At 55.3% G+C, this 115,343-nt stretch carries 98 protein-coding genes (2 of these 98 only partly in view); 52 read left to right on the top strand and 46 right to left on the bottom strand.

What is annotated here, in order from left to right:
• Both sufB and ACYVHX_RS24265 read right to left on the bottom strand, forming a co-directional pair.
• Positions 1–1,399, bottom strand: the 5' portion of a protein-coding gene (sufB, locus tag ACYVHX_RS24260; protein ID WP_460674290.1) for a Fe-S cluster assembly protein SufB. The gene continues 47 nt to the left of window position 1, outside the view; only the first 1,399 of its 1,446 coding nucleotides appear in the window; it begins with the start codon at positions 1,397–1,399; its stop codon lies off the left edge, out of view.
• Positions 1,400–1,554: 155 nt separating this feature from the next.
• Positions 1,555–2,043 carry an Lrp/AsnC ligand binding domain-containing protein gene (locus ACYVHX_RS24265; RefSeq protein ID WP_460674291.1) on the bottom strand — a complete coding sequence of 163 codons (489 nt, stop codon included), beginning with the start codon at positions 2,041–2,043 and terminating at the stop codon, positions 1,555–1,557.
• A gap of 561 nt (positions 2,044–2,604) precedes the next feature.
• Here ACYVHX_RS24265 and ACYVHX_RS24270 point away from each other — a divergent pair.
• The 3 genes from ACYVHX_RS24270 (at position 2,605) to ACYVHX_RS24280 (ending at position 6,675) form a co-directional block, all read left to right on the top strand.
• Positions 2,605–3,831, top strand: coding sequence for a DUF819 family protein (locus ACYVHX_RS24270; RefSeq protein WP_460674292.1), 1,227 nt, complete (start codon positions 2,605–2,607; stop codon positions 3,829–3,831).
• 116 nt (positions 3,832–3,947) lie between these two features.
• Positions 3,948–5,735, top strand: coding sequence for a translation elongation factor 4 (gene lepA / locus ACYVHX_RS24275; RefSeq protein ID WP_460674293.1), 1,788 nt, complete (start codon positions 3,948–3,950; stop codon positions 5,733–5,735).
• A gap of 178 nt (positions 5,736–5,913) precedes the next feature.
• Positions 5,914–6,675 carry an OmpA family protein gene (locus ACYVHX_RS24280; RefSeq protein WP_460674294.1) on the top strand — a complete coding sequence of 254 codons (762 nt, stop codon included), beginning with the start codon at positions 5,914–5,916 and terminating at the stop codon, positions 6,673–6,675.
• A gap of 30 nt (positions 6,676–6,705) precedes the next feature.
• Here ACYVHX_RS24280 and ACYVHX_RS24285 read toward each other — a convergent pair whose 3' ends face one another.
• From ACYVHX_RS24285 to ACYVHX_RS24295, 3 genes are read right to left on the bottom strand one after another with little or no spacing between them, the layout of a single operon-like run.
• A complete protein-coding gene (locus tag ACYVHX_RS24285) occupies positions 6,706–8,142 on the bottom strand; it encodes a TolC family protein (protein WP_460674295.1) in 1,437 nt (478 codons plus the stop codon).
• On the bottom strand, positions 8,139–9,500 hold the full coding sequence (locus ACYVHX_RS24290) for an HlyD family secretion protein (protein WP_460674296.1): 1,362 nt from the start codon (positions 9,498–9,500) through the stop codon (positions 8,139–8,141). The genes ACYVHX_RS24285 and ACYVHX_RS24290 overlap by 4 nt, the downstream gene beginning before the upstream one ends.
• Before the next feature lie 7 nt (positions 9,501–9,507).
• Entirely contained in the window at positions 9,508–10,551 is a 1,044-nt protein-coding gene (locus ACYVHX_RS24295; RefSeq protein WP_460674297.1) for an ABC transporter transmembrane domain-containing protein, read from the bottom strand.
• A 467-nt stretch (positions 10,552–11,018) separates the two neighbouring features.
• On the opposite strand from ACYVHX_RS24295, the gene ACYVHX_RS24300 reads away from it, so the two are divergent.
• Complete coding sequence (locus ACYVHX_RS24300) at positions 11,019–11,777, top strand: oxygenase MpaB family protein (protein WP_460674298.1); 759 nt, start codon at positions 11,019–11,021, stop codon at positions 11,775–11,777.
• A 119-nt stretch (positions 11,778–11,896) separates the two neighbouring features.
• Here the strand turns inward: ACYVHX_RS24300 and ACYVHX_RS24305 are convergent, their stop codons facing one another.
• A complete protein-coding gene (locus ACYVHX_RS24305; RefSeq protein ID WP_460674299.1) occupies positions 11,897–12,391 on the bottom strand; it encodes a DUF1579 domain-containing protein in 495 nt (164 codons plus the stop codon).
• 157 nt (positions 12,392–12,548) lie between these two features.
• Entirely contained in the window at positions 12,549–14,276 is a 1,728-nt protein-coding gene (locus ACYVHX_RS24310; protein WP_460674300.1) for an FAD-dependent oxidoreductase, read from the bottom strand.
• A 163-nt stretch (positions 14,277–14,439) separates the two neighbouring features.
• Here ACYVHX_RS24310 and ACYVHX_RS24315 point away from each other — a divergent pair, with 163 nt between their 5' ends.
• The 4 genes from ACYVHX_RS24315 (at position 14,440) to ACYVHX_RS24330 (ending at position 18,793) form a co-directional block, all read left to right on the top strand.
• Entirely contained in the window at positions 14,440–16,128 is a 1,689-nt protein-coding gene (locus tag ACYVHX_RS24315; protein ID WP_460674301.1) for a pyruvate dehydrogenase complex dihydrolipoamide acetyltransferase, read from the top strand.
• A 107-nt stretch (positions 16,129–16,235) separates the two neighbouring features.
• On the top strand, positions 16,236–16,775 hold the full coding sequence (gene hslV / locus ACYVHX_RS24320) for an ATP-dependent protease subunit HslV (protein ID WP_460674302.1): 540 nt from the start codon (positions 16,236–16,238) through the stop codon (positions 16,773–16,775).
• Positions 16,776–16,914: 139 nt separating this feature from the next.
• A complete protein-coding gene (locus ACYVHX_RS24325; protein ID WP_460674303.1) occupies positions 16,915–18,387 on the top strand; it encodes a sensor histidine kinase in 1,473 nt (490 codons plus the stop codon).
• Entirely contained in the window at positions 18,344–18,793 is a 450-nt protein-coding gene (locus tag ACYVHX_RS24330) for a response regulator (protein ID WP_460674304.1), read from the top strand. The genes ACYVHX_RS24325 and ACYVHX_RS24330 overlap by 44 nt, the downstream gene beginning before the upstream one ends.
• 23 nt (positions 18,794–18,816) lie before the next feature.
• Here the strand turns inward: ACYVHX_RS24330 and dacB are convergent, their stop codons facing one another.
• Complete coding sequence (dacB, locus tag ACYVHX_RS24335) at positions 18,817–20,337, bottom strand: D-alanyl-D-alanine carboxypeptidase/D-alanyl-D-alanine endopeptidase (RefSeq protein WP_460674305.1); 1,521 nt, start codon at positions 20,335–20,337, stop codon at positions 18,817–18,819.
• A 170-nt stretch (positions 20,338–20,507) separates the two neighbouring features.
• On the opposite strand from dacB, the gene ACYVHX_RS24340 reads away from it, so the two are divergent.
• From ACYVHX_RS24340 to ACYVHX_RS24360, 5 genes are all read left to right on the top strand, one after another.
• Positions 20,508–21,944, top strand: coding sequence for an MBL fold metallo-hydrolase RNA specificity domain-containing protein (locus tag ACYVHX_RS24340; RefSeq protein ID WP_460674306.1), 1,437 nt, complete (start codon positions 20,508–20,510; stop codon positions 21,942–21,944).
• A gap of 138 nt (positions 21,945–22,082) precedes the next feature.
• On the top strand, positions 22,083–23,036 hold the full coding sequence (locus tag ACYVHX_RS24345) for an acetyl-CoA carboxylase carboxyltransferase subunit alpha (RefSeq protein WP_460674307.1): 954 nt from the start codon (positions 22,083–22,085) through the stop codon (positions 23,034–23,036).
• 11 nt (positions 23,037–23,047) lie between these two features.
• A complete protein-coding gene (locus ACYVHX_RS24350) occupies positions 23,048–23,728 on the top strand; it encodes an HAD family hydrolase (protein WP_460674308.1) in 681 nt (226 codons plus the stop codon).
• Entirely contained in the window at positions 23,691–24,836 is a 1,146-nt protein-coding gene (locus tag ACYVHX_RS24355; protein WP_460674309.1) for a site-2 protease family protein, read from the top strand. Before ACYVHX_RS24350 ends, ACYVHX_RS24355 begins: the two co-directional genes overlap by 38 nt.
• A 35-nt stretch (positions 24,837–24,871) precedes the next feature.
• Positions 24,872–25,435 (top strand): 1-acyl-sn-glycerol-3-phosphate acyltransferase, encoded by a 564-nt coding sequence (locus ACYVHX_RS24360; protein ID WP_460674310.1) that lies wholly within the window; start codon positions 24,872–24,874, stop codon positions 25,433–25,435.
• Here ACYVHX_RS24360 and lpxB read toward each other — a convergent pair.
• Both lpxB and ACYVHX_RS24370 read right to left on the bottom strand, forming a co-directional pair.
• Complete coding sequence (gene lpxB, locus ACYVHX_RS24365) at positions 25,427–26,545, bottom strand: lipid-A-disaccharide synthase (protein ID WP_460674311.1); 1,119 nt, start codon at positions 26,543–26,545, stop codon at positions 25,427–25,429. The genes ACYVHX_RS24360 and lpxB overlap by 9 nt on opposite strands.
• Positions 26,546–26,548: 3 nt before the next feature.
• Entirely contained in the window at positions 26,549–26,965 is a 417-nt protein-coding gene (locus tag ACYVHX_RS24370; RefSeq protein ID WP_460674312.1) for a 6-pyruvoyl trahydropterin synthase family protein, read from the bottom strand.
• 299 nt (positions 26,966–27,264) lie between these two features.
• Here ACYVHX_RS24370 and rfaD point away from each other — a divergent pair, with 299 nt between their 5' ends.
• On the top strand, positions 27,265–28,230 hold the full coding sequence (gene rfaD / locus ACYVHX_RS24375) for an ADP-glyceromanno-heptose 6-epimerase (RefSeq protein ID WP_460674313.1): 966 nt from the start codon (positions 27,265–27,267) through the stop codon (positions 28,228–28,230).
• Between the two features lie 81 nt (positions 28,231–28,311).
• On the opposite strand, the gene ACYVHX_RS24380 is transcribed toward rfaD, so the two are convergent.
• Positions 28,312–29,817, bottom strand: coding sequence for a S8 family serine peptidase (locus ACYVHX_RS24380; protein WP_460674698.1), 1,506 nt, complete (start codon positions 29,815–29,817; stop codon positions 28,312–28,314).
• Between the two features lie 116 nt (positions 29,818–29,933).
• Here ACYVHX_RS24380 and ACYVHX_RS24385 point away from each other — a divergent pair, with 116 nt between their 5' ends.
• Entirely contained in the window at positions 29,934–31,232 is a 1,299-nt protein-coding gene (locus ACYVHX_RS24385) for an aminopeptidase P N-terminal domain-containing protein (RefSeq protein WP_460674314.1), read from the top strand.
• A 112-nt stretch (positions 31,233–31,344) separates the two neighbouring features.
• On the opposite strand, the gene ACYVHX_RS24390 is transcribed toward ACYVHX_RS24385, so the two are convergent.
• From ACYVHX_RS24390 to ACYVHX_RS24425, 8 genes are all read right to left on the bottom strand, one after another.
• On the bottom strand, positions 31,345–32,136 hold the full coding sequence (locus ACYVHX_RS24390; protein ID WP_460674315.1) for a hypothetical protein: 792 nt from the start codon (positions 32,134–32,136) through the stop codon (positions 31,345–31,347).
• Between the two features lie 8 nt (positions 32,137–32,144).
• The gene (locus tag ACYVHX_RS24395; protein ID WP_460674316.1) at positions 32,145–32,663 is read right to left on the bottom strand and encodes a thioredoxin family protein; all 519 of its coding nucleotides are present in this window, start codon (positions 32,661–32,663) and stop codon (positions 32,145–32,147) included.
• Positions 32,664–32,790: 127 nt separating this feature from the next.
• Complete coding sequence (locus ACYVHX_RS24400) at positions 32,791–33,873, bottom strand: Gfo/Idh/MocA family protein (protein ID WP_460674317.1); 1,083 nt, start codon at positions 33,871–33,873, stop codon at positions 32,791–32,793.
• Positions 33,874–33,931: 58 nt separating this feature from the next.
• The gene (vapC, locus tag ACYVHX_RS24405; protein ID WP_460674699.1) at positions 33,932–34,258 is read right to left on the bottom strand and encodes a type II toxin-antitoxin system VapC family toxin; all 327 of its coding nucleotides are present in this window, start codon (positions 34,256–34,258) and stop codon (positions 33,932–33,934) included.
• A 97-nt stretch (positions 34,259–34,355) separates the two neighbouring features.
• Positions 34,356–34,556: a type II toxin-antitoxin system VapB family antitoxin gene (locus ACYVHX_RS24410; RefSeq protein ID WP_460674318.1), complete on the bottom strand. Its 201-nt coding sequence runs from the start codon at positions 34,554–34,556 to the stop codon at positions 34,356–34,358.
• Positions 34,557–34,619: 63 nt separating this feature from the next.
• Positions 34,620–35,276, bottom strand: coding sequence for a hypothetical protein (locus ACYVHX_RS24415; protein ID WP_460674319.1), 657 nt, complete (start codon positions 35,274–35,276; stop codon positions 34,620–34,622).
• Between the two features lie 61 nt (positions 35,277–35,337).
• Positions 35,338–35,667 carry a DUF4377 domain-containing protein gene (locus tag ACYVHX_RS24420; RefSeq protein ID WP_460674320.1) on the bottom strand — a complete coding sequence of 110 codons (330 nt, stop codon included), beginning with the start codon at positions 35,665–35,667 and terminating at the stop codon, positions 35,338–35,340.
• 90 nt (positions 35,668–35,757) lie between these two features.
• A complete protein-coding gene (locus ACYVHX_RS24425; protein ID WP_460674321.1) occupies positions 35,758–37,878 on the bottom strand; it encodes a S9 family peptidase in 2,121 nt (706 codons plus the stop codon).
• Between the two features lie 230 nt (positions 37,879–38,108).
• Here ACYVHX_RS24425 and tkt point away from each other — a divergent pair, with 230 nt between their 5' ends.
• The 8 genes from tkt (at position 38,109) to ACYVHX_RS24465 (ending at position 47,275) form a co-directional block, all read left to right on the top strand.
• Entirely contained in the window at positions 38,109–40,121 is a 2,013-nt protein-coding gene (tkt, locus tag ACYVHX_RS24430) for a transketolase (protein WP_460674322.1), read from the top strand.
• Between the two features lie 115 nt (positions 40,122–40,236).
• Positions 40,237–40,683: an RpiB/LacA/LacB family sugar-phosphate isomerase gene (locus ACYVHX_RS24435; protein ID WP_460674323.1), complete on the top strand. Its 447-nt coding sequence runs from the start codon at positions 40,237–40,239 to the stop codon at positions 40,681–40,683.
• A 97-nt stretch (positions 40,684–40,780) separates the two neighbouring features.
• Positions 40,781–41,884, top strand: coding sequence for a transaldolase (tal, locus tag ACYVHX_RS24440; RefSeq protein ID WP_460674324.1), 1,104 nt, complete (start codon positions 40,781–40,783; stop codon positions 41,882–41,884).
• A 159-nt stretch (positions 41,885–42,043) separates the two neighbouring features.
• Positions 42,044–43,471, top strand: coding sequence for an NADP-dependent phosphogluconate dehydrogenase (gndA, locus tag ACYVHX_RS24445; RefSeq protein WP_460674325.1), 1,428 nt, complete (start codon positions 42,044–42,046; stop codon positions 43,469–43,471).
• Positions 43,468–44,985, top strand: coding sequence for a glucose-6-phosphate dehydrogenase (zwf, locus tag ACYVHX_RS24450; protein ID WP_460674326.1), 1,518 nt, complete (start codon positions 43,468–43,470; stop codon positions 44,983–44,985). The genes gndA and zwf overlap by 4 nt, the downstream gene beginning before the upstream one ends.
• On the top strand, positions 44,982–45,716 hold the full coding sequence (gene pgl, locus ACYVHX_RS24455; protein ID WP_460674327.1) for a 6-phosphogluconolactonase: 735 nt from the start codon (positions 44,982–44,984) through the stop codon (positions 45,714–45,716). Before zwf ends, pgl begins: the two co-directional genes overlap by 4 nt.
• Positions 45,717–45,867: 151 nt before the next feature.
• The gene (locus ACYVHX_RS24460; protein WP_460674328.1) at positions 45,868–46,338 is read left to right on the top strand and encodes a hypothetical protein; all 471 of its coding nucleotides are present in this window, start codon (positions 45,868–45,870) and stop codon (positions 46,336–46,338) included.
• Between the two features lie 40 nt (positions 46,339–46,378).
• Positions 46,379–47,275: an alpha/beta hydrolase gene (locus ACYVHX_RS24465; protein ID WP_460674329.1), complete on the top strand. Its 897-nt coding sequence runs from the start codon at positions 46,379–46,381 to the stop codon at positions 47,273–47,275.
• Between the two features lie 37 nt (positions 47,276–47,312).
• Here the strand turns inward: ACYVHX_RS24465 and ACYVHX_RS24470 are convergent, their stop codons facing one another.
• A complete protein-coding gene (locus tag ACYVHX_RS24470; RefSeq protein ID WP_460674330.1) occupies positions 47,313–47,939 on the bottom strand; it encodes a pyridoxamine 5'-phosphate oxidase family protein in 627 nt (208 codons plus the stop codon).
• A 275-nt stretch (positions 47,940–48,214) separates the two neighbouring features.
• Between ACYVHX_RS24470 and pdxR the strand changes: the two genes are divergently transcribed.
• A complete protein-coding gene (pdxR, locus tag ACYVHX_RS24475; RefSeq protein ID WP_460674331.1) occupies positions 48,215–49,690 on the top strand; it encodes a MocR-like pyridoxine biosynthesis transcription factor PdxR in 1,476 nt (491 codons plus the stop codon).
• Positions 49,691–49,693: 3 nt separating this feature from the next.
• On the opposite strand, the gene ACYVHX_RS24480 is transcribed toward pdxR, so the two are convergent.
• Complete coding sequence (locus ACYVHX_RS24480) at positions 49,694–50,458, bottom strand: cupin domain-containing protein (RefSeq protein WP_460674332.1); 765 nt, start codon at positions 50,456–50,458, stop codon at positions 49,694–49,696.
• 131 nt (positions 50,459–50,589) lie between these two features.
• On the opposite strand from ACYVHX_RS24480, the gene ACYVHX_RS24485 reads away from it, so the two are divergent.
• Together ACYVHX_RS24485 and ACYVHX_RS24490 are read left to right on the top strand one after the other, a co-directional pair.
• Entirely contained in the window at positions 50,590–51,306 is a 717-nt protein-coding gene (locus ACYVHX_RS24485) for an SDR family oxidoreductase (protein ID WP_460674333.1), read from the top strand.
• Between the two features lie 131 nt (positions 51,307–51,437).
• Positions 51,438–53,018: a serine hydrolase gene (locus ACYVHX_RS24490; RefSeq protein WP_460674334.1), complete on the top strand. Its 1,581-nt coding sequence runs from the start codon at positions 51,438–51,440 to the stop codon at positions 53,016–53,018.
• 131 nt (positions 53,019–53,149) lie between these two features.
• Here ACYVHX_RS24490 and ACYVHX_RS24495 read toward each other — a convergent pair whose 3' ends face one another.
• Positions 53,150–54,472 carry a DEAD/DEAH box helicase gene (locus tag ACYVHX_RS24495; RefSeq protein ID WP_460674335.1) on the bottom strand — a complete coding sequence of 441 codons (1,323 nt, stop codon included), beginning with the start codon at positions 54,470–54,472 and terminating at the stop codon, positions 53,150–53,152.
• Positions 54,473–54,642: 170 nt separating this feature from the next.
• On the opposite strand from ACYVHX_RS24495, the gene ACYVHX_RS24500 reads away from it, so the two are divergent.
• Positions 54,643–55,038 (top strand): Dabb family protein, encoded by a 396-nt coding sequence (locus ACYVHX_RS24500; protein WP_460674336.1) that lies wholly within the window; start codon positions 54,643–54,645, stop codon positions 55,036–55,038.
• 68 nt (positions 55,039–55,106) lie between these two features.
• A complete protein-coding gene (locus ACYVHX_RS24505) occupies positions 55,107–57,914 on the top strand; it encodes a M14 family metallopeptidase (RefSeq protein ID WP_460674337.1) in 2,808 nt (935 codons plus the stop codon).
• Positions 57,915–58,104: 190 nt separating this feature from the next.
• On the opposite strand, the gene ACYVHX_RS24510 is transcribed toward ACYVHX_RS24505, so the two are convergent.
• Together ACYVHX_RS24510 and ACYVHX_RS24515 are read right to left on the bottom strand one after the other, a co-directional pair.
• The gene (locus tag ACYVHX_RS24510; protein ID WP_460674338.1) at positions 58,105–59,508 is read right to left on the bottom strand and encodes a sialate O-acetylesterase; all 1,404 of its coding nucleotides are present in this window, start codon (positions 59,506–59,508) and stop codon (positions 58,105–58,107) included.
• 42 nt (positions 59,509–59,550) lie between these two features.
• Positions 59,551–60,948, bottom strand: coding sequence for a sulfatase family protein (locus tag ACYVHX_RS24515; RefSeq protein ID WP_460674339.1), 1,398 nt, complete (start codon positions 60,946–60,948; stop codon positions 59,551–59,553).
• Between the two features lie 98 nt (positions 60,949–61,046).
• Here ACYVHX_RS24515 and ACYVHX_RS24520 point away from each other — a divergent pair, with 98 nt between their 5' ends.
• The 4 genes from ACYVHX_RS24520 (at position 61,047) to ACYVHX_RS24535 (ending at position 66,020) form a co-directional block, all read left to right on the top strand.
• On the top strand, positions 61,047–62,216 hold the full coding sequence (locus tag ACYVHX_RS24520) for an alpha/beta hydrolase (RefSeq protein WP_460674340.1): 1,170 nt from the start codon (positions 61,047–61,049) through the stop codon (positions 62,214–62,216).
• 496 nt (positions 62,217–62,712) lie between these two features.
• Positions 62,713–63,231 (top strand): RidA family protein, encoded by a 519-nt coding sequence (locus ACYVHX_RS24525; RefSeq protein ID WP_460674341.1) that lies wholly within the window; start codon positions 62,713–62,715, stop codon positions 63,229–63,231.
• A 150-nt stretch (positions 63,232–63,381) separates the two neighbouring features.
• Positions 63,382–63,747, top strand: a complete 366-nt coding sequence (locus ACYVHX_RS24530; protein WP_460674342.1) for a DUF4406 domain-containing protein — start codon at positions 63,382–63,384, stop codon at positions 63,745–63,747.
• 77 nt (positions 63,748–63,824) lie between these two features.
• Entirely contained in the window at positions 63,825–66,020 is a 2,196-nt protein-coding gene (locus tag ACYVHX_RS24535) for an alpha-galactosidase (RefSeq protein WP_460674343.1), read from the top strand.
• A 99-nt stretch (positions 66,021–66,119) separates the two neighbouring features.
• Here the strand turns inward: ACYVHX_RS24535 and ACYVHX_RS24540 are convergent, their stop codons facing one another.
• Both ACYVHX_RS24540 and ACYVHX_RS24545 read right to left on the bottom strand, forming a co-directional pair.
• Positions 66,120–67,115: a 3-keto-disaccharide hydrolase gene (locus tag ACYVHX_RS24540; RefSeq protein WP_460674344.1), complete on the bottom strand. Its 996-nt coding sequence runs from the start codon at positions 67,113–67,115 to the stop codon at positions 66,120–66,122.
• 53 nt (positions 67,116–67,168) lie between these two features.
• Entirely contained in the window at positions 67,169–68,074 is a 906-nt protein-coding gene (locus tag ACYVHX_RS24545; RefSeq protein WP_460674345.1) for an oxygenase MpaB family protein, read from the bottom strand.
• 133 nt (positions 68,075–68,207) lie between these two features.
• Here ACYVHX_RS24545 and ACYVHX_RS24550 point away from each other — a divergent pair, with 133 nt between their 5' ends.
• From ACYVHX_RS24550 to ACYVHX_RS24565, 4 genes are all read left to right on the top strand, one after another.
• Positions 68,208–68,654 carry a (2Fe-2S)-binding protein gene (locus ACYVHX_RS24550; protein ID WP_460674346.1) on the top strand — a complete coding sequence of 149 codons (447 nt, stop codon included), beginning with the start codon at positions 68,208–68,210 and terminating at the stop codon, positions 68,652–68,654.
• A gap of 113 nt (positions 68,655–68,767) precedes the next feature.
• Entirely contained in the window at positions 68,768–70,909 is a 2,142-nt protein-coding gene (locus tag ACYVHX_RS24555) for a xanthine dehydrogenase family protein molybdopterin-binding subunit (protein WP_460674347.1), read from the top strand.
• Between the two features lie 139 nt (positions 70,910–71,048).
• On the top strand, positions 71,049–71,591 hold the full coding sequence (locus ACYVHX_RS24560; protein WP_460674348.1) for a GreA/GreB family elongation factor: 543 nt from the start codon (positions 71,049–71,051) through the stop codon (positions 71,589–71,591).
• A gap of 86 nt (positions 71,592–71,677) precedes the next feature.
• Positions 71,678–73,063, top strand: coding sequence for a DUF4403 family protein (locus ACYVHX_RS24565; RefSeq protein ID WP_460674349.1), 1,386 nt, complete (start codon positions 71,678–71,680; stop codon positions 73,061–73,063).
• A 5-nt stretch (positions 73,064–73,068) separates the two neighbouring features.
• On the opposite strand, the gene ACYVHX_RS24570 is transcribed toward ACYVHX_RS24565, so the two are convergent.
• The gene (locus tag ACYVHX_RS24570; RefSeq protein ID WP_460674350.1) at positions 73,069–73,938 is read right to left on the bottom strand and encodes an alpha/beta hydrolase; all 870 of its coding nucleotides are present in this window, start codon (positions 73,936–73,938) and stop codon (positions 73,069–73,071) included.
• A 92-nt stretch (positions 73,939–74,030) separates the two neighbouring features.
• Here ACYVHX_RS24570 and ACYVHX_RS24575 point away from each other — a divergent pair, with 92 nt between their 5' ends.
• Both ACYVHX_RS24575 and ACYVHX_RS24580 read left to right on the top strand, forming a co-directional pair.
• Positions 74,031–74,843: a M90 family metallopeptidase gene (locus ACYVHX_RS24575; protein WP_460674351.1), complete on the top strand. Its 813-nt coding sequence runs from the start codon at positions 74,031–74,033 to the stop codon at positions 74,841–74,843.
• A 70-nt stretch (positions 74,844–74,913) separates the two neighbouring features.
• On the top strand, positions 74,914–75,135 hold the full coding sequence (locus ACYVHX_RS24580) for a hypothetical protein (protein WP_460674352.1): 222 nt from the start codon (positions 74,914–74,916) through the stop codon (positions 75,133–75,135).
• Positions 75,136–75,140: 5 nt separating this feature from the next.
• Here the strand turns inward: ACYVHX_RS24580 and ACYVHX_RS24585 are convergent, their stop codons facing one another.
• Complete coding sequence (locus ACYVHX_RS24585; RefSeq protein WP_460674353.1) at positions 75,141–76,082, bottom strand: Nif3-like dinuclear metal center hexameric protein; 942 nt, start codon at positions 76,080–76,082, stop codon at positions 75,141–75,143.
• A 21-nt stretch (positions 76,083–76,103) separates the two neighbouring features.
• Positions 76,104–76,766 carry a DUF4412 domain-containing protein gene (locus tag ACYVHX_RS24590; RefSeq protein ID WP_460674354.1) on the bottom strand — a complete coding sequence of 221 codons (663 nt, stop codon included), beginning with the start codon at positions 76,764–76,766 and terminating at the stop codon, positions 76,104–76,106.
• 287 nt (positions 76,767–77,053) lie between these two features.
• Between ACYVHX_RS24590 and ACYVHX_RS24595 the strand changes: the two genes are divergently transcribed.
• Entirely contained in the window at positions 77,054–77,914 is an 861-nt protein-coding gene (locus ACYVHX_RS24595; RefSeq protein WP_460674355.1) for a polysaccharide deacetylase family protein, read from the top strand.
• A 186-nt stretch (positions 77,915–78,100) separates the two neighbouring features.
• The gene (locus tag ACYVHX_RS24600; RefSeq protein WP_460674356.1) at positions 78,101–80,464 is read left to right on the top strand and encodes a gliding motility-associated C-terminal domain-containing protein; all 2,364 of its coding nucleotides are present in this window, start codon (positions 78,101–78,103) and stop codon (positions 80,462–80,464) included.
• 17 nt (positions 80,465–80,481) lie between these two features.
• Here the strand turns inward: ACYVHX_RS24600 and ACYVHX_RS24605 are convergent, their stop codons facing one another.
• The 5 genes from ACYVHX_RS24605 to ACYVHX_RS24625 all read right to left on the bottom strand — a co-directional run bounded on the left by ACYVHX_RS24605 (position 80,482) and on the right by ACYVHX_RS24625 (position 88,476).
• A complete protein-coding gene (locus tag ACYVHX_RS24605; RefSeq protein WP_460674357.1) occupies positions 80,482–81,654 on the bottom strand; it encodes a hypothetical protein in 1,173 nt (390 codons plus the stop codon).
• Between the two features lie 186 nt (positions 81,655–81,840).
• The gene (locus tag ACYVHX_RS24610) at positions 81,841–82,371 is read right to left on the bottom strand and encodes a hypothetical protein (RefSeq protein ID WP_460674358.1); all 531 of its coding nucleotides are present in this window, start codon (positions 82,369–82,371) and stop codon (positions 81,841–81,843) included.
• Between the two features lie 172 nt (positions 82,372–82,543).
• On the bottom strand, positions 82,544–85,798 hold the full coding sequence (locus ACYVHX_RS24615; protein WP_460674359.1) for an amidohydrolase family protein: 3,255 nt from the start codon (positions 85,796–85,798) through the stop codon (positions 82,544–82,546).
• A gap of 100 nt (positions 85,799–85,898) precedes the next feature.
• Positions 85,899–88,046 (bottom strand): alpha/beta hydrolase family protein, encoded by a 2,148-nt coding sequence (locus ACYVHX_RS24620; protein WP_460674360.1) that lies wholly within the window; start codon positions 88,044–88,046, stop codon positions 85,899–85,901.
• A gap of 199 nt (positions 88,047–88,245) precedes the next feature.
• Positions 88,246–88,476 carry a hypothetical protein gene (locus tag ACYVHX_RS24625; RefSeq protein ID WP_460674361.1) on the bottom strand — a complete coding sequence of 77 codons (231 nt, stop codon included), beginning with the start codon at positions 88,474–88,476 and terminating at the stop codon, positions 88,246–88,248.
• Positions 88,477–88,728: 252 nt separating this feature from the next.
• Here ACYVHX_RS24625 and ACYVHX_RS24630 point away from each other — a divergent pair, with 252 nt between their 5' ends.
• The 4 genes from ACYVHX_RS24630 to ACYVHX_RS24645 all read left to right on the top strand — a co-directional run bounded on the left by ACYVHX_RS24630 (position 88,729) and on the right by ACYVHX_RS24645 (position 93,696).
• Positions 88,729–90,150, top strand: a complete 1,422-nt coding sequence (locus ACYVHX_RS24630) for a Gfo/Idh/MocA family protein (RefSeq protein ID WP_460674362.1) — start codon at positions 88,729–88,731, stop codon at positions 90,148–90,150.
• A gap of 31 nt (positions 90,151–90,181) precedes the next feature.
• Positions 90,182–91,582, top strand: a complete 1,401-nt coding sequence (locus ACYVHX_RS24635; RefSeq protein ID WP_460674363.1) for a putative oxidoreductase C-terminal domain-containing protein — start codon at positions 90,182–90,184, stop codon at positions 91,580–91,582.
• A 75-nt stretch (positions 91,583–91,657) separates the two neighbouring features.
• Positions 91,658–92,830, top strand: coding sequence for a Gfo/Idh/MocA family protein (locus ACYVHX_RS24640; RefSeq protein WP_460674364.1), 1,173 nt, complete (start codon positions 91,658–91,660; stop codon positions 92,828–92,830).
• A gap of 11 nt (positions 92,831–92,841) precedes the next feature.
• Entirely contained in the window at positions 92,842–93,696 is an 855-nt protein-coding gene (locus ACYVHX_RS24645; protein ID WP_460674365.1) for a ThuA domain-containing protein, read from the top strand.
• Between the two features lie 6 nt (positions 93,697–93,702).
• Here the strand turns inward: ACYVHX_RS24645 and ACYVHX_RS24650 are convergent, their stop codons facing one another.
• Both ACYVHX_RS24650 and ACYVHX_RS24655 read right to left on the bottom strand, forming a co-directional pair.
• The gene (locus tag ACYVHX_RS24650) at positions 93,703–94,944 is read right to left on the bottom strand and encodes a TlpA family protein disulfide reductase (protein ID WP_460674366.1); all 1,242 of its coding nucleotides are present in this window, start codon (positions 94,942–94,944) and stop codon (positions 93,703–93,705) included.
• Between the two features lie 59 nt (positions 94,945–95,003).
• Complete coding sequence (locus tag ACYVHX_RS24655; RefSeq protein WP_460674367.1) at positions 95,004–95,918, bottom strand: serine hydrolase; 915 nt, start codon at positions 95,916–95,918, stop codon at positions 95,004–95,006.
• 84 nt (positions 95,919–96,002) lie between these two features.
• Here ACYVHX_RS24655 and ACYVHX_RS24660 point away from each other — a divergent pair, with 84 nt between their 5' ends.
• From ACYVHX_RS24660 to ACYVHX_RS24670, 3 genes are all read left to right on the top strand, one after another.
• The gene (locus ACYVHX_RS24660; protein ID WP_460674368.1) at positions 96,003–97,634 is read left to right on the top strand and encodes a Na+/H+ antiporter; all 1,632 of its coding nucleotides are present in this window, start codon (positions 96,003–96,005) and stop codon (positions 97,632–97,634) included.
• 79 nt (positions 97,635–97,713) lie between these two features.
• The gene (locus tag ACYVHX_RS24665) at positions 97,714–100,134 is read left to right on the top strand and encodes an ABC transporter permease (RefSeq protein ID WP_460674369.1); all 2,421 of its coding nucleotides are present in this window, start codon (positions 97,714–97,716) and stop codon (positions 100,132–100,134) included.
• 110 nt (positions 100,135–100,244) lie between these two features.
• Positions 100,245–102,107, top strand: a complete 1,863-nt coding sequence (locus ACYVHX_RS24670; protein WP_460674370.1) for a CocE/NonD family hydrolase — start codon at positions 100,245–100,247, stop codon at positions 102,105–102,107.
• Positions 102,108–102,113: 6 nt separating this feature from the next.
• Here ACYVHX_RS24670 and ACYVHX_RS24675 read toward each other — a convergent pair whose 3' ends face one another.
• Positions 102,114–103,187, bottom strand: a complete 1,074-nt coding sequence (locus tag ACYVHX_RS24675) for a hypothetical protein (protein ID WP_460674371.1) — start codon at positions 103,185–103,187, stop codon at positions 102,114–102,116.
• 225 nt (positions 103,188–103,412) lie between these two features.
• On the opposite strand from ACYVHX_RS24675, the gene ACYVHX_RS24680 reads away from it, so the two are divergent.
• Positions 103,413–103,778 (top strand): hypothetical protein, encoded by a 366-nt coding sequence (locus ACYVHX_RS24680; RefSeq protein ID WP_460674372.1) that lies wholly within the window; start codon positions 103,413–103,415, stop codon positions 103,776–103,778.
• Between the two features lie 82 nt (positions 103,779–103,860).
• Here the strand turns inward: ACYVHX_RS24680 and ACYVHX_RS24685 are convergent, their stop codons facing one another.
• Positions 103,861–104,331 (bottom strand): Dps family protein, encoded by a 471-nt coding sequence (locus tag ACYVHX_RS24685; protein WP_460674373.1) that lies wholly within the window; start codon positions 104,329–104,331, stop codon positions 103,861–103,863.
• Between the two features lie 172 nt (positions 104,332–104,503).
• Here ACYVHX_RS24685 and ACYVHX_RS24690 point away from each other — a divergent pair, with 172 nt between their 5' ends.
• Positions 104,504–105,466, top strand: a complete 963-nt coding sequence (locus tag ACYVHX_RS24690) for a YihY/virulence factor BrkB family protein (RefSeq protein WP_460674374.1) — start codon at positions 104,504–104,506, stop codon at positions 105,464–105,466.
• Between the two features lie 30 nt (positions 105,467–105,496).
• On the opposite strand, the gene ACYVHX_RS24695 is transcribed toward ACYVHX_RS24690, so the two are convergent.
• From ACYVHX_RS24695 to ACYVHX_RS24720, 6 genes are all read right to left on the bottom strand, one after another.
• Positions 105,497–105,658: a hypothetical protein gene (locus tag ACYVHX_RS24695; protein ID WP_460674375.1), complete on the bottom strand. Its 162-nt coding sequence runs from the start codon at positions 105,656–105,658 to the stop codon at positions 105,497–105,499.
• 109 nt (positions 105,659–105,767) lie between these two features.
• Complete coding sequence (locus ACYVHX_RS24700; protein ID WP_460674376.1) at positions 105,768–105,965, bottom strand: hypothetical protein; 198 nt, start codon at positions 105,963–105,965, stop codon at positions 105,768–105,770.
• Positions 105,966–106,135: 170 nt separating this feature from the next.
• On the bottom strand, positions 106,136–107,869 hold the full coding sequence (locus tag ACYVHX_RS24705; protein ID WP_460674377.1) for a glutamine--tRNA ligase/YqeY domain fusion protein: 1,734 nt from the start codon (positions 107,867–107,869) through the stop codon (positions 106,136–106,138).
• Positions 107,870–107,932: 63 nt separating this feature from the next.
• Positions 107,933–108,532 carry a bifunctional nuclease family protein gene (locus tag ACYVHX_RS24710; protein ID WP_460674378.1) on the bottom strand — a complete coding sequence of 200 codons (600 nt, stop codon included), beginning with the start codon at positions 108,530–108,532 and terminating at the stop codon, positions 107,933–107,935.
• A 113-nt stretch (positions 108,533–108,645) separates the two neighbouring features.
• Positions 108,646–109,608: an electron transfer flavoprotein subunit alpha/FixB family protein gene (locus ACYVHX_RS24715; RefSeq protein WP_460674379.1), complete on the bottom strand. Its 963-nt coding sequence runs from the start codon at positions 109,606–109,608 to the stop codon at positions 108,646–108,648.
• Positions 109,609–109,806: 198 nt separating this feature from the next.
• Positions 109,807–110,544 carry an electron transfer flavoprotein subunit beta/FixA family protein gene (locus ACYVHX_RS24720; protein ID WP_460674380.1) on the bottom strand — a complete coding sequence of 246 codons (738 nt, stop codon included), beginning with the start codon at positions 110,542–110,544 and terminating at the stop codon, positions 109,807–109,809.
• Positions 110,545–110,775: 231 nt separating this feature from the next.
• On the opposite strand from ACYVHX_RS24720, the gene ACYVHX_RS24725 reads away from it, so the two are divergent.
• The 3 genes from ACYVHX_RS24725 (at position 110,776) to glgP (ending at position 113,819) form a co-directional block, all read left to right on the top strand.
• Positions 110,776–111,105, top strand: a complete 330-nt coding sequence (locus ACYVHX_RS24725) for a tetratricopeptide repeat protein (protein WP_460674381.1) — start codon at positions 110,776–110,778, stop codon at positions 111,103–111,105.
• Positions 111,106–111,162: 57 nt separating this feature from the next.
• A complete protein-coding gene (locus ACYVHX_RS24730) occupies positions 111,163–112,008 on the top strand; it encodes a sugar phosphate isomerase/epimerase family protein (RefSeq protein WP_460674382.1) in 846 nt (281 codons plus the stop codon).
• Positions 112,009–112,160: 152 nt separating this feature from the next.
• The gene (gene glgP, locus ACYVHX_RS24735) at positions 112,161–113,819 is read left to right on the top strand and encodes an alpha-glucan family phosphorylase (protein ID WP_460674383.1); all 1,659 of its coding nucleotides are present in this window, start codon (positions 112,161–112,163) and stop codon (positions 113,817–113,819) included.
• Here glgP and ACYVHX_RS24740 read toward each other — a convergent pair.
• Together ACYVHX_RS24740 and ACYVHX_RS24745 are read right to left on the bottom strand one after the other, a co-directional pair.
• Positions 113,816–114,541, bottom strand: coding sequence for a hypothetical protein (locus ACYVHX_RS24740; protein ID WP_460674384.1), 726 nt, complete (start codon positions 114,539–114,541; stop codon positions 113,816–113,818). The genes glgP and ACYVHX_RS24740 overlap by 4 nt on opposite strands.
• Before the next feature lie 87 nt (positions 114,542–114,628).
• A protein-coding gene (locus tag ACYVHX_RS24745) for a purine-nucleoside phosphorylase (protein WP_460674385.1) crosses the window boundary here: on the bottom strand, positions 114,629–115,343 show its 3' portion. It continues 101 nt past the right edge of the window; only the last 715 of its 816 coding nucleotides appear in the window; the start codon falls outside the window, past its right edge — the gene reads right to left on this strand; the stop codon is at positions 114,629–114,631.

Genomic DNA, 115,343 nt, shown 5'->3' on the forward strand with positions numbered 1-115,343 from the left:
CAACCGCAAATTCCATCGGCAACTGGTTCAAGACCTCCTTGGCGTACCCGTTAATGATCAGGGCGACGGCCTGCTCCGTTGGAATACCGCGCTGGTTGCAGTAGAACAGTTGATCTTCGCCAATTTTTGACGTGGTCGCTTCGTGTTCAACGGTGGCCGACCGGTTGTTTACTTCAATGTACGGGAAGGTGTGCGCACCGCAGCGGTCGCCGAGCAGGAGGGAGTCGCACTGCGAGTGGTTCCGGGCGTTTTCGGCCCGTTTGAACACCTGCACCAGGCCCCGGTAGGCGTTCTGGCTGCGGCCCGCCGAAATCCCTTTCGACACGATCCGGCTTTTGGTATTTTTTCCGACGTGAATCATCTTCGTTCCGGTGTCGGCCTGCTGGTAATTATTCGTGACAGCAACCGAATAGAACTCACCGGTCGAGTAATCACCTTTCAGAATGACCGACGGGTATTTCCAGGTAATGGCCGACCCGGTTTCCACCTGCGTCCACGAAATCTTGGCGTGTGCGCCCTCACAGATGCCGCGTTTGGTCACAAAATTGTAAATACCGCCTTTGCCTTCCTTGTCGCCCGGATACCAGTTCTGCACGGTGGAATACTTGATTTCGGCTTCTTTGGCCGCCACCAACTCCACCACGGCCGCGTGCAACTGATTTTCATCGCGCATCGGGGCGGTGCAGCCTTCCAGGTAACTCACGTACGAACCTTCGTCGGCCACAATCAGCGTCCGTTCAAACTGCCCGGTTCCGGCGGCATTGATCCGGAAATAGGTCGAGAGCTCCATCGGGCAGCGAACGCCTTTCGGAATGTAACAGAACGATCCATCGGAAAAAACAGCCGAATTCAGGGCCGCATAGTAATTGTCGCGGGGCGGAACCACCGAGCCCAGATACTTCCGCACCAGGTCGGGATGTTCCTGAACGGCTTCGGTCATCGAACAGAAAATGATGCCGAGGTCTTTCAGTTTATCTTTAAAGGTGGTGGCAATCGAAACCGAATCGATGACGGCATCGACGGCAACACCCGAAAGCCGCTCCTGTTCCTGCAACGAAATGCCCAGACGTTCAAACGTGGCCCGCAGTTCCGGGTCAATCTCATCCAGGCTGTTGACGGTTTTTTTCTGCTTGGGGGCAGAATAATACTTAAGTCCCTGATAATCAATCGGCGGATACTTGAGGTTAGTCCAGTGCGGTTCCTTCAGCGTTAGCCAGTAACGGTACGCTTTCAGCCGCCATTCCAGCATCCATTCCGGTTCGTTTTTCTTCGCAGAAATAAACCGGACAATGTCTTCGCTCAGACCAACCGGTGCTTCATCCGCTTCAATCAGGGTCTCGAAACCGTATTTATATTCGGAATTGGTAATGCTTTCTAATATTTCAACGTCTTTGCTCATGATGGGTTGCGGCTAATACACGCAAAAGTCTATAGAGGATTAACAAAACGGATCGGAGGACTGTTCCGCTTGGTAAGGCAAATATCGGAAAGTTTCCCTTTATTTGACAGCCGTGACCCAACATCGCCCCGACGGGCGGTTTTACCCCAAAACCGTCAATCTTTATCGTCGGGCACATTGACCCCAAACGGAATGGGTCGGGAAATGCGTTCTTCGAGCGAAATAAAGGTTTCGGTACGCTGAATCCCGCTGACTTTCTGGATTTTATCGTGCAGCACTTCGCGCAGGTGTTGCGTGTCGCGGCAGACAATCCGGGCAAAAATGCTGTAAATTCCCGTCGTGTAATGCAGGTTGACGATCTCCGGAATTTTCAGCAGCTGCACCGCCACATCTTCGTAGAGGGAGCTTTTGTCGAGGTAAATGCCCAGAAAACCGCTGATGTCCCAGCCGAGTTTGGTGTGGTCGATGACCAGCTGGGAGCCCCGCACGATGCCCATCTGTTCCATTTTTTTCATCCGGACGTGAACGGTCCCGCCCGAAACAAAAATCCGTTTGCCAATTTCGGTATATGCCATGTTGGCGTCTTCCATCAACAAGGTCAGAATCTTGAGATCGACATTGTCAATCTCTAAATTTTTCTCCATTTGAGCCGCAATTCTTTTAAATTCTTCAACAAAATAAGTGGTATTTTGAGAAAACAGAAATTTTTTCAAATTTTTTATGGAGAATTTGTAAATTAGTCACCGGTTTTGCTAACTTTGTAAAGTCAAATCGATCCGGAAGGTCAGCCGATTGATCGGACCACGTTCTTTTACCTTGTAGGATGTCGAAATTGGCAGACGTGCCCTCCTGTCTCGGGGGTGGTGAGTTCGGAATAAACGCAGCATAATGCCGCTTGCAAAAGCGACTGGGGTTGACCACCAGAAGTTGTACTGTAGCTAACCGCACCGTGGGTGGTTCGAGTCCCCCTCCTACAGCAAATGGCTTGATCCTGGATCAGGCGCAACAAAATGAATGGCTTCGGCAGCCCAACCGTTCGTGGCTGCATTCCGATTGGTTTTTAGTTTGTTGATGAAGTGTAATCTTAACACGCCGGCTCAGGTTGAAGCCGGCGTTGTTTGTTTTTAGCGGTCGATGACCCCGGCTTTTGGTTTTAGGTCCTATCTTCCCCATTCAATCCTGATCGACCACCGGACTCTTTTAGAATGTCGGATACCCTTACCCTCGGAGCGCTTTTCGTCATCCTGGCTGCGGTTTTGCGCACCGCCGGCAGCCCGCGCCCGTTCTGGCAGCGGTTTTACCACTACGTTCCGGCCACGCTTCTCTGCTATTTTCTGCCTTCTTTACTGAATACCTTTGGATGGGTCGATGCCGAAACGACCGCCTTGTATCCCATCGTCTCGCGGGTGTTGCTCCCGGCGTCCCTGGTTTTGTTTACGCTCAGTGTCGACTTTAAGGCGTTTCGGCAGTTGGGCCGGAAATCCGTGCTCATGTTTGCCGCTTCGGCCCTCAGCATTATGCTGGGTGGCCCGCTGGCGGTTTGGCTGCTGGCGCAGGTGGCGCCGGAGCTGGTGGGCGGGCAGGGGTCGGATGCCGTCTGGCGCGGCCTGGCGACCCTGGCCGGAACCTGGATCGGTGGTGGGGCCAATCAAACCGCCCTGAAAGAAGTTTTTCAGCCCAGCAGCAACTTGTTCTCGGCCATCGTCACCGTCGATGTTTTTGTGTCCAATCTGTGGCTGGGGGTTTTGTTATACGGTGCGGGTCAGGCCCCGGCAATCGACCGCTGGCTCCGGGCCGATGCCCGGGCGGTAAACGAGGTGAAGGATCGGGTGCGGAGTCAGGTGGAGGCCCTTCGGAAAATCCCCACTTCGACGGATTTGGTGATGATTCTGGCGGTCGGTTTTGGCGGCACGGCCCTTGCGCACGCGCTGGCCGAGGTGATTGCCCCGTTTATTGATGCGCATTCGCCCTTTTTAAGCCGGTTTAGTCTGAATGCGCCGTTTTTCTGGATTGTCGGGCTGGCCACGGCCATCGGCATCGGGCTCTCGTTTACCCGCGTCCGGGCGCTGGAAGGCGCGGGCGCGTCGAAGGTAGCCACGGTTTTTTTGTACCTGATGATTGCCACCATTGGCCTGAAAATGAACGTTCTGGCGATTGCCGATCATCCCGGATTGATTCTGGTGGGCCTGGTCTGGATGCTGTTCCATGTGCTGCTGATGATCGGCTTCAGCCGCCTGATCCGCGCGCCGTATTTCTTTCTGGCCGTCGGCAGTCAGTCCTGCATCGGCGGACCGGCCACGGCTCCGATCATTGCCGCTGCGTTTCACCCGGTTTTGGCCCCGGTCGGCGTTCTGATGGCGATTCTGGGGTACGCTGTCGGTACGTACATGGGGTATGTCTGCGGTATTCTAATGCAACTGGCTTCCCCTTAAGTGGTCAACCTGAACCGGTTACGGGCCGGGGCCGGGGCCGCAGAACTGTCGGCGACAATCTGCGGTTTTTTCCGTATTTTTGCCGGTACACCGAGATAGACAACCGATTTCACAGCGTGAAGCATATTCGTAATTTTTGCATTATTGCCCATATCGACCACGGCAAAAGCACCCTGGCCGACCGATTGCTGGAGTTTACCAAAACCGTGGGGGAGCGCGACATGCAGGCGCAGCTGCTGGACGACATGGACCTGGAGCGCGAACGAGGCATTACCATCAAGAGCCACGCCATCCAGATGAATTATCTGTATAAAGGCGAACGCTACACGCTCAACCTCATCGACACGCCGGGCCACGTTGACTTTTCCTACGAAGTGTCCCGCTCCATTGCCGCCTGCGAGGGTGCGCTGCTGCTGGTCGATGCGTCGCAGGGAACGGAGGCTCAGACCATTTCGAACCTGTACCTGGCGATGAACAACAACCTGGTGATCATCCCGGTTTTGAATAAAATCGACCTGCCGGGCTCCATGCCGGAGGAAGTCAAAGATGAAATGGTGGATCTGATCGGTTGCGAGCGCGATGACATCATTCCGGCCAGCGGCAAGGAAGGCATCGGCATTGAAGCGATTCTGAACGCTATTGTCGAACGCATTCCGGCCCCGACGGGCAATCCCGACGGAGAACTGCAAGCCCTGATTTTTGACTCGCAATTCAACTCCTACCGGGGAATTGAAGTTATTTTCCGGGTCAAAAACGGCCGCATCCGCAAAGGGGATAAGGTCAAGTTCATGGCGACCGGGAAAGAATATTTTGCCGACGAAATTGGCACGCTGCGACTGGGTCAGGAACCGAAAGACGTCATCGAATGTGGCGACGTGGGTTACCTGATTTCGGGCATTAAAGTGGCGAAAGAAGTTAAGGTTGGGGATACCATTACCCAGCTGGCCAACCCTGCAGCGACCGCCATTCAGGGTTTTGAAGAAGTAAAACCGATGGTTTTTGCCGGCATTTACCCGGTCGATACCAGCGAGTTTGAAGAACTTCGGGAAGCGATGGAAAAGTTGCAGCTGAACGACGCTTCGCTGGTGTGGGAACCGGAAACGTCGGCGGCTCTGGGTTTCGGTTTCCGCTGCGGTTTTCTGGGGATGCTGCACATGGAAATTGTGCAGGAACGGCTGGAACGTGAGTTTGACATGACGGTGATTACCACCGTGCCGTCGGTGCGGTTTGAAGTGATCACGACCAAGGGCGAAACCCTGCAGGTGAGTGCCCCGGCCGAAATGCCCGATCCCAGCAGCATCGACTGGATTGAAGAGCCGTTTATCAAAGCGCAGATTATCTCGAAGGCCGAATACGTCGGCGCCATCATCGGCTTGTGCATGGACAAACGGTCGGTGTTCAAAAACCAGCTTTACCTGACCGCCGACCGCGTGGAACTTCAGTTCGAAATGCCGCTGGCCGAAGTTGTTTTCGACTTTTTTGATAAACTGAAAACCATCTCGCGCGGCTACGCGTCGCTCGACTACGAGTTTCTGGGCAACCGCGAATCAACCATGGTGAAACTCGATATCATGCTGAACGGCGAAGGGGTCGATGCGCTTTCGGCCATTGTTCACCGCGACAAAGCCTACGAATGGGGTAAAAAACTCTGCGAAAAACTGCGCGAGTTGCTGCCCCGCCAGCAGTTTGAGATTGCCATTCAGGCGGCTATCGGCCAGAAAATTATTGCCCGTGAAACCGTGAAAGCCCTGCGCAAAGACGTATTGGCCAAATGTTACGGGGGTGACATCAGCCGGAAACGGAAACTGCTTGAGAAGCAGAAAAAAGGAAAGAAACGGATGCGCCAGGTTGGGAACGTCGAAATTCCGCAGGAAGCTTTTATGGCGGTTTTGAAAATCAACTAACTGGCCTGATTTTAGAAGCGGTTTTCGGGATCCCGTTTTCGGTTTTCGGCGGTCGACACTCATGATAGACAAAATGGGTTCGCTACCGAAAACCGAAAACGGAACCGGGCGGCATCCGGTTCCGATCAGCCACCGCGCCACTCGACCTCAACTCTTTACTGTAACTCTGAAACCGGTTATGCGTTCCGTACTGTTGATTGCTTGGCTAACCATCTCAATTGCGCAGCTTGCGGGGGCGCAGTCCGGCACGAAGCTGGTGCTGCGGCACACGACCGACTTTGCCATCCGGGCGCTGGACGAAAAGACGAAGGCCGAAATCCCGGCCACGTTTCAGGTAAAGGCGGTTTTATCGAAGAAGCGTTTCAGCGGGCAGAGTTCGGTGGGGCGCATGTTTACGTTCGCGCTGGGGCGCAGCGACACGGTGGTTATCAGCACCACGGCGCCAGGCTATTACGCGATGGAGGAAGTGCTGTTCGTGCCCTGCGACTCCTGCGCCAATTACGAGCACCTGGCCCTGCTGGAAAAGGTGGAACCGGTGAAGGCGAGTCCGGCAAAAACCGCCCAGCCCGACAGTGTTTTCCGCGATTTGAAAGTAAACGATAAGATTCGCCTGGATAATGTGTACTTCGATCAGAGCAGTTATGTGTTGCGGAAGGAGTCGTATCCGCAACTGGACCAGCTCCTGAATACGCTCACTCGCTACCCTAAACTGGTCATCGAAATCGCGGGCCATACCGACAACGTGGGTGACCGGCGTCTGAATCAATCGCTTTCCGAAAACCGGGCGCGGGTGATTACCAACTACCTCATTCAGCGCGGAATCACCGAAAACCGCCTGCAATTTGAAGGCTACGGCGACACCCGACCGGCGGCTCCCAACGACAATGAAGCCAATAAAAAGAAAAACCGGCGGGTTGAGTTTACCGTCCTCAAACTGTAACGCCATCCCGCTGGCCGTGTTCGTGGCCGCTTAGGGCGTCGTTCCGGCCCGGTAATACAGGTCGGCAATGGCTTTCTGGTATTTCGATTTCATTTCTTCCCACTTGATGCGCAGGTCGATCAGCTTGGTTTCGCGGGTATTGATCAGAAACAGTGAACTTTCGCCCATGTCAAACTTCTGCTGTTCCGCTTCCACCAGACGTTGCTGATTCTGAACGGTTTGCTGCTGAACCTGAATCTGGCGTTCCAGGGTTTTTAGTTCATTCCAGGACGTCTGGATGTCGTTGGCAATGTCGCGGCTGACCTGCTGGCGTTCCAGATTGATTTGCTGTGCCTTGATTTGCACCTGTTGCAGTTTGCCCCGCTCTTTGCGCAGAAAAAGCGGAAAGGTGAAGTCGAGACCCAGCTTGTAATTCGTGCTGCGAAAACCGTAATACGTGGGCAGGCCGCTGACTTCGCCAAAAACCGGTAATCCGCTCAACAGACTGGCGCTGGCGTTCAACTGCGGCCTGAGCAGCGAGCGCCGAAACCGCTCTTCCACCACCAGCTGGCGTTCTTTGGTCTGGAGTTTTGTTAATTCCGGATGCAGTTCGGCGGCCCGGTCGAGGAGGTTTTGCACAACGGGTTCGTCCAGATACCCCACCAGCGCCAGTTGCGGAACGACCCGTTCCGGCAGTTCGACCGGTTGCCGATCCGCATTCCACAAAAACGCCATCAGCCGGAGCCGGGTATTTTGCAGGGCGGCCACAGTCTGCTCGCGCTGAACCTGGCGGTCCTGCAACGTAATGAGGGCTTCCGTGGTGTCGATGGCGGCCACATCACCCAGCAGCGCGCGGTCGCGGGTGGCCCGAAACCGCACATCGGCCAGCCGGAAACCGTCATCCAGCAACCGGAACTGCTGATAGGCAAAAAACCAGTCCCAGTACGTCTTGGCCGCATCGAACAGCGTCTTGTTGATCAGTTTGAGCCGGTCCGCTTCGGCCAGATTGATGGCGAGTTGAGCCTGCCGCAGCGCGTTACGCCGGGCGTCAATGAGAAGTCCCTGTCCGACGGGCACCGACACACCCACGCTGGTCAGCCCCGGTGTGGACAGCCGTTCTTCCGGGTTCACGTATTTGCCCCCAAACCGGTCGTGGGTAATTTTCAGATCGACTCCGCCGGGCAGGATGGGGACCGCTAGACCCGACTGCCATTTGTCGTAATACAGCGTGTTGCCAAACTGTTTTTTATCGTAATACGAAAACAGTTTCGGATCGAAGGCGCCCCGGGCCTGGAGCACTTCCTGCTGGGCCTCCTGGCTCAGGAGCGATGACAGCCGAACGACGGGGTGGTATTGCGCAATGGCATTGTAGAATTCAGCCGCCGTAAACGTGAGCGTGTCGGTCGTCTGGGCCCGGGCTGAATCCGGGCCCAGCACCAGCGCGCCGATGAGCAGAGCGGTTTTTAAAAGGCCGAAGACGGTTTTCATTTTTTGGCCCCCTCCCTGGAACTGCCCGGCTCAGCTTTCAGACTGGGCGGAAAACCGTTGAGTTTTCGCCAGAGTTCATACCAGATCGGCACGTTGTCGAGCATCACCCAGCCGTACACACCCGACCCGACCCGCAGTTGCCGGGGCCAGTCCGGATCTTTGTCGCTTGTCTGGGGCTCCACCAGCAGCCGGTAGCTGCCGTTGGGGCTGCTGACCGCGTCGATCACCGAAACTTCACCCCCGAAGGTACCGACGGCCACGTTGGGCCAGCCCGAAAACTGCACCGCGGGCCAGCCGTCGAATTCGAGTCGCACGTGCCGACCGGGCTGAATAAGCGGCACGTCGTTCGGACGGACGTAGAGTTCAACAGCCACGAGGGGTTTGGCGGGTTGCAGGGTCGCAATGGATTCGCCTTCCTTGATGGTTTCACCGATACCGGCCTTGAGCGCCCGCACCACATAGCCGCTCTGCGGGGCGCGGATGACGTACATGCCCCGGCGCACCTCCACACTGCTGATTTTGTTGACCAGCTTGGAAATTTCCCCGTCGATTTCGGTGCGGTACGAAACCGCCGAACTGCGATCCGACTGGGTTTTGGCGAGTTTTTCCTGGTAGTCGGCCTGAATGGTGCCCAGATCCAGCTGGGCATTCAGCAGTTCCTGCCGCGTCACGTTCAGCTTGTTTTCCTGGGCAATCACCTTGGCATAGTCTTCCTGAACTTTCAACCGGCGCGACTCCAGATCCGTCAGCGAGAACAAGCCGCTCTGGTGGCCTTTTTCGTAGCGCTGGAGCCGATCCTGGGCAATTTTAAACGTATTCTGGATGGCAATCAGGTCGGTACTGTCGCTGATGACTTTAAAACGAGCCTGCCGAACCTTGTTCCGGGCCGCCGACAACTTAACCGCCAGACCGTTTTCGAGGGCGGTTTTCTGGCCGTCGAGGGCCGCAATTTTGGCATCGGTGGCCACCAGACTTCCTTGTTTGGCCTGCAACTGTTCTTTCAGCCGGAGCGGGAGTTTGGGGTCGAAATATTCATCCTTGATTTCCGAAATCACCAGCAAGGTATCATTGAGCTGGACAAACTGCCCCTCCCGGACTTTCCACTGTTCGATGCGTCCCGCAATGGTATTTTGCAGCGTTTGCGGACGATCCTGCGGGGTGAGGGCCGTCACGGAGCCTTCCCCGTTGATGTTCTGCCGCCAGGGTAAAAAGAGGGTACAGACGCCAATGGCCAGGACGACCAGCATTCCGCGGCCCAGCCGCCGACCCGCGCGCAGGGAGGGCAGTTCCCGCAGGTGCTTGAGCGGAAGCGCGTCAATCTTCTTATCGTCAATGGATTGATTTGATATATTCAGCATACAAAATTCAGGAAAGGGAGGGAGATAAAACCGGCGATTGGGCGGTCTGGTTTTCCGACGAGTCGGGATTAATGTCGTCCAGCGGGAGGTCAGTCACGTTGCCCATTTTTTCGACCGCGGTCAGCATGTCAAAAACCGTATCGATTCCCATGATCAGTTTTTCAACCGAACCCGTAATTAAAACGATGACCAGCTCAGCCGCCACAAACTGGCCGAGGGTCATTTGCCGGTCAACCACCAGGGCGGTTCCGAGAATCAGCAAACCGCCGGTTACCACCGCCTTGAACGCCAGGGCGTTGTAATAAAACCGCTTCAGCACCTGAAAATGCTGGTTGCGGTGTTCGAGGTAGTGTCCCACGTATTCGTCGGTCCGGATCAACGGCTCGTTGACGCGCTGCGGATTCCGGTAATCGCCCAGCCGTTTGGCAATGTCTTCCAGCCAGGCCGCCATTTTATACTTGTATTTCGATTCGCTCAGGCTGGTTCGCAAGCCACTCGGCCCCAGGATCCAGACAATTCCGATGACGGCCAGCAGCGTGAACAAACCGAACACCAGAAAAACCGGGTGGTAAAAAGAAAGGAGCAGAATGCCGAACAGAATCTGGATGGCGGCCGCCATCAAATCGATCAGCAGCTTGGGCATGCCTTTCTGGATGGTCAGCACGTCGAAAAAGCGGTTCATCAATTCCGGAGCCTCCTGCCCCTGCAGGGCGGCCGGCTGAATGCGCGGCAGACGGTACGTAAATTCCAGGGCGGCTTTGGCGAACAGGCGTTGTTCCAGCACTTCGACCAGCGCCTGCTGACCAATCTGGATCAGACCCGTGACAATCACGCCCACCACCACCAGACCGATCAATACGTAGACCGAACTGAAGACCATGCCGCCCGAAACCAGGTTGAAAACCGCCTGAACCCCCAGCGGCAGCGAAAGGCTGATCAAGCCCGCCACCAGGGCGTACAGGCAGACGTACCAGATGTCCCGTTTTTCGGTCCCGAGCAGGCGGATGAGTCGTTGTAAAGGAGTAATATCGGATTTAATACGGGATGCCATATAAAAGTAAAACTGGGTAAATTGTACTCTACAGCCGGTTTTTGGCTGGCTTTTTCACGAAAACCGCCGGGCGATTCTGGCCGAGCAGGCAACGGGATGATCGGTGTTCCGTCCGGTTGAAAACCGCAATCAATTCAGCAACGCTGCGGCCGTCCTCCGAAAACCTTTAAATTGGATGATTACAAAAACGGTATAAATAATTGAATACGTATTTATATGTTCGTATCAAAAAATAAAAGGCAATCAGCCCATTTACAGGACAAAGGTACAGCAAATGCGGGTTGGTAAAATTAGAGTACGGTTAGAAGTCGTCTCAAAATAGTATAAAAAAGTAACGCCTACTGGCGCGTTTTTGTTTTCGGGAAACCGGGAACTGGCGTGGGGTCAGTACCGGTGAGATGGATTTGGTTGGTCGGCATTATTTACGACAAAAATGCGTTACCGTTTAAAATACCTTTTGTCAGAAGATGCATTACTTTGTTCGGGAAGATTCCATCGTGCGGAGAATTTGGGGGGATGCGGACGTAATCCTGCTGATATTTGCCGGCGGGGCCGCCGAGTTTGCCGTGAATCGGGCCGTTGACTGGCTGTTTTATACCGGCAAACTCCCCGCCGATCCGATTGGCCGGTTATTTTCGACGGTGAAATACGCGCAGGAAATTGTGTTTATGCCGCACGAGCGGGCCGTTGGCGCCATCGACCGGATGCGGGCGATTCACGGTGGCGTCGAAAAAAGCCGCGGCTACCAGATCCCGGATTGGGCCTACCGCGATGTGCTCTACATGCTGATCGATTATTCCGAACGGGCGTTTCAGCTTTTGCACCGCCCCCTGACCGATCCGGAACGCGCCGAGCTTTTCGATACGTTTCTGCGGGTGGGCGAGGGAATGGGCGTGCCGGAATTGCCGCAAACGTACACCGATTGGCAAACCGATCGGCTGGTTCACCTGAACCGGGATTTGGTCCACAGTCCGTTTTCCGACAAATTATTTGAACGGTACCGCGAAGAACTGGGCGACTGGCGTTACGATTTGCTGCGGCAGGCGCAGGCCTTGCTGGTGCCCGACGCCGTCAAACAACTGCTGCCTTTACCCGAACGGCCGTTATTGGCGTCGGTGATGTGGCTCTACAAAGTGCTGCTGCGGTTTCGGTTGCGGGCCATTACCCAGCAAATCCTGTTGCCAACGGCGTATCTTCAGCAGGTGCGGACCCTGGATAAAGCCTGATCACAAAAAAAGCGAACGGCAGAGGTACTATCGCCCTCTTTCTCAGTATATAAAGAGCGATAAGCTTTTAGTTCTTAGGTTAGTGAAGCATCCGGGAAGTCGCTAACTTCCCGGAACTTTTAACCAGTCGTCCGCACATAAACCGTCTCGGTGGCTTTGGTCTCATCCCCATCCGGCGAAAGGTTATACGCCGTAATCACCAGTTGATCGGCATTACTTATTTCGAGTTCGGTTCGCCAGCCCCAGGTTTGTCCCTGGGCTTTATAACCTCCCAGTACGTTAAATTTCGGGCCGGTTTTTTCGGCTTCCGAAACCATAATGCCCGTTCCCATATGAAAGCTGTCGATCCAGGCACTTTGAAAGGTGTTGCTGCCGAGGTCGTAGCCGTAAATGGCCATTCCTTCGAACGGTTTTCCCTGAAAGCTGCCTTTGTACTCGTGGAGTAAAAACCGCCCGCCCAAAACCGGGCGAATCGTGCCGTGCATGGGCGATTCGTCGGCCAATTGATCGGCTTCAAACCAGGTTTTGGTCACGCCCTGCCAGTCACCCACCAGCATGGTCAACTGCTGATGCACCCCGGTTTCCAGTGAAAATTCAAAGTTGGTTTCGCTCATGGTTTTTTATCGTTCAACAGTCGTTATTGATCATTCGATATTCGCTATTAGTTTAATCTCGATCAATCAGGCCATACGCTTTGACGATCGAATTTTGGCCGGTCCCTGCAAATCCCGACCAGCGCACTGTAATCCGAAAACCGGATACCGGATTCCTTTATTTCGGCCAGTGGGTTTCGATGCCCTGTTTCCGAATTAACGCCTGAAATTCGTCCAGCAGTGGTTTTTGTTCCCGAACGGCGCGGGGAATAACGTTTTTTTCCAGCGAAAAAGCTACCAGAGCCCCAACGGATTCGCCAATGTTCCACTCAATCGGATGCAGCCGGTAGCAGCCGTTGGTGAGGTGCGTGGTGCCGATGTTTTTGTTGGCGGGCAGCAGGTTTTCTATACGCTGCGGCAAAAGCGCCCCCAGCGGAATCTGGAACGGAAGCGACGCAAAATCAATGTAGTTAGTGCCCCGACTGCTCGGGTGTAAATCAATGTGGTAATAGCCCACGCCCACGCTGTCGTAAAAATCGGCGGCTGTGTTGCCCGTCGGTTTGCCCGTAATCAGCGCCCGGTTGGCCGCACCGACGTGTTCTTCCAAAACCGTAAAAACCGCCCTGATCCGGCGCGACTCCCGCACATACGGGTATTTGGCCAGGCCGTCTTCGGTGCCCATGAGGTCGGGGCGGAGTCGCAAACCGGGCCAGCCCTGACCGCCATCGGGCCGGGGCGCTTCGGTTTGCAGCCAGTAGAATAATGACATACTGAGCTGTTTGGCCCGCGCGATGTGTTTCCGGAATTCCTTGTCGCTGACGCCCACCAGATTGCCCAGCATGTAATCGTTCTGCGGCCAGTTGACCACCGTACTATCGCCCGGGTAGGTGCCCGGTTTGAAATTATTTTTGTGAATGAGCCGCCGGTAATTCCACAAATTCAGCATCGAACCGGTCGGAACGCCTTCCGGGTGAAAACCGAGTTTTTTCGGTTCCAGCGTCGAGGGGTTCGAGTAGGAGAGGTCGAGCAATCGGCCCGACCAGGCGGGGGTCAGTTTCGGAACCAGGTTGCGCCAGAAATCGTACTCTTTCGGTTTTTCAATCAGGTGCTGAACCGGTTTTGCCTTCACCATCGGCACGTAGTCCATTGCAAAACAAACCGTAAACGCCTGCTGATTCGCCGGGTCGGCCTGGTCGGGGGCGTGCAGTTCGCCGGTTTCTTTGCGGGATTCGGTGCCGGTTACAAACTCGGTGCCGGTCAGCGGCAGCAGATCGCCCAGTTCGGTGGCGTCCACAAAATACGGCGCCCGGAGCACAACTTCCGTCCCGCTGCGGGCGCTGCGGACGTTCAGCGCCCGCACCCGGTCGCCGGTCGTGTCGGCGCCGGTCACTTGGTGTTCCAGTAAAACTGTCAACTGCTGCGAACTGAGGTAAGGCGCCAGCATCGCCTGCAAAACCGCCACCGCCACGCGGGGTTCGTGGCACAGGCGCGAAACCGCCCCGTCGCCCGGATTCAGGTATTTCCGGTTTCGGGCTTCGTCGGTCAGCGGGTAATTTTGGATGTAATACTCCCGAACGGCGGTGCGGAACATTCGGTAGAGCCGGGTAGCGCCGTGGGTTTCAATCCACTGGTGCTCATCGGGCGGCACGCCCTGCTGGCTGATCTGACCGCCGATCCAGTCGGTTTCCTCCGTCAGAATAACGCGCAAATTGGACCGCAGGGCCGCCAGCGCAGCCGCACAACCGCCTAATCCGCCCCCCGCGACAACTACATCCGCCGAAAATTCGTTACTACCTTGCCGGGATGCCGATCCGGAAAAAACCGGGTTGGCGAAGCCGAAGGAGGATGCCGGGGCCGCAATGGCGGTGCCAACTGCAACAGTTTCAATGAAATTCCTGCGATTCATGAAGCGAAAACCGTGAAAAGGGAGCGGAGTCAATAATCCGGTAGCAATTTGCAAATCAATGCGGATAAGTGGAAACTTCGCGTCAGGTTAACCAACTTTCCCCGCTTTCTTCTAATTTTGAACACTCGAAGAGAACTACAGATATACTTGCACAAAACCGCATATGGCAGAATTAATCCGAATGCCCAAGATGAGCGACACCATGACCGAAGGTGTCATCGCTGAATGGCATAAGAAAGTAGGCGACACCGTCAAGTCGGGCGACGTGCTGGCCGAAGTCGAAACCGATAAGGCGACAATGGATCTGGAAGCGTACGACGAAGGAACCCTTCTATACATTGGTGTTGAGAAAGGCCAGGCCGTTCCGATCGATGGCGTCATCGCCGTAGTGGGCAAAGCCGGTGAAGAGTACAAAGCCTTGCTGGAAGGCAATGGCGAAGCCAGCGGTTCGGCCGAACCGAAAGCCGAAGCGCCCGCCGAAAAACCGGCTGCTCCGGCTCCCAGCCCGAACGGGGCGGCACCCGGTCAGGCCACCAGCCAGACGCCCGACGCCAAAGCCGTATCGGCCGCTCTGGCTCCCAACGTCAACGCGACGGTGATTCGGATGCCGAAAATGAGCGATACCATGACCGAAGGAACCATCGTGACCTGGCATAAAAAAGAAGGCGACACGGTGAAATCGGGCGATGTGCTGGCCGAAGTCGAAACCGACAAGGCAACGATGGATCTGGAAGCGTACGAAGAAGGAACGTTGTTATACATCGGCGTGAAAGAAGGCAGCGCAGTTGCCGTGGATGAAGTCATTGCGGTAGTCGGCGAAAAAGGCGCCGATTTCAAAGTGCTGTTGCAGGGCGACGGACAAGCGGCTGCGGCTCCCCCGGCGGAAGCCCCGAAAACCGCCGAAGCGCAACCCGCGGCTCCGGCCGAAAGCGCGGCCAGCAACGGGCACGACAGCCGCGTTTTTGCGTCTCCGCTCGCCAAGCAGATTGCCAAAGATAAAGGCGTCAACCTGTCCGACGTGCAGGGCTCAGGCCCCGATGGTCGTATTGTGAAACGCGACGTGGAGGACTTCCAGCCGGCGGCCAAACCGGCTTCGGCACCCGCCGAAAAACCGGCCGCTCCGCAACCAGCCCCGGCCGCTCAGAGCGCCCCGGCGGCCCCGGCACCGGCAGGAAGCTACGAAGATATTCCGGTAACGCAGATGCGGAAAACGATTGCCCGCCGTCTGTCGGAAAGCCTGTTTACCGCACCGCACTTCTACCTGACCATGGAAATCAACATGGACAAGGCGATGGAGCTGCGCGGCAAAGTCAACGAGGTGAGCCCGGTGAAAGTATCGTTCAACGATTTCGTGCTGAAAGCCGCAGCCCTCGCGCTGAAAAAACACCCGGCGGTGAATTCGTCGTGGCTGGGCGATAAAATCCGGCGGTACAACTACGTCAACATCGGGGTCGCCGTGGCGGTCGATGAGGGCTTGCTGGTGCCGGTAATCCGCAACGCCGATCAGAAAACCATCTCGGCCATTGCGGGCGAAGTGAAAGACCTAGCCGGAAAAGCCAAGGACAAAAAACTCCAGCCGAAAGACTGGGAAGGCAGCACGTTCTCGATTTCCAACCTCGGCATGTTTGGCATCGACGAATTTACGGCCATCATCAACCCGCCGGATTCCTGCATTATGGCGATCGGATCGATCAAGCAAACCGTCAGGTTCGAAGGCGACGTGGCCAAGCCCACCAACGTCATGAAGGTGACGCTGTCGTGCGATCACCGCTCGGTCGATGGCGCAACGGGGGCTTCTTTCCTGCAAACCTTTAAAGGATTGCTGGAAAACCCGTTTGGAATGTTGGTATAAAGGAAAGGGTTGAATTTAAGGTTTACAGTTTAACGGGTTGGGGATCAATTGGGGTCTTTCACGGTTAGATTGTAAACCTTAACCATTGAACAGGAGGTCAGAAACGAATGGAGAAAATACACGCGACAACCGTAGTCGGCATTTTGCACAACGGTGAAATCGCCCTGGGGGCCGACGGACAGGCCACGATGGGCAATACAATTGCCAAAAGTAACGTTCGGAAAGTACGAAGTCTGATGAATGGCAAGGTGCTGGCCGGTTTTGCCGGCTCAACCGCCGATGCCTTTACCCTGATTGAACGGTTTGAGGAAAAGCTCAACGGGTTCGGCGGAAACCTGAAACGGGCCGCCATCGAACTGGCGAAAGACTGGCGTACCGACCGGTATTTGCGCCGGCTGGAGGCTATGCTGATTGTCGCTTCCAAGGAAGATCTGCTGGTGATTTCCGGAACGGGCGACGTGCTGGAGCCCGATCACCAGATTGCCGCCATCGGTTCGGGCAGTATGTATGCCCAATCGGCGGCCATTGCCTTAAAAAAACACGCGCCCCAGTTGACCGCCGAAGAAATGGTTCGGGAAAGTTTGCATATTGCGGCAGATATTTGCATTTATACGAATCATAATCTGGTGGTGGAAACCATTCGATAATTGCCGATTACGGTTTTCGGAGTTCGTTGTTCATCATGCGACATTCAGTATTCGATTAGTATTTAAAAGTTGAATGATGAAGCGTAAAACCGCCCACTGAAAAAGGAAAACTTAGCTCATGAGAGGCTTGCGATCAGTTTTGCCAAAGGCTGTCAGGAAACGAATTACATTCGGTTTCGGAACGGCTCTTTTGCTGATTGCGCTGGGTTTCGGGCTGACGGTTTATAGCTATTATCAGTACCGCAAAGCCAGTTCCCGCATCGAACACAGCCAGCAGATGACCAACCGGCTGAGCCGTATTTTGTCGCTGATCACCGATGTGGAAACCGGCGAACGTGGCTACCTGGCTTCGTCCGGCGACGGCATTTTTCTGAAAGCCTTCGAGGAAGCCCTGCCGCAGTTCCCGAACGAACTCGAAGAAATCCGGAAGCTGGCGGCCGATCACCCGGTTCAGCTTCAGAACCTCGATTCGCTGACGCAACGGATTGATTTGAAAATTGCGATGGCCCAGCAGCAGGTGGAAGCCGTAAAAAACAAGCTGCCCATTTCCATCGCCCGGGCGTATATGCTGTCAGGGAGTGCCCGCATGGACCGCGTGCGCGAGGTCTTGAAAAAGATGAACGACATCGAGCAGTCGCAGTTCAACGTGTATTCCGATGCGGCCGAAGATTCGTTCCGGAATACGCTGTTCAGCATTTTTACGGTTTCCCTGCTGACGTTCGTGACGCTTATCGTGTCGTATAATTTGCTTGAGAATGAGCTGAATACCCGGCAGGCTACGGAGGACCAGTTGCGGGCTTACGAGGATGAGTTGCAGGACAAAATTCAGTTGCTGGAAATCTCCAACGAGGAGCTGGAGCGGTTTGCGTTTGTGGCGTCCCACGACATGCAGGAACCGTTGCGGAAGATTCAGTCGTTTGGCTATCTGCTGCGCGACCGGCATCAGCAGGGAATTTCGGAGGAAGGGTTGATGTACTTGAACAAGATCCTGCAATCGGCGGAGCGCATGTCGAAAATGATTAAGGATCTGCTCAACTTTTCCCGGATTTCGAGCAAGAAGGAACCGTTCCGGACGGTGCGGCTGGCCGAGGTGGTTCAGGGCGTGCTGAACGATCAGGAGTTGAAAATCAAGGCGGCCGAAGCGGATGTGCAGATCGAAACGCTGGCCGTGATTGAAGCCGTTCAGAGCCAGATGGATCACCTGTTTTCCAACCTGATCTCGAACGCGCTGAAATTCACCAGGCCCGACCAGATTCCGGTGATTACCATTACCGGGGATTTTGTGGAGGGGGACGACTATGATGAACTGCTGCCCGGCAAACGCTACTACCGGATTGCCGTGGCCGATAACGGAATTGGGTTTAACGAAAAGTACCTTGATCACATTTTTAAAATTTTCCAACGACTGCACGGTAAAACCGCCTACGAAGGAACCGGCATCGGGCTGGCCATCTGCAAGCGGATCGTTAACAACCACAAAGGGCTGATTACGGCCCAGAGTGAGCCCGGCGTTGGAACCACCTTTATTATCATATTACCCGAAAAGCAGATTCATTCTGTTCATGACAATGCAGCAACCCACGAAACCAGTACATATCCTGTTGGCGGATGACGACGAAGACGATCGGTTTTTGACCCGCGAAGCGTTTCGCCAGCAATTTCCAGTGACCGAAATGAGCATCGTTGAAGATGGCGAAGAACTGATGGAGTTTCTGCGCCGGACGGGCCGCTACGAACGCTCGGAACACCAGTTGCCGGAACTGATTTTGCTGGATCTGAACATGCCCCGAAAAGACGGGCGGGAAGCCTTGCAGGAAATTAAAACCGACCAGGAACTCCGGCATATTCCGGTGGTGGTGCTGACCACCTCCGACGCCGGAATCGATATTGAAAATTCGTATACCTGGGGTGCCAACAGCTTCATCACCAAACCGGCCTCGTTTAAAAAACTGATGGACATCACCCAGACCATCGGCGAATACTGGTTTAACGTCGTCAAGGTAAGCAGCCGGGAATAGCGCAGCCGGTTTTTAGACCCGGTTTAGCCGTTGGCTTTCACGGTAGTCAACTGCGCCATGATTTGCTCCAGCAGCGCCATGACGCCTTTTAAAGAACCGGGTTGGTATTTGTTGACCAGCAGCGTAAAACTCAGGAGTTCGCCGTCGGCCGAGGTGGCATAACCGGCATACGCCCGCACCCCTTCGATGGTGCCACTCTTGGCCCGGACATTACCAGCCGCCGGGGTGCCGCGTCCCAGATTTCTCACCGTGCCGGATTCGCCCACCACCGGAATGCTGTCGTAGAACGGCAGAAAACTTTTCTCCTTCGACATGGCGGCCAGAACCCCACTGAGGTTGGCCGCCGTCAGGGCCCCAACCGGCGACAGACCGCTGCCATCCTTGGGCCGAAAACCGCCCAAATCCACGCCTTTGCCCTGCCAGAACCGGATTAGCTGCTGAATGGCCTGTTCGGTAGTCACCGGCGCTTTCGCCAGCGCATTCCCGGCCAGAATTAACAGGGCTTCGGCGTACAGATTAATACTCTGGTGGTTGGTCAGCCGGGCAATTTCCGAAAGCGGAACGGACGTATGCAGGTGAAGCTGACTGCGTTTGGCTCCGGCGGCAACCGGAAGCCGGTCGGTTTCCACCCGCCGGCCGGGGCCGACCGCCATTGGCGGGTTGTCGATCAGAATACCGGCCTTCAGCAACTGGTCATGCAGGGAAAACGCCGTAAAAAAAGCCGGGTCGGGCAGCGAGCCTTTGACGCCAAACTCGTTGACGCCCGTCGGAACGGTGCCTTCCAGAAAAACCTGCGTGGCGGGTGGAGCGTTGTAAATAATCACTTCATCACCCGATCCGGCGGGGCCGGTCCGCACGTTGTTTTGCAACTGGAGAAAGGGCGTGGGAGGTTCGGTTCGGAGCAGGGGCGCCGGCTGGCCCACGGTTCTGGCCGGTTTGAAAACCGCCCGGTACAGGTTCTCGTTGAAATTCAGGCCGGAAAGCCCGGCACCGTAATAATTGCCAATGTCGCCCCACACCCAGGTATTGGGCACCGGCAACGTCTGAATCGCCGAGGCATCCCCAATGACCGACCCCCTGATTTGTTTAATACCGGCCGTCTGAACCACGTCTTTCCAGGTACTCAGCAGCGTCGGCGCGTCGGCGAAGTCGGCAAACCGGTTGCTGCCCAGCGACGGGTCGCCGGCCCCCCGGATGTACAGATTGCCCTCCAAAACGCTGTCCCGAATGCTGCCGTCGTATTCCAGAAGGGTTTTATAGGTATGATTCTCGCCCAGCACGGCGAGGGCCGTGGCGGTGGTGACCAGTTTTAGCGTCGAAGCCGACGGCAGGCTCAGTTGCGCATTGACGTCGAGCAGAGTCACGCCATCGCGCACCCGGCGCACCGACAAAGCGGCCGTTCCGTTGCGAACGAACGGGCTGGTTTGCAGTCGGTTGATGGTATTTTGCAGGCGCTGCAACCCGGCCGAATCCGTAACCGACTGGGCATAGCCGACGGGTGCACTGACCAAAAGACAATAAAAAAAAGCCAGGTAATGACGCATGGAAGAGCAAAAAGTACTGATAGTTTATGAAAGCGGTTTTTGTAATTTTGTGAACTTTAGCCAGAATTTAAAGCCCTGATTGGTTGTTCTACCGCAATAATACTAGTTTATAGCATCCTGCGAACGGCCCGGTTGCGAGAATCGACCGTCAAAGGTATTAATCGAATCGAATGAAGTTAACTTTTTGGGGGGCAACGCGTCAGGTTACCGGTAGCATGTTTTTGCTGGAAACAGAGGATCAATACCGGATTTTGATTGATTGCGGAGCCGATATGGATAAAAAAGCCGCCCTGAACGGGCAGGCTGACGAATTGCCGGAATCAACCCCCGGTTTTTTTCCGTTTGAAGCGTCCATGATTAATGTCGTTCTGCTGACGCACGCCCACATCGACCACAGCGGCAATCTTCCGAATCTGTACCGCGAAGGGTACGAAGGCCAGATTTTGTGTACCGATCCGACGTTTTCGCTAACCAACCTCCTGTTGCAGGATGCGGCCTCGCTCAACCACCGGCGTCTGAACGAACTGGGGAAAAGCAAGAAACAGAAGGTTCGGAAGAAGCTGGTGAACCTGCAGAAAGATCTGTTTCTGGAGAAGCAGGTGCGGGAGTCGATGGAAAACGTGGTGCCGATTCAGTTCAACCGCAAGTTCAAGCTGGCCGATGATGTCGATGTGACCTTTATTCCGGCGGGACACTTGCTCGGAGCGGCTCACATCGTGCTCAATGTTTACGAAAACGGCGAGAAAAAAAGCATCTGCTTTTCGGGGGACCTCGGACGGCGGAATTATCCGCTCCTGGCGGACCCGGAGCCGATTCCGCCGGTGGATTATCTGATTTGCGAGTCCACCTACGGAAACCGCCTGCACCTGGATTCGCAGACGCCGGAAGACGTGCTGGCCGATGTGATCCGGCGGACGTGCATCGACATTCCGGGCCGGCTGATCATTCCGTCCTTTTCGGTTGGGCGGACGCAGGCCCTGCTCTACACGCTCAACCGCCTGTATACCGAACAGGGTTTTCCGAACATCAAGGTGTTCTCCGACAGTCCGCTGGCGCTGGAAAGCACGAAAGTGTACCAGAAAAACCTGCGAATGCTGAACCGGGAAGCGAAGCTGTACTACGACGAAAACGAATCCCTGTTTGACTTTGCCAATTTCGAATACCTGGAAAGCTCGAAAGCCAGCCGGGAAGTGTCGAATTACAACCAGCCGTGCATCATCATCTCGTCGTCGGGCATGGTGCAGGGTGGGCGCGTCGAGCAGCACGTAGCCGCCAACATCAGCAATCCGTACTGCACCATCCTGATCATCGGGTATTGCGCAGAAGGTACGCTCGGCTGGCGGTTGCTCAACGGCCAGCCCACCATTTCGATCAAGGACAAGGAAGAGCCGGTTTTGGCCAAAGTCGAACGAACGGATGTGTTCAGCGGTCACGGCGACCGCGATGATCTGGTGCGGTTTGTCAAACACCAGTCGCCCGAAAAGCTCAAAAAGGTTTTTCTGGTGCATGGCGAATACACCAGCATGGCGGCTTTTCAGCAGACGCTGGCCGAGGAAGGATTTTCGCAGGTGGAGATTCCTACGAAGGGCCAAACGTTCGAGTTGTGATGACAGAAGGTTGCCAAACCGGATTTTCCGCTAACTTTGCCAATCGAAAAATTGCCGGTCAACGGTTTTGAGCCTGCCCGATTTTGGGTAGTTGCCTGAAACCGTATTCGTTAGCCGGCGATGACAACTGATTTTTGAATGAGGACATATTTGGACTTCGAGAAACCCATAGCTGATTTAGAGGTACGTCTGGTCGAAATGAAAAAACTGGCCGAAACCAGTAACGTGGATGTTACTGGAGCTGTTGCGTCGCTGGAAGTCAGCATCGAAAAACTCCGGAAGGAGATTTTTGAAAACCTAACCCGCTGGCAGCGCGTTCAGCTTTCCCGCCATCCCGACCGCCCGTATACGCTGGATTACATAGCGCTGCTGGGCGAACAGTTTATCGAGCTGCACGGCGACCGCACCGTTCGGGACGACCCGGCGATGGTGGGCGGTTTCGTCGAAATCGAAGGCCAGACAGTCATGCTGATTGGGCAGCAGAAAGGACGAAACACCAAACAGCGCCAGCACCGGAATTTTGGCATGCCCAATCCGGAAGGGTACCGCAAGGCGCTGCGGTTAATGAAACTGGCCGAAAAATTCAACAAGCCCATCGTGACGATGATCGACACGCCGGGGGCGTTTCCGGGTCTGGAAGCCGAAGAACGCGGTCAGGGTGAGGCCATTGCCCGCAACCTGAAAGAGATGTTTATGCTTCAGGTGCCGGTGATCTGCATCATCATTGGCGAGGGTGCATCGGGCGGGGCGCTGGGCATTGCCATTGGCGACCGGGTTCTGATGCTCGAAAATACCTGGTATTCGGTGATTTCGCCCGAAAACTGTTCGACCATTCTCTGGCGCAGCTGGGATTACAAGGAGCAGGCCGCCGAAGCGATGAAAGTAACGGCCCGCGACATGCAGAAAAACAAACTCGTGGACGGCATCATTGAAGAACCGCAGGGGGGCGCACACACCGACCACGCCGATATGGCTAACCGGATCAAGAAAGTGATTCTGGATACGCTGGCGGAATTAACGAAATTAACGCCCGAAGAACGTATCGATCAGCGCATCGAGAAATTCTGCGCCATGGGTGTGGTGGTCGAATAAGCAGCAAATCGATGGCAGGTGTTTTAAAACCCGGTATTAAAAATATAATTTTCGACCTCGGCGACGTCATCATCCCGATTGATTTGCGGGCTCCGATCCGCAATTTCGCCGTGCTGTCCGGTTTGTCCGAAGAGGAAGTTGAGTCGCTCTGGCGCGAGCACGGCCTGACGTTGCAGTACGAAACCGGCCTGATCGACGATGCCGGTTTTCGGCAGCACGTCCGGAAATTGCTGAAAAACCGCGACGCAGGACCGGATTCCTGGGCCGACGAAGTGATCGACACCGCCTGGAATACGGTTTTGCTGGATTTGCCGGTCGAGCGCGTGCAACGCATCCAGGAGCTTCGGGGAAAATACCGCCTGTTTGTGTTGAGCAACACCAGCGCCATCCACATTGCGGGGGTCAACCGAATTTTGGCCGAACAGGGGCAACCGGCGCTGGAAGAACTGTTTGAGAAAGTTTATTACTCCTACGAGGTCCGTCTGGCCAAACCGTCGCCGGAAATTTACCGGCACGTTCTGAACACCTCCGGCCTAAATGCCGAAGAAACGCTGTTTTTAGACGATAATCCCCACAACATCCGGGCGGCTGCGGACTTAGGTATTCAGGCCGTGCAGGTACAGCCGCCCCTGACGATTCTTGATTATCTTCGCGATGAATCCACAAACGAGGACGTACCTCATTCAAGCTAGTCTTTTTGTTCTTACCCTGCTTTCAACCACCGCGGCTGGTGCGGAATGGATGTACGGTCGTTTTTTTCTGGATTTGGAACACGGGATTGGCTGGCCCGAATTCTGGAACGGGCTGCATTATTCGATTCCCTTTCTGGCCATTCTGACGGTACACGAGTTCGGGCATTTTTTTGCCGCCCGCTACCACCAGGTGCGCGTTACGTTGCCGTATTACATTCCGATGTGGTTTGGCATTGGGCAGACGCTCGGCACGCTGGGGGCTTTCATCCGGATTCAGGATTTTATCAACAGCCGCAAGAAGTTTTTCGACATCGGGATTGCGGGTCCGCTGGCCGGTTTTGCGCTGGCGCTCGTGGTGCTGTGGTACGGGTTTACGCATTTGCCCCCGCCGGAGTTTATCTTCACCATCCACCCCGAATACAAGCAACACGGGCTGGCGTTCGGGCAGCACGTCTACAAAAACCTGCCCCCCGAAAGTCTGGTCAGCCTGGGCGACAACCTGATTTTCTGGTTTTTTAAAACCTACGTGGCCGATCCGGCCCGCTTGCCCCATCCGTACGAAATGATTCACTACCCGTATTTGATGGCGGGGTATTTTGCGTTGTTTTTTACCGCGCTCAACCTGATTCCAATCGGGCAGCTGGATGGGGGACACGTCCTGTACAGCCTCATTGGCCGGCGGGCATTTCGGATGATCGCACCGGTTTTGCTGGTCGGATTTGCGTTTTATGCCGGTCTGGGCTTCTTCAAACCATCGGATTTCGTGATTGCCAACGACACTGAATTTGTCAATGAGCTGGGGAAATTCGCCCTGTACGTGGTGTGCCTGTTTATGAGTTTTCGCAGCATTACCGAAAACCGCACGACCGTCTGGCTGCTGGCGCTGAGCGTGGTGGCCGGGCAATTCCTGATTTCGTACCTGGTTCCGGCGGTCGAAGGCTACCCCGGTTTTCTGCTCTTTATCCTGATCCTGGGGCGGTTTCTGGGCGTCTATCATCCCGAAACGGAAGATAATCAGCCGCTGGGAACGGGCCGGACGATTCTGGGCTGGCTGGCCTTGCTCATCTTTGTGCTTTGTTTTAGCCCGAAACCGTTTATTTTTTCTTAAACTTACCGCCATAGCGTTCTCTGCCCCAAAAAACTATGTTTAGTGCATTGGCCCGGTGGCTCTACAAACTGGCCGGCTGGAAGCTCGTCGGCCCGGTTCCCAGGTTGCCCAAAGGCATTTGGGTACTGGCTCCGCACACGACCAACTGGGATTTTATGGTCGGCTTGGGCGGTCGGGCGAGCACCCGGATCTGGATTCGCTATCTGGCTAAGAAAGAGTTGTTTACCTGGTATGCGGGCTGGTTGTTCCGGCTGCTGGGCGGAAAACCGGTCGATCGCAGCCGGTCTAACAACCTGGTCGACGCCATGGTCGAGGTGTTAAACCAGAATGAGTACCTGCACATCTGCATTCTGCCCGAAGGCACCCGCTCGGATGTCGAGCGGCTTAAAACCGGCTTTTATTACATCGCCCTCAAGTCGGGTGTTCCGCTTATTCTGACGGGGATTGATTACCCCCGAAAAACGATCTTTCTGAGCGATCCGATGTACGTTACCGGCGATGTGGAAAACGATATGCGCTCGGTATATGAATTTTTCAGCCAGATTCAGGGCCCGCGAAAGACCTGGCTGAAGCGGTATGAAGAAACCGGCCTACTCTGAGGTCCGGAGGTACTGCACCATCAGGGCTCCGGCGCGGTCGGAAGCGCCCGGGCCGCCCACTTTTTCCCGCAATTCGGAATAATCGGCCTGCTGGCGTCCGTGTTCGGGACCCCCGGGCAGAATTTTCGCCAATTCCTGCGCGAAGATTTCGGCCGTCACCTGATATTGCCGCAGTTCTTTAACGGCCTCCCGGCCCAGAATCAGGTTGACCAGCGAAATATACGGCACGGCCAGCACGCGGGTGGCAATCTGGTACGACAGCCAGGCCATTTTGTAGCAGATAACTTCCGGCACATTGAGCAGGGCGGTTTCCAGCGTCGCGGTTCCGGAGGCTACCAAAGCCGCATCAGCAACCGCCAGCAGATCATAGGAGCGATCGGTAACGATCGGCGTGTCCGGAAACCGGTTCATCAACGCCTTGTACAGCGAATCCGGCAGGTTACTGACGCCCGAAACCACGAATTGATAATCCGGGAAATGGCGGACGGTTTCCAGCATCGCCGGCAACAGCATGGTGACTTCCTGCTGGCGGCTACCGGGCAGCAGCGCAATGATCGGCTGGGTGCCCAGGCGGTTTTTCTGCCGGAAAACCGGGTCGGGCTCAAAAGCCGCAATGGCGTCCATCAAGGGGTTGCCGACGTAATCGACCGGGTAATCGTACTGCCGGTAAAAATCAACTTCAAACGGAAAAATGACGAACAAGCGATCAACGACCGCCTTGATTTTCAGCGCCCGCTTCTGGTTCCAGGCCCAGACTTTGGGCGAAATGTAATAGAAAACCCGAATCCCGTGTTTTTTGGCAAAGCGGGCCATGCGCAGGTTAAAACCGGCATAGTCGATCAGAATCAGCACATCCGGGCGCGTGTTGAGCAAGTCCCGCTGGCAGTCGCGGAGATTTTTACGGATGGTGCCCAGGTTTTGAATCACTTCCAGGAAGCCCATGAAAGCCATGCTGCGGTAGTGCCGAACCAGCGTTGCCCCGGCGGCTTCCATTTGCTCACCCCCCCAGGCCCGGCAGCGGGCGTCGGGGTCGTGTTGCCGAATGGCTTTGATCAGGTTACCGCCGTGGAGGTCGCCGGAGCGCTCCCCGGCAATCAGGTAATACGTCATAGGTCATTCCCCATAATAATCCACGTAATTTTTCGGCGTTTCGTAAAGCCGAATGCGGTGCAGCTGGGCGTCGGTGATCTTTTGCAGGGCCGGATTCAGGATTTTCCAGATTTCAACGATAAACACTTCGCAACTGGCCATCTTTCCCTGCATGAAATCGACATCGACGTTCAGGTTCTTGTGGTCGACTTTATCAATGATTTCCGACTTGACCAAATCGCCCAGCACTTTCAGATCCACCACAAAACCGGTGTCCGGATGCGGTTTTCCCTTGACGGTGACAATCAGTTCAAAGTTATGGCCGTGGCCGTTTTTGTTGGCACAGAGCCCGAAGACTTCATTATTTTTTTCATCCGACCAGGCCGGGTTGAACAACCGGTGGGCGGCATTGAAATGTTCTTTTCTGCTAATATATACCATCGCTTGAGCGATCCATCAATGGGCGGACTACGTTATCCGCTGCTATTTTTCTGCAAAATTACACCCTTCGGCGCGTTAATAAAAATCCAAATGTAGGTTACACCGCATCGCTTCCCAGTCAACACCAACTCCGGTTTTTACGTGCGTCCGGCAAAACGGATATTAGAATTATGCTATTTTTTCATTAAAACGTGGATAGGTTGGTTTAGTGATTTAGTTTAACTTTACACCCTGTTTATTGAAAAGAAAATGAATTTTTAATCTAACCTACAACAATCGTTGCTCAATTTCTACGGAGTATGATCATTGTTACGGGCGCAACAGGCTTTATCGGAAGCTGTCTGATCTCAAGATTGAATCAGGAAAATTTCAATGCGATTATTGCTGTCGATGAGTTTTCACGGCAGGACAAGCTTTCCAATCTGGAAGGTAAACGCATTCTTGAACGGGTTGACCGTGAACAGTTCTTCGAATGGCTTGATGTGAATTACCACGAAATTGAGTTTTTATTTCACATCGGTGCCCGGACCGACACCACGGAATTCGACTGGAGTATTTTCGAACACCTCAACGTCGAGTATTCGAAAAAAATCTGGCAGAAGTGCATCGAATACCAGATTCCGCTTGTTTACGCGTCGTCGGCGGCTACATACGGGTTGGGCGAACTGGGCTACGATGACAATGAATCACTGATTCCGCAGTTAAAACCGCTCAATCCATACGGGGATTCCAAGAATGAATTCGATAATTGGGTGTTGCAGCAGGAGCGGCACCCGTTTTTCTGGGCGGGCCTGAAATTCTTTAATGTCTACGGGCCGAACGAATACCACAAGGACCGGATGGCGTCAGTAATCTACCACGCATTTTGCCAGATCAAACAAAAAGGGTCGATGAAGCTGTTTCGCTCGCACAACCCCAATTTTGACGATGGCGAACAGATGCGGGACTTCATTTATGTAAAGGACGTGGTGGAGGTTTGCCTGTTTTTGATGCACCACCGCCGAAATTCCGGAATTTATAACCTCGGAAGCGGCAAAGCCCGCACGTTTCTGGATTTAGCGACCAATACCTTTCAGGCGATGGACGTGACGCCCCAGATCGAATTTGTGGATACGCCCGAAGACATCCGCGACAAGTATCAGTATTACACGCAGGCTTCAATGAGTAAACTCCGTTCAATCGGCTATTCGCAGCATTTTAAGACGCTGGAAGAAGGAATTTCCGATTATGTGAAGAACTATTTGATGCCGGGTTCCTATTTGTAAGGGCGGCCGGGTCCTAAAAAACCGGGTTTAATTCGAACGCACATGGTGTTAAGAATTAAACCCGGTTTTTTTGTGGGCCGGTTATTGCCAGATAATTTCCACCACTTCCTTCTTTAAGTCCACCGTGGTGCGTTTTTCGTCGTGGTTCCGACGCAGCACAAGGGCCCCGTTCTGCACCCGCATTGACTCCTGTTGCAACACCCGGGTTTCGTCTTTTTTGTGAAAAACCGACACCGACATATCCGCGTGTTCGGGCAGCGGCAGGGAGTAGGTTTTTCCCGTCGCTTTAATGGAGCGGGCCGAGGGTGTCAACGTTTGCCCTTTAGCCAGCGCCAGCGCCCGCGACGCCAGGGGAACCCCGTAGCCGATGTAGTTATTGCCGTAGGGATACAGATGCGACGATTTCTCGATGATGCTGATCAGTTCCTTGTTGGTTAATTTGGGGTTCGCCTGCATCAGACAGGCGGCAAAACCGGTGATGACGGGCGCCGACAAAGACGTTCCGTACAGCGAAAAGCAGGAAACGTTCGGTTTCAGATAGGGGAGAAATTCGGGGCCGATGCTGCTGTAGCCGATGCGGTTCCAGACTTTGTTGTTCGTCGCGCCAACGGCCAGCACACCCTGCGCATCGGCGGGCGTCGAGATAATGCGCCACGAGCGGTCGTCGCCTTCGTTCCCCGCCGATACAATCACCAGAATGCCTTTTTTGTCGGCCGCCAGCTGGGCCGCCTTGCTGATCAGGCTCGTGTGGCCGTCCATCTGGGCGGGCTGGTAATTTTCCTTGGGATTGGTAAATCCTTTGGCGTAACCCAGTGAGGTGTTGATGATCCGGACGCCGAGGCTGTCCATCCACTCCATCGCGGCAATCCAGTTGTCTTCTTCCCCCCGGAATTCGCGGGCGCCGTGGTCGGTGCGGGCCAGGTAGAAATTGGCGTCCGTGGCCAGACCGTATTGAATATTTTCGTTGGGATCGTGGCCCGAAATGGCCGCCATTACCTCCGTGCCGTGGAAATCGGAAAGCGTTTCGAGCGAACCGAAAAACGCTTCGCGGGAACGGCTCGGATTGACGTAGTCGCGGACGGCTTTAATGCCGCTCCGGTGAAAAATATGTTTGAGCGCACTGGCCGAGTCGGCCCCGAAATACCCCGCATCAATGACGCCGATTGTGACGTTTTTGGCCGACAAACCGGCCCGCCCGAACACATCCGCCTGAATCTGCGACATAACCGGGGCCATGAGCGCCTTGGTTACTTCGTGATCGATGCTGTTGATGACGATCCGCTGGTCAATGGGAACCAGTTCGTGGACAAACGGCAGGGCTTTGACTTTTTGAACCTGTTCGGGGGTCAGCTCGGCCGAAACCGCATTGAGCCAGCGGGAGCGAAACAACGGCCGGACGCCTTCACCGGACAACGCCAGCAGGTAAGCCGGATTCAGCGGGAAGTCCGTTTCGTCGACGGAAAGTCCCATCGACTGGCGGTTGGAAAGGGTTAGGGGGGAAAGGGACGGTTTTTCGGTCGAAGGCTTGTCCTTCAGCGTAATCCAGTACTTCGACTGTGCCTTTGAGATGCCGGCCGAGAAAACCATTATCCCAAAAAGAAGCGCAACAATTTTTTTCATTGAAACGAAAGCGTCAATTTTAGGCATTAAAGTACAAAATGATCGTGACATTACCGAATCCATTCCCATTAGAAACACGGACCATGAAGTATACCACCATCAGCAACGAATTGTTTATCCGTAACCGCCGTCGGCTGGCCGAGCAGTTGAAACCGAAATCCCTCGTGGTCTTGAACGCCAACGACATCCTGCCGACTAATGCCGACGGAACCATGAATTTCCGGCAAAATAATGACCTTTTTTACCTTTCGGGCGTCGATCAGGAAGAAACGATGCTGGTGCTGTTTCCCGACCATCCGGACGAAAAATTTCGCGAACTCCTGTTCCTGCGCGAAACCAGCGAGCTGATCGAAATCTGGGAAGGCCACAAACTGACGAAAGAAGAAGCCGAACAAACGTCCGGCATTGCCAAAAAGTCGGTTTTCTGGACGCACGAATTCGAGCGGATTTTCATTCAGATGGTGTTTGAAGCGGAACATATCTACCTGAATACCAACGAGCACACGCGCAACTCGTCGGAAGTCGAAACGCGTGATGCCCGCACCGTCCGGCAGTTCCGGGAAAAATACCCGCTGCACCACTACGAGCGTCTGGCCCCCCTGATGCATTACCTGCGGGCGATCAAACAGCCCGAAGAAGTGGACCTGTTGAAAGAAGCAGTGCGGATCACCGAAGATGGTTTTCGGCGGTTGCTGGGATTTGTAAAACCGGGGGTCTGGGAATACGAAATCGAAGCCGAACTGCTGCACGAATTTGTGCGCCAACGGTCGCGCGGGTTTGCCTATACGCCCATTATTGCCTCGGGGGCGAGCGCGTGCGTGTTGCATTACATCGAGAACAGCCGGCAGTGCCAGGCCGGTGATGTCATTTTGCTGGACGTGGCCGCCGAATACGCCAACTACAATGCCGACCTGACGCGGAGCATCCCGGTCAGCGGGCGGTTTACGGATCGCCAGAAGGCGGTTTATCAGGCGGTTTTGCACGTGTTGAAGGAAGCCAGAAAACTGCTGGTGCCGGGCAATTTGTGGGACGAATACCACAGGGAAGTCGGCAAAATCATGGAGTCGCAATTGATCGGTCTGGGTCTGCTCAACAAGCAGGAGGTCGCCAAACAGGACCCTGACAATCCGTTGTACCGCCAGTATTTTATGCACGGAACGTCGCACTTTCTGGGCCTGGATGTGCACGATGTGGGCAACAAATACCGCAAATTCGAAGCGGGAATGGTGTTCACCTGCGAACCGGGAATTTACATCCGCAAAGAAAATCTGGGCATCCGGCTCGAAAACAACATTCTGATCACCGAAACCGGCAACACCGACCTGATGGATTCGATCCCGCTGGAAATTGAGGAAATCGAGGAGTTGATGACTAGGGGCTAAGCGTTTTCGGTATTCGGTTTTCAGTTTACAGTGGGCTATCGGTATGGTGGAAACACGAAGCGAAAAGCGTACGTCAGCCCACCGAAAACCGTAAACTGAAAACCGTACACCGTCACTTCACTTCCGAAACGATCACGTAGTTGTCCTTGCGAGTAATGCCGTACAGAATCAGCTGGTTGGGGGCGCTGCGGTCGATAGCGAACGCCTGGCCCTCGCTGACGGTCGGAATGGTTTTGACGTACTGCAAGGTCGAGCCGCGGTCGGGGCGTTTCAGTACGTACAGTTCCGGTTTGTCGTGGCCGGTGCAGTACAGCAAACCGTCTTTTCCCCAGCTGCCACCCGACGTGCTTTTGGGGGCGAAGGCTTGCAGCACGTTGGCCGGGAAACTCCAGGATTCCAGCCGTTGCCAGTCTTTGGTGAACTTGACGAGCATGGTCCAGCGGTTGTCGCGCCCTTCGGCCGAGGCTTTGTCGGAGTAATTGGCAAAGGCCACCCACCAGGAGCCCTGGTAAAAATCGGCCCAGGTGGCCGAGCCCGGCAGGAAACCGAAGCTGTGGCTGCTGAGGTGCCGAAGGGTTCCGGTATCGAAAATCTCGATGGAGCTGAGCATCGGTACGTCCGGATAATTGGAGTGCACCACGTACAGCTTCCGGTCGAGCACCACGCCACTGTTCATGTGTTTGAGCAAACCGCTGCTATCGTTCCAAACCACCACCTGTCTGCCGTCAGCTTTCGTGTGTTTGGTCAGCGAGGTGTTGTTGATGACGTAGAAATGGGACGCATCGACGGCCACGCCCTGTTTGACTTCCTGCAACTGAAAGCGCCGGATTTCCTTTGCCTGTTGGGAAAAAACCGGGTTAGCCAGCAGGAAAACCGGCAGGAGCAGAAAAGATAAAAACCGCACGATCACGCTCAATTGGTCTTTTTGGGGAGATACGACTTCGGATCGATCGCTTTCGGCGACCAGGCTTGCAGAAACTCCGCAACCCGTTTCGGGCTGTGGCCCTTTCCTTCTTCCAGATACGCTGAATTCTGGGTGTGCAGCCGGTTTCCTTCTCCGTCCAGAATCACAAAAACCGGGAAGCCAAACCGTTGCGGATAGCCCAACTGCGCCAGCGCGGCTTCGTTCTTGTTTTCCGGGCTGTAATTCACGCGCAACACCTCGTAATTCTCGCTGAGCAGCCGGCTGAGGGTCGTGTCGGCGTGAGTCAGGTTGTGAAACCGGATGCACCACACGCACCAGTTGCCGCCGATTTGCAGCAGCACGTGCCTGCCTTCCTTTCCAGCCTTCGCCACCGCATTTTTGATGTCCTGCTGCGCGTCGGCCTTCGGGTCGTAAATGCGGGGTTTTTCAGGGGTGGCGGTTCCCTGGGCCTGGAGGGTGGCCGTGGAACCCAACAGAAACAAGGACAAAAAGATCAACGTTTTCATAATGAATGCGCGCGATTCGGTTGGTTGAGAAGGGTGGCTGTGGTCGAAGTTGCAAAATCGGTCAAAGGCCAGCAACGCCGGTGAACGTTGCCATCTCACCGGCGTTGCTGCAAAGACCGATCCGCGTTTACAGCATCACCGGCTGGCCCGTGCGGACGGATTCGTCGCAGGCGAAGGCAATGCGGAGGCTGTTGACGGCATCCTGCAAATGATCGGTCAGGTCGATGTTTTCCCGGATCGCTTTCAGGAAATAGCGTTGTTCGCGGTTGCACAATTCCTGGTGGTCCGGTTCGTCCTGCATGTCGATCCAGGTGTCTTCCTGCACAAAATTGTCGTTCTGATCCAGCGGGGCGTAATGCACCCGCAGCGACTCGGTTTTGGTGTGGGCATCCACGTTGTCGGATTTGCCGGTTGCGCCCGCGTTTTTCGCAACGATCGACACGCAGCCTTTGGGGCCAATGACGTCTTTCACAAAAAAGGCGGTTTCGCTCATCATCGGTCCCCAGCCCGCTTCGTACCAGCCGACCGAGCCGTCTTCAAACCGGATCTGCAACTGGCCATAGTTGTAATTTCCCGCCGGAATTTCCTCGGTAAGCCGGGCGCCAATGGCGTTGACCTGCACGGGTTTGGTGCGGGTCATCTGGCACATCACGTCGATGTAATGCACCCCGCAGTCCACAATCGGGCTGAGGCTTTTCATCAGATTCCGGTGAACGGTCCACATATAACCGTGGCTCTGCTGGTTCAGATTCATCCGCATCACGAGCGGGCGACCCAGCCCCTGAGCGACTTCGATGAACTTTTCCCAGGACGGATGCTGGCGTAAAATATAGCCGACGACGACTTTTTTGCCGGCTTTTTCGGCGGCAGCCACCACGCGCTGGGCACCTTCGACGGTGTCGGCCAGCGGTTTTTCGATGAAAACATGGCATCCCTTTTCGAGCGCTTGAATGGCGAACGCTTCGTGCGTGTCGGGGTACGTCGAGATGCAGACGGCGTCGGGTTTGGTTTCCTGCAAGGCCGTCGTCAGGTCGCTGAACAGGGGATAGCCCCCGCCAAGCCGCTCGTTCAGCACTTCTTTGCTTTTGCCGGTTGAAACAATGCCGCAGATTTCAAAACCGTCTGTGGTTGCGTACGCTATGGCGTGCGATGCGCCCATGTTGCCGCAGCCGACCACGAGCACCCGCACCGGAGAGTTGGGAGTTGACATGTGAAAATTGAGTTAGTAATGGCAAGTTGGGACAGGAAGACGAATAAAAAAAGAGACGTTACGACCTTTTCTGATCCGACCAAATCTGTAAAGTTCCTTCCTGAAGGGGTAAATTCGTTGCGATCCGTTCAAAATCAATGTCGTTATGGACCATTTTAAGGTTAAAATGCAAAGCGTAGGCTGCAATCAGGCAGTCATTGGGTTTGCGAATCGTAATGCCTTTTTGGCGAAGCGTTCGGAAAAGACCGGCTGCTTGGTCGGCCAGTTCATACGGGTCCGCTTCCAATCGTTCCAGAAAATCGAATTTGTTTTGAACGAGACGCAATTCAGACTGCACTTTAATTCCTTGCATAACCTCCTGCCGGATGGGAGGACAGAGCCAGATTGGCTAGTCTGAGAGGAGGGCAGTGTGAAGCAGTTCGGTTTGTGAATTGGTGATTTTCCGGAAATAATTAATCCAGACAGAACTGTCGAACAATAAATCATTCATTCAGCGTTGTTCGCATTTGATCCAAATCGCCTTCCCATTGAATTATGCCCCGCATCGCGGCTAATTCGCGCTTTTGTAGCTTCCGCAAAAATTCAGACAGAGCCGTCCGGATCAGATCTTCCGGCGTATAAATTTGGCTGAGTTGCATGGTTTCCCGCACCAGCTCATCGTTTAATTCAATGGTCGCTTTCATTTTCTAACTGCCGGTTTTAAACAAAGATAACGGAATTGCGCGCTAAAAAGATCGCATAATCTTCTACAACCGCCCCAGCCGGTAATTCAGGCCCACGATGCCCTGCAAACCGGGCCAGAACCGCTTCCAGTCGGTCAGGCCGATGCCGGGCTGGTGGGACATGAAGGTGTCGAACAGAAAATAATCCTTCCGCTTCTGGAGACCAATGAATTTCTGAACGCCCAGGTCCAGGTTCCAGCGGGTCGACAGCCGGATGTTCAAGGCCGCCGTTAGTCCCAAACCCAGCACAAAACCGGCGGCCGTCTGCTCCCGGTAGGTGGACTGCCCGCTGGGAAAAGACTCAATCGTGCCTTCCTGCCGGTAATGCGAACCAATCAGGCTGAGGCCCAGCGGCAAACCGACTTTGGTGTTTTTGCCGTTTCGGCGAATCGCATCAAACCGGTAACCGGCTTTAAAAAACGCTCCCGAGGTTTTCAGATCGTTGACCCCGCAGTCGCAGGCATACCCCCGCCGAAAACCGCCAAATGAGTTCTGGTGCGTATAACCCGCCTGGAAGGTAATTGCCCACTGATTCAAATTCGGGCTCCAGGCCGAGGTGATTTCCAGTGACCGACCCGGCAAAGTAGCCAGATTCGTGCCGATCTGGCCCTGCCAGCCCTGCGCCTGAGCAAGTTGAGATGAAATGGTCAGGAACAAAAAGAAAGGGAAACGAAGATTCATCAGGCTGGAGTCAAGGTAAAAAAGTCGGTCAGCCCCGGAAGGCCGACCGAACGAATGGGGCTTATTTCTTTTTCTTTTCCAGAATTTCGACCAGGATATACCGGATGCTGGAAGCATCAGCGGGCGGGTTTTTTACCCGTTTCCGTTTGATACTCAGGGTGTATTCATACCCGGCTTCGTACGTAAATCCCTCAATTCTGGTATATTGGTACGTCCAGCTCGTGTCGCCTTCCATCCTGACCAACAGGCATTTCTGCGGAGCCACGCTCACACAGTCCACCTGATGATCGGCCACCTGCATGGTGACGACTTTGGGTTTGAGGTAACGGTCTTCACAACTCGAGAACAGGAAGACAAAACAAAGAAAAAAGTAGGCGAAAATGCGGTTCATGGCACGAAGTATTTGTTGTGGTTGCTACTATTTCCAGGGACCTGTTTTTCAGAATAGGGGTTGTAAAACCGGCTTGAAATTTTTAAAAAGTCATTTAGCGGTTTTTTGAAGCTTTTGCTTAAAAAAGTCGGCCGTCGCCTGGCCCACTTTCAGCGCATTGCTGTGGCGCATCCAGTGGTGCGTATCATCCGGAATTACCAGCGTTTCCATCGGAACGCCTTTCGCTTCCAGCCGCCGGACCAGGTCGGTGCTTTGGCTGAACCGAACGTTGCGGTCGTCGTCGCCGTGAATGATCAAAACCGGTGAAGTCCAGGTGCCGACGGACGAAACCGGGGATGATTCCCAGGCGGTTTTTGTCGCCAAATCGGCATCCGGAATGGGTTCGGCCGAACTGGCGGGTGCTGCCGACCGGGTGGTGGTCCAGTTGTGTACCCCGTGAATATCAACCCCGGCCGCGAACAATCGGGAGTCGCGGGCCAGCGCCAGGGCCGTCAGATAGCCGCCATAGGAACCGCCGTATAGGCCGATGCGGCCCGCGTCGATCTGGGGCTGTGTGGCCAGCCATTCCGCTGCCGCTTTAATGTCCTGGTATTCCGACGCCCCGGCCGCTCCGCCCCTGGCCGGGAGGTGAAACGCATGGCCGTAACCGATTCCCAGCCGGTAATTGACCGATAAAACCGCAAACCCCAGACTCGTTAAATACTGATTGTAGGCGTAGGCATTGGCGTAATAATCGGAATAATTCCAGCCCAATTGCATCTGCCGCGATGGCCCGCCGTGAACGTAAATAATGGCCGGAACGCCTTTATCCGGTTTTTTACCCGAACCGCTCGCCGGTTCAAACAATTGGGCGTGAATCGCCAGGCCGTCCGGTGTGTTCAAAATCACCTGTTTGGGCGTTACCAGCTGGTTGGTGGGGAAGTGGGCGGGAATCAAATTTTCGCCCAGCAGCTTCGGCGTTCCTTTGGTGAACGGCATGACCGCGGGCAGGGGTGGTCGCTGGGCCGTGGCACTGATCAGGGCAATGCTCGAACCGTCACCCGTAATTACCGGCGTCCATTCCAGGCCCGTTCCGGGTGTCAGCACTTCCGGGGCGGCTTTGTCAACGGGCACGCGCACGACGTGGCGCCGGTCGATGTCCCGTTGGTCGGGGCCGGTATTTGCGCTAAAAACCAGCCACTTGCGGTCGGCACTCAACTGAATGTGCTCGGCCATGAACGAACCGGGCGTCAGCAGCAGCGGTTTTCCACCGGAGGACGGGATCGAATACAGGTGGGGCCAGCCGTCCTGGTAGGAAACAAAAACAATCCGGTCACCGGCGGCCCAGTGCAGGTTGATACCGCCGTGCGTCGTTGGCACGGAACCGGCCAGGGTTTTAGGCGCCTGCCAGAGGGAAGCGCTTTTTCCACTGGCGATATCGATGGTCCAGAGCGACCAGGGCTGGTGTTTGCGGGCCAGCAGCGAATCCGGGGCTCCGCCCGTTCCGGGGGTCCGGACGAAGACGATTTTGGTCCCGTCGGGCGACCAGCGCGGGGAGCGATCCCGCGAAAAGGAAGGGGCCAGCCAGTGGATGGGGGTTTCCGGATTGGTGTAAATGCCAACGAATGCGTGGTCCCCGCGGTTGGAAACAAACGCCAGTCGGGAACCATCGGGCGACCATTGCAGGGAACCGGATTCGCCCCGGGCCGTAACTACGTTTTGGGACGAAGACCCGTCGATCGCTGCGGTCCAGACCTGGTTAGTTTTGAGGAAAGCCACCCGGTCATTTTTTGGCGAAATCAACGGTTCGTCACCTTCGGAGAGGGCCTTGGGCTCGCCACCGGCGAACGGAACGCTCCAGATTTTTACGTTGATCGGAACGGGGGAGGAGGAAGTATTAACCGGCAGGGCTTCGTCCCAGTTCGAACCGTGATCCCCACCCCGCGCAAAAACCACCCATTTGCCGTCGGAAGAGATGGACAAACTCGTAATTTCCTGGCCGTCATCGCTTGTGTAATTGGTGAGTTTTCGGGGTGTAAACGCCGGCCCTTCAGCCACATAGACGTTTCGCTTTCCTTCCTGATTGAACACCCACGCGATTTTTGATCCCTGCGCCGACGCCGTCAGATCGGAAGGAAACGGGTAGCTGCGGACGGATTCCAGACTGAACGGTTGGGCCAGTACGGCCAGATGCCCGAACAGCAGAAGGCTCAGGAGGAGAAGTGGTTTCATAAATCGGGCTTGTATTCGGACGCCTGAAAGTAAGGAGAGAAAAGGGATTTCGCAGCGAATATCGGGGTTTGTCATAGAAAAAGGCCTTTGTTTTACGCCAATTTCTCCGAATCAACCGCCGGGCGGCCCCGTCCGCGAAATACCTTTAATAACTCACCGGTAACAAACAAATCCTTTTGGCCGCGGGTTAACTAAGTCTACGCTAGGTCTATCACAATTCCCCCAATCTAATGAAAACCACAACCCAATCGATTGAGCAGCTCAGCATCAATACCGTTCGGGTATTGGCCGCCGATGCCGTACAGAAAGCCAATTCCGGGCACCCCGGTTTGCCGATGGGCGCGGCTCCAATCGGGCACATACTCTGGACGGAAGCCATGAATTACAACCCGAAAAACCCGGACTGGCCCAACCGCGACCGGTTTGTTCTGTCGGCGGGACACGGTTGTATGTTGCAGTATTGCTACCTGCACCTGACCGGCTACGACCTGAGCATGGACGATCTGAAGCAGTTTCGGCAGCTGGACAGCCAGACGCCCGGCCACCCGGAATACGGTTTATCGAAAGGAGTGGAGATAACTACCGGGCCGCTGGGGCAGGGATTTGCCAATGGCGTTGGGTTTGCCATTGGGCAATACCACCTGGCCGCGCGGTACAACAAACCGGATTTTCCGATTTTCGACTACAAGATTTACGCCCTTTGCAGCGACGGCGACATGATGGAGGGCATCACTTCCGAAGCGGCTTCGCTGGCGGCTCATTTGCAACTGGGCAACCTGATTTATTTTTACGACGACAACCACATCTCCATCGAAGGCAGCACCGACCTGACGTTCACGGAAGATGTGGCCCAGCGGTTTCTGGCCTACGGCTGGCACGTGCAGGTGGTGCCCGACGGCAACGATCTGGAGGCTTTGTACCAGGCCGTGAAAGCCGCGCAGGACGAAACCAAACGGCCCTCGCTGATCAAAGTGCGGACCCACATTGGTTACGGAAGTCCGAACAAATCCGATACCGCCGACGCCCACGGTTCGCCCCTGGGACCGGATGAAGTCAAACTGGTGAAGGAAAACTTTGGTTTTGATCCGGAAAAGTCGTTTGTAGTACCCAAAGATGTGCTGCATTATTACCGCGAAATTGGCAAGGAGCGGGCGAAAAAGGAAGAGAAGTGGAACGACCTCTACAAGGCGTATAGGGCGAAATTTCCCGAACTGGCCGACGAATACGAATGGGTGAGCAACGGGAAACTGCCGAAAGGCTGGGAGAAAAAGATCCCGGTTTTTCCGGCGGGAGACGAGAAAATTGCGACCCGGAAAGCATCGGGTAAAGTGCTCAATGCCATTGCCGACGACCTGCCGCACCTGATCGGCGGTTCGGCGGATTTGTCGCCCTCGACGGACACCGACCTGAAAAATTACTATTCGTTTTCGGCCGAAAACCGGGCGGGACGCATCTTCCACTTTGGCATCCGCGAACACGCGATGGGCGCCATTCTGAACGGGTTGGTCGTGACGAAGGGGATCATTCCCTACGGGGCCACCTTTCTGGTTTTTTCCGATTACCTGCGGCCCACGATCCGGCTGGCGGGGATTATGAAAATCCGTCCGGTTTTTATCTTTACGCACGACAGCATCGGTCTGGGGGAAGACGGCACCACGCACCAGCCCATCGAACACCTGATGGCGTTGCGGGCCATTCCGAATCTGGTGGTCATTCGCCCGGCCGACGCCAACGAAACCGCCCAGGCCTGGCGGGTAGCCATCGAGCATCCGGGCGGGCCGGTTGCCCTTATTCTGACGCGACAGGGCCTGCCGGTGATCGATCAGGAAAAATACACCCCGGCGACCGAACTGGAAAAAGGCGCCTACATCCTGTCCGATTCGGAAAAGGAACCGGAGGTGATTCTGATGGGTACGGGTTCGGAAGTTTCGTTGTTGCTGCAGGCGCAGGAGCAACTGAAAAAAGAATCGATCGCGGCCCGGGTGGTGAGCATGCCGTCCTGGGAGCTGTTCGACCGGCAGGAGGCTTCCTACCAGGAAAAGGTGCTGCCGAAAAAGATTAAAAAGCGGCTGGCGGTGGAAGCCGGGGCGGTTTTGGGCTGGTACAAATACATCACCGATGAAGGCGATGTGCTGGGCATGACCTCGTTTGGCGAATCGGCCCCGGCGGAGGATTTGTTCCGGAAGTTCGGCTTTACAGTGGAAAACGTAGTCAAGCAGGCCAAGGCGTTGCTGTCATCCTGATTCGCTATTCACCATTCATTATTCACTATTCATTATTCGCTATTTAAAAACGAACCTTGAATAATGAATAGTGAACACTGAACACTGAAAACCGTATACCGTAAACTGAACTCCCATGAAAATAGGCATTGCTGCCGATCACGGCGGATTTGAACTAAAGGAAACCCTGCGCGATTTTCTGACCAACCTGGGTTATGACGTGGTCGACTTCGGGGCTCACGCGTACGAAAGCACGGACGACTATCCCGACAAGATTATCCCGCTGGCGCAGGCCGTTTCCCGCCGGGAAGTGGAGCGGGGCGTGGCGGTTTGCGGCAGTGGCGTCGGTGCGGCCATCGTGGCCAACAAGATTGCGGGCGTACGGGCGGCTTTGATCAACGATCATTTTTCGGCGCATCAGGGTGTAGAAGACGATGATATGAACTTAATTTGCCTCGGCGGACGTATTACAGGAAACCGGGTAGCCGAAGAATTCGTCCGGGCATTCCTGGAAGCCCGCTTCAGCGGGGCCGACCGACACCTGCGCCGGTTGAATAAAGTGATTGAGCTGGAGCAGAAATAATTCGTATCGTTTAATGGTTGACGTCTCACGTTTAAGGCGCTTGCTGATAACGGGGTCGTAAATCATTAAACGTCAACCATTAAACCTTAAACGAAAAATGGCAAATCGCGTAAAACAAATTCACGAGTTGGGTCAGAGCATCTGGCTGGATTTCATCGACCGGAAAATCATGGATTCGGGTGAACTGCAAAACCTGATCGACGAAGACGGCGTTCGGGGCATCACGTCGAACCCGGCCATCTTTGAAAAAGCCATCAGCAGCAGTTCGGATTATGATGAAGACATCAAGAAATTAGCGAAAGAAGCGAAAAGCAACGAGGATATATTTTACGGTCTGGCCGTCAGCGACATTCAGCGGGCGGCTGATTTGTTTAAGCCGGTTTACGAAGAGGAGGTTCGGGGTGCCGATGGCTACGTGAGTCTGGAAGTGTCTCCGCACCTGGCGCTGGATACCGACGGAACCACCAAACAGGCGCGCCAACTCTGGAAAGCCGTGGACCGGGAAAACGTCATGATCAAAATACCGGGAACGGCCCCCGGTTTGCCCGCCATCCAAACCGCCATCAGCGAAGGCATCAACGTGAACGTAACGCTGTTGTTTGGCCTGGATCGCTACGAAGCGGTGACGGACGCCTACATTTCCGGACTGGAAGCCCGCGTGGCGGCCGGTCAGCCGATCGACGGCATTGCGTCGGTGGCGAGTTTCTTCCTGAGCCGGATCGACGTGATGGTGGACCCGATTCTGGACGAAAAAGGGTTGCCGGAACTGAAAGGCCAGGTCGCGATTGCCTCGGCCCGCAAAGCCTACGAAATCTACAAACGCGTGTTCAGCAGCGAGCGGTTTGCCAAACTGGAAGAAAAAGGGGCCAAACCGCAGCGGTTGTTGTGGGCCAGCACGAGCAGCAAAAACCCGGCGATTCCGGATACGAAATACGTTGAAGAACTGATTGGACCCAACACGGTGGATACGGTGCCGATGGAAACGCTGGAAGCTTTCCGCGACCACGGCGTGGCCGAAAACCGGCTGGAAAACGACCTCGATAAATCGACCGCCATTCTGGCGCAACTGAAAACCTCCGGCATCGACATCGACGAAATCACCCAGAAGCTGGAAGACGAAGGCATCGATAAATTCAACAAGCCGTACGACAAACTGCTGGCGGCCATCGAAACGCAGAAAAAATCGCTGGAAACGGTTTGATAGGGTACGGTTTTCGGTTTCTGGTCGGCTGACGCATTCAGCGTCCAACATTCGATATTCATTATTCGATCGTAAAGAATGACCGCGTCAGCCGACCCGAAACCGTATCCTGAAAACCGTAACCTGTAAACCTGTCTCCTACTAAACTTACACGCCCCAATGGCTGAAACGAAGTATAATTTTGGCATGATCGGTCTCGGTACGATGGGCCGAAACCTGCTCCTCAACATGGCCGACCACGGTTTTCCGGTGGCCGGTTACGACATCAATCCCGATCAGGTGGCCGGTTTTGAAAAAGAAGGCGAAGGCAAACCCGTCAAAGGATTTACGGATCTGGCGGCCATGACCCAAAGCCTGTCCACGCCCCGGGCCATCATGATGCTGGTGCCCGCCGGAAAACCGGTCGATAATGTGATCGAAAAACTGCTGCCGCTGCTCGAACCCGGCGACATCATCATCGACGGCGGGAATTCGCATTTTACCGACACCGTCATTCGGGATAAGTTCCTGGATGAGAAAGGGTTCCACTTTTTCGGAATGGGCATTTCGGGCGGTGAAGAAGGCGCCCGCAAAGGACCGAGCATGATGCCGGGCGGTGACAAACAGGCGTATCTGACGCTGAAACCGATTTTTGATGCCATTGCCGCCAAAGTGAACGACGATCCCTGCGTGACTTACATCGGACCGGGCGCTTCGGGCCATTTTGTCAAGATGGTCCACAACGGCATTGAATACGGGCTCATGCAACTCCTGGCCGAAACCTACGAAATTCTGCGCAAGGGCCTGCAACTGGATAATCAGGAGCTATACGAGCTCTTCAAAACCTGGAACGAAGGCCGCTTGCAGTCGTTTCTGGTCGAGGTGACGCGCGATATTTTCAACTTTAAAGAAAACGGTTCCGATCAGTATCTGGTCGATTTGATCAAGGATCAGGCCAAGTCCAAAGGAACCGGCAAGTGGACGTCGCAGGTGGCGATGGATCTGGAAGTGCCCATTCCGACCATTGATATGGCGGTGGCGATGCGCGACCTGTCCAAGTACAAAGCCTTGCGGGTCCGGGCCGCCACCGTCTACGGCGGTGAACCGGCTGCCCTGAACGTCGATAAAGACGAGTTTTTGAAATCCGTCGAACAGGCGTTGTATTTCAGCACCATCATGACCTACGCGCAGGGGCTCGACCTGCTGTACCGTTCCTCGATTGCGTACGGCTACAATCTTGATCTGGCGGGGATTGCCAAAATCTGGCGGGGCGGTTGCATCATTCGGGCAGCTTTGCTGTCCGATATTTACAACGCCTACGAAAAAGCGCCCAGTCTGGAACACCTGCTGCTCGACGAGTCGGTTCGGGAACTGGTGGCCCGGAGCGTCGGCGGTATGCGGGCGGTGGTTACGGCCGGCATCACGGCGGGGCTGGCCATTCCGGCCTACGCGTCGGCCCTGACGTTTTTCGACTCGTTCCGGACCGAAAACATGCCCTCGAATCTCATTCAGGCGCAACGGGATTATTTCGGAGCGCACACCTACGAACTTATTGGCAAAGAAGGCGTTTTCCACACCCACTGGACGCCACTACCTGGTAAACCATGAAATCAACGCTAAAACCGCAACCCACCGTGTTTGTTATTTTCGGTGGAACCGGTGACCTGGCCTGGCGCAAGCTGGCCCCGGCTTTGTACAATCTGTATCTCGACGGCTGGATGCCCGAGCACTTTTCCATCGTCGGAACTGGCCGCACGCAACTCAGCGATGCACAGTTTCGCGAAAAGCTCCGGGAAGGAATCGACAAGTTTTCGCGCAGCGGCAAGTCCAGCAACGAGCAGTGGGAAACGTTCAGCCAGACGATTTACTACCAGGTCTCGGACCTGAAAGATGCGAAAACTTACCACGAACTGGGCACCCGCATCGAAGCGTACGAAAGCGAGTGGAACCAGAAAGCCGACCTGATTTATTACCTGGCGGTTTCGCCGAATTTCTTCCCGATCATTGCCGACAACATTGCCAAAAAATGCCCGAAAGACGGCCTGGACCGCACCCGGATTGTCATTGAAAAACCGTTCGGGCACGACCTGGAATCGGCAAAGGCGCTGAACGCGCAGTTGCAGGGCATCTTCGATGAAAAGCAGATTTACCGCATCGATCACTACCTGGGTAAAGAAACCGTGCAGAACATTCTGGCGTTCCGGTTTGCCAACTCGCTGCTCGAACCCATCTGGAACCGCAATTACATCGACCACGTCCAGATTTCGGTGACCGAGCAGCTGGGCGTCGAAGACCGGGGCGGTTATTACGACGGAGCCGGGGCCATGCGCGACATGATCCAGAACCACATTCTGCAACTGCTGTGTCTGATTGCGATGGAACCGCCGATCAACCTCGACGCCGACGAAGTGCGCAACCGCCGGGTGGATGTGCTGCGGTCGATGCGCCGATTTGATGCCGACGCCATCCGGTTTTCGGCCGTTCGCGGTCAGTATACTCACGGCTGGATCGAGGGCAAGGAAGTGCCGGGCTACCGGGAAGAGCCGGAAGTGAATCCCGACTCCAACACGGAAACGTTTGCCGCCGTGAAGTTTTTCGTGGACAACTGGCGCTGGCAAAATGTACCGTTTTACGTCCGGACGGGCAAGCATTTGAACCAGTCGTCCTCGGTGATTTCGATCCAGTTCAAGAACATTCCGCACTCGATTTTTCCGGCGGAAGCCGCCGAAAACTGGCAGCAGAACCGCCTGATTTTCAGTATTCAGCCCGAAATGAGCATTCGCCTGCAGATGCAGGCCAAACGCCCCGGTCTGGACATGACGCTCAATCCCGTGGATCTGGTGTTCGACTACAGCGGCACCTACGCCGGAAAACCGCCCGAAGCCTACGAGACGCTGTTGCTCGATACCATGATGGGCGACCAAACCCTGTTCATGCGCAGCGATCAGGTGGAAGCCGCCTGGGAACTGATCATGCCGATTCTGCACGCCTGGGAAAACAAAAAGAGCCTGAGCTTTCCGAATTATCCCGCCGGGTCGTGGGGCCCCGAAAACGCCGAAGCGCTCATTGCGCAGGACGGTTTTCACTGGTTCACACTTCCTTTAAACGGTAAACACGGATGAGCCAGCCGATTCTGCATATTTTCGAAACCGACGCGCAGGTGCTGGTGGCGCTGGCCGACTTTTTTATCGAAACCGCCAAAAATGCGATTGCCGACACCGGCCGGTTTTCGGTGGCGTTGTCGGGCGGCAGTTCGCCAAAAAAACTCTACGAACTGCTTGCGACACCCGACTACAGCAGCCGGCTGGACTGGGAGAAAGTCGATTTTTTCTTTGGCGACGAACGCTACGTGCCCGCCGGCCATCCGGACAGCAATGCGCTGATGGTGACGAACGCCCTGTTCGAGCCGTTGCGCATTCCGGCGGCTCATATTTTTACCGTCGATACGAGTCTGCCCCCGGACGAGGCTGCGCAGCGGTATGCCGAAGCTATTCAGAAGCGGTACCAGGCGGTTCAGGTTCGATTTGATCTGGTGCTGCTGGGACTGGGTGATAACTCGCACACGGCCTCGCTGTTTCCGCACACGCCGGTTTTGCACGACAACTCGGTTTCGGTTAAGGCGGTATTTCTGGACGATCAGAAGGTGTACCGCATCACGATGACCGCACCGTTGATCAACCTGGGCCGTCATCTGGCGTTTCTGGTCTACGGAAAAGGCAAAGCCGAAGCCGTGGAAGCCGTGTTGAACGGGGCCGAAGACATTGAAAATCACCCCGCCCAGTTGATTCGAAAGGCGGAAGGCGAGGTTCACTGGTTTCTCGATGAGCCAGCGGCTTCGGCCTTATCGAACTAGGCGGATGCAGAAATAGAGTATTGTAAAAGCCGGATACTGAAAAGGATCCGGCTTTTTTGCAACACTACTATATAAGATTCAGTAATATAAAGAAAGACTAGTTACGCTCTATTCAATCAAACCTATTTTTCCAATGAAAACGGTGTCTATTATGCTAGTTTTACTGATCGGTTGCCTGGGATCTTCCTCCGGCCTGCTGCATAGTCAGAGCCTGGCATCGGTCTTACACCCGGAAGGGGGTTTTCACCGGGAAACGTTGAAAGCAGCAGAAAAGAAGCTGCGGTTTTTGATGAAATCAACCGATTTCAAAACGCTGAAAGCCCGGCGGTTTTCTTCGTCGAAACCGGCTGAAACGAGGTTTAGCCTGCCATTTGATCCGCGAAAGAACGGGCAGACTTTGGGCGTTTATTATTTTATACCCACCGAAGGCCTGTTGGACCGGCCGACTGTTGAAATTCTCGATGGCAGGGGAAACCCGACAAGCCTGAAAAAACGGTTTTTCCTGCAGGACGGATTGATCGTGTATGACGTTTTTCCGCTGGAATTGCCGCGTAACTTTACGGAAGATCAGGTCCGGTTTAAGGCGTCAACACCCGGAAAGTTCCTGGCCTTTTTGAATTGACGCTCGTTCTATGTATCTACCGGAATTAATCCAATTTCCGATGCCATTTCTCCGATTACTCTGGCAGGTTCCGGTGGCTTTGCTGGTGGGCGCGATTCTGGCGCTTCTGGTCAACGAATACGCCATTGCCCGGCCCAGTCAACGCACAAAAGACCTTGCCTATGTCGCTGCTGATTCACCCGATTTCAGTCCGGAGCGGCACGTGCTGGATGTCTTTTCGCCCCGCCGGAAAACCGCAGGGCGCCGGCCGGTTGTCCTGTTTATTCACGGGGGCAATTGGGACAGTGGCAGCAAAAATCTCTACACCTTTGTGGGTCGGCGGCTGGCCAAACAGGGCGTGGTGGCCGTGATGGTGAGTTACCGGCTTTCCCCGGCCATTCAGGTGCCCGGTATGGCCGATGATTGCGCCCGGGCGCTGCGCTGGACGACGCAGCACATCGCCGGGTTTGGCGGTGATCCAGACCGGATTTTCGTGATGGGGCATTCGGCGGGCGGTGGGCTGGCCGCTTTGCTGGCGACCGATCGGGCCCTGTTGACCCGGTGGGGGCTGAAGGCAAAAACCGTCAAAGGAGCGATTCTGGACGATCCGGCCGGTTTGAACATGTTCGATTACCTGAAGAAACTGGAATACCCCGGCGATGAACAGTACTTTGTTCCGTTTGGAAAGGATTCGACGGTTTGGCGGGCCATGTCGCCCTATTATCAGGTCTCGGCCCAAAGCCCGCCGATGTTGTTGTATACCGGCAGTAAAACGTATCCGAGCATTGCCAGCAGCAGCCAGAAGTTCCACCAGCGGCTTCTGAACCTGGGCATCAAACACGAATATAAAATTCTGCCGGGGAAAAAGCACGTCGGCATGGTCACGCAATTGTTTTGCCAAAACAATCTGATCTACCGGGAGTTACTGGAATTTGTCGGTCAATCGGCAAGGGAATAAAAGCCTTTTTCTCCTTTTTACCCTCACCTCTCTACTTTCAATTCCTTAAATAATCCGGTACCGGCAGCGACGCACTCGATTCATCGGGGATGGCGGCCCGGCGGACGGTTTCAATTGGCAGAACGCCCGACCAGATTGGCAGCTCTTTGTCTTCCGGTTCGTCGTTGGGGCCGCCGGTCCGGAATTTGGCGGAGGCTTCGGTCAGCGAAAAAGACAGCACGGTGGTTTTGCGAACTTCGCTGGCGGTTTCGGGACGCAAATCCTCCCAGCGGTTCGGGATCAACTGGTTGGTAATCAACGCCAGTGCGTTTACTTTCTGCTCGTATTCTTCAATTTTTTCAGCCTTGGCAAAAATGATGACCGAGCGGTAATTGACCGAATGACTGAATGCCGATTTTGCCAGCACCAACCCATCGATCAGCGTCACGGCGATGCAAACCGGGATGCCTTTCTCGATTTCCCGGATAAAATGGCTGCCCACGGAGCCATGAATCAGCAACCGGTTTCCGTCGCGGGCGTGAGCCGTCGGGATGGACCACGGCTGCCCGTCGATGGCGTAACTAATGGTGCAGAATAAGGCTTCGTCCAGAATTGCGTAAATGGATTCGGTGTCGTACTGGGCGCGTTTGGCCAGGCGGCTGGGGGTGGTTTGTGGCGTTTGCATACAGGTTTACGGTTTTCGGTTTTCGGTGTACCGTGTACGGTTTTCAGTATTGCCGGGCCGACGTTTCGCCGGGCCGATTTTTGGTGTACGGGAATTGGTTTTGTTGCTTACTGTTTCGGACTCTGGTTTGGTGTTCATTATGATAAGCCGAGGCTCAGCCGAAAACCGAATACCGAAACGTCGGCCCGGCGAAAACCGGATACCGTTCCTCAAAATTGCTAACTTGCCGGACTAGATAAATCATCCGGTTTTTGAAAATCCAGTAGTCCGGTTTTATGCTCCCTTTCAAATCATTAATCCGCATCGACAAAGCGGCTGAAGACGCCGTATTTCTGCAACTGGCCGGCCAAATCCGGCGGCTGATCGGTGCGGGCGTTTTGCCGACGGCTCAGAAACTGCCGGGGACTCGTCAATTGGCGGGTCTGCTGCAACTGCATCGAAAAACCGTCGTGGCGGCTTATGACGAATTGCTGGCTGAAGGCTGGCTGGAAGCCCGGGCGGGGAGTGGAACGTTTGTGGCTACTCAGTTGCCCGTGGTGTTGCCCAAAGCGCTGGACCAGGAAAGGGATTGGCCCAAAGCCCGGACTGAAGCCGGTTTTCAATTCGCCCAAAAACCGCACTTGAGTCGGCCGGTGCTGCTGATGAACGACGGGTTGCGACTGGATGATGGTTTTCCGGACATTCGACTGGCGCCCATTGACGAGCTGGCGAGGGCGTACCGGAGTTATTTTCACTGGGGCAATCCGCAGCAACATTTCGGCTACGGTGATCCGAAAGGCAACCGGCTGCTGCGCGAGGAATTATCGGTTTTTCTCAACGAAACCCGCGCCCTGCGCATCACGGCGGACAACATTCTGATTGCGAGGGGCAGCATCATGGGCATTCATCTGGCCAGTACGCTGCTGCTGGAACCGGGGCAGACGGTGGTGGTGGGCGAAACCAACTGGCTGGGTGCGAACATGAATTTTCGGCAAACCGGCGCGGAGGTTCACACGGTTCCGGTCGATCAGCACGGCATGGATGTGGAAGCGCTGGCGTCCCTGTGCGAGCGTCGGCCGGTTCGGCTGGTGTACGTGACGCCCCACCACCACTATCCGACCACGGTGACCTTGCCGCCCGACCGTCGGCTCCGGCTGTTGCAACTGAGCCGGCAATACGGTTTTGTGATTCTTGAAGATGATTACGATTACGAGTTTCATTACCTCCGGCGACCGATTCTGCCGCTCGCCAGCGCCGACGCCAACGGTATGGTGATTTACATCGGTTCGCTGTCGAAATCGGTGGCTCCGGCGTTTCGGATTGGCTACGTGGTGGCGCCGGAAACCGTCATCGACGAACTGGCCCGCTTGCGCCGGATCATCGACCGCCAGGGCGACGCCATGCTGGAATTTGCGGTGGGGCAGTTGTTCCGGAACGGCGCCATGAAGCGGCACCTCAAAAAAGCCCATCAGGCGTATGCGGCCCGCTGCCAGCATTTCTGTTCGCTGTTGAAAAACGAGTTGGGGGATTCGGTGCAGTTTGCGCAGCCGGAAGGCGGTTTAGCGGTCTGGACCCGGTTTGATTCCGCAATCGACCTGAAAACCCTGGCCCGGAACGCTCAACGGGAGGGGCTGAGTTTCGCCGACGGACTCGCGCACAATCCGCCCGGTCAGCAACTCAACAGCACGCGGCTGGGCTTTGCCTCGAGCACGGAAGCCGAGCTGGAACAAAGCGTTGCCATTCTTAAAAGGCTGATTTTGAGGACTACTTAACGGCTACTCAAACTGAAAGGCAAAATAGGTGCAGGAATTTTTGCCGGTGTTCTGAATGCCGTGGGATATGTTGGACTCCAGAAAAATGACATCGCCCACCTCCGCCGGTTTCAAAACGCCGTCGATGCTTTCCTGCGCGGAATGTTCGATCAGTAACAAAATTTCGGCGGCCCGGTGGGTGTGGGGCGGATGGCTCCAGAGGCCGGGATTCAGGGTGGTGACGTGCATTTCAAAGCGTTTGCACATAACGGTCGATTGGTCGAACAGCCGCCGGATGCCCCCTTTGTCGTGCGGTTTGTAGGGTACTGTTTTCCAGTCGATCCAGAACGATTGGCCCGCCATCCGGGTCAGATCCAGGTCCGGCACCTCTTTCGACGTATACCGCATCTGGTAAAACGTGACCGGTTTAGGACTTTTGTTCGCAATCCGGTGGGCGTCACCCGGCAAAACCAGGACGACGGAGCCGGGGCCGAGGGTGGTGGTTTTCGTCTCCAGCGTAACCGTCAAATCGCCCTCTTTGACAATCAGCATCATCTCATCGTCCAGCGTCTGAACGGCGGGCGTCGGCTGCCCGGGAAAAACCGTGATTCCCCGCACGCTGAAGTCGTTGAAATCCCGCGTAGTGCCCTCCAGAATAACCCGCTCTTCGTACCCGGTTTTTTGGACAACCGGCGACTGCTTCCAGGAATAGACGCTGGAGGGAATAGTTTGGGCGTGGGTGGGTTGAAAAATACAGCCAAGGAGCGATAGGAGAAGAAACACTTTCATTCAATGAAATCCGGGAAAAAGGATGAACATTCAGGATGTAATAAAAAGGTTAAAACTAAACTTTCATACTATCCACTGGGTTAACTTACCAGCTTTATCCGAATGTAAAACCGCATTACTTTCCAGAGTTTATGGCAGAAATAATTAAAACCGCCCTCATTACCGGCGGATCGAAAGGCATTGGCTACGGCATTGCCGAAGTGTTGATCAAGGACGGAATCCGGGTGGCCATCACCAGCCGCTCGCAGGAAAACGCCGAGGAAGCGGCCGCTTCGCTCAATACACTGAACGACGGTTTTGCGCTGGGCATTGCCGCCGACGTCCGCGATCTGGTGTCGCAGCAACGGGCGGTTGATGCCATCATTCAGCAGTGGGGGCGACTCGATTACGTTATCGCCAACGCCGGCGTCGGCCACTTCGCGCCCGTTCAGGAACTGACCCCCGAGCAATGGACCGAAACCATCGACATCAACCTGACCGGCGTGTTTTATTCCATCAAAGCCACGCTCGATGAGCTGAAAAAGTCGGAAGGCTACTTCATTACCATTGCGAGTCTGGCCGGAACCAACTTCTTTGAAAACGGAACCGCCTACAACGCCAGCAAGTTTGGACTGGTCGGTTTTACGCAGGCGCTGATGCTCGATTTGCGGAACGAGGGCATTAAAGTGACCACCATCATGCCCGGGTCGGTGGCGTCGTATTTCAACAACCACGAACCGAGTGAGAAAGACGCCTGGAAAATTCAGCCCGAAGACATTGGCCAGATCGTGGCCGACCTGATTCACCTGCCCGCCCGGACGCTGCCCAGCAAAATTGAGGTGCGCCCGACGCGGCCCGGCGGAAAGTAATTTTTGCAAAGGGGAGCCGAAGAGAAAAGACGGGCGGGACTGGCGGCCCCGTGCGCCGGGGCAAGTTCGTTGGACGTGTGGGGCAATTTCGGCAAATCCGTTATCTTTAGCGGTCGTCAAATTCGCTCGCTATGCTCACTCGGCTCCCTTTTTTTGCTTTTTTGCTGGTCGGTTTTTTCGGATTCAACCCGGTTTTTTCCCAGGCCATCACCTCCGCCCACATTGATCAGCTGGTGGAAAACACGCTGAAAACGTTTCAGGTGCCGGGCATTGCCGTTGCGGTCGTGAAGGATGGCCGCGTAATCCATTCCAAAGGCTACGGCGTCCGCTCGCTGAAGTCCGGGCAGAAGGTCGATCCCAACACCCTGTTTGGTATTGCCTCCAACAGCAAGGCGTTTACGGCGGCTGCGCTCGGGATGCTGGTCGATGAAGGCAAACTGCGGTGGGATTCGAAGGTGATCGATTTCATTCCCGAATTCCGGCTCTACAATGCCTACGTGACCGAAGAGTTTACCGTGCGCGATCTGCTGACGCACCGCAGCGGCATGGGCCTTGGCGCGGGCGATCTGATGTTTTTTCCCGATTCGACCGATTTTACGCTGAACGATGTCATCCATAACCTGCGGTATCTGAAGCAGGTATCCGGTTTTCGGACCAAATACGATTACGACAATCTTTTGTACATGGTGGCCGGGGAGGTTGTGAAACGGGTGACGGGCCAGAGCTGGGAGGAGTTTGTCGAAAACCGCATCATGCAGCCGCTGCAGATGGAAAACAGCCGGACGTCGTTTGCGCGGCTGCCGAAAAATCAATCCAATGTCATCGACGCCCACGCCGTGCTGGAGGGCAAATTGCAGGTGATCAAACGCGGAACGCTCGATGCGGGCAACTCGGCGGGCGGTATTTACAGTTCCATCAACGACCTCAGCAACTGGGTGATCATGCAGCTCAACGGCGGCAAATACGGCGACGGCCTGAAAAAAACGCTGTTTAGCGCCCGGGTGCAGAACGACATGTGGACGCCCCAGACCCTGATTCCGGTCAACGATCCGGGTCCCTACAACACCCATTTCAGCGCCTACGGCCTGGGCTGGTTTCTGAGCGATGTCAAAGGCTACAAACAGGTGACGCATACCGGCGGTTTGCCCGGCATGGTGACGCAGGTGACCCTGCTGCCTGAACTGAAACTGGGGATCATTGTCCTGACCAACCAGCAAACCGGAGCCGCTTTCACGTCCATCAGCAACCAGATCAAGGATAGTTACCTGGGAATCAGCGGTACGGATCGGGTCAAAGAAGCCCGGAACCGGATGCGGGCCAACACCGATTACGGTGACAAAATAACGCGCGAAATCTGGAAAACCGTCGAAACCGAGAAACAGAATACGGCCGCCAAACCGCCCATTTATTTCTATACCGGCACTTTCCGCGACAACTGGCTGGGCGACGTTATGATTACGGCCGAGAACAACAAACTACTCTTTACGGCGAAACGATCACCACGCTTATCCGGCGAATTGTTCTATTACAAAGGCAACACCTTCGTGGTTAAATGGAACGACCGCAGTCTGGAAGCGGATGCGTTCGTGATGTTCGGGCTGGATTACGAAGGAAAACCGGTGTCGATGAAAATGAAAGCCATTTCGCCCCTGACGGATTTCAGCTACGACTTCCACGATCTGGATTTTACGAAAGTAGACAAGAAGGAATAAACAACGACAGGCAAGATTGACAGGACGTTCTTCTGCGTGGGTGATTGGCGTTAAAGACTCCCGACCTTATTGAACGATTTTCTAAAAATGTTCGCGTAAAGGTCTGACTATGAGTGGCAGACGAAAAGTCGTCACCGCGCTATGGCAATTTTATATTTTTTTCCTTTCATTTTTTCATCTTTGACGCGCGCCAGCAACTGACCGACTTTGGGCGTGCGGACGGCGGCAAAGGAAGCAAAATCCTTGACTTCGATTAACCCCAGATCGCCTTTTTCGAGACCGCCTTTTTGCGAAAAAAAACCGACAATGTCCACTTTGTTGAGCTTGTTTTTCTTGCCGCCACTGACGTAAATCGTTTGAAATTCGGGCGGTTCGGGCAGCGGGTACGTGTCGGCCAAGGCGTGTTCTTCCAGGGAATCGGGAACGTAGCGGGGGCGGTTTTCGTCGGGGTGAAGCAGCAGATACGCCGTGCCGGAAGCGAGCATTCGGGCGGTCCGGCCGTTGCGGTGGATGAACTCGTGTTCGTGCAGTGGCAATTGGAAATGGATGACGTGCTTCATCTCCGGAATGTCGAGTCCGCGGGCGGCTAAATCCGTGGTAATCAGGTACCGAACGCTGCCGTTGCGAAACTGAATCAGCGCCCGTTCGCGTTCGTCCTGCTCCAGGCCGCCGTGGTAAAAAGCCGTCCGGATGCCCCTGGCGTTCATAGATTCACTGACCAGTTCGGCGTTTTCGCGCAGGTTGCAAAAAATCAATGCCGCTTCCGAGTTGAGCGAGCCAATCAGCCGGAACAGCGTGTCGGTTTTGTCGGTATCGAAGGCCGCCACCAGCCGGGTCGTCAGGCTTTTGAGTCGGTCGTCGTCAGGAATGAAATTGAGCCGGGTGGGCGAACGAACTCCGGTAAAATCCGGGATCGAAACGCCGGAAGTGGCCGACACCAGCACCCGTTTCCGGAGATTTCGCAAACGCCCGATGATGAACGCCATCTGGTCGTGAAAACCCAGTTCCAGCGATTTGTCAAATTCGTCCAGCACCAGCGTCTGAATCCCGTCCGGGTCAAACGTCGCCCGGTCGAGGTGGTCGGCAATCCGGCCCGGTGTGCCGATCAAAACGGCGGGCGGACTACTCAGATTCTGAATTTCGGTGGCCATTGGATGCCCGCCGTAACAAACGTTGACCTTGTAGCTCGTTCCCATTTTCCGCCAGACCTGCTCAATTTGCAGCGCCAGTTCGCGGGAGGGAGCCAGAATCAAAGCCTGAACTGTTCGTTGATCCGGTTTCAGCAATTGCAGAACGGGCAGCAGAAACCCGAGCGTTTTTCCGGAACCGGTCGGCGCCAGGAGCAAAACCGCCTTTTCCTCTAAAACAGCTTCCCATGCGGTTTTTTGCATGGGATTCAGGGCCGAAATGCCCAGATTGGCCAGAATGGGAGCGGGGTCGTGGGGAGTGTTCATTTGGTAAAAGTAATGGATGCTGGGTAATTCAGCGTTTATTGCCCATTTTTGTCTTTTTAGGGGTAAACCGGAACGCGGCTTGAACGGATACAACGAATCGCTGCTAATAAGCTGAACAAAACTTTTCAATCCATTTAAGCCGCCTTCCCATCAAAACAGCAATCCGAGTTATGAAAGAACAATCACGCAGAACATTTGTCAAAAGCGGCCTGGGCGCGGGTCTGGGAATGGGTTTGTCCGAATCAGCACCGAAGGAATTGTTTGTCCACCACGTTTATTTTTATTTGAAGAACCCGGGCAGTGCCGCCGATAAAGCCAAACTCATTGAGGGCCTGAACAAACTGGCTAAAGTGCCGACGATCAAGCTGGTACACATCGGCGAACCGGCGCCCACCACGCGTTCGGTGATCGAGCGTTCCTATGCGGTTTCGTGGCTGTGTTTTTTTAACAACCTGATGGATGAGGAAATTTACCAGACGCACCCGATCCACCTTAAATTTGTGGAAGACTATTCGTCGCTCTGGGAAAAAGTAATCGTTTACGACTCGGTGGGGCCGAAACGATGAGGAGTTTGCTTTAGCGTAAAGCGAAAAATACCGTATTTCGACCTGCCAACAAACTAACCCCAGTTTCGATGAGAAAACGTATTTTACCGGGTTTATTCCTTTTTCTTGGCCTGGGTCTGCCGACTGTTCGGGCGCAGTCGGGCGCGATTCCTTCCCCGAAAGAGCATTTCGGTTTTAACATCGGCGATGATTATCAGCTCGCTACCTACACGCAAACCGAAGCGTACTTCAAAAAACTGGCCACTTCGGACCGCACCAAACTGGTGGACATCGGGCTCACCGAAGAAGGACGGCACCAGTACATGGTCATCGTCTCGTCGCCCGAAAATCTCAAAAAACTCGACCGATACAAAGAAATTTCCACCAAAATGGCCCGCGCCGAGGGCCTCAGCGACGAGCAGGCCCGCGCAATGGCGGCCGAAGGAAAAGCCGTGGTCTGGATTGACGGCGGCCTGCACGCGACCGAAACCGTCGGCACGATGCAGCTGATCGAAACCGCCTGGCAACTCGTGAGCCGGAAAGATCCCGAAACGCTGCGGATTCTGGATAAGGTGATCATTCTGCTGACGCACGCCAACCCCGATGGGCAGGAACTGGTCAGCAGCTGGTACATGCGGGAACCCAAACCGGAGAAGCGGCAGCTGGAAAATGTGCCGCGTCTCTACCAGAAGTACGCCGGTCACGACAACAACCGCGACTTTTTCATCATGAATATGAAAGAATCGCAAAACATTGGTCGTCAGCTGTTTATTGAGTGGATTCCGCAGATCATGTACAACCACCACCAGCGCGGTCCCGCCGGGTCGGTGCTGGCCGGACCACCGTACCGCGACCCGTTCAACTACGTGTTTGAGCCGCTGATGATTACGGGAATCGACGCCCTCGGAGCGGCCATGATCAACCGCCTGAACTCCGAAAACAAACCCGGTTTTACGCGGCTGGGCGGTTCGGTTTTCTCGACCTGGTACAATGGCGGTCTGCGCACCACGACGCACTTCCACAACATGATTGGGTTGCTGACCGAAATCATCGGTAATCCGACGCCGGAGGAAGTGCCGCTGGTGCCGAACCGCTTGATTCCCAACGGCAATACACCCTTCCCGGTGACGCCCCAGAAATGGTATTTCAAGCAGTCGATCGACTATTCGCTCTCGCTGAACTACGCGACGCTGGATTATGCCGCCCGGCACAGCGATCAGTTGCTGTACAACATTTACCGGATGGGGAAAAACGCCATCGAACACGGCAGCACCGATTACTGGACCTTGTCGCCGAAACGCATCGACGCGATTACGCAGAACTACCAGGACGATTTAAAAAAGAATACGACCGGAACCGCCAGCGCCACGCGACCCGACCAATACGGTTTGCTGCCGCGCGGGGGCGGCATCCCGGTGAAATACTACGATGCGGTTTTGAAAGATCCGGCGACCCGCGACCCACGCGGTTTTATTATTTCGGCCGACCAGCCGGACTTTGCCACCGCCGTCAAGTTCATCAATGCGCTGATCAAAACCGGGATTCAGATTCAGGAGGCCACGGCGGATTTTACCGTTGCCGGCAAGAAATACCCGGCGGGTTCGTACATCGTGAAAACCGATCAGTCGTTCCGGCCGCACGTGCTGGATATGTTTGAACCGCAGGATCACCCGAACGATTTTCAGTACCCCGGTGGCCCGCCGGTTCGTCCGTACGATGCCGCCGGCTGGACGCTGGCCTTCCAGATGGGTGTGAAAGTGGATCGGGTGTTGGATGGCTTTGAGGGGCCTTTCAGGAAATTACCGTACGGTGAATTGCAGTCACCGAAGGGCAAAGTCGATGCTGGTGCGGCTGCGGGCTACGCGCTGAGCGCGCAGGCCAACAACGCTTTTCTGTTGGTGAATAATCTGCTCAAAGCAGGCGTCGAGGTATTTCGTATGCCCAATGGCGTGAGCGGGAAAACCGGCCTGGCTGCGGGCGCGTTTTTTATCCCGGCATCGGCCAAAGCAAAAACCGCCCTGGATAAATCGGCCCAGGAATTGGGTCTGGTGGTTACGGGCATGGCCAAACGGCCTACCGGTGCGCTGGTGAAAGTGAGCCCGATGCGGATTGGTTTGTGGGATGCCTACGGCGGTTCGATGCCGTCGGGCTGGGTGCGCTGGCTGATGGAGCAGTACCATTTTCCGATGCAGGTACTTTATTCGCAGGACATCGACGCCGGTGATCTGAAAAAGAAATACGACGTCATCGTTTTTGTAACCCGCGCGATTCCGGCGGTGGGCGCCGGGGGCGGTGGGGGTGAAGGCGGCTACGCCAGCCGGGAGCCCAAAGTGGAGGAAATTCCCTCGGAGTTCCGGCCGTGGCTGGGCAAAATCACCGCCGAAAAATCGGTGCCGCAGTTGAAGGCGTTTCTGGAAGCGGGCGGCAACATCGTCACCATCGGCAGCAGCACGAACCTGGCTTACCACCTGGGTTTGCCGGTGAAAAATGCGCTGGTGGAAATGACCAGCACCGGTATTGAGCGGCCGCTGCCGAACGAAAAATACTACATTCCGGGCAGCATTCTGCGGGTGAGTCTGGACTCAACGCAGCAGGCCACCTGGGGAATGCCGCAGCAAACCGATGTGTATTTTGATGCCAGCCCGGTTTTTAAACTGGCGCCGGATGCCGTTGCGAAAGGCACGGTAAAACCGCTGGCCTGGTTCTCGACCAGCAAACCGCTCCGCAGTGGCTGGGCCTGGGGGCAGGCGTATTTGCAGGATGGCGTGGCCGCTTTCATGGCGCCCGTCGGCCCCGGCAAGTTCTACGCCTTTGGGCCGGAAATCACCTTCCGCGCGCAGGCCCAGGGGACGTTTAAACTGCTGTTCAACCAGTTGTATTCGACAGCGGTGCAGTAAGTTGACCCATCATCAGCAGGTTTTCGGGCCGGGAATGGACGCAGAAGCGGCTTTTTCCGGCCCGGTTATTTTAGTACGCTATATAAAAAGGGGCTAACCGGTGCCGGGTCTTACCGGGTCCACATCGTTCCATTCACTTCAGCAAAAACGAAGGTTTCTTTCTTAAATGCCGGACTTTCACCCAATCGCCCTACAGCTTGTTCACCGGCGTGACGCCCAACTCCCAGGCATCCGTCCGAAACGGAATCACCGGCAGACCCTCTTTGCTGAACAGATTTGGCACCGGGGCATCGCGGAAGGCAAACCGCACGGCAACCGGGTTTTTCACGGCCTCCGACCAGACTTCCAGGATATTCCCCCTGATCCGAACCTGAGCTTTCGAAAAAACCTGGTCGGCACCGGCAATTTCCAGTTCGGCCGGTTCCGTGCCTTTCAGCACCAAGCCATTGGGCGCGTGGTCGAACGTGAGCCGGATTTTGCTGCCTTCCACCTGCATTGAGCGGTACTGCGGACTTTTGTACGGCTCCACCGGTTGTCCGTAGGTTTCGGCCAGGGCCCAGTTGGCCAGACGGTTTCCGACTTCTTTTTTGTAGGCCGGGTGAATATCCTTCAGATTGTCAACCAGATCGGTGGTTACAATCATGCCGGTTTTCGGAATAGCCATTGCTTTGGTCTGGCTCTCGCGGGTGGCCGCCGTCTGGTATTTGTCGCCGTAGGTATACGGGGCAATCTGGACGTAATAAAAGGGGAATTCCTTCTGCCACAGGCTCCGCCAGGAATCGACCAGCAAATGAGTCAGTTTGTGATACGCCGGGGCATCGTGGCGGTTGGATTCTCCCTGGTACCAGATCACCCCCGCAATCGGAAACGACGTAATCGGCGCAATCATCCCGTTGTAAAGCACACCCGGTTTGTTGGGTGCCCAGGGTGCTTTTGGCATGGCCTGGGCCGACCGCCGGGTTTCGGGATACAGCAACACAATCGTCTCCGGCACCCACGAATCCATGAAGGAGCCGCCCCAGGAAGCATCGATCAGCCCGATCGGAACGTTGAGTGTGTTTTGGATTTTCTTTCCGAAAAAATACCCCACCGCACTAAAATGCTTTAGCGTTAGTGAATCGCAAACCGCCCAGTTCCCCCGCACATCCACCTGCGGAGCGTCGGTGGCCCGCTTCGGAACCTTGAAAAACCGGATGTTCGGATTGTGGGCCGTTGGTAGTTCGGCGCGGACGTCTTTGGCTCCCCCGGCCGCCGTCATCTCCATGTTTGACTGGCCCGAACACAACCAGACCTCGCCAATGAGAATGTTAGTCAGCTCCACCTGATTGTGCCCCCTGATGGTAATCGTATACGGGCCACCCGCCTGGGGCGTCCGCAGGCTCACTTTCCAGGTGGCATTATCGGCGCAAGTGGTGCTGAGGGGCGCGCTCGTCCAGCTCGCCGACACCGTGATTTTTTCCGTCGGATCGGCCCAGCCCCAGATCGCGAGCTCCGTTTGTTGTTGCAACACCATGTTCGAGTTGAGAATGGCCGGGAGCGAGATGTTGGCAAACGCGGTGGCCGACCAAAGCAGCAGAAACAGGATTTTTTTCATGGAAAAAAACGGTTTAGGAAAATCAAAATTCGGAAATTCCGGCTACTTTTCAACCACCGCATCGAGCAGGGGTTCCACCGCTACCACGCCCGCCCGGTGTTTCGCCAATTCTTTTTTTAGAGCTTCCAGCACCTCGGGGTGTTTTTTGCCGACCTCGTACCGCTCGCCCGGATCGACTTCCAGGTTATACAGCAAGGGCGGATCGTGCGGCACTGGCGCATCGGGCGAATACGAAGGGTGCGTCGTGAAATGCGCTTTCCAGGGGCCTTTCCGAATGGCATACAGGCGGTCCGAATCGTAGTAGTACACCACTTCCGTACCGTTTTCCTTTTTTCCGTTCAGCAAATCCGTAATGTCCTGTCCATCCAGCCATTGCTTTTTGGGCGGGGTGATTTTCGCCAGGGCCAGAATGGTCGGCAGAAGGTCCATCGAGGTCGCCACCGCCGTCGAAACCGTATGGGCTTTCACCACGCCCGGTCCCCAGAAAATGGCCGGAACCCGCATGCCACCTTCGTACGTGGACCCTTTTGCTTCGTAGAGCGGGCCGGCCGAGCCGCCGTTTTCATCGAGCCGGTTTTTCACCAGCCACGGGCCGTTATCGCTCAGAAACACCACGACGGTATTTTTATCCAGCTTTAACGCTTTCAACTTTTTCAGAATTTGCCCGACGCTCCAGTCCAGTTCCTCCACCACGTCGCCGTATAAACCGCGTTTGCTTTTGCCACTGAAACCTTCGGACGCATACAGCGGCACGTGCGGAAACGGGCTGGCGTAGTACATAAAAAACGGTTTTTTCTGATTGGTCGTGATGAACTTCAACACTTCATCGGTATACCGCCGGGTCAACTGGCGCTGATCCGGCTCGGTTTCTACCACCCGATTATCCCGGTACAGCGGCAGGGGTGGGTTCGGGTTGTTGGGCGTCGGCTGATCGGAAAACGGCCCGATTTTTCCCATATCATTCGAGTACGGCAAGCCGAAGTACGAATCAAAACCGTAGTTGAGGGGCAGAAATTCCGGTTTGGAACCCAAATGCCACTTGCCCACCAGACCCGTTGCGTACCCTTTTGTTTTTAACGCTTTCGCGATGGTCAATTCGCTGGGTGGCAAGCCATTGGCGGAGTTGGGGAAGAAAACCACGCGCTTCCCGAAAATCCCGTTCCGAATCGGGAGCCGCCCGGTGAGCAAAGCCGCCCGGCTGGGCGTACAGACGTTAGCGGCCACGTAGAACTGCGTAAACCGGGTTCCTTCGGCGGCCATCTGGTCCAGAAACGGGGTTCGGATGGTCGGATGGCCGTAACAACTCAAATCACCATAGCCCAGATCATCGGCCAGAATGATGATAAAGTTCGGTTGCCGGGCGGATTGCGCGAATGATTCATAGCTAACCGATAGAAACACTAGGAAAAAGAAAAACAGTGATTTTCCGTTGGGGTGCATGGACGATACCGTTTGGTTGGGAACTGCAAATAAACGGCATTCCGGCGAATGACACCATTTTTTTGTTACTTTAGCACCATCCTAAACCCTTTTCTGCAATGCGTCGATTGCTTCTTCCCGTATGCCTGTGGTCGTTCCTGCCCATGAGTCTGTTAGCCCAGCCCAACCCGGCCCGGCCCGATCTGCGGCAGGGTGCCTATTTCAGTGAGCCCGAAGGAGCCAAAGCCCTCCTAAGCTGCGGTGAGCAATATTCCGACAAGGCATCGTGGGAAAAACGGGCGGCAGTCATTCGGCAGGGCATTCGGGACGGTTTGCAACTGCCGGAAAAACCGAAGTTTGCCGCGCTGAAGCCGATCCGCCACAGTGTACGCAAAATGGACGGGTATACTGTTGAAAATGTGGCGTTTGAAAGCCTGCCGGGTATTTACGTCACGGGAAATCTATACACGCCAACCACCATTTCCGGAAAAACCGCTGCGATTTTATGCCCCCACGGTCATATGGCAACGCTCGACGCGCGGCTGAAAGAATACACCCAGCAACGCTGCATTACGCTGGCCCGCATGGGCGCCATTGTTTTCGCGTACGACATGCTGGGCTACGGCGATTCGAAGCAGTGTGATCACAAGATTCCGGGCGCGCCCAAACTCCAGACGCTGAACAGCATCCGGGCGCTGGACTTCCTGACCGGTTTGCCACAGGTTGATTCCGACCGGGTGGCCGTTACGGGGGAGTCGGGTGGTGGGACGCAAACCTTCCTGCTAACAGCGTTAGATTCCCGCGTGAAAGTGTCAGTACCGGTTGTTATGGTGTCGGCTCACTTCTTCGGCGGTTGTGTATGCGAGAGCGGTATGCCCATTCACAAACGTCCGAATCACGAAACGAACAACGTTGAAATCGCAGCTCTGGCAGCTCCGCGCCCCATGATCATGATTTCGGACGGTGGCGACTGGACCAAAAATACGCCCAACATGGAGTTTCCGTACATTCAGCGCATTTACGGTTTTTACGACGCCCAGAACCGGATCGAAAACGTCCACCTCGCCAACGAAAAACACGATTACGGCCCCTCCAAACGCTCGGCGGCTTACCAGTTTCTGGCGAAACACCTCAAACTGGACCTGAACCGGGTGATGAAAGACGGCCAGATCGACGAAAGTCCGAACCGGATTCTGTCCGCAGCGGAATTGCAGGTATTCAACGAGGCCCACCCGCGCCCGGCCAATGCCGTCATGGGGGATGACGCGGTAATGGCGTTACTAAAATAACGGACTAAATCGATGAGCAGAATTTTCAAATCCAGTTCATGGAATGAGATTCCGAATTACGACAAAGCGTACTGGTGGGCGAAATGACCCGAGGAGCGGCTCGATGCGGCTTTGAAGCTCATTCGGCGCGCCAGAAATTTAGGCTGCGAATCCTTCCAACCCTTCCCTTGCGAATGGAAACCGAATAGTTAAATCTGATTCGTTTATTGAACGGGGAAGACGTTGAATAGGTCGTACTGGGAGGGCATGTCGTAATTGCTCTTGGTTATTTACGCACGACGGGCGATATTGACAGTTTTGTAAATTCCAACTGCCTGATTTGATTAAGAACAAGAAAGCTAGTGGCCGACCGCACGATTTAAGGGATTTGGAAAATTTGCCTGACGCCTAAAAAACTCCGAACTCCATTTTAATTTGTGATGATAAAAAATTAAAACACAAATTACTCTTTTATAGTAAGTTATATTTCCAGTACTAAATAAAAACTCCAGCATTCGTGAAACGAATTTTTACATTGCTCATCGGTTTTGTACTCTGTTCAGAAGGTATTCGGGCACAGTCGGTCGAAGCGAAATTGAAAGAAAAGGGTATCGAACTGGCCCCACCGACGGCTTCCCTGGCCAATTATGTGAAAGCCGTCCGGACCGGAAACCTGATCTTTTTGGCCGGTCATGTTTCCAGCCGCGCCGACGGAACCGGTATCAAGGGCAAACTCGGCAAAGGCCTGACCATTGAGCAGGGCTACGAAGCGGCCAAACTGTCGGCTATCGGTTTGCTGTCCTCGTTAAAAGCCGAAATTGGCGATTTGAACAAAGTAAAGCGTGTGGTGAAAGTGGTCGGAATGGTCAATTCCACGCCGGATTTTGTCGATCATCCGAAAGTGATAAACGGCTGCTCGGATTTGCTGGTGACGGTTTTTGGCGATAAAGGCAAACACGCCCGCTCGGCTGTCGGCGTGGCGGCTCTGCCCTCCGATTATGCGGTGGAAGTGGAAATGATCGTGGAAATCGAGTAGTCGATACCAGACGAATAAAAAAATGCCTGCGGTTATCAAACCGCAGGCATTTTTTTGTGCCCTTACAACCGTTTGATCAAAAATGATCATTAACAATTAAAATCAATCAATATCTTTGCCATCCATTACTAATAACAGCAGTTTTCATTCATGAAAAAAATGATCCTGGTTGCGGGTCCGTACCGCTCCGGCACCAATGATGACCCCGAAAAAATTGCCGCGAACGTGCAGCAGATGAGCAAGGTTGCCCTTCAATTGTTTGAGCGGGGCTATTTGCCCATGCTGGGCGAGTGGGTAGCGTTGCCGCTCATTGAAAACGCCGGTTCCGAGACCCTGGGCGATGCGGTTTTTAACCGGATTTTTCACCCGGTTGCCGTTGACCTCCTCGCTCATTGCGATGCGGTTTTGCGGATTGGCGGTCCGTCGGAGGGTGCCGACGAAATGATGGTTCAGGGCCGTCAACTGGGCAAAGCGGTTTTTTCATCCATTGAAGAAATTCAGTTCGAAACGGTTTAAACGCCCCAGGCTCGGCGCGGGCCGGTACCGACGATCTAAAAACTTCGTAGCTTTGTCGCGGTTAATCAGCCCCGACGATGAAACACTTTTTTCTCCAGCTAGCCGCCGTTTTCGTACCGGTTTTTGAAGCCGCTGCTGCCCCCGGCGACACGCACATTGCCATTGAAACTCAGCGAACGGCCCTGGTCATCCGGGTCGATAAAAACGGTGATCCCACGGTGGTTCACCTCGGCAAGCGGCTCCGGAAGGCGACTGACTACGGTTTGCTGACCGATAATGGCAAGCGCGGGGAAGATTACACGCAGCTTTACAATTCGGCTTACACCCCGGCGGGTGGCCGCAATCTGCTCGAACCGGCGCTTCAGGTCCTGCATGCCGACGGAAATCCTTCTTCGGACCTCAGGTATGTGCGGCACGAAACCCAGAAGGTGGCCGAGGGCGTGGTGCTGACCACGGTTTTTCTCAAAGATCCGCAGTACCCGTTTGAAGTAACGCTATTTTACAAGGCCTACCAGCAGGAGGATGTGATCGAGCAGTGGTCGAGCATCCGGCACACTGAGAAAAAAACCGTTCGCTTGCAGAAATACGCATCCGCCAATCTTTACATTCCGGCGCAGTCGTACTATTTGACGCATTTCCACGGCGACTGGGCGCGGGAGATGAATCCCGAAGAAGTGCAATTATCGGCGGGACTGAAAGTGCTCGATACCAAGCTCGGAACGCGGGCCGATCTGTTCCAGCCACCCTCGTTTCTGGTGTCGCTGAACCAGCCCGCCGAAGAGGAAACCGGCGAAGTGCTGGCCGGAACGCTGGCCTGGTCGGGCAACTACCAGATTCAGTTCGAGGTCGATCCGCTCCGCAATCTGCGGCTGATTGCGGGCATCAATCCGTACGCGTCGGAGTACCACCTGGCGCCGGACAAAGAGTTGGTTACCCCGGCTTTTCTGTTCACTTATTCCAATGCCGGAATAGGGCAGGCAAGTCGGAATTTACACCGCTGGGCCCGCAAACACCGCATTCCGCAGGGTGAAGGCAATCGGTTAACACTGTTAAATAACTGGGAAGCTACCTATTTTGACTTCAATGAAGAAAAATTAAGCGCGCTTTTCAAAGATGGCAAGAAGCTGGGCGTTGATCTGTTTCTGCTCGACGATGGCTGGTTTGCCAACAAATACCCGCGCAACAACGACCGGACGGGTCTGGGCGACTGGCAGGAAAACAAGCAGAAACTGCCCCACGGTTTGGGGTATCTGGTGAAGGAAGCCGAAAGCGCGGGTATCAAATTCGGCATCTGGCTGGAACCCGAAATGGTCAGCCCGAAAAGTGAACTCTACGAAAAACATCCGGACTGGGTCATCAAGCTCCCCAATCGGTCGGAGTATTATTTCCGGAACCAGCTCGTCCTGGATTTATCCAATCCGAAGGTCCAGGATTTTGTCTACGGCGTCGTCGACGGTCTTCTCACCAAAAACCCAACGCTGGGCTACATCAAATGGGATTGCAATGCGGTTATTTACAACGCGTTCTCGGCCACCAACCCCAATCCCTCGCACCTGTTTGTGGAGTATGTGCAGGGGCTTTACAACGTACTCGAGCGTTTGCGGACCAAATACCCCAGCCTGCCGCTGATGCTGTGTTCGGGCGGGGGCGGCCGGGTCGATTATGGCGCGTTGAAATACTTTACCGAATTCTGGCCGAGCGACAACACCGACGGCCTGGAACGCATTTTCATTCAGTGGAATTATTCGTATTTCTTTCCGGCCATCGCAACCTGTAACCACATCACCGATTGGGGCAAACAACCGCTAAAATTCCGGACGGACGTAGCCATGATGGGCAAAATGGGCTACGACATTGTGGTGAGCAAGCTCGACGAAAAAGAACTCGAATTCAGTCAGCAGGCGCTCCGGACCTACGCCCGCGTGAAGGAGGTGATCTGGAAGGGCGATTTGTTCCGGCTGGTTTCCCCGCAGACCCACAATGTGGCCTCGCTACTGTACGTCAGCGAAAAGCAGGATAAAGCCGTCTGGTTCAGTTACCTAGTTGGAAACCGCTACCGGGAGGGCAGTCAGGCGCCCATCCGGCTGAACGGGCTGCACCCGGACAAAACGTACAAAATTCAGGAACTGAACGTGTATCCCGGTACCAATTCGCCCATCAACCGCAGCAGTCAAGCGGTGTATTCGGGCGATTACCTGATGACCGTCGGGTTCAATCCGGCGGTCGATGCAAACCGGGCCAGCGTGGTGCTGGAAATCACGGAACAGAAGTAGGGTGCGGTATACGGTTTTCAGTTTACGGTTTTCGTCGGCTCCCGGGTAACTTACTAGGTGATTAAAACCGGGCTTCCAGACTTGTCAGGCTGAAGGGGCTCACTTCCTGTACTTGCACGTTGCGTTATCGGCCACCTTGTAATACGCCTTGTAATTCAGGGCGGTTTTCACCATGCAGCCTTTCAGATTCAGCAGTTCGACGTTGCGGAAATCGATGGCGTGGCTTTCGCTTTGCAGCGCAATGTAGCCTTCCTTCAGGGGGGTATTATCCAGCTTCATCCAGTAATCAGCATTGCCGACGTGACCCGACGCAAAGCTGTTCTGCGGACTGATGTAGCCCCCGCCGATTTTGGTTTTTTCGTAGGTCAGAACCGTGTCGCCTTCGATGATGTGGTGGACAATCGAATCGCCGAGCACCACCGCCGTGACGCTCACCCACTGATCGCCGTCGTAGGTTTTGGATTGCGAGTCGATGCAGTGCGCCGGAATAACTTTGCCACCCATTTCCACGATCGTCCCCGGTGTGCAGAGGTTGGCCGTGTGCCGTACGCCCTTGCCCAAACCGCCCAGCGTCTGAATCTCCAGCGAAATCGGGAAATCCTGGTCTTTGGTCAGGCTCGAGGCCGATTGGGAGTGGATCATCACCCCGCTGTTGCGGACATTCCACGACGCCCCGCCCGGCACCTGATCGCCCTGAAACCGGTAGTCAAATTTGAGGATGTAGTACGAAAACGGGTCTTTGTAGTAAATGTGGCCGTATTTATTGTCAAACGTTTTGTACTGGTCGTACCGAATCCGGAGCATCCCGTTTTCGGCCCGGAAGGTGTTTTTGTAATTGCTGTTCAAGTCCTCCCCGGCAATTTTAATGTCCCAGCCGCTCAGGTCCCTGCCGTTGAACAGCTTGATCCATTCTTCCTTTTTCGGATCGTTCTTCTGGGCGAAAACCGGGTGGAAGCAAAAAATTAAAAGACTAAATCGCAGAGTTAAGCAGAGTAGATCAGCGGTTAGAAGAGAAGCTCCGCTAACCGCTTTTATTTTTTGCTTAACCGCCGGGCGGCCCCGTCGGCGATTCAACGTATGTAGAAACATCCCCATGTCTGTAAAAACCTAAAAGTTGACTGCAATCATAAGAATAAACCGGATGGAGTCTACTCACCGGGTTTTTTCTGGAGGAGCTTCGTCGGTCCCAGGTCCTCGACGGCGGGCAGACCGGTTTTTCGGTAAGTACGGTGCAGCGTATTTTCCACCAGCGTCGGATACGGTTTAAAGGTGATCCATTTAAGCGGCCCTTTGCGCAGCCGGAACGATGTTTCCAGCACCGCGCAGAACCAGGCTGCCGGACGCTGATAGCCAAAGGCTTCGCGCAGTTTGTCGTTGATGAGGGCGGCAAAAACCGGCTGCACCGCAAACCGCAGCGGCTTGGGCAACCAGCCTTCCACGATCCGGACGGTGGCGTCGGCCAGTCGCCGGTTGCTTTCGTCGTACCGGAAATGCTCCGCTTCGTAGGCGTCCGTAAACGCGCGGAGGTCGTCGAGACTCTGGGGAATACCGGTCAGATTCATCCGCTCCCCAACCTCCCGGAAAAACAAAAAAAAAGCCCGCTCTTCGGCCGGAATGAGTTTCCGCCAGCCGTAGCGGTTCACCCAGTTGATTGGGTAAAAGATAAACGTGGAAAGCACAATCAGGAAATCGTCGTTCAGAATCCGGTAATGCCCGTGCAGCCGGTTCATTTGCGTGATGGCCCGCAAGCCGGTTTCGGTGTTCAGACCATACTGCATAAACCACGCAATCAGAATGGCCGTGTCGTCGTAGCGTTTCTGGCCGTGCCGCTCAAACTCGCCGGTCCGAACCAGCAAGGCCGAGGTGCGCGGATTGGCATAGGTGTGAAAAAGCGCCAGTTCGAGGGCCCGCTGGATATCAAACGGAAATTCGTAGCCCACCAGCAACTGCACCATTCGCTGGTAATCGCGCTCCGGATCGAGTTGGCGAAGCTCGCGCCGAACCGCCGGATTGCGAAACAGGCCCGCTATTTTGGAATACACTGGAAACGTCATTGTTGATTGGGTTTTCCGTTTGCGGCAGTCGGTTTTCCGGGTGAATGGGCGGCCACAGAAAACCGGTTACCGGAAACCTGAAACTAGCTATTTTTTTGTAATTTAGCCCTCATTCCAAACTCACTTCTTCACTATGGCCTTGTTTAAACTGCAAATCAACGGCAAAAGCTACCAGACTGAAGCCGAAGCCGATACTCCGTTGCTTTGGGTGCTGCGCGATAATCTGGGGCTGTTCGGCACCAAATACGGCTGCGGCATTGCCCAGTGTGGCGCCTGCACCGTCCACCTGAACGGGGAAGCAACCCGTTCCTGCGTGTTACCGGTTTCCGCCATCGGTACCGCCAAAGTTACAACCATTGAAGGGTTGTCCAAAAATGGCGACCATCCGGTGCAGAAAGCCTGGGACGAGGTGGATGTGGCCCAGTGTGGTTATTGCCAGGCCGGTCAGATCATGACGGCGGCTGCGCTGCTCAAACGCAAACCCAAACCGTCCGACGAAGAAATTGAAGCCACCATGTCCGGCAACCTCTGCCGCTGCGGCACCTACCACCGCATCAAAGAAGCCGCAACTAAAAAATAATCGTTTGAGGTTGAAAGTCTAACGTTTAAAGCGCTGACACACTCTGATTCTCAACTGAATCAGTACCGTTAAACGTTAAACTTCGAACCTTAAACGCCAAACCTCAAACCGACATGACTTCTCACTTAAATACCAACCGCCGGAATTTTCTGAAAATTGCTGCGGCCACCAGCGGAGGGCTGCTGCTGGGTTTCAACTGGACCGATTCGGAAGCTGCGGTGGCCAGCGCGCCCCTGAACGGCGTGGCGGCTCCGGGCGTCGATTTCAACAGCTATTTGTCGATCAATCCGCAGGGAATCATTACGATTCTGTCGCCCAACCCGGAAGTCGGTCAGGGCATCAAAACCGCCTTTCCCATCATCGTTGCGGAAGAACTCGATGCCGACTGGAAAAAGGTCGTGGTCGAACAGGCCCCGCTCGACACCCAGAAATTTGAACGGCAGGTGGCCGGCGGCAGCGGCTCCATTCCGCACTCCTGGAAACGGCTGCGCGTGGCCGGAGCCACCGCCCGGCAGATGTTGCTGGAAGCAGCCGCCAAACGCTGGAACGTGGCCGCGTCGGCCTGTACCACCAGCCAGGGGTTTGTGCTGCATGCCGGCAGCAACCGCAAACTCAGCTACGGGGAGCTGGCGAACGATGCCGCCAAAATTCCCGTTCCGGCCGATGTGAAGCTGAAAGAAATCAAGGATTTCAAGCTGATCGGGCAAACGATCAAAAACGTGGATAATCCCGGCATCATCACCGGAAAACCGCTGTTTGGCCTGGATTTCCACCGCGAAGGCATGCTCATCGGGATGTTGCAGCGTCCGGCGTTTGGGTACAAACTGAAGTCGGTCGATTCGGCAGCCGCCAAAGCCATGCCTGGAATTGTCAACGTGGTAACGATCAACAACAGCGTGGCCGTGGTTGGCAAATCGACCTGGCAGGTCAAAAAAGCCAAGGATGCGCTGAAAATTGAGTGGGAAAAGGACGGCAATCTGGAGAGCACGGCGGATCACAACCGGCTGTTCAAGGAGATGCTCGACAGCCCAAGCACTACCGTTCGGCGGAAAGACGGCGATGTGGAAACGGCCTTCAAGAATGCCGCCAAAGTGGTGAAGGCCGAATACCAGTGTCCGTTTCTGCCCCACAACCCGATGGAGCCCATGAACTTCTTCGCCCACGTCAAAGCCGACAGCGCGGAGTTGGTCGGGCCGAGCCAGACGCCGGAAAATGCCCGGAATCAGGTGGCCAAATTGCTGAATCTGCCGCCCGAAAAAGTAACCGTCCAGCTCACCCGCATGGGGGGCGGTTTTGGCCGTCGGCTCAATACCGACTACGCCCTTGAGGCCGCGCAGGTTTCCAAAGCCGTCAATGCGCCGGTGAAGCTGATGTGGACCCGCGAAGACGACATGACCGGCGGTATTTACCGCCCGGCGGTGCGCTACCGGTTTGAAGCGGCTCTGGATGCGCAGAATAACCTGATTGGCTACAAACTGCGGGGCGCCAGCATCAACGCCGGAAACGCCACCCGCGAGGACAATTTTCCGTCGGGAGCCGTTGATAACCTGCTGATCGACAGCATCGACCACAAATCGCCCATCACGACCGGGCCCTGGCGCGCACCGATCACCAACTTTCTGGCGTTTGCCGAACAGGCGTTTCTCGACGAAGTTTCCCAGGCTGCGGGCAAGGACCCCGTGCAGTTTCGGCTGGAGTTACTCGACAAAGCCAAACAAAAACCGGTGGGCAAAATCACCTACGACATCGACCGGATGCAGGGCGTGATCAAACTGGCGGCCGAGAAATCGAATTGGGGCAAAAACAAAAACGTCGCGCAGGGGTTCAGCGTCTATTTCTCGCACCGGTCGTACGTAGCGCAGGTGGGCGAAGTGGTGATGGAGAAAGGAAAACCGGTGCTGAAAAAAGTGTATTCAGCCGCCGATTGTGGCATTGTGATCAACCAGAGCGGGGCGCAGCAGCAGGTGCGCGGCTGCGTCGTTGATGGCATCGGACACGCTATGTACGGCAACATCACCTTCAAGGACGGAATTCCGGAGCAGAAAAACTTCAACGACTACCACCTGATCCGGATGAACGAAATCCCGGAAATCGACGTCCATTTCGTCAAGAATGAAATCGAGCCGACCGGGTTAGGCGAACCCTCATTGCCACCGGCGGGGGCGGCCGTGGCCAACGCCATTTTCAAGGCCACCGGCAAACGCCTGTACAACCAGCCGTTTGTGCAAACGGAGGTGTTTAAAAGCGTTTCGTAAGGCCATCGGGTGAACGCGCGGGCGGTTGATCGGTGCCGATCAACCGCCCGCGCATCGTAGCCTTCCTCCAAACAATTTCCCTTTCCACCGGTTCAGAAGCTAGTCCAAACCGCCCGGGTTTGGTTTAATCCGTCAGCTTATGAGCAGCGCTTTTCTGAAAAATGAAACGGCCGATGCGCCGGTGGTCATCCCCGCCCGCGCGCCATTGCCGCCCGGCACACCCAACTACGTCACCCCCCGTGGCCTGGGTCTGCTGCGCGAGGAGCTCACCGAGCTGGAAGCCGAACACGCTCAGGTACAGGCCAGCGAATCAACCGACGAGAACGACCGCACCCGGCAACTGGCCTTGCTGAACGGGCGGATCGCCAACCTGAATCAGCGCATTTCGAGTGCCAAAGTGGTGGATTCACACAATTTGGCAGAAGTCCGCTTCGGGGCCACGGTGCTGCTGCGGTCGAAAACCGGCCCGTCGGCGGGCACCGAACGGCGGTTTACCATCGTGGGCGTCGATGAAGCCAACGCCCAGCGGGGGTTGATTGCCTTCACGGCCCCCATTTCCCGCGCCATGCAGGGGAAACAGGTCGGCGACCCGGTTTTACTGCGGACCGTACAGGGCGAGGAAATCCTGGAAATCAGGGCGATTGTCTATGAACCCGCCCCGGATAGCCCACCGGCGGAATAAAATGCCCTTAAAGTAAACCGCAAACAAACATCCGGAAACGACAGCGGTTATTAGACGTATGGCCCGCCTAGTGGGCTTTCGCGTAAATGACCCCAACAACTCTACTTCGCTACATCCTCAGCCTGGCGCTTATAGTAGTACTGACGAACTGCCAGAAAACCAAACCCGAGCCACCCAAAGCCGAAGGTTTTGACGCAGCCATTCCGCCCGACACCTCCTACCTGGCGGGCCCGGTAACGTTCACGATCAAGGAATTGCAGGAAAAAATCAATCAGGAACTGGACCCGGTGCTGGTTGGAAAAGGCTCGGCCAGTGGGAAGCGGGGCGGTTTGCTGCCGTTCCGGGTGGTGCGGTCGGGGCCGGTCAAAATTCAGTATACCGACAATCAGATCCGGTTTTCGGCTCCGCTGGGCCTGTTCGTCACCACCCCGTTTGGATCCGAAAAAAAAGCGGAAGAAAAACCGTTCTGCTCCCTGCACGTCAACTTTCGGAGTCCGCTCACCGTTACGCCCAACTGGCGGTTGTCGAGCAAAGTGCAATTTACCAACTACGAATGGATCGTCGAACCCGAAATCCGCATTCTGGGCAAGGATATTTCACTGGCTAATTTTGCCCGAAAAATTCTGGACAACAGCCAGTCCACTATTGAATCGGCCATTGATTCGGCGGTTTACAAGGAGCTGCGGCTTGATCAGATGGTGATGCCCATCTGGCAAAGTATTCAAAAACCGCTGCTGATCGACCGGCAATTCGGATTGTGGCTCCTGCCGAAACCCATCTCCGTGGCGGCCAGTCCGATTAGTGGGGATCAGCAGAAAATAACGACTCATCTGCGCATTGCCGTCACCACCAAAACGGAACTGCAACCCAGCGAGCCGCCCCACACGGTGGCGAAACTGCCGCCCTTGCAAAAACGCGATACGGTCTCCCAAACCTCGGATCTGCGGTTGCTGAGCCATATTCCGTATCAGGACATCAACCGGATGATCGCCCGCAACCTGACCAGAGAAAATAAAAAGTTATTGCTGGGGGCGCTGACCATCAACAAGGCGACGGTGTATGGCGGACAACGCGCCCTGATCGTCAAAACCGAGGTGAGCGGACTGCTGAACGGCACGCTGTACCTGCGGGGCCGGCCCACGTTTGACACGCTCACCAAAACGCTGAGCGTCAAAAACCTGGATTTCGATGCCGGAACCACCCGCGAATTGTCCAGCGTTTCGAATTCGCTGGTGCACAACGGCGTCATTAACGTGCTGGAACGTTTTCTGACTTTTTCGCTGGGCGGAGAAATTGAAAGTTTGCCCCAGAAAATCACGGAAGCCTTCAAGAAAGGAGAAACCGGCAAAAAAACCGCCCTGAACATCCAGGCGTTTCGGTTTACTCCCCAGAAAATCGCCATCCGGCCCGACGGCATTCAGGCGCTCATCAAAGTGGAATCGAAGGTGGCCGTGCAGGTGAAACAGCTGTAAGGGCTTTACTGAAAACTCTGGCTGATGAAGGCCAGCGCGTCCGGCAGGCCCGAGCGCCAGTAGTCCCAGCTGTGGCCGCCGTTGCGCACCCGGTATTCGTGCGGAATGTTCAGGTTGCGCATCAGGGTGTGCAACTGGGAATTGCCTTCGTGCAGCAGCAAATCGTCATCCCCGCAATCGAGGTAAAACCGCACGGCTTTTTTCTGCGCTTCGGGCATTTTCTGCACCAGCGACAGAATGCTGTTCTGGTTCCAGAATTCCGTGATGCGGTTTTCGTTTTCCTTCAGCTCGCCCATTGTGGTCCGGTACCGGCGCAAATATTCCTGATGCGGCATTTCCCGGATCTGCTGGTCGGTGCGCACGGCCGCGCTCAATCCGGCGCAGGAGCCGAACATATCGGGGTGATGCAGGGCGTAGAGCAGCGCGCCAAAACCGCCCATCGACAACCCGGCGACGGCCCGGTACCGTTTTTCCGTCCGGCAGCGGTAGGTTTTCTCGATGTGCGGAATCAGTTCCCGGATGAAATAATCCTCGTATTGGTACTTCCCGGCGGCATTGTTCATGTAAAACGTCATTTCGGCGTCGGGCATCACCACGATCATCGGCGGTAGGGTACCGTCGCGGACGGCCTTGTCCACGATGGTTTGCATATTTCCCGACTGAATCCAGGCCGTCTGATCGTCACCCCCGCCGTGCAGCAGGTACAAAACCGGGTAGGCGCGTTGCGAGCTTTCGTAACCGGGCGGCAGGTAGAGCGCAAATTTTTTGTCTTTTTTCAGGATGGTGCTTTTAATTGTCAGGTCGTCAAAGACTTTGCTGTCCTGCGCTACGCTGTTCAGGGCCACAAAAAGGCAGAGGGCTAGAAACCGGATCATTCGCAATCAAAGAAGGTTGGGAGCCGCAAAGTTGTCAAAAATACTGAACAATCGCATCGTCTACCCGGTTTTCCGCAGACAACCCACGCACCATGATTTACGTCGTTTTCGGCCTGGCGGTTTTGCTGCTCGGCTGGTTAATCTGGCAATACCGTCGGCAAAGCCAGCCGCTTGCCGCGCCCGCAGCGGCCCAATACCGCGACCTGCTCCAACGGCACGTCGCGTATTTCCGGAACCTGAGCGCCGACCAGCAGCAAGCGTTTGAAGCGCGGGTCGCCCACTTCCTGAACCACACCCGCATCGAAGGCATCGGCACCACCGTCGACGACCTGGACCGGGTGCTGGTGGCCAGCAGCGCCGTCATCACCATTTTCGGATTCAAAGACTGGTCGTTTTACCGGCTGACGACGGTTTTGCTCTACGACGACCGCTTCAACGCGGACTTTGAAACCACCGGCAAAAACCGCAACATTCTGGGCATGGTGGGCGAGGGCGGGGCGCTGCAAAGCACAATGGTGTTGTCGAAACCGGCCCTGCACGACGGTTTTGCGAACGAAACCAGCAAGGAAAATACCGGCATCCACGAGTTTGTTCACCTGCTCGACAAAGCCGACGGCTCCACCGACGGCGCGCCCGAATACCTGCTCGACCGCAACCACCTCAAACCCTGGCTCCAGCTGATTCACGCCAGCATCGGTGAGATCAACGCCAACCACTCGGACATCAACCCCTACGCGGCCACCAACGAAGCCGAGTTCTTCGCCGTTGTCGCCGAATATTTCTTCAAGCGCCCGGATTTATTGCAGGAAAAGCACCCGGAACTGTTTGCCCAACTGGAAGAAATCTTTCAACAGCGGCCGGGAGAGGGTGAAGCGAAGCAGGGAACCGGGGGTAATCCTTCGTGAAACCAATCCCCAAGCTCCTGGAATCCATTCAACAAAAGCGGCAGAATACCCGCAATTTGAAACAAAACCGGTGCCGCCCCACTTTAAAGAAAAACCAACAACCCGATCCATGCACTACGGCGATTCAGTAAAACACTCCGATGCGACCGTCAACCACGGCCACCCCATGACGGTTTCAAGCATGAACGAAGAAGAAACCCAGGCGCTGTGCCGACTGGACGACGATTCGGAGGAATGGTTCGATGCCGCGGATTTAACCGTGGTGGAGGATTTCGATCAGAGTTTCATCTGAGCCGGTTACAAATACGTAAACGGATTTTTCGCGTCGATGTAGGTTATTTTGACATCGGGCAGTTTGGGTTGCAGCCAGGGCACCAGCCACTGCATGCCGGGGGCTTCGCTCATGATGTGGCCCAGAATGCCGAGCGCCACCTGCTGGCCCTGTTGCCGCGCATCCCGCACGTATTCGGCGGTTTCCCACTCGCTGATTTCCCCGCACAAAATAACATCCGGTTTATCCTGAGCCAGCGCCAGAATGTGGCTGCGTCCACCCGACGCGCCGGGCATCAGCAGGATTCGCCGGCAGGCCTGGGCCGGATCGCCCACCACCCGCATCATCGGAATGCCCAGCTTTTCTTTTGCGTGGGCAATCACCTGTTTCAGCGGCAGGGGCGAGGGCAGGGTAATGAGCCGCGGATTTTGGGCATCCAGGTGCGCTTCCCAGCCCAGGGCCGTTACCACGCCCGTCCGAATGCCGTCCGGGCGGTGCGAATGCCAGTAGTCGTGAAACCGCCAGACGGCCACCCGGTTTTTCGCCAGCAGGTCGTATTTTTTCCGAAAAACCGCATCGTTCTTCAGCCAGTCGGTTTCGTCGGCGTGGTTGTAAAAGGTCGGCTCGTGGACGATGATGAAGTTGGCACCCAGCTGCACGGTTTTTTCGATCACCTCCATGGTGGCAAACATCGTCGAAACGATTCCGGTCACGTTCTGACCGGCGCTACCCGATTTCAGCGTATCGACGGTTTTGGGAAACGGCGCGTTCGGAATGGTTTTCAGAATCAGGTCCATCACCTGGCCCACCGTGACCGCCTTCGGCGCGTCGGGTTGCCGGTTTTCCGCCGGACTGAGCCCGGGCAGGGTGACCAGGAGAGAGGCTTTGGTGAGGGTGCCGACAAATTCCCGCCGTCCGGTTTTTTCGGTCGTGGACGCGATCGGGGCGGTTTTTCCGGGTTCTTCCATCGGGTGGACGTTTTGCGGAGGTTAGCGTTTAAAACTGGATGGGTCGAAGGGAGCCGCGCCTTTTTTGTAATCCTTCGGAATTTCGAACAGCGCAGCCTCCACGGGTTTGGTGTCGTACCGGACGAGATCGACGGTGACGCCTGAGTTTTTCATCCGGACAAAAAAACCGTCGGCTCCGCTCTTTTTCAGTTCGTTGTAAACGTTTTCGTCGCCGAAACTCTGGTTGGAGCGCCAGTACGACATCAGTTTATCGTAGCCGGCGATGTCTTTGCTGGTCCAGATTTCCATCGACCCTTTTTCAAACGTCACCATGGCGTGGGTGCAATTCAGATTCTGGATTTTTTCTTTTCCCAACACCCGAACTGTGGTTTTCATGGCCGGCACATTCTCTTTCTGGCCGTTGCTGGTTTCGGCGTAGGTTTTGTTCGCGTCATTCAGCAGGTAGGTCGTGTTGGGCGTTTTGGCCAGCATCAGAATGGTCTGTTTCAGAGGCTTTGGCGCGCCCGGCAGCGGAATATTCACTTCGGTCCGGACATTACCGCTTGAAAAATAAATCGTACTGGTCGTGGTAATGGGCGTTTGCCCGCCCTGCGACAGCGTCATTTTGTATTCGACGGTTCCCTGTTGCGCCCACCCGAGGGTGCTCAGCAGAAGGGCCGGTAAAAGCAGCAATAGCGTTTTCATAGGGTGTTAACGTTCTGGATGGGTAAGCTTAACCAATTTTACGGACTTTACCAGTATCAACGTTCAATTGTTGAAATGGGTATAAAAAACGTCCCGCTGCTCACTGGGGCGTTTCCGTTTTCTCCCGGGTTATACCGTCCGGATCATGGCCCGACCCGCTCCGCCGGGCTACCTTTCTGAACGGCTTTCTTGAACCGGAACGAAATGGGGTGGTTTGACCAGGGGATCGATCTGAGTAAAAAAAGGGCGGGGGCGGTCTTTCTGCCACACACGGTTTTCTGGTCCTTATGAAACGATTCCTCCTGGTATCCGGGTTTGCGGTTTTTCTCCTGAATGCGGTTTTGGCGCAGGCCCAGCCGCCCCGGCTGATTGTTCGCGGTGACGACATGGGATACGCCCATTCGGGCAATGAAGCCCTGGTGAAATGCTACCGGGAAGGGGTCGAGTCGTCCATTGAGGTGATTGTGCCATCGCCCTGGTTTCCCGAAGCCGTCGAGATGCTGAAGGCGATTCCGGACATTGATGTGGGCCTGCACCTGGCGCTGACCAGCGAGTGGGACAACGTGAAATGGCGCCCGGTTTCGGCCTGCCCGAGTCTGCGCGATGCCGACGGGTATTTTTACCCGATGGTCTATCCGAACAAAAACTACCCCCGGCGTTCGCTGGTGGAAAATGACTGGAAACTGGCGGACGTCGAAATGGAGTTTCGGGCGCAGATCGAACTGGGGCTGAAAAAAATACCGCGTATCAGCCACCTTTCGGGGCACATGGGTTGCACGGGCATGGGCGATGATGTCAAAAACCTGATTCAAAAACTGGCCAAAGAATACAAGCTCCTTCACCTGGACCGTAACGCGCAGGAATACGGCGTCACGGGTGTGGGCTACATCGGTCCCCATGCGACCTCCGCCGAAAAAATTGAAAGTTTTTCCAACATGCTCGAAAGCCTGGAACCCGGAAAAACGTACCTGTTTGTCGATCATCCCGGACTCGATACGCCGGAGCTGCGGGCCATCCACCACATTGGCTATGAGCAGGTTGCTCTTGACCGCCAGGGTGTAACGGATGCCTGGACGAGTCCGCGCGTCAAGGAACTCATCAAAGCCCGGGGCATCCAGTTGATTGGCTACCGGGATTTGAAAAAATGAAAAACCGGCCAGACCGCCCGGATGGCCCGAAACTTTTCTTCCTGGGCTCGCAACGCAAACCGGCGTCCGGACGTATTGGGTAAGTAATTCAGTGATGTTACCGAAAAACCGGTATATTTAATTGCTCAACGGAATATCACTACGTAAAAGACCATTTTCGTATCGATAACACGGTTTACCTAACCCATGCGCCTGTTTGTTTACCGGGCCTGGCTCTGGCTGTTTTTGCCGGGCTTTGCCTTACCTGCTCTGGCTACGCACCACGTAGGCGGTCAAATCGAAATGCGCGCCATCGGCGATGTTGCGGGCCATTTCCAGATCACGGTTACCAATTACCTGGAGAATAACAACCGGGCCGCCCAAACCACGGGTGGGCAGGTCGGCATCTTTCGCCGGCGCGACAACGCCCGGATGCTGGTGTTTACGATCTACGAAACCGGCCAGCGCCAGCCGGTGGTTTTCACCAACGAAGCCTGCGCCACCTCGCAGAATCAGCGGGTCATCGTTGCCACGTTCGGCACGGATATTCAGCTTGATCCGTCCGAGTACAGCGACGCCGGGGGGTATTACATGTCCTTTCAGACCCAAAACCGGAATGCCGGAATCAACAACATCAACAACCCGGTGCAAACCGGTTTTACCTTCTACCTCGAGTTTCCGGCGCTGCAACAGAACGGCCGGTTTTTTGGCAATTCCTCCCCGCATTTCAACGCCATCAACGGCGAGTATCTGTGTATCAATGAAGCCTTTACGTTTCCGTTTGCGGGTACCGATCCCGACGGCGACGAACTGCGCTACTCGATGGTGACTCCCCTGAACAAAAACGGTACGGGCCGCAACCAGGAAGCCACGGCGGGGCCTTATCCCGATGTGCAGTGGCTGGGCGGTTTTGGGGCCACCAGCGCCATTCCGGGCAGCCCAACCCTGTCCATCGATTCCCGCAGCGGCCAATTGTCGGTGACCCCCAATCAACTCGGCCTGTTCGTGTTTGCCGTGAAAGTGGAAGAATACCGGGGCGGGGTGAAAATTGGCGAAGTCCGGCGCGACTTTCAGTTTCTGGTCATCGACTGCCCACCCATCACCGCGCCGAATCCGCCAATCTGGGCCACCGGCCAGCCGACCAACCTGGAATTTACGATCTGCAAAGGCAAGGCGCTGGAATTGCAAACCACGCTCAACCCGGACTGGAACTACCAGTGGCGACGGGATGGCATCAACCTGCCGGATGCGACGGGCACCAAACTGACGGTCGACGAGCCCGGGCAGTACTCGGTTTTTGTGTCGATGCGCACCCAGTGCGGCAAGGCGAGCGGTTCACAAAATGTAAAAGTCAACGTTGTTGATCTGACGTCCGACATTCGTTCGACCGGGCAGTTGTGCGCCACCGATGGTTCGGTGACCCTGAACGTGTTGAGCGGAACGGGTTTGAATTACCAGTGGTTTCAGGATGAAAAACCGGTCAACACCCCGGCCACCAGCCCGGCCCTGACCGTGACGCTGCCCGGGCAATACCGGGCGGTTTTGACCCAGCCGCAGTACGGCTGTACCTTCCGCACCGACGCCGTTTCCCTGACGCGGGCGGCTCCGGTTCCGGCCGCGATTCGGGCCGCGCAGCACCGGATCTGTCCCGGTGCTGCGCTTCCGCTCGAAGGGGTGGGGGGCGTCAGTTTCGCCTGGAAACGCGACGGGCAGGCCGTGGCAACGGTTACGGACCCGGTTTTTTCGGTACAAACCGCCGGGAGTTACGTGGTTGACGTAACGGCCGCCAATGGGTGCAAGGCGACATCGGCCCCGTTCGTGGTCGAACAGATTCCGGGGGTTGACGTGAAAATGGAAGCTGTACCGGCGGTATGCGGGCCGGATGGTCCGGTTTATGCCCTTTCGGGAACGCCCGCCGGGGGAACCTTCGCGGGGCCGGGCGTAAGCGGTTCGCAGTATGACGCCAAAGCCGCCGGAATCGGTACCCATGCGCTCACCTATACCGTGACCTTTGCGCCCGAGTGTCCGGGGGCGGTGGCGCAGCAAACGGCGGTTGTAGCGCCCATTCCGACCATTTTGTTTCCCGAAGAAATCATTACCTCTTCCGGCAGTTCGCTGACGTTAAAACCGGATATGACCGGAGAACCCGTGAAGTTTGACTGGTCACCGCCCACGTACCTGGCCGACCCGGCCGAAGCCAACGCGCGCGTGGTGGGGATCGAGGACGACATGGTGTATACGCTGAAAGTCGAAAACGCGACGGGTTGCCGGGCGGAAGGGACGGTGGTGGTGACGGTGTATGAGCGAATCTGGGTGCCGGGTGCGTTCACGCCCAATTCCGACGGGCAGAATGATGTCTGGGAACTGAAAGGCGTGGAGGCTTTTCCGGCGGTCGAGGTGACGGTTTTTAATCGCTGGGGCGAAGTCATTTATCAATCGACCGAAGGCTACGCACACCCGTTCGATGGCACCCTGAAGGGTGAAACCGTACCCGCCGGCGCCTATGCCTACACCATTCGGTATGAGCCCAAAAAACCGCTCCTGCGCGGAACCGTACTGATTTTGCGGTAAAACCGCCCGGTTTCTTCTTATTCCAGGAGGGATTTCAAACCGTCCAGATCAATGTTCTGGCGAAACTGGCGCATCAGCGCCAGTTTGGACACCATGTCCGGGGCCGTTTCGTATTTCATCAGCAGTTGAATCGACTGAATGGCGTGCCGGGGCAGACGCGGATCGCCATAGTGCTGGTCGTGCGTCACCAGCGGCCGGCCGTCCACGGCCTGTTCGGCAAACGTGCCTTTGTGCCGGCTGTTGGTCATAAATTCGTACGGATCGTCGATAATAGCCTGCACGGCGCGTTCCTGGGGTGTCATGGCGACCAGCAACGTTTCCAGCCGCTCGTGATTATCCCGGTATTGCTGGGCGGTTTTGTCGCGTTTGATCTGGCCATTTTCGATGCTTCGCCGGTTGTCTTCCTTGTATTTTTCCCGCTCCGCTTCGGTTTTGAACGATCCAGGCCGGTCGGCATACGCCAGGGTTTCTTTCAAACCGGCTTCCAGTTGGCGGGTTTGTTCGCTGTTCGCTTGCAGAAAGTTCTGAATGTGCCGCTGTACGGCGCGGATGAACTCTTCGCGGCTGACGGGCCGTACGGGAAGGCGATTTCCCGGCACAATCAGGACCGACTCGTGCCGGTTGGTGGACCGACCGGTCTTGTTGCTGTAAACCGGATAGCCTTTCAAATCGCCGACCACCTGCGGCATGTAATAAATCGACTGGCCATTGGGCAGCAGATACTCCCGCTCACCGATGGACTCCAGAAACTGCCAGAGCGAATTGACATAACACTCGATCCAGGTGCCGGTTTCGTGGGCGCGTTCGGATTTTCCCCGAAAACACCAGTAATGCAAATAATAGGTCGTGACAGAATACCGCAGAGGTGAATTGGGAGGCATCGCTTTGTAGGCATTGTCGGGGTCGCTTTTGATGACGCGGTAGGCGCGGGCTTCCAATCCCTGCGGAATCGGATACGCTTTTTGCAGAATCTTAATCAGCTTTTCCTGCCGTTCGAAAACCGGTGGCAGGCTTTGGCGGGGAAAATCCGGTCCGGCGCCCACCAGCGCATCGGGTTTGCGCACCCAATTTGTCACTACCTGCCGGGCATCGTCGGGCCGGCACTCCGGCGTCTGGGCAAGGGTGTTTATTCCCAGAAAAACGCCGATCAGGCCAGGCACCAGTTTTCCGGCGTTCACGCGTGTGTTCATCTCATCAATTGTTCGGTCGGAACAAAGATGGCAAACCGTCCCGCCGATGGCCCATGAATTGGGTTTCAATCAACGGTTTTGCTCCATGAAAACCGCAAAGTTGCGGTTCAAGTGTTGACACGGGGACAAAAAAACCGCCCGGAACGAAGCTACCGGGCGGTTTTTGAAGGCGGCTGATCCGCTTGTTTACTTAACCGGAATCGTTTTGACGGCGATTTTTACTCCATCTTTCGTCGTCAGGGGGAGCCCTGCCGTCTTCAGTTCTTCGTCAATCATCATCTTCCAGTATAGATCACCGGCCGCCGTTGAATTTCCGGCGATATCGCGGCTGATGTCCAGATTTTGCTCGGTCAGGTTGTCGACTTTCCAGGAGTCACCGGCGGGAAGTTGTGGGCTGGTGAGGGTCAGCTTGGTGTCATTTTCGCTCAATGCCCACTTGCCGGTTGTGGCCGCACCTTCAATACCGGTTTGCACAAAATCGCCATTGCTTTTGAATTCGAGACGGAATTTGCTCATATCGACCAGGTTATTGGCAGCCCCTTTGGTGTAACCGGGGATCATCAGGGTTCCCTGACCGACCGAACCCGTTTGCACTTCCCAGTTGCGGACGATCATCTCGGCTTTTGTTTTTACGGCGGGCTGGTCCGTATCGTCGTCTTTCCCACAACTAACGAACAGCGTAGTCCCCATCAAAAGAAATAAAATGGCTTTTTTCATGGTATCGGTTTTTCAGGCTTAACAATTGAGGCAGCAAGGTATTGATTTATTTTCAGACAAACGGTGCTTGCTGTCCTTCCATCAACGGATTGACAACCTAATATATTATGCGGTGGAAAAGGCGCCGTCGTTCCCCGGTCAACCGGAAGCTGAAAACCCGAAACCGGATCCATTAATGCAAGCCCCGGCAGATGCAATGAATGTGCCCGAAACTCTGCGTTTCGGCGTGCCATTCGAAAGCATCGTTATACCGGTTGGTTTCCCAGAAAAATTTGCCGCGCGGACGGTTGTAATTTCCGGTTTCGTTCATGGTGGCCGCATCGTACAAACGGCCATTCACCATGACGTACTGAATCAACTGGCTGTTTTGCAGGTCCTGGAGCGGATTTTTGTCGAGCACCAGCAAATCCGCCAGCTTGCCCGCTTCCAGCGAACCGATTTCCTGGTCCAGCCCCAGATTCCGGGCGGGCAGAATCGTGGCCTGTTTCAGGGCCTGTAGGTTGGAAATACCGCCCTGCCCCAGCATCCAGAGTTCCCAGTGCGCGCCGAGGCCCTGCAACTGGCCGTGGGCACCGAGCTGCACGCTCACCCCGGCATCGGCGAGCTGTCGGGTGGTTTGCGAATTGCCGATGTGTCCGAATTCTTCGTCCGGCAACATCGTCCGTCTCCGCGAGCGGCTGTCGACCACGGCGCGGGGCGTAAACCGCAGCAACCGTTCCTGTTCCCAGACGTTCATTTTCTGGTACCAGTAATACTCGCCCGACACACTGCCAAACGCCACGATCAGCGTGGGGGTATAGGCGGTTTTGCTGTTGCTCCAGAGCGAGATGACATCCATATAAACCGGATCGACGGGAATGTTGTGTTCGATGGTGGTGTGGCCGTCCAGGATCATCGTCATGTTGTGGTTAAAGAACGAACCGCCCTCGGGCACCACCATCATACCCAGTTCGCGGGCCGCCTGAATGATTTGCTGGCGCTGGTTCCGGCGGGGCTGGTTGTAACTTTTGACCGAAAACGCGCCCACGGCTTTCATCCGGCGCAGGTGCGAACGGGCGTCGTCGAGGCTGTTGATGACCGCTTTGAAATCGCCTTCGGCCCCGTACAGAATCGTGCCGGTTGAATAGATCCGTGGTCCGACCATCCGGCCGGTTTTTACCATTTCCGACTGGCTGAACACCATTTCGGTATTCGACGACGGATCGTGAACCGTGGTGACGCCGTAGGCCAGATTGGTAAAATACGACCACTGCTGTTGGGGGGATTTGCCGTCGCCGGTGCCGATGTGCGCGTGGGAGTCGATCAGGCCCGGCATAATCGTTTTGCCCGTCGCGTCGATCACCTTGGCACCCGCCGGAATCGGTACCGCAGGGGCCGGGCCGACCGCCAGAATTTTGTTGTCCTGCACGACGACCGTTCCATTTTCAATCACCGCATCGTCTTTCATCGTCAGAATCGTCGCGCCTTTGAAAGCGACGAGTCCTTTGGGAACATCGGTGGGCAGGTTCAGGCCAATCCGGATTCCGGTGGAGTCGATGGCGGGCAGTTTTTCGGGCGCACCTTCCACAAACGCAAAACTGTTCTGCACCGAGCGCGTGAAATAGTCCGGTCCGATGGTCCAGTGCAGGTTTCGGCTGTCATTCGACCAGTGCAGATAATCACCCGCATCGCGCGTTACTTTGTACACCGGAAACGCCTTCGTGACGCCCGACAGATCAGCCGCTTTTCCGGCCGCCGGAAACGGCGCGATGTAAACGTGGTAAAGCTCCTGAAAGGCAATCCAGCGGTTGTCGGGGCTGGGCACAAACCGGGTGGCGTAGGGCGCCGTGAAATGAATCTGCTCGTCGGCGTTGCTCAGGTTGACGCTTTTGAAAACTTTGGTTGCGCCTTCTTCGAGAAAGAAAATCCGGTCGCCGGTTTTGTTAAACAGAGGCTCTTCGCCCTCTTCCCGCAGGAGTTTTGCCGGGCCGCCGGTGGCCGGCATCAGATACAGGCCCGGTTCTTTCCCGTGCGCGTAGCCCATAAACCCGTTGCCGGTCGATTTCCGGAAAACAATCTGGGAGCCGTCGGGCGAAAAGCTGGGCGTGTTGTAAAACCCTTTTTCGCGGGTCAGCGTCTCCGTTTTGCGGGTTTGCAAATTCAGTTTCCGGATGCTGCCCGTCAGCGAATCATTCCAGGTCGTGTACAGGAGGAACTTGCCGTCGGGCGAAAAACTGGGTTCGTATTCAAAACTGGCGGTTTCTTTCGTCAGGCGTTCGGGTTGGCCGTTGGGCAGGGTTTTGCGGTAGAGAAAACCGGCTGCGTGAAAAATCAGCGTTTTTTCGTCGGGCGAAGTGCGCGCGTGCCGGATCATCTTCGACTCGAAGGTGGGCGAAAAAACCGTCTGCGGAAACCGTACGGCTTCGGTCACCGTCAGTTTGGCGTTCACCGTAAACGGAATTTCGACCGCCTTGGCCGATGGCACATTCACCCGAAACAACTTGCCTTTGGCCCAGATCACCAACTCCTTGCCGTCGGGGAGCCAGTCGTAATTCGGGTACAAACCCATGATGGCCCAGGCTTCCTGCTGATCCTTATTGAGCTGGTCAAAAACCGGAAACTCTTCCCCGGTTTTCAGGTCATGAATGTACAGAACCGACTTCGTGCGCACCCGCCGGACAAACGCCAGTTGCCGCCCGTCGGGCGAAAGTTGCGGGCGCGTTGCGCCCCCCGGCCCGGTCACGATGTTTTTGATTTCGCCGGTTTGCCGATCCACGCGCCGGATGGCGTAAATCTGGCCGTTCGGGTCTTTGTTGTACTGAAAAATCGGTCCCGGACTCACATCCTCGCTGAAATACACGTAGCGACCGTCGGGCGAGACGCAGGGTTCGCCCGCGTCCTGCTGGTCGTTTTTGCGTTTGGTCAGCTGCAAACCGGCGGTGACGCCCCCGGCGTGGTAGAGCCAGAGTTCCCCGGCCCCCAGCGAACGGCGGCTCGTAAAGTGTTTGCGCGCCACCAGATACTGCCCGTCCGGCGTCCAGACGGCGTTGTTGAGCAGCCGGAATTCTTCGTTCGTGATCTGGCGCAAATCGGAGCCGTTGCGGTTCATGGTCCAGAGGTTGTCGCCCCCGGCCCGGTCGCTGGTAAACGAAATTCGCTGGCCGTCAGGGCTGTAGCGTGGCTGAATTTCGAGGGGCAACCCGCCCAGGAGCAGCCTGGCCGTTCCGCCGGTAATCGGGAGGGTGTAGAGGTCGCCCAGCATATCGAAGACGATTTCTTTCCCATCCGGACTCACATCGAGGTTCATCCAGGTGCCTTCGCGGGTCGTAAAACTTACTTCCTTGGAGGGGCCGTGGGGTTTGGCGACGTCCCAGGTCTCTTTCGGTTTTTGGGCAAAAGCCAGCGTTGAAGCCAGCAGGGCAACTGCCAGGGTATACGGTTTCTTCATTTTGAGTGTAAAAGACCCCGAAAGGTACGGAAGAAGCCGAAAAGGTGCGCGATCCGCCGGTAAATCCAAGCGGGAAATTGGCGAGGTTTGCCACCTGGCTTCACCGGAGCCAGCGGAGAATCAGGGGAACGTACTGTTCCGGTTTCACGGTCTGCTGAAGGGTCAGTTTGGCCGCCGGGTTCGTCAACCCCATTGGGTACGCGGTTTTTGCTTGCCCGGCACTGATTTCCCGGCCTGTGGCATCGACCGGATTCAGAACCAATAGGTTACGGGCTGAGAGAGCGGCTGCCAGATCCGGCAGGTCGTACGCGGGTAGTGCCCCGGCTACGGCGGAGGGGATGAATGCCGTTTTGTAATTCATTTCGTCCATGATGGCCTGGTAGGACACCAGCGGATTCACCAGCGCGACCGCACCGAACGCGTTACTGAGCAAGGCCGCGTGGAGCAGATCGGCCCCCAGTGTTCCCCGGGCAACGGCCGCCAGCGGCTGGGTGGGGCCGGTGTTTTTCTGAATAAAAGCCGCCAGAATTTCAATCTCCTCCGCCCGAACCGCCACGGGGTTTTTATGCGTCAGAAGGCCCGTGTACCACAAATTCAACGGAATTTCATCGATCACCGAGTCCCCCTCCTTGGGGTAGCCCGTGCTCAACTCGCCGGTGCCGCTCAGGTCGGGAACAATCACTTCGTGGCCGGCCCGCGCCAGTTGATCCGCCCATTCGCCGGTTTGGGCCGCAACGGCTTTTCCCCGGTCGTCCAGCAGCAACAGGGTCTTGCCGGTTTTCTGGCCCGGTTTTAACCACAAAACCGGTACGGCGTATTTGCCCGCCCCGCTGACGAGGTACTTTTCAATTGCGTAGGTGTCGCGGGGCAGGCGCCCGGAAAAGATCACCTCGCCACGGGTTGCCGGTTTTTCGTAGCCCGTTATCAATCGGACCGTTTCGCGCAGGTTAGGGGCCGCTTTCGACGGGTTGGCCCGGTTTTTCCGGAGGTGCTTTTGGTTCAGGGAAAACAGCGTTTCGCCCTTCAGCGTCGCGTAGACATTGCCCCTGGGCGTCACGTACAATTCTTCTTCTTTAAAAAGTGGCACGTCCAGGTCTGCGGAACTGCCGGGATTGTTGAGGAATTTCTGGAAAAAAGCGTAGGCCGCTTCCCGGTTTTTGGTCGTTGACAAGTGCTCGGCATCGTCCTCCGCCATGGTTAGATGAGCCGGTTTTCCCAATGCCGCGTACGCCTTGCGGGCTTCCTGAAACAGGTCCCGGGCCCCCTGAATGCTGAAAATGTCGCGCGTGGTGCTCACAATCAAGGCCGGTTTTGGCGCACGGACTTCGAGGTAGTCGGCCAGGTCGATGCCGTTTTCCAGCCCGTACAGCAGGTTTTGCTCGGCGTCCTGTGGCCCTTTGGAACGTAGCTGTTTGTCGAAGGTGGTGAGGTAACACTCCGGCGCTGCGGCCAGAATCCGCTCGTCCATAGCCGCGATGTAGGCGCTTTGGGTGCCGCCCCCCGAGCGGCCCGCAATGCCGATCCGGCTCGGGTCAACCTCGGGGCGGCTCAGCAGGTAATCGACCGACCGAATGCCGTCCCAGATAAAATAATTTGCCGGCGAAAGTCCCGCGATAAACGACTGCGCACCGGGGTAGGAATGTTCGTTGACGGCCGATTTTTTGACCACCGATTCGTCCGCATATTGCCGCCGTTCGCCCTGGCCGATGGGGTCAAAAGCCAGCACCACGAAGCCTTTCTTGACGTAATTCAGCATGATTCGCTGGTAGGCGTCGGCCCGAAACCCGTTGAGGCTGTGCCCGCTGCAATAGACGATGGCGGGGAGTTTTCCCGGGCGGTTTTTGGGTAAAAACAAGGCGGCCGTTACAAAATAGCCGGGCCGCGATTCAAAGTAAAGCTTTTCGACGCTGAAATCGTCGCGCTGGATCGTGCCCGTGATGACCGGATTGAGGGGTGTTTTTTCCGGAAAAGGGCCGGCGATTTTGCGGAGTTTCGCCCGGACTTCGGCCTGCCGTTTTTGCCAGTCGGCCCGGGTTTTCAGTTTTTCAATGGCCCGCTGGCGCTGCGCTAGTTGACCGAAAGCCCGTTGGCACAAATGGCGGTACAGACTGGTGGATGGCGAACCCTCGTCGTAATGCCAGTAGGGAAAAACGGAGAGGTTTTCCTGGGCAAAAACCGCGCGGGAAAGCAACAGAAAACCCACAAGAATACTCACCCGCTTTGGCCGGGTGCCGGGAGCGATTTTCATACAAAGTGCTGATTAACTACGCCGGCGGTGCTTTCACCCGAATTCTCGTTTTTTTCGCTGGCAACACCGCAAGGCCGTCGTGTTCTTTAAAGTCTGCCAATGAAAGACTTCTACTTTGCAGGGCTCCGGGCTGGGAGGCTGGCCCGGAAAAGGGCGGGCTGTGCGGGCGGTTTTCGGCCGGCAAAAACCGCCCGCTCACTTACTTCATGGGCGCGTTCGGAGTGGATTTGCGGGCCGACGCCATCACCGGATAACCAGCCGCAGGTAACCTTTTGGAAACCGCAAGGCCCGTAGATTTGCTTTTTCTGGCGGTTTTGCCACCCGGTTTTTCAGTGTTAATGACATCATAATCGGGACCTCCGCAGGCAATCATCCACAGGCCGATGATGAGTCCAAGCGCCGAGGGAAACAATTTCAGATTCGAGTTCATGCGTAGTGTGGTTGTTAGTCGGCTGCGAAAGTAGTTCAAGGGCGGTTTCGTGCGAAATAAAATTCGGTCAAGTGGCAAAAACCGGGTTCCAAACGGAGGATTCTTTGCTTCAGCCTGCCTGCCTTTTCCGCTGATCGGTGTCGGGTAGCGACCTTCGCTTGAAAATGAATAGTAAAAATGGCCGCCTTCCACCTTATAGATCACAAAGGGTGTGTTTTCAACGCAGAATCTTTTCAACCCCTGCTAATCTCTATGGAACCGGAAAAAAAATCAGTGGTTTCCCGACGGAAATTTCTCGACCTGACCGCCAAAGGAACGCTGGCGACGACGGCGCTCATCGGCGGTTTTCCCACCATCGTACCGGCTTCGGTATTTGGTAAAAATGCTCCCAGCAACCGCATCAATGTGGGGGCCATTGGCGTCGGCCGGATTTCGCGGGGACACGATATGCCCGGGGTCTGGCAATACGATAATGCGCTCATCATGGCGGTTTGCGATGTCGACAGCAAACGGGCCGAAGAAGGCAAACAGCTCGTCAACGGCGTCTACGCCAAAAAAACCGGGAAGGCCTACGACGGCGTGAAGGTCTATTCCGATTACCGGGACCTGTTGACCAACAAAGACATTGATGCGGTTTTGATCAGTACGCCCGATCACTGGCACGCGCCGATGGTGGTGCATTCGGTGAATGCCGGCAAAGATGTTTACATGCAAAAACCGGCTTCGCTGACCATTTCGGAAGGCCGGCTGATGGCCGATGCCGTCAAACGGACGGGCCGCATCATGCAGGTGGGCAGCCAGCAGCGGTCGACCCACCAGTTTCGGTATGCGGCTGAGCTGGTACGCAATGGCCGGATCGGGAAGTTAAAAACCGTGTATGTCGGATTGCCGGGCGACCCGTCGGGCAATGAAGAACCGGAAATGCCCATCCCGAAAAACCTGAATTACGACATGTGGCTCGGCACCACGCCCGAAGTTTACTACACCGAAAAACGGGTCCATCCCCAGAAAGATTACGACCGGCCGGGCTGGCTGCGTTGCGAACAGTTTGGCGCGGGCATGATTACGGGCTGGGGATCGCACCACATCGACTGCGCCCACTGGGCGATGAACACCGAGCATACGGGCCCGGTTGAAATCTGGGGGAAAGCCGATTTTCCGAAAAGCGGTTTGTGGAATGTCCACGGTATTTTCCGGACGGAAGCGGTGTACGAAAACGGCGTTCACATGGTGGTGAGCAACGAACTGCCCAACGGCATCAAATTTGAAGGAACCGACGGCTGGATTTTTGTGTCGCGGGGTGATGCCGCCGTCACCGCCAGTGATCCGGTGGCTAAGCAACGGGCGGCCAAGGCGCTGGACGCCAGCGATCCGAAAATCATCGAGTCGGTGATTGGCCCGAACGAAATTCATTTGCCGGTGAGCAAGGAGCACCACGGCAACTGGCTGGAAAGCATCGTGAGCCGCAAAGAACCGATTGCCCCCGCTGAAGTGGGCCACCGCTCGTGTTCGGCCTGTCTGCTTCACCACGCAGCGATGAAATTAAACCGGAAGTTGCACTGGGACCCAAAAAAAGAGCAGTTTAAAAACGATGCCGAGGCCAACGCGCTCCTGTCCCGGCCGCAACGGTCGACCTACGCCATCAAGACCGTGGCTTCGACCAAATCCCGTTAACGTAACCTGAACGATACCAAAATTGATTCGAATGAAACTATGGCCCGTTGCTGGCAGCCTCCTGACGGCTGCCTTGATTGCCGCCTGCCAGTCCAGTGAGAAGAAGGACGATATGATTCACCTGATTACCTTAGATCCCGGCCATTTTCATGCGGCTCTGGTGCAGAAAACCATGTTCGAGGGCGTCGATTCGACGGTGCACGTCTATGCGCCGGATGGGCCGGATGTTCAGCTGCATCTGGAGAAAATTCAGGGATTCAATTCCCGGTCGGAGGGACCCACGAACTGGCACGAAGATGTGTACCTCGGAACGGATTATTTTGATAAAATGCTGAAAGACCGGGCCGGCAGCAAGGCGGGGAATGTGGTGGTGATGGCGGGCAATAACCGCCTGAAAACCGACTACATCCAGAAAACCGTAGCGGCCGGTTTTAACGTGCTGGCCGATAAACCGATGGTGATCAGCGCGTCGAATTTCGATCAGTTGAAAGACGCTTTTGCCACGGCTGAAAAAAACAAGGTGATGCTGTACGACATCATGACGGAGCGCTACGAAATCAGCACCCTGCTGCAACGGGCGTTTTCGATGCAGCCGGCGCTGTTCGGGACGCTGGAAAAAGGCACGCCCGAAAAACCGGCGGTGACCAAGGAAAGTGTGCACCATTTTTACAAGAACGTCGCGGGCAGCATCCTGACCCGGCCGGCCTGGTTCATGGATGTGGCCCAGCAGGGCGAAGGCATCGTGGACGTAACGACCCACCTGGTCGATCTGGTGCAGTGGGAGTGTTTTCCCGAGCAAACGCTGGATTACCAGAAAGACATCAGCCTGACGTCGGCCCGCCGGTGGACCACCGACATGACGCTGAGCCAGTTTAAAGCCATCACGAAACAGGCCGCTTTTCCGGAATATCTGAAAAAAGATGTGGTGAAAGACAGCGTGTTGCGGGTGTATAGCAACGGCGAGATCAATTACCAGCTCAAGGGCGTTCACGCCAAAGTATCCGTTACCTGGGCGTACAAAGCACCCGAAGGCACCGGCGATACGCACTACTCCATCATGCGGGGCACGAAAGCCAACCTGATCATCCGCCAGGGCGCTGAGCAGCAGTACAAACCGACCCTGTACATCGAAAGCGTTGATCCGAAAGCCGATCTGACGGCCGCGCTGCAATCGGTTTTGCCCGCCATCCAGAAAGAGTTTGCGGGGGTGGAGGTAAAGAAAAATGCCAAAGGCTGGGAAGTAGTGATTCCGGAAAAATACAAGGAAGGACACGAAGCCCATTTTGGCCGGGTGGCGCAAAAATACCTGGACTACCTGAAAGCCGGGTCCTTACCAGCCTGGGAAGTTCCGAACATGATTGCCAAATATTACACGACCACCCAGGCGCTGGAACTGGCAAAAAAATCAAAAAATCAACTGGCGAAAAAGTGAAAGGGCGGTTTTTCGCTTTCAACGATCTTTTTCCCTAACGCAGCAGACGCTCTTTCACGCATTCACTCTTTTACCATGAACGAACCTCAAGCCAATCGACGCCGGTTTATCAAAGAAACCGTGGCTACAGCCGCCGGAATGGCCGGTTTAGCAGCTCTGCCGACCGACCTTCTGGCCGCGCCGAAACTCATCCCTTCCGTGAACATCCTGGGGAGCCGGGCGGCAAAACGGGCCTCCCGCATCCGGTTTTCGGCCATCGGGCTGAACCACGGCCACATTAACGGCCAAGTCGATGCGGTCATTCGGGGCGGGGGACAACTGGTTTCCTTTTACGCCAAAGAACCCGATCTGGCTGCGGCTTTTACCAAACGCTACCCGGACGCCAAACTCGCCAAAAGCGAAAAGGAAATTCTGGACGACAACTCGATTCAACTCGTGGTCAGTGCCGCCATTCCCGACGAACGCGCCCCTTTGGGCATTCGCGTGATGAAGGCCGGAAAAGATTTCATGGCCGACAAGCCGGGAATTACGACGCTGGACCAACTGGCCGAGGTGCGTAAGGTGCAGAAAGAAACCAAGCGGATTTACTCGATCATGTACGGCGAGCGGCTTGAAAACAAGGCAACCATCAAAGCCGGTGAACTCGTCAAAGCCGGGGCCATTGGTAGAGTCATTCAGACCATCGGCATGGGGCCGCACCGCATCACTCCGAAGTCGCGGCCCGAGTGGTTTTGGGATAAAGCGCGGTTTGGCGGCATCATCTGCGACATCGGATCGCACCAGTTCGACCAGTTTTTGTACTTCACCAATTCTACCTCGGCGGAAATTGTGGCGTCGCAGGTGGGCAATACCAATCACCCACAGCACCCTAAGTTTGAAGATTTCGGCGATGTGATGGTGCGCGGCAACGGTGGCACCGGCTACATCCGGATTGACTGGTTTACGCCCGACGGCCTGAAATCCTGGGGCGACGGCCGGTTGACGATCCTCGGCACCGAAGGCTTTATGGAGCTGCGTAAGAACGTAGACATCGGCGGGCGTGAGGGCGGCAATCACTTGTTTTTGGTCGATAACAAAGAAACCAAAACCATCGATTGCAGCAAGGTTGTGACACCCTACGGAACCCAGCTGGTCGATGACATTCTGAACCGCACCGAAACCGCCATGACCCAGGCGCATTGTTTTCTGGTAACCGAACTGGCCCTGAAAGCCCAGAAGGTCGCGCAGAACGTAAAGTTGAAGGTTTAATTTTCGCTCCCATGAATCGATTCGTCCCAATTATCGTTTCCGGTTTCTTTATTTTGGCCTTCACCACATTGGTGAGTTGCGCGCAGAACCCCAATGTGGTTCCGGTCAACTGGAAAGCGGTTAAAGTGCTGGTATACACCAAAAACGGGAAAGGCTACGTCCACGACAACATTCCCTATGCGGCCAAAAGCATTCAGAAGCTGGGGCAGGAGAACGGTTTTAAGGTCGATGTGACGGACCAGCCGACGGTTTTCACCGAAGCGAATCTGAAGCAGTACACCCTGCTGGTTTTTCCAAGCACCAACAACGATGTGTTTGACACAGACGCGCAGCGGCTGGCTTTCCGGCGGTACATCGAAGCCGGGGGCGGTTTTGTGGGCGTCCATTCCGTAACCGGCACCGAGCGGAACTGGACGTGGTTCAAACGGATGATTGGCGGCACGTTTGCCTGGCACCCCAAATTCCAGAAGTTCAAAACCGTCGTGATCGACACCAAACACCCCTCGATGCAGGGCATTCCGAAAGTCTGGGAGAAGGAAGACGAGTTTTATTTTACCAAAGAAATGTCGCCCGGCCCCACGGTGGTTATGGCCCACGACCTGACTTCCCTGAACGGCGAAGAACCGGAAAAAGTAAAAATGTTCGGCGGTTCGTACACCCATCTGTATCCGGCAGCCTGGTATTACCACTTCGACGGTGGGTATACCTGGGTCACCACGCTTGGCCACGACAAAAAGGATTACGCCGAGCCCCTGTTCATGAAACACATTTTTCAGGGCATCCGCTACGTCGCCGGGCAGGTCAAAAAAATCGATTTCTCGAAAGCCTACGCCGATTCGCGGGACACGCCGATCCGGGACAACTAAAACCGCCTACTTTTCCAGAAGCTGCAAAATGTCCTGATAAATCGCATCGGCTGAACTGGGCCGTTTGGCATCCAGGTCGGCCATGTTGCCCTTCTTGTCGATCAGGATGTAGCGCGGAATGCTCTGGATGCCAAAATACTGCACGATTCGCGAGCGCCAGCCACCCTTCGACCAGCCCTGGTTGCCGGGTAGCTGGTGTTTTTGCAGGGCGTTTTTCCAGTTGACATCCGAATCGTCAATGGAAACGTACAGAAACACCACTTTTTCGAGTTGTTTCTTCGTAAACCGTTCGTGCAACGTCTTGGAATGCGGAATTTCGCCGATGCAGGGGCCGCACCAGCTCGCCCAGATGTCGAGGTAAACCACCTTGCCTTTGTAGTCCTCCAGCGTGACGGACTCGCCGTTCTGATCCTGAAAGGAGAACCCATTCGGGTTGGCCGGTTTCTTTTTGACGGCCACCTCCGGTTTGGGCTCGTCTTTCTTCGCCATCACCTCGCCACATTTGGCCCTGACCAGATCCGCGTAGGATGCCGAATTGGGGGTTGCGGTCAGGGTGGCAAACACCTCGCGCACCGACGAGGGCACCGCGTTTTCGCAGTTTTCGAGCAACAAGCGGGTGAGGGCGTACTGGTACGGACGGCCACTCAGGTGCTGGCGGGCAAAACCGGCTTTTTCCGGTAGCATTCGGTGCCCGTCGGCCGGGCTGTATTTCGCAAAATTCCGGGCTTTGGAATTGAAATAAGTGACGTAATAAAACAGAAAATTCCGGTAGGGTTCGGCCACCATCGCCGTCTCGTCGTTGACCTTTGTTTCGTCGAATCCGTCCAGCATTACGGTGGGCAGCGACGGTACGGTTTGCTGGCTGGCCTGGGCATTCGTCCGAACAATCGGCCACGCCAGCAGCAGGTGCCAGTAGTTCCAGCGAATCGAATTTTCAACGTATTTTTTAAGGTTTCCGGAAAGCTGGCCCGCTTGCGGATGTTCCTTGTAAAAGGCCAGTTGGGCCTTTCGGGCGGAAAATAGCGCCATTTCCCAGCCATCCACCGGAATGGTTTGCGCTTTGACATACTGAGTATTAGCGTCAAAATAGACGTTGAATTTGGCGTTAAAATCATTCAGAAATGCCCGGTCGGCCGGGGCCGTAAAAACCGTCTCCGGTTTTGGTCCCGGGTACCAATCCTGCGCCCGTGCACCGAACCCAATACCGGCTAGGAGTAAAAAAAGAAGGGTGATTTTTTTCGTATTCATGATTGAGTTGACAAGCAAATAATGGTCCAGATTTCTGGCCGGAACGGCAAAAGGGGGGTCTAATTTTTAACGAAATCGTAAATCAGGCCGGAAACATTGGCGAGCATCTTCACCACGGCGGCATCGTCCTTGATCTCCTTGGAAAGCAGCACGAGCACGTACGTCCGGCCGTCGGGCAGAAAAACAATACCGGAGTCGTGCCGGACCGTAGCGAACGAGCCGGTTTTGTGCGCTACTTTCACCTCTTTGGGCAATTTGGCGGGAATGACGGACTTGAAACGCTGGTCGAGCAGGATCCTGATCATGGCGTCCGATGCCGCCGGGCTGACGGCTTTCCCGGTGGCGATGTTCGCGAACAGCACCATCAGATCGGAGGCCGTGGTGGTGTTGCTCAAGCCCTTCTGAAAGGCTTTGGTGTCTTCGACGCCCCGCAGCACCTGGGTGTTCCGGATGCCCATTTCGCGCAGCGTCTGCGTTACATTTCTGGCATCGACCCGCTCAATGATGAGGTTGGTGGCCAGGTTGCTGCTGTAGATAATCATGTCGTAGAGGAGGGACGACAACGGTACTTTCTGGCCGATTTTCCGGTAAATCAACGTGTCGCTGTCGTCGGTTGCGCGCAGGCTGAACGGACTGCCATCGACAATGCTTTTGAATTCGTTTTTGATCAGAATTGAGTCGGACAGCGAAAACCGCCCTTCCGCAGCCTGCTTGAAAACCTCCACCATCACCGGCGTTTTCATGGTGCTGGCCGCGTGAAAAACCTCGTGTTCGTTGATGAGCAGTTCCTGCCCGGTTTTCAAATCCCGGAACGCGACGGCAAACCGGCCCGGCTGCGTGCTGAGTTCCCGCTCAATTTGCTGCCGGAGTTGCGTCAGGGCGGTTTTCGGCTGGGCAAAGGCGGCAAGGCTGAGCAGAGTTAACCAACAGATTAGAAGGCGCTGGCGACGAGTTGGTTGGAGGCAAAAAACCATAAATCAGTTAATTCGGTTGTAGGAGGATAGGAAACCGCTGACCGACAAGGTACGCAATTTCCACCATCCGATCCGTTTGTCTGAATGACCAATATCGAAATTGTGCTGGTTTTGATGGCGATTCTGGCTTCGCTGGCTTCCGTCACCCAGAAACTGAACGTTCCGTACCCGATCCCGCTGCTGGTTGCGGGGCTGGTGCTCGGCTTCATCCCCAGCATTCCGGACATTCACCTGGATTCGGAAGTGGTCTTTCTGATTTTTCTTCCTCCCTTGCTTTACGAAGCGGCCGGCAACATTTCGTGGCACGAATTCAAGGCGTACCGGCGGCCCATCGGCCTGCTGGCGGTCTGGCTGGTTTTCTTTACGACCGTGGCCGTCGCGGTGGTGGCGCATTACACCATCCCCGGTTTTAGCTGGGCGCTGGCGTTTGTGCTGGGCGCCATTGTTTCTCCGCCGGATGCCGTAGCCGCCACCAGCGCCATTCGCGGACTCGGGTTGCCCAAACGCCTGATCACCATTCTGGAAGGGGAGAGTCTGGTCAACGATGCCTCGGCCCTGATTGCCTACCGCTACGCCGTAGCCGCCGTCACGAGTGGCACGTTCATTTTCTGGCAGGCGGGTTTGCAGTTTCTGGTCGTCGCGGGCGGTGGCGTTGCCCTCGGCATTGCGCTCGGGTACATTTTCAGCCGCATTCACAACAAGCTCGAAAACCCGACGGTGGCCACCACCATCACACTACTGCTGCCGTTTGTGACCTACCTGCTGGCCGAACACCTGGAACTGTCGGGGGTGCTGGCGGTGGTGGCGATGGGGCTGTACCTGGCCTGGCATTCCTACGAAATTTATTCGTTTCAAACCCGGATGCAGATCAACGGTTTCTGGAACATTCTGGTTTTTCTGCTCAACGGTTTTGTCTTTATTCTGATCGGTTCCCAACTGCCGGTGATCCTGAAAACACTGGGCCCCGGTTCCATTCCGGCCCTGGTCGGCTACGGTTTTCTGATCAGTTTTGTGGCCATTGCGACCCGGATTATCTGGGTGTTTCCGCTGGCGTATTTATACACTATTTTAGGCCGGGAGCGCAAAAATCCGGCCCGGTTTAGCCCCAGCGAGCTGTTTATCACCTCCTGGGCGGGGATGCGGGGCGTGGTTTCGCTGGCCACGGCGCTGGCCTTGCCCTTCACGCTGAGCAACGGGCAGGCGTTTCCGATGCGGAACGAAATTCTGTTTCTTTCCTTCATGGTGATTTTTGTCACGCTGGTGCTTCAGGGCCTGAGCCTGCCGTACTTTATCCGTTGGCTACAGGTGCGGGAACCGGCGGAGAAAGCGATTATGGAAGAGAAAAAAGTCCGGCTGGCGATCACCAACCAATCCATTACCTTTATTGAGGGGGAACTGTCGCTGAATCTGCACGATGAAGTGCTGAGCGAACTCAAAACCCGGTTTGAACAGCAAACCAACTACCTGAACGGCATTATCCGGATGGATGAAAAGCCGAGTAAGTATTCCCCGCTGAACGCGCCGGTGTACTTCAAAGAGTACGTTGAAAGCGAACTGGCCGTGGTTAATTACCAGCGGGATCTGATTATTCAGTGGCACAAAGACGGCACCTACAGCGAGGAGGTAATCCGGCAGATTGAACAGGAACTGGACATCCGGAGCCTGAGCCTGCAATCCCAGTTACGCCGACTGAATCCGTTTGTAACGGCGCCGTAAACCCGGTTTTTTTAAGGGGCTACCACCGGTTTTTTGCTTTTTTTGTACTTTGCCTTCGTTACCTGACCGATTCCTGCCCATGCTCCGTCACTACGCAACCCTTGTTTTTCGGTCCATTCTGCGCCATAAAGTGTTCACCGGCATCGTCGTCTTCGGCCTGGCCATCGGCATGGCGGCTTTTCTGCTCATTGCCGGTTACGTCCGGTTTGAGGAAAGCTACGACCGGATTCACCCGAACGGCGACCGGATTTACCGGGTGGAAAGTCTGTTTTTCAAGAACAGCGCCGAAACCAATCACTGGGCGACCAGTTCCAACGGCTACGCGCCGGCCATGAAACAGGCTTTTCCGGAGGTGGAAGACTACACCCGCATTGCCTGGCGCGGATCGACGCGGGTGGTGCGCTACGAAACGACCAAGTTTCGGGAAGAACACGTCTGTTTCGCCGATTCGAACTTTTTCAGTTTTTTCGGCTACCCGGTTTTGAAAGGGGACCGCCGGACGTTCCTGAACGCGCCGAATACCGTGGTTCTTTCGGCGTCAGCCGCCCGGCGGTATTTTGGTCAGGCCGATCCGCTGGGCAAATACCTGGAAGTCAGTACAATCAGTTCGTCGCTGCGCTGTCAGGTAACGGGCGTTTTTGCCGACCTGCCCCCGAACTCAACGATGCAGTTCAGCCTGCTGCTGTCGTGGACAACGGCAGCCCGCTGGACCTGGGATACCTGGTATCAGCACGAAAGTTATTCGTTTGTGCGGCTTCGCCCCCAGACCGATCCGGCGAAAGTCGTCGCCAAATTCCCGGCTTTGTCGGAAAAATACAAAACCGTGGAGACGATGCGGGACAACCGCTGGGCCATTGACCTGGTGCCGCTGCACGACATTCACCTGAAACCGGCCATCGCCCACGAGATCGAAGTGAAAGGAAACCGCCGGGCTGTGCAGGCTTTATCGGCGATTGCGCTGGTCATTCTGCTCATCGGTTGGGTCAATTACAGCAATCTTTCCACGGCCCGGGCGATGGACCGGGCGAAAGAAATCGGCATCCGGAAAACCGTGGGTTCCCATACATCCCTGCTGGTGTTTCAGTTTTTGTTTGAATCGGTGCTGCTCAACGGTTTTGCGCTGGTCGTGGCCCTTTTGCTGGTGTTGCTGGCCGGTCTGGCGTTGCCCGCGTTTCTGGAGCGTCAGCTGCCCGTTTTTGCGGGGCTTTCGGCGGCCCAGACCGGTTTATTTTTCCTGATTTTTGTCGTTGGTGTGCTGGTTTCGGGCCTGTATCCGGCCCTGGTGTTGTCGCAGGTGAAACCGGCGCTGGCCTTGAAAGGGCAATACCAGTTTTCGGGCCGGGGGGCGGTTTTGCGCAAAAGTCTGGTGGTGGTACAGTTTACGGCTTCGATGGTGCTGATGGTCGGGACGTTTGTGGCCTGGCGGCAATTGTCGTTCATGATGAATCAGGAACTGGGCGTTCGGATCGATCAGGTCCTGGTCCTGAAGGCTCCGGTCAAAACCGACCACTACACCCAAAAGGCTCAGACCCTGAAAAACGAGTTGAAGGCCATTCCCGGCGTTACCGAGGTGACGGGTTCGGGCGCGGTGCCGGGTAAGGAAGTAGGGCAGAACCTCGCCAACCGCCGACTCCACGAAGGTCCGGAAAGCGACCGGTTGTATGAAACGCTGATGGTGGATTTCGATTTCATCCCAACGTTTGACCTGAAATTGGTGGCCGGGCGCCCGTTCGACCGCAGCCGCCCGGCGGATTCGCTGGGGCTGGTGCTCAACGAGTTGGCGGTGAAGCAGTTTGGTTTTACGTCCAATGAACAGGCCATCGGCGAGAAGGTGTTGCTGGAAACAACGCACGACCATCCGCACGAAATCATTGGCGTGGTGAACGATTACCACCAGCAGTCGTTGCAGAAAGGCTTTACGCCGGTTATCATGTGCATGGACCCGGCTTTTCGCTGGCTGCCGACCGACTATTATTCGCTGAAAATCAGCAGCGATCAGGTTGAGGGGTTGGTTGGAAACGTGAAAACCGTCTGGCAGCGGTTTTTCCCGGAATCGTCGATGGATTACTTTTTTCTGGATGACTTTTTCAACCAGCAGTACCAGCAGGACCGGCAATTTGGCCGAACATTTCTGTTGTTTTCGTCGCTGGCGATTCTGATTGCCTGCATGGGCTTGTTCGGCATGACGTCGTACACCACGGCCCGGCGCACGAAAGAAATTGGCGTTCGCAAAACCCTGGGCGCTTCGGTCAGCGGTATTTTGAGATTACTGGCCTGGGATTCGCTCCGGTTGTTGTTGCTGGCGGCTCTGCTGGCAATACCGGTTTCGTGGTATCTGTTGCGCGAGTGGTTGTCAATTTACGCTTTCCGGATCGAACTGAATCCGGTTCACTGGCTGGTACCCATGCTCATTCTGATCGTAATTGCCTTGGGCACCATCAGTTACCTGACCGTCAAAGCCGCGTTGGTGAATCCCACGAAGTCCCTGCAAAACGAATAAGTTCAAAATCCGCAAATTCTGGGCAACCCCATTTAGGCGGCCCGTCTGGATGGTCCCATCTGGGCGAACTTGCCGATTTAATTTGGAAATAGCTGTAAATCAACTACCTGATGAAATTTCGGTTCCTGCTTTTCTGCGCCTTGGCGGTTTCGGTTCAAATCCTGGCCCAGACCCCCGCGCCCAATCCGTTTATTAAGGAAAATTATACCAAGTTGGAGTACCAGATTCCCATGCGCGACGGCATCAGACTGTTCACGGCGGTGTATGTGCCGAAGGATGCGTCGGCAGACAGAAAGTATCCCGTGCTGATGCAGCGAACGCCGTATTCGTGCCGCCCGTACGGAACCGATCAGTTTCCGACCCGGCGGCTGGGACCCTCGGAATTGATCATGCAGGATAAGTACATCTTTGTGTATCAGGACGTTCGCGGGCGCTGGATGAGCGAGGGCGTTTTTCAGGAAATGACCCCGCAGCGCACGAACAAATCAAAAACCGACGTGGACGAAAGCACCGATACCTACGACACCATTGACTGGCTCATCAAAAACATTCCGAATACCAACGGGAAGGTGGGCCAGTGGGGCATCAGCTACCCCGGTTTTTACGCATCGGTGGGCACCCTGAGCGGCCACCCGGCGCTGGTCGCGTCCTCACCCCAGGCACCGATGGCCGACCTCTGGCGCGACGACAGCTACCATAACGGCGTTTTTCTGATTCCGCACAACTTCAATTTTTATCCTTATTTCACGAACCGGACGGACGGAAAACCGACGAAGGAGCCCTCGAAAACCGAGTTTAATTACGGTACCGAAGACGGCTATGCGTTTTTTCTGAACCTCGGACCGATGAAAAATTCGCAGAAAACCGGTTTTTACGCGCGCCAGGATCCGTACTGGAACGGCAATCTGGCCCATCCGAACTACGACGAATTCTGGCAGAAACGGAATATTCTGCCGCACCTAAAAGGCATCAAACACGCGGTCATGATTGTTGGTGGCTGGTACGATGCCGAAGATTTGCACGGTATTTTTAAAACGTACGCGGCCATTGAGAACCAAAATCCGGGTATTTACAACATTCTGGTGGCCGGGCCGTGGACGCACGGTGGCTGGAACGATCCCGGTGATCAGCTGGGCAGCGTGAGTTTTGGCGAAAAAACCGGACCGTATTTTCAGGAAAACATCGAGCAGAAGTTTTTCGCGTATTTTTTGAAAGGGGAGGGGTCGGCGAAATTTCCGGAAGCGCAGGTGTTCGAAACCGGAACCAACGTCTGGCGGTCGTTCGATGCCTGGCCGCCCAAAGCCGCCGTGGAGAAGAACCTGTACCTGGTGCCCGGCGGAAAGTTAGCGTTTGAGACGCCCGCTAAAACCGGCGGTTTTGACGAATTTGTTTCCGACCCGGCCAAACCGGTGCCGTTCACCGAAACCATCTCGCTCGACATGAACCGGGATTACATGGTGGAAGATCAGCGGTTTGCGGCCCGGCGACCCGATGTGCTGACGTTCCAGACCGAAGTGCTCGACCAGGACGTGACGCTGGCCGGCAATCTGCTCGTTAACCTGAAGGTTTCGACCACCGGTACCGATGCCGACTGGATGGTGAAGCTGATCGACGTGTATCCCGGCGATGCGAAAGACAACGCGAACACGGCCAAAAATGAAAAAATGAGCGGTTTTCAGCAGATGGTCCGGCACGACGGTTTTCGGGGGAAATTCCGGGAAGACAGAACCAAACCGAAACCGTTCAAACCGGGCGAGGTGACCGCCGTCAAGTACGAGCTGATTGACGTGCTGCATACCTTTAAAAAAGGCCACCGGATTATGGTGCAGGTGCAAAGCACGATGTTCCCGCTTTACGACCGCAATCCGCAGAAATTCGTGCCAAATATTCACAACGCCAGCGAAGCCGACTTTCAGAAAGCCACGCACCGCGTGTACGGCGGCAGCTTCCTGAAAGTTCGGGTGGTAAAGTAGGCGGTTTTATAAACAGCCGCCCACGGCGCCGTTCAGATTAAACCGGAACCGGTCTTCGGCATAAAACTGCATGGTATTCGGGGTTGTGCAGCCCCCTTTGGCGACAATCGCGTCAAAGGTGGCGTTATTGACGATGAAAAAGTCCTTGGGGCCGATGCTGGCCGGCAGCAGCCAGCTCAACTGAAATTCCACCAGCTGCGTGGAGCCGACCGCCAGCGTCGCCAGGCTTGAGAAATCGCCGGCCACCAGATGAGACGCTTCCAGTCGGGAGGGCAGGGAGGAGTTGGAATACCGGAAGGAATACGTCGGCACCGGGCCCGCCGGAGCCGCCCGCAACCGCTTGAGGTAGGCCCGCACCTTGAAGGTGGCAGTCGGTCCGGCGGTGCTGAAGGCCTGACCGGCTGTCAGGTTGATGGCGCAGTCGGCAAAGGTGAGCGTTTTGATAAGGGCCGGTCCCGAGTTTTGCACTACCTCAATGCTTTCAAAGTTGAACTCGGGCGGATAGCGCAGGCAGCGCTCGAGTTCGCAGGGCGTTTCTTTGGTTAGGTAACAAAACAGCCGCTTCGTCACCAGACTATTCAGAATGCCACTCTGGTTCCAGGGCTGCTGCCGAAGGTCCTGCGGACTAATCGTTTTGGGCCGTTGGAGAATGGGGAGCGGGTAATCCAGCACCTGATAGCTGAACTGATACGCCCGGACGGAAATGAGCTGTTCGCCGGGCAGGTTGATCGTTGATTCTTTCAAATAAGCGCCAATCGGAAAGACTTCACCGAGCAGAAACGCCTTTTTTTCGTCGTACAGCACCCGCACGACCGCCGGGTTTTTGGCCCGTTTCAGTTGCTCGAACTGGTCTTTGGTGAGGGCCAGCCGTGAGCCGTAATAAACGCCCTGACCATCTTTCTTGACCGGGGGCGGTGGCACGGTTTCGTCGGCTTTCGAATCGAGCAGCAGCGTTTTTCCATCTAAGCCAACCAGCCAGACTTTCAGCGAGTCAGTCGGGAGTTGGTTGGGGGCGATCTGGCAACTGACCACGGCCAGCAGCAGAAGGAGGGTAGCAAAACAGGCAAGACGTTTCCGCATGACGATGAGGGAGTTAGGGTGAAGTCAAACCGTAGTATCGGTTCAATACTACCTCATTTCCGGACAGGGTATTCGCATTTGTTAGGCAACGGCAAAACCTTTAAGCGAGCGGTCCGGCCCACCCGGTTTCCCGCGCATTTGAAAACAATTGACCCGGGCTATGTCTACATATGTCTGGAAATGGTTTATACAAGGAGTCAATTCATTACGCACCCCAACCATCCGATGAACAATCAACCCATTTCTCCAGCCCTGCACGCTCTGCTTGACTATGCCCTAGTGGGCAGCCTGTTAACCGTTCCTACCGCCCTGAATTTTTCGCCGGCCGTTAAAAAAATCTATACCGCTGAAGCCCTGATTCTTTTAGGGTATGTGGCCGTGACCGATCAGCCATTGTCGCTCAAACCCCTGATTCCGTTTCCGGTACACGGTCGGATTGACCCGTTTAACATCGCCGGTTTTGCCTTGCAGACGACGCTCCGGCCGTTTCGGGCCGACAAGCGGGCCACGCTTTTTAACCTCGGCTTTACGGCCCTGGCGGGGCTCACCGTGCTGCTGACCAATTGGCACGGAAAAACCGGCAGGCGGTAATTGAAGGTAAAAACCGCCTAAAAAAACCGCGCCCGGCTTTTCAGAAAAGCCGGGCGCGGTGATGAATTAGAAACCGGAAAATTTACGACAGATACTTCCGCAGCATCCACGCCATTTTTTCGTGATCTTCCATCAGGTTCGTCAGAAAATCAGCAGTACCCGCATCGTCCAGTTCCTCACACTTGCTGACGTCTTCGCGCAGTTCGCGGATCGACTGTTCGTGGTCGTCGAGCAGCCGCTTGAACATATCCGGGGTTTTGATTTCTTCGCTTTGGTCTTCCTTCAAACTGGTCAGTTTCAGGAAACCCTCCATCGTCGCAACCGGGCGGCCACCCAGCGTCCGGATGCGTTCGGCCACTTCGTCGATGGCAACTTCCAACTGTTTGTACTGCTTCTCAAAAAATTCGTGGTACTCCAGAAAACTGGGTCCGGCCACGTTCCAGTGGTATTTCCGGGTTTTGATGTATAAAACGTGTTGATCGGCCAGCAGGGCATTCAAAAGCTCGTTTACCTGTCTGAGGGTGTCTTGATCAAGACCAATGTTGAGTTTCATGTTGTGTGAAATCTTAAGGTGTTAAAGACGGTTTTCAAGTAGTCTCCCCTTAAAAACCATTCGCAAGGCGGTTTGTTTGCCTCAAAAGACCAAACAACGTCTGATCATTCTAGTTTAGGCTTTAACTAATTATAAACTAGCTCATCGAGCCGGTTACAAATTCAGCAACGTTATGGCACAGTCGAAAGCAAAAAAGATCTTTAATGATACGAAGACGCTGCTTGTTGGAGCGTACAACGGTTTTTCCGACGACCGGGGCCTGAAACTCAGTGCCGCACTGGCGTACTACACGGTTTTTTCACTGGCTCCCCTGCTGGTGCTGCTCATTTCGATCACCAGTATTTTCTACGGCGAAGAAGCCATTCGGGGCCAGGTTTTTGGGCAGCTCAACGGTCTGGTCGGTAATCAGGCGGCCGCCCAGATTCAGGACATGATCAAAAGCGTGGAGCTTTCGGGCAAGACGAACGTGGCCCTGATCACCGGTATTTTTACCCTGATTCTGGGTGCAACGAGCATTTTTATCGAGATTCAGGATTCGATCAACCTGATCTGGCGGGTGAAAGCCAAACCCAAGCGCGGGTGGGTTAAGATCCTGAAAGACCGTCTGTTGTCGTCGTCCTTGATTGTTAGTCTGGGCTTCCTGCTGGTCGTATCTCTGATTGTTAACGGCCTGGTGCTGGCCCTGAGTGACACGCTGATGCGGTTTTTGCCGGACGTTGCCGTGATCTTCGCCGAAATCCTGAATTTCATCATCAGCATGGCGGTAATTACGGTTTTATTCGGAGTGATTTTCAAGGTCTTGCCCGACGCCAAAATTGCCTGGAAAGACATCCGCTGGGGTGCCATTTTCACGGCCGGACTTTTTATGCTGGGGCGGTATTTAATCGGGCTTTACATCGAAACCACCAGCACCGGTTCGACCTACGGAGCCGCCGGTTCGCTGATTGTGATTCTGGTCTGGATTTATTATACCGCGGCAATTTTGTATTTCGGCGCGGAATTTACGCGGGTTTACGCCGAGCTTTACGGCATCAAAATCGAACCGGCGGATTATGCCGTTTACGTGGAGCAGCAGGAGAAAGAACGGGATGTTAACGCCATTCCTCCGCAGCAAAAATCGGAAACCGTCAATTAACCAGGTAGCTAAACCGGTCCAGCGATTGGATTATTTTTTGTAGCGGGCTAATTTCATCAATCCGTATCCAAACACATACGGGGCGGGTGTCAGGAAAACCAGCAGGCCTAGTTTCGCGTAGAATAAGGAAGTGACGATCCAGCCAACGGCGAGAATTCCGACCGCAAGCAGGTAGTTGAGGAGCTTTTCCAATGCGTCGGTTTCGGTTGTGCTGGTAAGTAACTGACTGCGAATTAAATTAAATAAAAAAGCCCGGGCAATCGTCCGGGCTTGTTCGTAAATGGGTCATGGGTCAGCGGTTTTACTGCAAACCCTGGTAGCCGTATTCTTTCCGTAAAATTTCCTTTACAACCTCCGATTCTTCGTCGCTCAAACCGTCGATGGTCAGCGTTTGGGCATCGTCGCTGGCCGAAACGGTTAACCTGTCCTTGTGCGAAATCGGAAGCCGTTTGTCAATGACTTCGGAAGCGTCTTTCAATAAGCGATCGTGGGATGCCATTAGTTTAGCGGTTAAAAGGGGACGGTTTTGAGTGTTCAGTTTACGGTTTTTGATGTCCCATCAAGATGACGGAAAAGCCTGCGTCAGCCACCGTAGCGACGGCCCGGCGTAGCGACGGCCCGGCGTAAACCGAAAACCGTATACTGAACACCGAAAACCGTCCCCCGGTTTTATGCTTTCTTCTGTTCTTTCGCCCAGGTGTCTTTCAGGGTAACCGTGCGGTTAAACACGAGTTGCTCCTCGGTCGAATCCGGGTCGATGCAAAAATACCCTTTGCGGATAAACTGGAACCGGTCACCGGTTTTCGCCGATTTCAGGCTGGGTTCAACCAGTGCCCGCACAATTTCGAGCGACTTCGGATTGATGAATTCTTTAAAATCGCGGTCTTCCGACGATGGATCTTCGCTCGTCAGCAGCCGGTCGTACAGGCGAACTTCGGCCTTGACGGCGTGGGCTACCGACACCCAGTGAATGGTACCTTTGACGTTGATGCCCGAGGTATCCGAACCGCTCCGGCTTTCGGGAATGTACGTACACCGCAGTTCGATGATTTCACCCGCGTTGTCTTTGATCACCTCCTCGCACTTAATAATGTAAGCGCCTTTCAGCCGTACCATGTTACCGGGCGAAAGCCGGAAGTATTTCTTGGACGGGTTTTCCATGAAATCATCCCGCTCGATGTACACCTCCCGCGAGAAGGGGACGTTGCGGTGGCCACTGGCGGGATCTTCGGGGTTGTTTTCGATGGAAACATCCTCCACTTGTCCTTCCGGATAGTTGGTCAGCACCACCCGCAGCGGTTTTTCGTCGACCACGGCCATCACCCGCGCCGTGGTTTTGTTCAGTTCCTCGCGGATGCAGAACTCCAGCAGACCCACATCGATCAGGTTGTCGCGTTTGGCAATCCCGATCCGGTCGGCAAATTCCCGGATGCTGGCCGACGTGTAGCCGCGCCGGCGAATACCGGCGATGGTGGGCATCCGCGGATCGTCCCAGCCGCGCACATGCCCTTCGTTCACCAGTTGCAGCAGTTTCCGCTTGCTCATAACCGTATACGTCAGGTTCAGCCGGGCGAATTCGATTTGCCGCGATGGGAATATTTCGAGTTGCTGAATGTACCAGTCGTACACGGGCCGGTGCACCTCGAATTCCAGCGTACAGAGCGAGTGCGTGATTTGCTCGATGGAATCGGACTGGCCGTGCGCAAAATCGTACATCGGGTAGATGCACCATTGGTCGCCCGTGCGGTGGTGGTGGGCGTGTTTGATCCGGTACATGATCGGGTCGCGAAAGTGCATGTTCGGCGAGGCCATGTCGATTTTGGCCCGCAACACCTTCGCACCGTCGGGGAATTCCCCGGCCTTCATGCGCCGGAACAGATCCAGATTCTCGTCAACCGAGCGGGAGCGGTACGGACTTTCCTTTCCCGGTTCGGTGGGCGTACCTTTCTGAGACGCAATGACTTCCGCCGTTGAATCATCGACGTAGGCCAGTCCTTTTTCGATCAGTTTTTCGGCAAAACCGTAGAGCTGATCGAAATAGTCAGAGGCATAAAACTCGTTTTCCCATTCGAAGCCGAGCCAGCGAACGTCGGCTTTGATCGACTCCACATACTCGGTATCTTCCGTAACGGGATTGGTATCGTCGAAACGAAGGTTGGTTTTTCCGCCGTATTTATCGGCCAGCCCAAAGTTCAGGCAAATGGATTTGGCGTGGCCGATGTGCAGATAACCGTTCGGTTCGGGCGGAAAGCGCGTGTGGACACGCCCGCCGTTTTTGCCGTTGGCGAGATCCTCTTCAACAAATTGCTCGATGAAATTCAACGACCGTTCCGCCGGGGCATCGCTCCGCCGTTCCGAATCATTGGGGGTACGAATATCCGTATCATTGGGTATTTCAGGCATACCGCATTACAGGTTGTGAAGGCGCGAAAATACGGCCTTCGATTAACGATGACAACAGGTGAATTAGTTACGACGGCTCATTTCGTCCCGAATTTTGGCGGCTTTTTCGTATTCCTCCTTTTTCAGGGCTTCATCCAGCGATTGCTGCAATTCGTCATGAGTCATGTCTTTCAACTGCTCGGTCAAGGACCGCGACGAGCGAGATGCTGGCTGGGGAACCAGCTCTTCCTGCTGCTCTTCGGTTTCGTCGGCAGCGCTGGCCGTGATGCCAGCTTCCGAAAGAATGGATTCGTAGGTGTAAATCTGAACGTTAAACCGGATACCGATGGCAATGGCATCCGACGGGCGGGCATCGACCACGGTTTCGCGGGTGCCATCCGTGCAGACAATCCGCGCAAAGAAAATCCCTTCCCGCAAGTCCGAAATCACAATTTCGCGCACCGTAAAACCGAATTTATCCGCAAATGATTTGAAAAGATCGTGGGTCATCGGGCGATTGGGCACAATTTTCTCGATCTCGATGGCAATAGCCTGGGCTTCAAACATGCCGATGATAATGGGTAAACGACGGTTTCCGTATTCTTCCCCCAGCACCAGGGCGAACGAACCGGATTGCGATTGGCTGGGTGACAAGCCTAAGATTTCAAGTCTGATCTTCTCCACGACGCAAAGTTAATAGAGTTTGGGAGTTTACAGGAGCGACGGTTTAGGACTTTTTCTCTAAAAACTAAAAAACGCGCCAAACCGTTACGCCGTAAACGCCCAAACTTCAAAAATTACAACTCCTTCACCGCTTTCGTCAGTCGGGGCAGGATGTCGAAAACGTCGCCGACAATGCCATAATCCGCCGATTTAAAAAACGGGGCTTCAGGGTCTTTGTTGATAACGACGATGACCTTCGATGAGTTCACCCCGGCCAGGTGTTGAATGGCGCCCGAAATCCCGCAGGCAATGTACAGGTTCGGACTGATTTTGATGCCGGTTTGCCCAACGTGCTCGTGGTGGGGCCGCCAGTCGAGGTCCGAAACCGGCTTGGAACAGGCCGTAGCCGCGTGCAGCGCCTTGGCCAGCTCTTCCACGATGCCCCAGTTTTCTGGTCCCTTCAGGCCCCGGCCCGCCGAAACCACCAGGTCGGCTTCGGGGAGCAGGATATCGCCCGTGGCTTTTTCGGTATTGGTCACTTTCACGGCAAAATCCGAATCGCTCACGCCCGCATTAAAGGGTTCAACCGGGGCCGTGGTTTCGGTTTCTTCCGGCGTTATTGTGTTTTTCTTGATGGCCAGAATTTTTTTCTCCGCCGTCAGCTCGGTGATGGCGAACGCTTTTCCGGTAAAAATGCTGCGTTTCACCCGAAAACCGCTGCTCAAATCCGGAAGTTCAATCACATTGGCGGCCAGACCGGCTTTCAGTTTTCCGGCCAGCCGGGCGGCCATCGCATCGGCCAGCGCCGATTTGGCCAGCACCAGGATCGTGGCGCCTTCCTGCTCAGCGGCTGCGGCCACCACGCTGGCGTAGGCCATCGCGTTGCCTTCATTCAGTTGGGCGTCGCTGGCGTGCAGCACTTTCGTGGCTCCAAACCGGCCGGCTTTGGCGAGTTCGTCGGTGCTGCCTTCACCCAGCACCAGGACGGTGGCCGAAGTGCCGGTTTGTTCGGCTACTTTCGAGCCGTAATAAATGGCTTCGAGCGACGATTTCTTCAGCGCTCCTTCATCGAGTTCCGCAAATATTAAGACTGACATGAGGGTTGTGGTTTATAGGTTCATGGATTCGGTTTACGGTTTCCGCCGGTTCAACGTTTCGGCGGACGTTGTTCGTTTTTTCCTATCGAACAATGAATTTCGAATAGGGAATGCTGAAGGCGTCAGGCTCGACGGGGAATTGCATCGTTGCGATGGCCCACCGAAAACTGAAAACCGCATCCCGAAAACCGTATCCCGTTAAATTACTTTTGCTTCCGTACGCAGCATTTTGATCAGGGTTTCGGCCTGGTCGGCGGGGATCATTTTGCAGGCCCCGCGGGCGGGTGGGAGCTCGTAGCTCGATACCTGGGTGAGCGTGTCGGTGCCGGTGGGCTCGACAACCTTGAGCGGTTTGGTGCGGGCGCTCATGATGCCGCGCATGTTTGGAATTTTCCACTCGGCAATCGGTTCCTGACAACCCAGTACGAGCGGCAAACCGGCTTCGAGGTCTTCGTGCCCCCCTTCAATTTCGCGGGTTATTTTGGCGGTAGTGCCTTCCACGGCCAGCTTCATCACCGGAGAAACGGAAGGAAGGCCCAGCATTTCGCCGACAATACCGTGGACTTGTCCGCCGTTATAATCAATAGACTCGCGACCCATCATAATCAGGTCGTAGTTGTTTTCTTTGGCAATCGCGGCAATTTGTTCGGCAACGAAATACGCGTCGGTGGGTTCGGCATTGACCCGAATGGCGTCGTCGGCTCCGATAGCCAGGCATTTTCGAATCACGGGTTCGGCGTCGGCAGCTCCCACATTCAGCACCGTCACCGTGCCGCCAAGTTGCTCCTTGAGTTCGACGGCCCGGGAAAGCGCGTAATCGTCGTATGGACCGGTGATAAACTGGACCCCCGTTTTATTCAATTTGGTATTATTATCCGTCAGCGTAATTTTGGTGATCGTGTCCGGAACACTGGTGACACACACTAAAATCTTCATAGGGTCTGTGGTTTAGAGGTGATGCAGGCAAAAATACAAACTTGTCCTAAATAAAACGTATGCGTGCATACTAATATTTGGTAATGGGGTATAAGATATAGGTATACGGTTTTCGGTGGACCAATGAATTCAGTGTTTGATATTTAATAACGAACAATGAATACCGAATATCGAATATCGAAACATTGGCCCGGCGAAAACCGTATCCCGAAAACCGAAAACCGTAAGTTTATGAATACAAACCGAATCCAGCAGTTGCTGCTCTTTATTGAAGAACAACCCGACGAACCTTTCAATGTTTATGCTCTGGCGATGGAATACCGGGAAGAACAGCCCGAGCAGGCCATGAATTACCTCAGGCAATTGCTCGAACAGTACCCGAAATACCTGCCGAGTTACTACCCGGCGGCTGCCCTGGCAACGGAACAGAATGATCGTTCGATGGCCGAAACGATCTACCAGCGCGGCATTGCCCTGGCGGGTGAACAGAAAAACGAAAAGGCGTATCAGGAATTGAACCGGGCCTACCGCACGTTCCTGGACGATGAAGAGGAGTGGTAGCGGTACAGTAGGCCGGGCCCGTTCCGGTCTTCTGGTTTTAAAACGTTCCTGGTGATGATGAAAAGATCGATAGTACTGAGCGCCTTGGCGTACCTGATTGCGGTAACCTCGTTTGGGCAACGGTTTAGTAAAACGCTGAAAGATACGCCCGGTATGGTGTCGTACACAATGCGGAATGAATTTGCGAAGGACATTCCCGGCACGCTCGACAAAATCCAGTCGATGGGCATTACCAACATCGAATTTTCCAGCCTGTTTGGCAAAACTGCCGCCGAAATCCGCACGGAACTCGATAAGCGGGGTATGACGTGTACGAGCCACGGCGTCGGTTACGATGATCTGATGAAAAAAATGGATATGGTGGTCCAGAATGCCAAAACGCTGGGGGCCAAATACGTCCGGCTGGCCTGGATTCCGCATGAAGGAAAATACACGCTGGAGGCCGCTAAAAAAACCGTTGAGGACTTTAATCAGATTGGTAAGCAGCTTAAAGACAAGGGCTTGCTATTCGTGTATCACAACCACGGTTTTGAATTTGAGCCCTACGAATCCGGCACGCTGTTCGATTACATCGTGCAGAAAACCGACCCGGCTTATGTCAGCTTTGAGATGGATATTCTGTGGGTGTATTTCCCCGGTCAGGACCCGGCTAAGTTGCTGGCCAAATACCCGAAACGCTTCAAGCTGATGCACCTGAAAGATCTCAAGAAAGGCATCCAGGGCAATCTGTCGGGCGGCACCCCGCCGGAAAATGACGTGGCGCTGGGAACCGGCCAAATCAACCTGCCCGCCGTGCTGAAAGCCGCTCAGAAATCCGACATTGAGCATTTTTATATTGAAGACGAGAGCCCGTCGGCCCAGCAGCAGGTACCCCAGAGTCTGGCCTATCTGAAGAAAATCTAAGCGGGCGGTTCGCGGTCATTTTAAACAATCCCTTGGGGTAATCGGGTTAATAAGGAGTAACTTCCGGATTAGTCAGGTTGCCCCGGTTTTTTTTAGTGGGCTTCAAACCAGTTCGTTAGCGTATTTCACGCTGCGATTCAAACCGTACCCAAATGACAAAAGCAAAACTACCGCAGGCCTATCGCCATCCCTACGAATTCGATCCCCAGTTTAAGAAATCAGTCGCTTACTTTTCGATGGAATTTGGCATCGATCAGGCCCTGAAAACCTATTCCGGTGGACTGGGCTTTCTGGCCGGTTCGCACATGCGGAGCGCCTACGAGCTGAAACAGAATGTGATCGGTATCGGAATCCTCTGGAAATACGGGTATTACGACCAGACCCGCCAGACCGATAATGCAATGGACGTGCAGTTTCGGGAGAAAATCTACGGTTTTCTGGACGATACGGGCATTACGTTTACGATCGACGTGCACCACACGCCGGTCTGGGTGAAGGTCTATTACCTGGACCCGAAGCATTTCAATACCGTCCCGATGTTTTTTCTGACCACCGACATCGAAGGCAACGACTGGCTGGCCCGCTCGATTTCGCTGCGGTTGTACGACAGCATTGAATCGGCCAAAATCGCGCAGTGCATGGTGCTGGGCCTGGGCGGAGCCAAATTGCTGGACGAACTGGGCTACGAACCCGATGTGTACCATTTAAACGAAGCCCATGCGGTTTCGGCGGTTTTTCACTTATACCAAAAATTCGGCAGCGCGGAAGAAGTCCGCAAACGGCTGGTGTTTACGACCCACACACCCGAAGACGCCGGAAACGAAAAACACGATATCAACCAGTTGAACGTCATGAGTTTTTTCGGCCAGGTGCCGCTGGAAACCGTTCGGGAAATTACCGGTATCGAAGATCACGTATTCAACCATTCGCTGGCGGCTCTGCGGCTGAGTCGGAAAGCCAATGCGGTTTCCCGGTTGCACGGCGAAGTGTCGCGGCATTTGTGGGGCGGTTATCCGGGCATTCCCGAAATAACGCACGTCACCAACGCGCAGAACCAGCGGTATTGGGTTGATGCCGAACTGGAACGGGCCCGGCAGAAAAACGACGGAGCCGCCGTTGCCGACCGGAAAAAAGCGCTGAAAGCAAGCTTGTTTAAAACCGTCGCAGATCAGTGCGGAAAACTGTTCGACCCGACGGTGCTGACCCTGGTCTGGGCCCGGCGGTTTGCCGCCTACAAACGCCCCAACCTGCTGGTGCAGGATGAGGAGCGGTTCCATCAACTGATGGATCAGACGAACTATCCCATTCAGATGATCTGGGCCGGAAAACCGTATCCGTCCGATGAAGGTGCCACCCACATTTTCAATTCGCTGGTGTACCGGAGCCATCTGCACAAAAACATGGCGGTATTGACCGGCTACGAACTCGGCCTGTCAAAGCTCCTGAAAGACGGCTCGGACCTGTGGCTGAACACGCCGGTGGTGACGCGGGAGGCTTCGGGAACGAGCGGTATGACGGCGGCCATGAACGCGGGTATCAATTTCTCCACGTACGACGGCTGGATCTGCGAGTTTGCCGAACACGGCAAAAATTCATTTATTGTGCCGGTTGCCCCGCCCAACCTGTCTTCCGGCGAACGCGACGACCAGGACCGGAACCACTTTTTCGACCAGCTCGAACACGAAATCCTGCCGATGTATTACGACCGCCCCGACGACTGGAACCAACTCACGCTCCAGAGCATGAACGACGTCAACGGTTTTTTCGGGGCCAACCGCATGGCCGCCGAATACTACGAAAAAGTCTATTAAGCCAGCGGCAGGGGCGGAACGTAGGCGTGGTAATAGTTCGTTAAACCGCCCAGTCGGGCGCGCCCCTGCCGGTCGTAGCGCAGTTGATCGAGGCCGAGCATCGCAATATCGTCCAGCGTGGCCCGCCGTTTGTCCGGTTTGAGGGTGCCGCCAAACTCGCCGGGCTGCGCCGAAGGGTTCCACTGGTACTGCGGATCGACCAGCGTGCCGCGCGGATACATGATGCCCGGCTGGCCTTTCCCGATCAGATTCACATCGAGCGGATGGGCGTCGGGCGTGCCGGGCACCAGCCCCCAGCCGTGCCCCATTTCGTGGGCTTCGGTGGTCGAACCGTCGAAGCCCACGTTGTCGAGCCGCAGAAAACCGGTGTTGCAGTTACGGCCGTCCATGTACGAAATACCGCCCAGCGGGTTGTCGGTAGCGGTTTCAATCCGGAAAAATACTTTCTTGAAGTCGCGGTTTCCAGCCAGCAGCGGCCGCGGGTCGTCGATCCAACGGCCGGTGACCCGAAATTGAATCAGGAACTCGTTATCGTCCAGCGAAAGAAGGACTTCGGGGCCGTTCCAGACCCGTGCGATGTTGTTCGCAATCCGATCCGCCAGGTCTTCCGTAGCAATCGAGCCGTACAGGTAAAGCTCGGTCAGGACGGTGATGGTCTTTTCGGTTTCGCTTTTGAAAACGTTGAAGTTTTCCAGGTGATCCGGAACGAGCGGTGCGGCCATTTAAGGGTGAAAAAGGTTATTTGAGGATTTCAGTCAGCGACAACCGGATTTTGAGCGCGGCTGTTCTTTACCAAAAATAACAATTTTTCAGAGCCGGGCCACCAGTTCGCGGAACAAAGCCGTCAGCCTGGGTTCGGCCTGGGCAGCGGCCGCCAGAATCTTCGGCAGGCTGGCTTTTTCGAGGGTTTCCGGAATGCACAGGTCGGTAACGACCGAACAGGCAAACACCTTCAGGCCCATCTGGTGCGCCACCATCACCTCCGGCACGGTAGACATCCCGACCACATCGGCGCCCCAGTTCCGCAGCAGCCGGTATTCGGCTTTGGTTTCCAGTTGCGGTCCGGTTACGCCCACATAAACGCCTTTTTGCACCGGAAAACCCAGTTCCTGCGCAATCTGTTCGGCTTTTTGAATCAGTTCCGGATGGTAGGGTTCGCTCATGTCGGGAAAACGGTCGCCGAATTCCGGCAGGTGCGGGCCGGTCAGTGGGTTCTGGGTCAGCAGCAGACTGATGTGGTCTTCGATCAGCATCAGATCGCTGACCTGAAAACCGGGATTCAGCCCCCCGGCCGCGTTGGAGATCAGCAGGGTTCCAACGCCCAGTTGCTGCATAACGCGCACCGGAAACGTGACCTGCTGCATGGAATACCCTTCGTAAAAATGAAACCGCCCCTGCATCACCACCACCGGTTTTCCGGATAAGTGCCCCAGCATCAGTTTCCCCGAATGCGATTCGACGGTTGAGAGCGGGAAGTTGGGAATCGTTTCGTACGGTATTTCGACTTCGACACGTACCTCGTTC

This window comes from Larkinella ripae, assembly GCF_054780775.1.

Excerpts from the sequence above, each read along its gene's own strand:
- ACYVHX_RS24655 (WP_460674367.1), bottom strand. The coding sequence starts at position 95,918 with ATGGTTTTTTGCCTCCAACCAACTCGTCGCCAGCGCCTTCTAATCTGT.
- ACYVHX_RS24355 (WP_460674309.1), top strand. The coding sequence starts at position 23,691 with ATGAATCCACAAACGAGGACGTACCTCATTCAAGCTAGTCTTTTTGTT.
- ACYVHX_RS24740 (WP_460674384.1), bottom strand. The coding sequence starts at position 114,541 with ATGGCCGCACCGCTCGTTCCGGATCACCTGGAAAACTTCAACGTTTTC.
- ACYVHX_RS24420 (WP_460674320.1), bottom strand. The coding sequence starts at position 35,667 with ATGAACCGCATTTTCGCCTACTTTTTTCTTTGTTTTGTCTTCCTGTTC.
- ACYVHX_RS24350 (WP_460674308.1), top strand. The coding sequence starts at position 23,048 with ATGGCAGGTGTTTTAAAACCCGGTATTAAAAATATAATTTTCGACCTC.
- ACYVHX_RS24265 (WP_460674291.1), bottom strand. The coding sequence starts at position 2,043 with ATGGAGAAAAATTTAGAGATTGACAATGTCGATCTCAAGATTCTGACC.
- ACYVHX_RS24575 (WP_460674351.1), top strand. The coding sequence starts at position 74,031 with ATGATTTACGTCGTTTTCGGCCTGGCGGTTTTGCTGCTCGGCTGGTTA.
- ACYVHX_RS24715 (WP_460674379.1), bottom strand. The coding sequence starts at position 109,608 with ATGTCAGTCTTAATATTTGCGGAACTCGATGAAGGAGCGCTGAAGAAA.
- ACYVHX_RS24720 (WP_460674380.1), bottom strand. The coding sequence starts at position 110,544 with ATGAAGATTTTAGTGTGTGTCACCAGTGTTCCGGACACGATCACCAAA.
- ACYVHX_RS24515 (WP_460674339.1), bottom strand. The coding sequence starts at position 60,948 with ATGCACCCCAACGGAAAATCACTGTTTTTCTTTTTCCTAGTGTTTCTA.
- ACYVHX_RS24425 (WP_460674321.1), bottom strand. The coding sequence starts at position 37,878 with ATGAAACCACTTCTCCTCCTGAGCCTTCTGCTGTTCGGGCATCTGGCC.
- ACYVHX_RS24675 (WP_460674371.1), bottom strand. The coding sequence starts at position 103,187 with ATGCGGAAACGTCTTGCCTGTTTTGCTACCCTCCTTCTGCTGCTGGCC.
- ACYVHX_RS24590 (WP_460674354.1), bottom strand. The coding sequence starts at position 76,766 with ATGAAAACGCTATTGCTGCTTTTACCGGCCCTTCTGCTGAGCACCCTC.
- ACYVHX_RS24550 (WP_460674346.1), top strand. The coding sequence starts at position 68,208 with ATGGCCTTGTTTAAACTGCAAATCAACGGCAAAAGCTACCAGACTGAA.
- ACYVHX_RS24500 (WP_460674336.1), top strand. The coding sequence starts at position 54,643 with ATGAAAGAACAATCACGCAGAACATTTGTCAAAAGCGGCCTGGGCGCG.
- tkt (WP_460674322.1), top strand. The coding sequence starts at position 38,109 with ATGAAAACCACAACCCAATCGATTGAGCAGCTCAGCATCAATACCGTT.
- hslV (WP_460674302.1), top strand. The coding sequence starts at position 16,236 with ATGGAGAAAATACACGCGACAACCGTAGTCGGCATTTTGCACAACGGT.
- ACYVHX_RS24385 (WP_460674314.1), top strand. The coding sequence starts at position 29,934 with ATGAAGTATACCACCATCAGCAACGAATTGTTTATCCGTAACCGCCGT.
- pgl (WP_460674327.1), top strand. The coding sequence starts at position 44,982 with ATGAGCCAGCCGATTCTGCATATTTTCGAAACCGACGCGCAGGTGCTG.
- ACYVHX_RS24360 (WP_460674310.1), top strand. The coding sequence starts at position 24,872 with ATGTTTAGTGCATTGGCCCGGTGGCTCTACAAACTGGCCGGCTGGAAG.
- ACYVHX_RS24270 (WP_460674292.1), top strand. The coding sequence starts at position 2,605 with ATGTCGGATACCCTTACCCTCGGAGCGCTTTTCGTCATCCTGGCTGCG.
- ACYVHX_RS24300 (WP_460674298.1), top strand. The coding sequence starts at position 11,019 with ATGCATTACTTTGTTCGGGAAGATTCCATCGTGCGGAGAATTTGGGGG.
- ACYVHX_RS24400 (WP_460674317.1), bottom strand. The coding sequence starts at position 33,873 with ATGTCAACTCCCAACTCTCCGGTGCGGGTGCTCGTGGTCGGCTGCGGC.
- ACYVHX_RS24620 (WP_460674360.1), bottom strand. The coding sequence starts at position 88,046 with ATGAAAATCGCTCCCGGCACCCGGCCAAAGCGGGTGAGTATTCTTGTG.
- ACYVHX_RS24520 (WP_460674340.1), top strand. The coding sequence starts at position 61,047 with ATGCGTCGATTGCTTCTTCCCGTATGCCTGTGGTCGTTCCTGCCCATG.
- ACYVHX_RS24370 (WP_460674312.1), bottom strand. The coding sequence starts at position 26,965 with ATGGTATATATTAGCAGAAAAGAACATTTCAATGCCGCCCACCGGTTG.
- dacB (WP_460674305.1), bottom strand. The coding sequence starts at position 20,337 with ATGCGTCATTACCTGGCTTTTTTTTATTGTCTTTTGGTCAGTGCACCC.
- ACYVHX_RS24555 (WP_460674347.1), top strand. The coding sequence starts at position 68,768 with ATGACTTCTCACTTAAATACCAACCGCCGGAATTTTCTGAAAATTGCT.
- ACYVHX_RS24600 (WP_460674356.1), top strand. The coding sequence starts at position 78,101 with ATGCGCCTGTTTGTTTACCGGGCCTGGCTCTGGCTGTTTTTGCCGGGC.
- ACYVHX_RS24315 (WP_460674301.1), top strand. The coding sequence starts at position 14,440 with ATGGCAGAATTAATCCGAATGCCCAAGATGAGCGACACCATGACCGAA.
- lpxB (WP_460674311.1), bottom strand. The coding sequence starts at position 26,545 with ATGACGTATTACCTGATTGCCGGGGAGCGCTCCGGCGACCTCCACGGC.
- ACYVHX_RS24665 (WP_460674369.1), top strand. The coding sequence starts at position 97,714 with ATGCTCCGTCACTACGCAACCCTTGTTTTTCGGTCCATTCTGCGCCAT.
- ACYVHX_RS24410 (WP_460674318.1), bottom strand. The coding sequence starts at position 34,556 with ATGAAAGCGACCATTGAATTAAACGATGAGCTGGTGCGGGAAACCATG.
- ACYVHX_RS24295 (WP_460674297.1), bottom strand. The coding sequence starts at position 10,551 with ATGGCATCCCGTATTAAATCCGATATTACTCCTTTACAACGACTCATC.
- ACYVHX_RS24635 (WP_460674363.1), top strand. The coding sequence starts at position 90,182 with ATGAAACTATGGCCCGTTGCTGGCAGCCTCCTGACGGCTGCCTTGATT.
- ACYVHX_RS24585 (WP_460674353.1), bottom strand. The coding sequence starts at position 76,082 with ATGGAAGAACCCGGAAAAACCGCCCCGATCGCGTCCACGACCGAAAAA.
- ACYVHX_RS24280 (WP_460674294.1), top strand. The coding sequence starts at position 5,914 with ATGCGTTCCGTACTGTTGATTGCTTGGCTAACCATCTCAATTGCGCAG.
- ACYVHX_RS24380 (WP_460674698.1), bottom strand. The coding sequence starts at position 29,817 with ATGGTTTTCTCGGCCGGCATCTCAAAGGCACAGTCGAAGTACTGGATT.
- ACYVHX_RS24670 (WP_460674370.1), top strand. The coding sequence starts at position 100,245 with ATGAAATTTCGGTTCCTGCTTTTCTGCGCCTTGGCGGTTTCGGTTCAA.
- ACYVHX_RS24345 (WP_460674307.1), top strand. The coding sequence starts at position 22,083 with ATGAGGACATATTTGGACTTCGAGAAACCCATAGCTGATTTAGAGGTA.
- ACYVHX_RS24435 (WP_460674323.1), top strand. The coding sequence starts at position 40,237 with ATGAAAATAGGCATTGCTGCCGATCACGGCGGATTTGAACTAAAGGAA.
- ACYVHX_RS24480 (WP_460674332.1), bottom strand. The coding sequence starts at position 50,458 with ATGAAAGTGTTTCTTCTCCTATCGCTCCTTGGCTGTATTTTTCAACCC.
- ACYVHX_RS24640 (WP_460674364.1), top strand. The coding sequence starts at position 91,658 with ATGAACGAACCTCAAGCCAATCGACGCCGGTTTATCAAAGAAACCGTG.
- ACYVHX_RS24285 (WP_460674295.1), bottom strand. The coding sequence starts at position 8,142 with ATGAAAACCGTCTTCGGCCTTTTAAAAACCGCTCTGCTCATCGGCGCG.
- ACYVHX_RS24340 (WP_460674306.1), top strand. The coding sequence starts at position 20,508 with ATGAAGTTAACTTTTTGGGGGGCAACGCGTCAGGTTACCGGTAGCATG.
- ACYVHX_RS24465 (WP_460674329.1), top strand. The coding sequence starts at position 46,379 with ATGCCATTTCTCCGATTACTCTGGCAGGTTCCGGTGGCTTTGCTGGTG.
- ACYVHX_RS24535 (WP_460674343.1), top strand. The coding sequence starts at position 63,825 with ATGAAACACTTTTTTCTCCAGCTAGCCGCCGTTTTCGTACCGGTTTTT.
- ACYVHX_RS24680 (WP_460674372.1), top strand. The coding sequence starts at position 103,413 with ATGAACAATCAACCCATTTCTCCAGCCCTGCACGCTCTGCTTGACTAT.
- ACYVHX_RS24460 (WP_460674328.1), top strand. The coding sequence starts at position 45,868 with ATGCTAGTTTTACTGATCGGTTGCCTGGGATCTTCCTCCGGCCTGCTG.
- ACYVHX_RS24685 (WP_460674373.1), bottom strand. The coding sequence starts at position 104,331 with ATGAAACTCAACATTGGTCTTGATCAAGACACCCTCAGACAGGTAAAC.
- ACYVHX_RS24510 (WP_460674338.1), bottom strand. The coding sequence starts at position 59,508 with ATGAAAAAAATCCTGTTTCTGCTGCTTTGGTCGGCCACCGCGTTTGCC.
- ACYVHX_RS24490 (WP_460674334.1), top strand. The coding sequence starts at position 51,438 with ATGCTCACTCGGCTCCCTTTTTTTGCTTTTTTGCTGGTCGGTTTTTTC.
- ACYVHX_RS24595 (WP_460674355.1), top strand. The coding sequence starts at position 77,054 with ATGAAACGATTCCTCCTGGTATCCGGGTTTGCGGTTTTTCTCCTGAAT.
- zwf (WP_460674326.1), top strand. The coding sequence starts at position 43,468 with ATGAAATCAACGCTAAAACCGCAACCCACCGTGTTTGTTATTTTCGGT.
- ACYVHX_RS24530 (WP_460674342.1), top strand. The coding sequence starts at position 63,382 with ATGAAAAAAATGATCCTGGTTGCGGGTCCGTACCGCTCCGGCACCAAT.
- ACYVHX_RS24705 (WP_460674377.1), bottom strand. The coding sequence starts at position 107,869 with ATGCCTGAAATACCCAATGATACGGATATTCGTACCCCCAATGATTCG.
- glgP (WP_460674383.1), top strand. The coding sequence starts at position 112,161 with ATGACAAAAGCAAAACTACCGCAGGCCTATCGCCATCCCTACGAATTC.
- gndA (WP_460674325.1), top strand. The coding sequence starts at position 42,044 with ATGGCTGAAACGAAGTATAATTTTGGCATGATCGGTCTCGGTACGATG.
- ACYVHX_RS24305 (WP_460674299.1), bottom strand. The coding sequence starts at position 12,391 with ATGAGCGAAACCAACTTTGAATTTTCACTGGAAACCGGGGTGCATCAG.
- ACYVHX_RS24330 (WP_460674304.1), top strand. The coding sequence starts at position 18,344 with ATGCAGCAACCCACGAAACCAGTACATATCCTGTTGGCGGATGACGAC.
- ACYVHX_RS24630 (WP_460674362.1), top strand. The coding sequence starts at position 88,729 with ATGGAACCGGAAAAAAAATCAGTGGTTTCCCGACGGAAATTTCTCGAC.
- ACYVHX_RS24690 (WP_460674374.1), top strand. The coding sequence starts at position 104,504 with ATGGCACAGTCGAAAGCAAAAAAGATCTTTAATGATACGAAGACGCTG.
- ACYVHX_RS24470 (WP_460674330.1), bottom strand. The coding sequence starts at position 47,939 with ATGCAAACGCCACAAACCACCCCCAGCCGCCTGGCCAAACGCGCCCAG.
- ACYVHX_RS24650 (WP_460674366.1), bottom strand. The coding sequence starts at position 94,944 with ATGAATACGAAAAAAATCACCCTTCTTTTTTTACTCCTAGCCGGTATT.
- ACYVHX_RS24725 (WP_460674381.1), top strand. The coding sequence starts at position 110,776 with ATGAATACAAACCGAATCCAGCAGTTGCTGCTCTTTATTGAAGAACAA.
- ACYVHX_RS24660 (WP_460674368.1), top strand. The coding sequence starts at position 96,003 with ATGACCAATATCGAAATTGTGCTGGTTTTGATGGCGATTCTGGCTTCG.
- ACYVHX_RS24395 (WP_460674316.1), bottom strand. The coding sequence starts at position 32,663 with ATGAAAACGTTGATCTTTTTGTCCTTGTTTCTGTTGGGTTCCACGGCC.
- ACYVHX_RS24610 (WP_460674358.1), bottom strand. The coding sequence starts at position 82,371 with ATGAAAAAAGCCATTTTATTTCTTTTGATGGGGACTACGCTGTTCGTT.
- ACYVHX_RS24415 (WP_460674319.1), bottom strand. The coding sequence starts at position 35,276 with ATGAATCTTCGTTTCCCTTTCTTTTTGTTCCTGACCATTTCATCTCAA.
- ACYVHX_RS24505 (WP_460674337.1), top strand. The coding sequence starts at position 55,107 with ATGAGAAAACGTATTTTACCGGGTTTATTCCTTTTTCTTGGCCTGGGT.
- ACYVHX_RS24495 (WP_460674335.1), bottom strand. The coding sequence starts at position 54,472 with ATGAACACTCCCCACGACCCCGCTCCCATTCTGGCCAATCTGGGCATT.
- rfaD (WP_460674313.1), top strand. The coding sequence starts at position 27,265 with ATGATCATTGTTACGGGCGCAACAGGCTTTATCGGAAGCTGTCTGATC.
- ACYVHX_RS24625 (WP_460674361.1), bottom strand. The coding sequence starts at position 88,476 with ATGAACTCGAATCTGAAATTGTTTCCCTCGGCGCTTGGACTCATCATC.
- ACYVHX_RS24290 (WP_460674296.1), bottom strand. The coding sequence starts at position 9,500 with ATGCTGAATATATCAAATCAATCCATTGACGATAAGAAGATTGACGCG.
- ACYVHX_RS24615 (WP_460674359.1), bottom strand. The coding sequence starts at position 85,798 with ATGAAGAAACCGTATACCCTGGCAGTTGCCCTGCTGGCTTCAACGCTG.
- ACYVHX_RS24540 (WP_460674344.1), bottom strand. The coding sequence starts at position 67,115 with ATGGGGATGTTTCTACATACGTTGAATCGCCGACGGGGCCGCCCGGCG.
- ACYVHX_RS24605 (WP_460674357.1), bottom strand. The coding sequence starts at position 81,654 with ATGAACACACGCGTGAACGCCGGAAAACTGGTGCCTGGCCTGATCGGC.
- ACYVHX_RS24730 (WP_460674382.1), top strand. The coding sequence starts at position 111,163 with ATGAAAAGATCGATAGTACTGAGCGCCTTGGCGTACCTGATTGCGGTA.
- tal (WP_460674324.1), top strand. The coding sequence starts at position 40,781 with ATGGCAAATCGCGTAAAACAAATTCACGAGTTGGGTCAGAGCATCTGG.
- ACYVHX_RS24645 (WP_460674365.1), top strand. The coding sequence starts at position 92,842 with ATGAATCGATTCGTCCCAATTATCGTTTCCGGTTTCTTTATTTTGGCC.
- ACYVHX_RS24570 (WP_460674350.1), bottom strand. The coding sequence starts at position 73,938 with ATGATCCGGTTTCTAGCCCTCTGCCTTTTTGTGGCCCTGAACAGCGTA.
- ACYVHX_RS24700 (WP_460674376.1), bottom strand. The coding sequence starts at position 105,965 with ATGGCATCCCACGATCGCTTATTGAAAGACGCTTCCGAAGTCATTGAC.
- ACYVHX_RS24545 (WP_460674345.1), bottom strand. The coding sequence starts at position 68,074 with ATGACGTTTCCAGTGTATTCCAAAATAGCGGGCCTGTTTCGCAATCCG.
- ACYVHX_RS24485 (WP_460674333.1), top strand. The coding sequence starts at position 50,590 with ATGGCAGAAATAATTAAAACCGCCCTCATTACCGGCGGATCGAAAGGC.
- ACYVHX_RS24560 (WP_460674348.1), top strand. The coding sequence starts at position 71,049 with ATGAGCAGCGCTTTTCTGAAAAATGAAACGGCCGATGCGCCGGTGGTC.
- pdxR (WP_460674331.1), top strand. The coding sequence starts at position 48,215 with ATGCTCCCTTTCAAATCATTAATCCGCATCGACAAAGCGGCTGAAGAC.
- ACYVHX_RS24565 (WP_460674349.1), top strand. The coding sequence starts at position 71,678 with ATGACCCCAACAACTCTACTTCGCTACATCCTCAGCCTGGCGCTTATA.
- ACYVHX_RS24310 (WP_460674300.1), bottom strand. The coding sequence starts at position 14,276 with ATGAATCGCAGGAATTTCATTGAAACTGTTGCAGTTGGCACCGCCATT.